The sequence below is a fragment of the Agrobacterium sp. 22-223-1 genome (genome assembly GCF_053522385.1).
Map to the genome: position 1 here is coordinate 1,180,196 of NZ_JBNWCN010000001.1, position 110,954 is coordinate 1,291,149.

The following is a 110,954-nucleotide window of genomic DNA, read 5'->3' on the forward strand; positions in this document are numbered from 1 at the left end:
AGTGCTGATGCGCATCGTGGACCTGCTCATCGCCATACCGGACGTGGTGATCGCGATTTTCCTCGTCGCCATTTTCGGTCCGGGATATGGCACGCTGATCGCGTCGCTGACCATCGTTGGCTGGACACCTTTTGCGCGGCTGGCGCGGGGGCTGACGCTCTCGATCAATTCCCGCGAATATATCCGCGCGGCAGAGGTGCTCGGCTGCACACGGCGCTTCATCATCTTCCGGCATATCATTCCCAACACGATCTGGCCCATTGCGGCCGTGGCGTTCCTGCGCTTTGGCCACAAGCTGATCACGGTGGGCGGATTGTCGTTTCTGGGCCTTGGCGTACAGCCGCCGGCCGCCGACTGGGCGCTGATGCTGGCCGATGCGCAGGCTTACGCGGAGCGGATGCCCGTTCTCGTCATCGCACCGGGTCTGGCGATTTTCCTGGCGGCGCTCAGCGTGACGTGGATCGGCCATGGCCTTAACCTGGAAACGAAAAAAACCAACGGTCATTGACGCCTGCCAACGGGCAATGGTCGATTTGACGATTGTCAAACATAGATGACGCAACGGAACCGGAAGGAGAGTAATATCGTCTGAAGCCGCATGAAGAATACGCAATGCCTCCGATTCAATAAAAATAAGGGGAACTCTTATGAATATCGAAGGACAAACGCTTGCCAATACGGCCATGTCCCCTGAATGCGCACCGCTTCTGGAGATAGAAGACCTGCACGTTTCCGTGCCGGCGCAAAATGGCCGCAAGTTTGTTATTTCGGGCCTGACGCTTTCCGTCAACGCCGGAGAAGTCGTCGCTCTCGTCGGCGAATCCGGGTCGGGCAAGAGCATGACGGCGCTGTCGCTAATGCGGCTTTTGCCGCAGGGCGCGGAAATCAATTCCGGCCGTATTTCCTTTGCCGGGCGCGATATTCTCGCTCTTTCATCTTCCGAACTCGATGCGCTGCGCGGCGCAGATATCAGCATGCTGTTCCAGCAGCCGCAGGCCATGCTCGACCCGACCAGTCGGGTGAGGACGCAGGTGGCGGAGCCGCTCTGGATTCACCGTAAAATGAGCCGGCACGCCGCACTTAACCGGGTCGTCGGTCTGCTGTCGGACGTCGGCATTCCCGATCCTTCGGCGCGGGCGCAGTGCTTTGCGCATGAGCTTTCCGGCGGCATGGCACAACGTGTGATGATTGCGGCCGCACTCTCCGGCAATCCGCAGCTTTTGATCGCCGACGAACCGACGACGGCGCTTGATGTCACCGTCCAGGCACAAATCCTGCGCCTGCTCGACGACGAGCGCCGCAAGCGCCGGCTTGCCACGCTGCTCATCACGCACGATCTCTCGGTCGTTGCCGCCTTCGCGGACCGGATCGCGGTCATGTATGCCGGCCGCATCGTCGAGGAGGGGCCGACCCAGGCGATCCTCAAGGCGCCGCAGCACCCCTATACCAAGGCGCTCATCAGCTGTTCGCTTTTGACCACCGACAGCGAGGGGCAATTACTGACGATCCCCGGCTCCAGTGCACAGGCCCATGACATGTCCTGCGGCTGCCGGTTTCATCCGCGCTGCGCGCTTGCCAATTCGGCAGGCATGAGCGGCCGCTGCATGGCCTCGGAACCGGATCTGAATGCCTTGCCCGAAGGGCGCAAGGCGCGGTGCTGGGCGGTCGGTCACGACCATGCCAACCACGATCATACCGGTCACGATCATGCCGGTCACACGGTCTGCTGAGGGAGGGCGACGATGCTAGCGACAGCGACGACACAGACCCCGCCATCGGCGGAAAACGGCAAGCGGCCCTTCGTGGTCGCGAAGAACCTCTGCAAATATTATCCCATATCGGGCTTCGGTCACCGTGTGGTGAAATCCGTCGACGATGTTTCCCTGACGATCGGCGAGGGGGAAGTGCTTGGTCTCGTCGGTGAATCCGGATGCGGCAAAAGCACGGTTGCCGGGCTGATTACGCGGCTGACCCACGCAACGAAAGGCGAGGTCAGCATCGGGCAGAACGATATGCTGCACATGCAGGGCGAGGCGCTTCGGCGTATGCGCCGGGTCGTGCAACTGGTGTTTCAGGACCCTTATTCCGCACTCGATCCGCGCATGCGTATCGGCCAGAGCATGGAAGCGCCGCTTGCCCAACATGGCATCGGCACGCGTGAGGAGCGCACGGCCCGGGTTTTCCGGATGCTGGAAGAGGTCGGCCTGGATGGCTCTTTTTACGATCGGTATCCGAGCCAGTGTTCCGGCGGCCAGTTGCAGCGCGTCGTCATCGGCCGTGCGCTGCTCCTCAATCCGAGCTTCCTTGTCTGCGACGAGCCGACATCGGCGCTCGACGCCTCGATGCGCACGCAGATCCTGAACCTTCTGATGGACATGAAGCGCCGTCACGGTTTGACGGTTCTGATGATTTCCCACGATCTGCGCGTGGTGCGTTATCTCTGCGATCGCATCGCCGTGATGTATCTCGGACGCGTCGTTGAAATCGCCGACCGGGAGGAACTTTTCCGGGCGCCGAAGCACCCCTATACCAAGGCTCTCATAGCATCGTCGATGCTGGACGAGACGGGGTTATATGCACCGGAGATGCTTCTGGACGGCGATCTGCCGAGCCCTCTCAATCCTCCGAACGGCTGCAAATTCCATACCCGCTGCAAATATGCGACCGAGATATGCGGCGAGGTGGAACCCGTTCTGGAAGGCGTTTCCGGCGAGCATTTCGCGCGCTGCCATCGCTGGCGGGAATGGGGCTGACGGACAACGCAGTTACAGTTTTCTGTTGCCGTAAAAACAGATGAATTGTGTGTTTGCGGATTAATATCGGAATAAAATTCCGAGTACAAAACGTAAAATAGATAATATTCGAATGGATAATCGAGAGATATCCATAGGGTATTCTTATTGCCTTTGTAATGATTGAGTGAAATTTCGTGAAAATATACGAATTGTGAGCGTTGTCATCAAAAATAAAAGGGGAATATTCTATGATGAAGCACGCACTTTTGGCGTCATGCGCCATTGTGGTTTCGTTTGGAACGCATGCGGCAGAGGCCGCCACGATTACCTATGACGATAATTTCGGTGTGAAGACCGGCTGGCAGATGGCTTCCGACGACGCCTATCTCGGCTCGCGTGCGGGTTGTTTCGAAAGCCTGGTGCGTGTCGGTTATGACATGAAGCTGGAGCCAAGCCTCGCCGAGTCCTGGAAGCAGACTGATCCCAAGGTGTGGGAATTCAAGCTGCGCAAGGGCGTCAAGTTCCAGAACGGCGAACCGCTCGATGCCAAGGCCGCGGTCAATGCACTCAGCAATCTCTTAAAAGCACCCGTGCCCGCCCGTGCCTTCTCTCCGAAGCTGATTGCCGCCGTCGAAGCTGGCGGCGATGATGTGGTGAAGATCACGACGATCGAACCCTCTGTGCTGCTGCCGGCGCAGATGGCAAGCCCCGCCACCTCCATCCTTGCTCCATCCGCCTATAAGGACGGCAAGGTCGATCCGATCGGAACCTGCACCGGACCTTTCAAGATCAGCGAGGTCGATCCCAGCCAGCATATGGTTCTGACGGCCAATCACGACTATTGGGGCGGTATGCCGAAACTTTCCGGCGGCCGTGTCAATTTCGTGCCCGATGCCGACACACGCGCCACCCAGGTTCGAACCGGGGAAGCGCAGGTTTCGCGGCTCGTGCCGCCATGGACGGTCAAGACCATCGAATCCACCGATGGCGTCAAGGTCGCGCCAATCCCGTCGCCGCGTATCACCGAGTTGCTGCTGAACAATTCAAAGCCGCCTTTCAACAATATCAAGGTGCGCCAGGCGATCCAGGCCGCCATCGATACGGGTGGTATCGCCGAGAGTATCTATGAAGGCGTGGTCAAGGGCGCGACCATGCCTTTTGCGGCCGGCGAACCATGGGCTGCAAAGGAAACCAAACCCGCCTATGACGTGGAAAAAGCCAAGGATCTGCTGAAAGAGGCGGGCGTTGCACCCGGCAGCCTGAAGGTGACGCTCCTTGCCTATACCGCAAAGACCGAACTCAAGGACGTCGCGGCGATCATCCAGGCGCAGTTGCAGGAAATCGGCATCAAGGTCGATGTCCGCGTTGCCGATTACAGCGCCATCGAGCCCGATATGCTGGCCGGCAACTTCGACATGGCGCTGCTGTCTCGCGGTTACGCCACCGATGTCGCCGAACCGGCCGGTTTCCTGAATGCCGACTACACCTGCGGCGGCAGCTACAACATTTCGCATTATTGCAATGCGGAGACGGACAAGCTGATCAAATCCGCCTATTCGGCGGGTGAACCCGCCAAGCGTTACGCCATTTACGGCGAAGCGGCGAAGAAGATTTATGACGAAGCCGTCTCCGTCTTCCTCATCCACGAGACCGTGTTCGACGCCTATTCGGCAAAGCTCGAAAACTACAAGCCGCATCCGCTGAACTATTTTGTCATGACCAAGGATCTGGCAACGAAGTAAGTTGGTGTGATGGTGCTGATTGAGAGGGACCCGGCTCGCAAGAGCCGGGTCTTTTTGTGATAAAGCCCCTGAACCTCTCCTCCGTCATTCCGGCCCTGAGCCGGAATCCAGCCGACGTGCGTCTGTACGGCGGGAAGACTCCTTTAAACCCAAGGACTTGGGCTGGCTGGATTCCGGCTCAAGGCCGGAATGACGGAGGAGGGGAACAGACAGCTTCACAAGGCCGGTGTGACGGCATGTGGATGATTCGCTTTATTAAACTGGAAAAATCTCCTCCGTTATCCCTGATCGAAAGGGAGAGGGCATTCGCCATCGGGGAGGAAACAGGGACGGATGCCGTCCAAAACCCGTCACATAATGCAGCGTGAAGCGGGGCAGGTGGGGCGATCCGGCGGCTGCAGGGATGAAGCGCCGCCGGTATCTCTTCGGATCAGGCGCGCGCTTCCGGCGTATAGCCCGCAGCGGTGATGATTTCGGCAATACGTGCTGCATCGGAGACGCCGCCAACCACAACCGTGCGGCTTGCCGGATCGGCATGCACGGCAGCGCCGGGAACGGTCTTTTCGATCGCACCCTTGATCACTCCGGCGCAGTGACCGCAGGTCATGTCTTCAACGTGAAAAGAAAGGTCTGCATCAACCGGTGCCGTGGTGGTTTCGGCGTGATGCTGGTGAGCGGTGCACATAGGCGGTTCTCCATGGTTTGGAATTCTAACAGGAGCAGCCTGGACTATTCCAACGTGGGAAGGTCAAGCGCTTTATTCGCTGGCGCTCAACAAGTGTGCCATGACATCAGCTGCGCCAGAAGATCGGCATCAGCAGCACCAGAACCGTCAGGATTTCCAGACGTCCGAGCAGCATCAGGACCGAGAGGAGATAAAGGGCGGGATCGCTGATAGTGGAGAAATTGCCCGCCGGGCCGATGATCGGGCCGATGCCGGGTCCGACATTGGCGAGCGAGGTCGCAACGGCCGAGGTGGCGGTCAGGAAATCGTAACCCATCAGGCTCATGGCAAGGCTGCCGGCGATCCACAGGGCGATGAAGCAGCTGACGAACAGGAAGATCGTCCGGATCGTATCGGGATCGACCACCTGCTGGCCGTAACGCACCGAATAGACCGCGTTCGGATAGATCAGCTTCTTCAGCCCGGCGCGCACCACGTTGAACATGATGAGAAAACGATAGGCCTTGATACCGCCTGCCGTCGAGCCGGAACAGCCGCCCATGAAGGTTGCGAAAAAGGCGACGACGACGACGAAAGGCCCCCAGAGCGTATAATCGTCGCTGGCAAAGCCGCCGGTCGAAAGGATCGAGGTCATATTGAAGAAGGAATGGCTGAGCGCGTCATCCAGCGGCACGCCGTTCCTGAAATGATGGTAGACGCCAACCGCAATCGAGATCGCACAGAGATAACCGAGGAAGACGGCGATTTGCGGGTCGCGCAGCGTTTCCAGCCGGCGGCGCACCGCAAGCAGGATCATGACCGAGAAGGGCAGGCTGCCGAAGATCAGGAAGATGGTGGCGATCCACAAGAGCGCCGTATTGTCGAAATAGGCGAAAGAAGCGTCATGGGTGGAGAAACCGCCGGTCGCGACCGTTGACATGGCATGGTTCAGCGCATCGAAATGCGACATGCCGGCAAAATCGTAAGCGATCGTACAGGCAAGCGTCATGATGATGTAAATGGCCACGAAAGCCCGGGTGAAGCTCGCCAGCCGCGCGAAAGGCCGGTCGTTGCCGGTATCGGAAGATTCCATGCGGAAGAAGGTCATGCCGCCGACGCGCAGCAGCGGCAGGATGAAGAGGCCGAGCGCCACGATACCTATACCGCCAAGCCAGCATAGCAGCGAACGCCAGAGAAGGATGCCCTGCGGCGCGTTGTCGAGACCGGCAATGGCTGTCGATCCCGTCGTCGTAATGGCGGAAACGGATTCGAACAGCGCCTGACCGAGCGTCAGGTTGAGTTCGGACAGGTAAAGCGGAACCGCGCCGACAATGGAAAACACCAGCCAGAGCAGGTTGACGAGCAGAAAGCCGAAACGTTTGTTGAAGGCCGCAATCGGCCCGCGCGTCGCCAGCGCGCAGGCAAGCGCAAAGCCCCCGCACATGAAACCCGACAGCGCAAACACCATCCAGTCGTCATTGCCGTAATAAAGATCGGTGAGCGCCGGCAGGAACATGGCCGTCGCCATGTAAAGCCCGAAGATGGACGCCACATATATGACCGAGCGCAGAAGGTTGCTGTTCAAGAAATGAAACCCGGAGTTTGTTGCCGCGCTGAAATGAGTCTTTGTCTCGGACGTCTTCCTATGGCATAGCGGGTGCCATTATGAATTTCAATGGATTGACTATCGTGGACAAGCAGCTTGTGGAAGCAGCGCGGCGAGAAGTGCGGGAAATATTCCCGGAAACGCCGTTGCAGTTGAATGAACATCTCAGCCGTCGGTATGGCGCGTCGATTTGGCTGAAGCGTGAGGATCTGTCCCCGGTTCGTTCCTACAAGATTAGAGGCGCATTCAACTTCCTGCGCAAGGCGGTGGCCAAGGCCGGCAAGAACAAGGTTTTCGTCTGTGCTTCGGCCGGCAACCATGCTCAGGGCTTTGCTTTCGCCTGCCGTCATTTCGGTGTTCACGGCGTTGTTTTCATGCCGGTGACGACACCGCAGCAGAAGATCGAAAAGACCCGCATCTTCGGCGGCGAATTCATCAGCATCCGTCTGGTGGGCGATATATTCGACCAGTGTTATGCCGCCGCCCGCAAATATGTTGAGGACAATGACGGCTACATGGTGCCGCCCTTCGATCATGAGGACATCATCGAAGGCCAGGCGACCGTCGCCGCCGAGATCATGGATCAGCTTCCGGAAGGCACGAAGCCGGATATCGTCGTCATGCCCGTTGGCGGCGGCGGTCTTTCTGCCGGTCTTTCGGGCTTTCTCGCCGGCACGGTCCGCAAGGAGAACTTCGTGTTCTGCGAGCCGGAAGGGGCGCCGAGCTTGAAGAAAAGCCTCGAACGCGGCGAACCGGTGACGCTCACCAAGGTCGACAATTTCGTCGACGGCGCCGCCGTCGCCCGCATCGGCGACCTGAACTTCAAGGCCCTGAAGGATTTTCCGGCCGAGCAGGTCATGCTCATCCCGGAAAACGCCATCTGCGTGACGATCATCGAGATGCTGAACCTCGAAGGCGTGGTGCTGGAGCCGGCCGGCGCACTGGCGATTGCCGCGCTGGAAAAGCTCGGCCGCGAGAGGCTGGAAGGCAAGACGGTCATCGCCGTGGTTTCCGGTGGCAATTTCGATTTCGAGCGTCTTCCGGATGTGAAGGAACGCGCCATGCGTTATACGGGTGTGAAGAAATACTTCATCCTTCGCCTGCCGCAGCGCCCCGGCGCGCTGCGCGATTTCCTCAACCTGCTCGGCCCGGATGACGATATCGCCCGTTTCGAATATCTGAAGAAATCGGCCCGCAATTTCGGTTCGATCCTGATCGGCATCGAAACCAGCGCGAAGGAAAACTTCGCCGGGCTGCTGGAGCGCTTCGAAGCCGCCGGTCTCGGTTATGAGGACATCACCGAAAACGACATCCTGTCGAACCTGATCATCTGATCGGGGAGCGAAAGGCAGGGAAGGGCGGATCGCCTCCGCCCTTCAAACGTGACACAGATTGAGGGAGTGAAAGCCATGGCATCGTTTTTTTCCAAAATCCTCTCGGCCTTCGGCTCCGGCCAGCCGTCCTCCGACGCGCCGCAGAAGACGGCCCAGGCGGAGCCGCATGCGCATGGCGACTATCTGATCTATGCGACGCCGATCAAGGAAGGCGGCCAGTTCCGCCTGGCGGGCCGCATCGAAAAAAAGGCTGGCGATGAAGTGCTGGTGCATGAATTCGTGCGCGCCGACGTCTTCACCAGCATGGACGATGCGGTTGAGTTCACGATCCGCAAGGCGAAGCTCATCATCGACCAGAACGGCGCTTCGCTTTTCCCAGGAAAATGATGACGCATTCTTGCCGCGGATATTAAGATTCCGTTGTTTGCTTCGGCCTATCGTCTCTAGAGAGCATGGAGTCGCGCCAATCAACCCGCGCGATGTGGATCGATAGGGCATGTGCCGATGCAATGGGCAAATCTGGCCCTCTTTCTGACGGAGGCCATCGTCTATTTTTCGGTAATGACGGCATTCCTTCATTACCGGCATATTCTCGGCATTGGTGTTTTTCTCACCGCGCTGGGCGTCATGCATTTTCTGGAGACCTATCTGGCGGCCGTCTTTTACGTGCAGCTGCCGTTCGGTGTGGCGTCGCCCGGCTCCTCGATCCTTTTTGCCGGCAAGCTGATGATGATCCTCATGCTCTATATGCGGGAGGACGCGGCGGTCGTTCGACAGCCGATCTACGGGCTGTTTCTCGGCAATATAGTGACAGTCGCCATGGCGCAGATCATCCGTTTCCATCAGACGGTGGCGATCGTTCCCGGGCAATCGGTCAGCACCGCATTTCTGGATGAGATGGGTGTGCTGATGGTCTGGGGAACCAGCCTGCTTTATATCGACGCCATCGCCATCATCCTGTTTTACGAAAAGCTGGGGCGTTATCTGCAGCGCCATATCGTGCTGCGCTTCGCGATCTGCGGCGTCGTTATCCTGAGCTTCGATCAGGCGGGTTTTTATGGGGCGCTGCGATTGTTGTTCAACGCACCTCTCGATGTCTTTTACGATGGCTGGAAGGCGAAGATGGCGGCAGTCGGCATCTATTCGCTGCTGTTTGCCACCTATCTCTGGCTAACATCGGCCAAGGGCCGCTTTCTGACACGCCGCAGCGTTGCCGATGTCTTCAATGATCTCACTTTCAGGGAACGTTACGAGGAACTGCTGTCCCGCTCCGGACGCGATATGCTGACCGGCGTATCGGACCGCGCCCGCATGGAGCTCGATGCGCCGTCCGTCGTCGTGGAGTGCTTGGAGAAAAAGCGGCCGGTGAGCGTGCTGATTGTCGATATCGATCATTTCAAGACCGTCAACGATACGTTCGGGCACCTGCAGGGCGATGAGATCTTGCGGGAATTCGCCGCCGTCCTGAAGCGTGCCGTGCAGCCGCTGGGGCATCTTTACCGCTTCGGCGGCGAGGAATTCGTGGCCCTCCTGCCGGCGATGACGCATGAAACGGCGCTGGCATTTTCGGACAGTCTCCGGGCCGCGATCCTTGCGGACCTGCAGCGGCCGGACGGTTCGCCGCTGACCGTCAGTATCGGCGTCGCCACCGCTTTCGAGGATGGACAGCTTTTCCGTGCGCTCTTGTCGGAGGCCGATGCGCGGCTCTATGCGGCAAAAAATAACGGCCGGGATCAGGTCCACGGCCGTTACGGAATGTGGGTCGGCTGATACCGGCAATCCTGGCCGGCATCAGCCCGACATTCGATGTGCCTCAGGCGGCCTGCGCCAGCTCGGCAACCTTGGCTTCAGCGGCAGCCACAGCCTTTTCGACGGCTTCCGGACCGAATGCCAGGCCTTCGACATAGATGACTTCCACATCCGTCATGCCCATGAAGCCGAGAACGGTCTTCAGGTAAGGAACGGCATGGTTCATCGATACGGCCGGGCCTTCGGAGTAAACGCCGGCAGCGGCCAGAACGATGTAGACCTTCTTGCCAGTGGCGAGGCCGACCGGGCCGGTTTCGGTGTATTTGAAGGTCTGGCCGGCGCGGGCGACATTGTCGATCCACGACTTCAGGCCGGAATAAATGTTGAAATTGATGAGGCCGGTGCCGATGACGACGGTGTCGGCTGCCAGAAGCTCGGTCACCAGCTTGTCGGAATAATCGGCGGCAACCGCTTCTTCGGCGGTGCGCTGGTCGGGCGCCTTGCGAATGGCGGCGGTCTTGACGGTGTCGAGATGCGGGATCGGGTCAGCAGCGAGATCGCGGTGGACAAGGGTGTTGGAAGCCGACTTGGCCTTCAGCTTGTTTGCGAGTTCACCGGCAAACTTGTTCGAAACCGATTCGTCGCCACGCGGGCTGGAGGTGATGAGAAGAATGTTGGACATGGTCTTTCCTTGCATATGCGATGAATTGACGGGCGCCTTGGGAGGGCGGGAGAGCACGATGCCCTTCCTTTGCGCTCTATATGAAAAATTACTGCCATCAAGAAAACTGTGATAATGTGGAAGCAATCTATCGATGAAATGGATGGGACATGGACGCGAACCCAACACTCGATCAATTGCAGGTGTTTTTGACGGTTGCCGAGACCGGCAGTTTTTCCGCCGCGTCACGGGCGCTCAATCGTGCCCAGTCGGTGGTCAGCTACACCATCGCCAATCTCGAGGCGCAGCTTGAAGTGACGCTGTTCGAGCGCAGCGGCGTGCGCCAGCCGAAGCTGACGGATGAAGGCCGCGCCATGCTGGAGGATGCAAGGCGCATCGTCGCCGGCCTGCAGGAGATGCGCGCCCGCGCCAAGGGGCTGAAGCAGGGGCTTGAGGCGGAACTCTCGGTCGCCATCAGCACCATGGTGCCGGCGGAGGCCATGGTGGCCGTGCTGCGGGATTTTCGCCAGCAATTCCCAACCGTCACCCTAAGCCTCAATGTCGGCGAGCTGGGCATGGTCATGGAGATGGTGCTCTCCCGCAAGGCAGGTATCGGCATTGGCGGGGCGATGCTGCGCCAGGACGATGAACTCGTCGTCGAAAAGGTCGGCCATTCCTTCATGTTGCCGGTCGTCGCGTCGGATCACCCGTTGGCGCAGATCGAGCGGCCGCTGGGGCTTGCCGATGTGCGCGAGGAGGTTCAGCTTGTCGTCACCGATGCATCCGGCCTGACCAAGGGCCGCGATTTCAATGTGCTTTCCTACAAGACATGGCGGGTCAGCGATATCGCCACAAAATACCAGCTCATCAAGGGCGGTCTGGGTTGGGGCGGCCTGCCCGCATCGATCGTGCGGAACGACATCACCAATGGCAGCCTCAAGGCGCTTGAACTCGAAGCCTATGAACAGGGCGAATATCCGCTCTTTGCGCTGCGGCGGGTCGATTCACCTGCTGGCCCTGCCGGCCAATGGCTTGCCGAAGCATTTCAGCAACGCCTCTCTGCCTGCCCGAACCACAAGGATTTCAACGGGATGCTTGCGGCGCACAAGCAGAGGAGCATTTCTGTCGCCGCTGAGTGACATTGTCAAATTATATCTGGACCGAGCGTGGCCACCTTCTCCCCGGCGGGGAGAAGAAACGTGCGGCAACCTCGGCGCTATGCCAGCAAGGCCAATTGACGTGGGCGGGTCGCCTGCCTATACCTAAATCACGGTCAGCAGTTCACCGAGGCATCGCCGTCCCGCAAGGGAAGCTAAACCTGCATTTTTAAAGTTTGACAGCACTTATCCCGTGCCATGTCGGAAGCCGGCGATCAGCGACACCTTTTCGGAATGGCACTTGAGGGTAAGTCATGCCACGTTCGATCCTTTCCATTGATATCGCCGACCTCTCGACTTTCGCCAAATCCGTCCGCGAACAGATCGGCAGGCTGGACCGAAAGCCAAGCCATGTGGAGATGCTCAATCTTCTGAGCCGGGCTGCCGGGTTCCGAAATTTCCAGCACTTGCGAGCCTCGCGCGAGCCATCCGATGACAGCGGACCATCCCGGCCTGAGATGCTGCCGGCAGCTAATGAGGGCAGGGTGCTGAAGACCGTTCGTGTCTTCGACGCCGCAGGCCGGCTGATGCAATGGCCGGCCCGCCGCTCCCAGCAGGAACTGTGCCTCTGGTATCTATGGGCAAAAATTCCCGCCGGGCGGAGCTTTTCCGAGCGCGAATTCAGCAGCTTTCTGGATAGTCTGCACCTGTTCGGGGATGCGGCCATGCTGAGGCGCGATATGGTCGGCCTCAAGCTCATCCGCCGTAACCGTGACGGCAGCGATTATCGGCGCATCGAGCAGAAACCGCCATTGGAACTGCCGCTTCTGCTGCGAGCGCTCGGTGGGCGCGAATAGGGAAATGCCCTCCCGACGACAAGTCGGCGGGAGGGCCTCTATCGTTAAAGAACCAGACGGAACTTCGCGAAACCTTCCGCGCCGTCGCCGGCATCCTCGATCTTTGCGCCCTTGATATCGGCCGCGTAGTGGCGGCCCTTGGGGCCGGTCTCGAAGATCGCCGTGGTATTGGCCACCGGCGCGAAGGACCAGTTGGCATCCGCAGACGGGTTGATGGTGCCCTGATCGATGATATAGCGCACGATCACGTCGCGGTTGGTATCGGGGGCGACGAAGATCACCTTGTCGCCTGCGATATCGGGGAATTTGCCGCCACCGCTGGCCCGGTAATTATTGGTCGCCACCACGAATTTCTGTTCGGGATCGATCGGCTTGCCTTCAAATTGCAGGTTGACGATGCGGTTGCTGTCCGGGTTGACGGCCTTGCCGTCCTTGTCGAATTTCGCCGGTTTGGAAATGTCGATCTGATAGGTGACACCGTCGATGACATCGAAATTATAGGACGGGAAGTCCGCATTCAGCAGCGGCGCATCCTTTGCGCCGGCCTCGACCGTATTGAACATGCCCGCCGACATTTCCAGCCAGTTCTTCACCTGCGCGCCGTTGATCAGCACCGCCTGCACCGTGTTGGGGTAGAGGTAAAGATCGGCGACATTCTTGATGGCGATGTCACCGGCGGGGACATCGGTATAATAATCCGCACCGCCGCGGCCGCCGGACTTGAAGGGGGCTGCTGCCGAAAGCACGGGCAGATCCTTATATTGCCCTTCCTTCAGCATGTCCTTGATGTACCAGGTCTGGGCATTGGAGACGATCTGCACGGAAGGGTCGTCGGCCACCAGCGCGAAATAGGAATAGAGCGGTGCGGAGGTCTTGCCGACGGGACGGCGCACATAGGCAAGGGCAGCCTCGTGATCGGTCTTGGCGGCGGCGAGGACTTCCGCCTTGTCGGTGAAATCGGCGACGACCTTGCGGTTTTCGTCGCGGTGGTAGATCGGCCGGGCTTCGGAGGTGAAGTCGACGATCTTCCAGCTCTTGCCGTCCTTTTCGAGCAGCAGGTCGATGAGGCCCATATGCGAGCCCCAGAAACCGGCCATTACCGCCGGCTTGCCCATCAGCGTGCCCTTGACGGCATCTGCACCCTCGATGCCGTCCCAGGTCTTCGGACCGGGGAAGACCAGATGCTGGTGGCCGGTGAATATCGCGTCGATGCCTTCGACACCCGCCAGATAAAGCGAGGCGTTTTCCATGCGCTCGGTCTGGCCCTTGCCGTCGATACCGGAATGGGAAAGGGCGATGACGATATCCGCCCCTTCCTCCTTCATGACCGGAACCCAGGCTTTCGCCGCCTCGACAATATCGCGCGTCTGCGCCTTGCCCTCGAGGTTCTTGGAATCCCACATCATGATCTGCGGCGGCACGAAGCCGATGATGCCGACCTTGACCGGGCTCGTCACGCCGCCGCCGTCGCGGATCTGCTTTTCCAGAATGACATAGGGCTTGAAGAACAGTTCGTCGTTCTTCGGATCGGAAGCAAGCTGACCCTTGGTGAGATTGGCGCAGACGTAAGGGAAACCCGCACCCGCCAACGTGTTCGACATATAGTCGAGACCGTAATTGAATTCGTGGTTGCCGAGCGTGCCGCAATCGTAACCCAGCACGTTCATGGCGTTGATCACGGGGTGCTTGTCGCCGGCCTTCATGCCGCGCTCATAGGCGATATAGTCGCCGAGCGGGTTGCCCTGCAGGAAGTCGCCATTGTCCACCAGCATTGAGTTTCCGGCTTCGGCGCGGATGGTGTCTATGATCGAGGCGGTGCGCGCCAGTCCCATCGTGTCGTTCGGCTTGTCGGCGTAATAATCATAGGGAAAGACGTGAACATGGATATCGGTCGTTTCCATGATGCGCAGATGCGCCTGGTTGGCCGCCGCACGCGCAGCAAAAGGGTGCAGCATCACCAGCGCCGAGGAGGCTGCAATGCCGCCCAGAAGCGAACGCCGGGTAATGGGATGGAGAGCGAGAAGCGACGACATGGGAACTCCTTCGGATGAAGCTTGCTCTGTCTTGAAAAATGACAGGGTAGAAGCAATCGCAGAGGAGTCCATCACCAAAATGACAGGCCCGTGACAGATGGGCCGGTTTTCAACCGTTTGATAAATTTTTTATCACGGGAGTGCGGCGCAGGTGTCGCCGCACCGGAGAATGCGCATCGTTTGCTCTGCGCATTGCTGTGCCCTGGATCAGCGGGCGAGGGTCGGCTTCACCTCTTCGTGGAAGAAGCGGAAATAGGAGGAGAGCTGCGCCAGCGTGTTGGTGGAAAGCTTGAGCTGCAGGCCGAGGCGGTTCATGTGCTGCCATTGCACGACGCCCTCGATGAAGCCCAGATCCTCACTCTGCACCTTGACCCGGCTGCCCTTGGCGGCGGCGAAAGGTCCGTCCAGCTCGAGCGCCATTCCGGTGGCGGAAAGATCGACCACACGCCCTCTGGTCGACTGGCTGAAATAATGCACGGTCGCAAAAATCCTGGTCTTGCTGCGGGGCGCGGTCCGTGTCGCCATATTGAGGTTGTTTGTCATTTTGCTGCTCAAATCAATTGTTTCCGATACCTGCATCATGGCGCGGAAAGCTTGAGAGCCGTTTAGTTCTTCTCTTAAAATTGCATGTAATTGCCGATTATGCTGTGTCGATACGGCACTGATAGCAATTATTGCGGGCGGAGCGCACATGCACATAAGCGACATCCGCGCGCTCAAGAAGGTGTCGCGCGCGAGAAACGATCTCGCCTGTCGCCGTCACCGCGCCGGTGCCGTAGACGATGCGGTCATCGGCTCCATAACCGCGCACGATATAATCGGGGCTGTCCAGCATCGGCGGAATGGCCTGCGTCTGCGGATAGCGCTCACAGGCGTCGGCATGCAGAAACACCGGGCCCGTTTCCGCATAGGGCTGCAACGAGGGAAAGGGCCGGTAGGCGAGGATCAGCATCCCTTCGCCTTCCCCGATCTGGGAAAGGCAGTGGCGGCAGGGCATGCCGCCGGGAGAAACGGCTTTCTCCGGCGGATTGCCATAGGCGTCGGCGGCTCCCGCCCGGTAGGCTTCGGCTTCCTTAGCCGGCATTGCAGTGAAAACGAGATCGGTCATGGCGGAGACCTCCTTGGTTGGGATCGGCGTTGCTTCTTTGCAGCTATGGTCCCGAAACGGATCACTATCCACCCGATTCTTGACAGGCGATGCAACCAGCCCATTGCGTGACTCGTTAGCTTCGGGAATCAGTGACGCTCCTCGTTCCCGGAAGGTCTGATTTTATGTTACGTCGTTTTCTGGCCGCCGTTCCGCTGGCTTTCGTTTCGTTGACGGCTCCGCTTGAGGCCGAGGCGCAGGTCGTCTCCGGTCTCGATGGCCTGTCCGACGAACAGCTTCAGCAGGCGGTCAATTTCGTCATCGGCAATGCGATCTTCTCGCTATATCACGAGGGCGCGCGCATGCTGATTTCGGATTTCGGAACGGCGGACACGGCAAGTGTGCAGGCGCCGGCCGATCAACTGGCTGGCACGCTCATCCTCCAGGCCAACGAGGAATGGCTCGACACCGCGCTCGTCAATGCCACGGACAGCTGGTATCTGGCGCGTGAGGCGGAGACCTTGCCTGAGCACGAAGCCCCGGTCTTCTCTGCGCTGGTGCCCGACAGGAGCCGCGATCGCAACATGGCCTGCCTGATGGTCGGCCGTGACAAGGACGGTTATGGCGATCTGGCCGCCATGATGGGGCTCAACAATGCCGAATTCGACAAATGCGCCGCCGCCTATCCGGGCGTTGCTTCGGCCTGGGAGAGTTTTCTCGCGCCCCACCGCAGCCAGACGCCTTCCAGATTTTCCGTCAGCTACGTGCCGCCGCGCGACCCGGACCTTGAGCCCTACGCCATCATGATCAAGGAATCGAAGGTTCTCGATCTCATCAGCCGCAGTTTCAGCAGCTATGGCCTGAAGGGGGACGTCAAGTTGACGGCCAAGTCCTGCGGCCGTCCCGATGTCTACTGGTCGGCGGAAAAGCGCGAGATCACCTATTGCTATGAACTCGGCAAGTTCCAGGCGGAACTGATTGCCGATCACCTGCTGAACACCGTCACGGAAGACAAGGGCGCTGCCGGCGGGCAAATCCCGACCGCCGCCGCTAATCTGGAACGGGAAATCTGAGGCCGGATTGCCGGACGCTGGCAATCTGGCTTCCCGATATGGGAGGAGAGTGCCATGCCGAAGGTTGTCGTTCGCAATTTCGCCATCTCGCTTGACGGATACGGCGCGGGGCCAGACCAGAGCCTGCAGAACCCGCTGGGTGTAAACGGCGAAGAGCTGCACCAATGGCTTGTCACAGGAATCTAGCCGACGCGCGTCTGCGCGGCGAGAGAGTCCTTTTCAGCCCAAGGATTTGGGCTGACTGGATTCCTGTGACGAGCACAGGAATGAGGGGGTGGGGACCAGACACTCCTTATCGGAGAATGGCACGCGTTGCTCTCAATGGCGCTACTCAGTTGCGCAGCGATATCTCCAGAAGCTCTGTATCGGCAAGCGGCTCTACCCAGGCCTCATAGGTGCCGACGGGCGAAAAGCCCATCATCTGGTAAAGCTGCAGCGCGCGCGGATGGTCGAGCGTGTTGGTGGTCACCGTCACCCGTTGCGGATTGTCCTGCCAGGCGGCGTAAAGCGCCTGCAACAGGAACCATTTGCCGACGCCTGCGCCGATCGCCTCTTCGAGCAGCCCGAAATAGGAAAGCTCGGTCACCTCGTCGCTCGCCTTGTTCAGTTCGAAGAAACCGGCGGGCGCACCGTTCATATAGAGAACCGTAACGCTGTTTTTCGGATCGCGCAGAATGGCGGAAAGCTCCGCATCGCTCATGCGCATGCGCTTCTGCCAGTGCCAGCGTTTCCCCACCCGCCAGTAAAGATAGCGGTAGAAATGCAGGGGAATATTGTTGACCCGCATCAGCGCCGTCTGGATGTTCACGGGGATCGGCAGGCTGACCTTCGGCGGCGCCGTCATTTCCAGCTGCGTCACATGCGCCTTCAGCGGTCCGTGCGACAATGTGGGGATTGCATCCGCCGGACCGGTAACCACCGGCGTATCCTGCAATCCGCCCCATTCCGACCATGAGCCGTCGTAAAGCGAATTATCCTTGTGACCGAGCGATTCCAGCGCCAGCGTAATGACGGCGGCGGTGACGCCCGAACCGCAACTGGTGACGACGGGCTTCGAAAGATCGATACCGGCATCGGTCACCATCTTGCGGATGGCGGTGAGGTCCTTGAAGTGGCCGTTTTCGGAAAAGGCTGTCGCGGGCAGACTGCGCGCGCCGGGCATGTGGCCGGAACGCATGCCGGCACGCGGTTCGGCCTCGTCGCCGGTAAAGCGTCCGGCGCCACGGGCGTCGGCAATCTGCTTTTCACCGCTGTCGACGATGCCGCGCATGGCGCCAAGCGAGGTTACGCGCTTCTCGTTGAAGTCAGGCGTAAAGGTTGCCGGCTCGATTTCCGGCGTACCCGCCTCAAGCGGCCGGCCTTCGCGCTTCCAGCCGTCGAGACCACCATCCAGCACATAGGCCTTGCGCACGCCCATCACCCGGAGCATCCACCACACGCGCGGCGCGGAAAAGAAACCGGGACCATCGTAAACCACGATCGTATCGGTGTCGCTGAGGCCAAGCGCGCCAGCCTGTTCCGCGAAGAATTCCGGCGAGGGCAGGGAATGCGGCAGGCCGGTGGTATGATCGGCGATTTTGTCCTGATCGAAAAATACCGCGCCGGGCAAATGGCCGGCTGCGAATTCTTCCGCACCGTTGCGCTTGTGCGCCGGCAGATACCAGGAGGCATCAACGACACGAAACCCGGCCGTGCCGAGCTGCTTTTCCACCCAGTCCGCCGAAACGACGAAACGGCTCTTATCCGTGCTCACGATGTTTCTCCCAATCTCAGGCAACAGCTTCAGGCGCGCCGAAACGAATGCGGAACCGCCTGTTCTCCTTGCCCTTCTTTTCTATCTTGGCAATGTGAATATCGCCCACTTCCTGCGTTTCGGAAACATGGGTGCCGCCGCAGGGCTGGCTGTCGATGCTGGAATTTTCGCCGATGCAGACGAGGCTGACCCGGCCAAGGCCCATTGGCGGGCGCACATTCTTGGATTTGACGATGCCCGGATTGGCCTGCAATTCCTCGTCGGTGATCCATTGAAGGAAGACCGGATGGTTGGCTTTTACCAGCTCCATCAGCTTTGCCGTCACTTCGTCCTTGTCGATGGTTTCTGACATGTCGAAATCGACACGCGATTCATCCTCGCCGACGGCGGCTCCGGTGATCGGCCACTGGCAGACGACGGATAGCAGATGGCAGGCGGTGTGCATGCGCATCAGCTTGTAGCGACGCGGCCAGTCCACATGCAGGGTCAGTTTTTCGCCGATCTCGGGGGAAGACTGGCCTTCAAGCGGCACATGGACGATCACGCTCTTGTCGGCACCGTTTTTGGTGATGCCGAGTTCGATGCGCGAACCATCGGCCCGCTCGAGAAAACCGCTATCGCCCGGCTGGCCGCCGGAAGTGGCGTAAAAGCAGGTCTGGTCAAGCTCTATGCCGCCATCCTCATGCACCGCCGTGACGATCGCTTCTGCGGTGGAAAGATAAAAATCGTCACGGAACAGGGCATTCACAGGCATTTCGGCATGTCCTCAAACGGTTTCGTACGGAACCGCAATCTCGCTTTTCGTCGCCAGCCATTGCGGAATCGGAAGCCCCTTGGAGCGCAGGAAATCCGGATTGAAAAGCTTCGACTGATAACGATTGCCGTAGTCGCACAGTATCGTCACGATTGTATGCCCCGGACCGAGCTCGCGGGCAAGGCGGATTGCGCCGGCAATGTTGATGCCGGAGGAGCCGCCAAGGCAAAGGCCTTCCTTCGTCACCAGGTCGAACAGAACCGGCAGCGCTTCCGCATCCGAAATGCGATAGGAGAAGTCAGGCGTAAAACCTTCCAGATTGGCGGTGATGCGCCCCTGTCCGATGCCTTCGGTGATGGACGAGCCTTCGGATTTCAGCACGCCGTGCTTGTAAAATTCATAGAGAGCCGCACCCTCGGGATCGGCAAGGCCGATCTTGATGTCGGGGTTGAAATCGCGAAGGCCATCGGCCACGCCCGCAAGCGTCCCGCCGGAACCGACCGAGCATATGAAGCCATCGACCTTGCCATCCGTCTGGTCCCAGATCTCAGGGGCCGTCGTTTCGATATGGGCCTGACGGTTGGCGATATTGTCGAACTGGTTGGCCCAGATCGCGCCGTTCTCATCAGTCGCTGCAAGCTGTTTTGCCAACCGCCCGGAGACCTTCACGTAATTGTTCGGGTTGGAATAGGGAGCGGCCGGAACTTCGACCAGTTTGGCGCCGAGAAGCTTCAGCGCGTCCTTCTTTTCCTGGCTCTGCGTCTCGGGAATGACGATGACCGTCTTATAGCCCAGCGCATTGGCGACCAGCGAAAGACCGATGCCGGTATTGCCCGCAGTACCCTCCACGATGGTGCCGCCCGGCCGCAGCTGACCGCGCCGCTCGGCGTCGCGGATGATATAGAGTGCGGCGCGATCCTTCACCGACTGGCCGGGATTGAGGAACTCCGCCTTGCCGAGGATTTCACACCCCGTCGCTTCAGAGGCGGCTTTCAGACGGATGAGCGGCGTGTTGCCGATAGCACTGAGCGCAGAGGAGTGAATGGTCATGATTGAGCCTTCTTGTCTGAGCGGAAATTAGGTGCCGTTATGTCCCGTTACAACCGCCTCAAGGCAAGAAATTATCTTCCCGGCTTTGGCTTAGCCACGCAAAATTTTGCCGATACCCAATTTTATGCGTTCTTCTTGACGTCGGCATAGGCCGCAAGCGCTCTTTCCCGCGCTTTTCCATGGTCGACGATCGGCAGCGGATAGGTCTTGCCAAGTTCGATGCCCGCCTTCTTCAAGGCCTCTTTCGGCGCTTCGAACGGCTTGTGGATGTATTTTCGCTCAAGCTTTTCCAACTCCGGCACGAAATGGCGCACATAGTCGCCATCGGCGTCGAATTTTTCGCCCTGCAATATGGGGTTGAAGATGCGGAAAAACGGCGAGGCGTCCGCGCCCGAACCCGCCACCCATTGCCAGTTGGCGGCGTTGGAGGCCGGGTCCGCATCGACAAGCGTGTCGCGGAACCATTTCTCACCCTTCCGCCAGTCGATCAGCAGATGTTTAATGAGGAAGGAGGCCACGATCATACGCACCCGGTTGTGCATGGTGCCGTGTTTCCACAATTGCCGCATGCCGGCATCGACGATGGGGTAACCTGTCATGCCGCGCGTCCACGCCGTGAAGGATTTTTCATCGTCTCGCCAGCGGAAGGCGTCGAAACTGTCGTTCCAGTTCTTTTCGTCCAGTTCGGGAAAATGAAACAGCAGGTGGTAGCAGAATTCGCGCCAGACGATTTCCTTGCGAAAACGGCTGATATCGTTTGAGGCGATATGGCGGGAAAGCCCCTTCGTCGCGTGCCAGACGGTAGAAGGCGATATTTCGCCGGACGCCAGATGCGGCGAAAGCAAAGAGGTGGCGTCCTTTGCCGGAAAGTCGCGGCCTTCTTCATAACCCTTCAAAGCGCCATCGATGAAATCGTCAAGTTTTTCCCGCGCCCCGCTTTCGCCGGGAGACCATATGTCGCCGAAGTGTTTCGCCCAGTCCGGCTTGGTGGGTAACAGTTTCCAATCGCCGGGCTTTTCCGATTTCGGCCACGTCTCCGGCGCCTTCAGACCCTTCGGCGCATCCGCCGGCGCATGCGGCTCCTCGCCGCCCTCCAGCGCCCGCCAGAAGGGCGTATAGACCCGGTAGGGACCGCCGGATTTCGTCTGCAGCCTCGATGGCTCATGCAGCAGATGGCCGGAGAAGCTGTGAACGGTCAGGCCGTCATCCCGAAGCGTCTGTTTCAGCGCCTTGTCCGTCGCCATACCGGCGGGATCGTATCGGCGGTTCCAGAATACCGCCTCCGCGCCGGTTTCCGATATCAGATGGCGCAATGTCTCGCCGGCGTCGCCGCTGAGAAGCACGAGGCGACTGCCGATTTTCTCCAGTGCGGCGGTGAGGGACGTGAGGGAGTGATGAAGCCACCATTCCTGTGCGCCGCCCAGCGGGCCGCATGATTTTTCCCTGATATAGACGGGGATGACGGGGCCGCCATGCTCCACGGCGGCAAGCAGGGCGAGATTGTCCGAAAGGCGCAGGTCCTTGCGGAACCAGACGATGGCGGGGGAGGCTGTTGTCGGCATGAAAGGACCCGGTTCACTTCCGCTTGAACGAGTGTTGAAACGCTTTGTTCCGCAAATCGGCTAGAATGGAAAGATGGAGGCGCATGGTTTTTCGAGGGTTATTTTTTCGCCCTTGAAACCGCTGATAAAGGGAACCAACTGGAGGAGCCGGCGTTTGTCGCGGGTTAATAGAGCATGGAAGTGCAATCAATGTTGCTGAATGACGTTAAGTGGGAAAAGCCCGTTACCATCTCCCTTGAAAACGGTGCTCCCAGGATTTTCAATGGCGTTTACGAAGCCTTCGATTTTCTCCAGCACGAATGGCCTGAGCGTGGCGACAAGGTGCATGAACAGGCGCTGCGTCTGTGCCGCGCCTCGCTGATGGGCGACGTGGCGGGGGAAATTGCCCGCACGGCCTTCGTTGCCGCCAGCCGGCAGGCGCAGTGCCTTGTGGAAGAACCGGGCAAAATCGCGTCCTGAACGGATTTTCGGAACTGATGCGTATAAGGCCACCCGCCAAAAAACGGGTGGCCTTGTTTGTTGAGGAGCAGGAAACGGGTTGTTTCGAATGCGGGATATGGCATCGTGCATGCGAAAAAGCGGATGAGCGACGGCAATGAGCAACCACTACGGCTATATTGTTTTTCCCACAGCCCTCGGCCATTGCGGCCTTGCATGGGCGGGGCGGGGCATTGTGCGCCTGCAGTTGCCCGGCTCTGACGCCGGCGAGACCGAAAAACTCCTCCAGAAGCGCCTGCCATCCGCCTCCATCGCCGTTCCCGAAACACGCACGCGTGAGGTGATTGCAATGATCACCCGTTATTTCGGCGGCGAGGAGATCGATTTTACCGCCGTCGAACTCGATCTCGCCGGGCAGGAGCGCTTTTTCCTCGATGTTTACGCCGTTGCGCGGCAGATCGGCTGGGGCGACACGACGACCTATGGCGGCATCGTAAAGACCCTCGGTCTCGGCATGGAAAAAGCCCGCGATGTCGGTCAGGCCATGGCGAAAAATCCGGTGCCGCTGATCATTCCCTGCCACCGGGTTCTTGCCGCCGGCGGCAGGCTTGGCGGCTTCTCCGCACCGGGCGGAACCACCACCAAATTGCGTATGCTGGATCTTGAAAATGCCGGCCGCAGCCGCGTCGATGAGGCGCAGGGCAGCCTGTTTTGAAGCAATGACAGATCAGCGCACATGAATAGGCGTCTGATTTCTGCCCATTTCTCGTCAAATTGTCGCTAAATTGTCACAATACACGGGCGCCCTCTAACATAAGGGCGAGACGTTTGAGAGTATCCGCGTTAATTCTATCGGTTGCCTTGTCTTTTACAGTTGCTGCATCGGCCTCTGCCGGCATGCTGAACCAGGCAGAAAAATACACTGGGCTGCATGAGTCCAAGAACAACAAGAGCCTCAAGAACATTCTTGGCGCAAATCCCCGCAGCACCCCATGGTGCGGCCTTTTCCTGCATGCGGTCGCCAGCAAGGCCGGCCGGCAATCTCCCAAATCCTATGGATTTGCGAAGTCCTGGACATCCTTCGGTTATGCCGTGCCCGTCAGTCAGGCGAAGCCCGGCGATGTCGTCGTCATTCGCAACGGCCGTGGTTACCATGCCGGCATTTTGAAGAGCATGAGCGGCAAGACCGCCCAGATCCTTGGTGGCAACCAGTCCGGCCGGGTGCAGGTGTCGAACTTCAACCGCAAGGCCATCGTTTCGGTCCGCCGATAAATCTCCTGACATTTTTGACGGCATTTTTCGATAAAGGCGGGCTTTGACCCGCCTTTTCCGTTTTTGGGCCTAGGGTTGCTCTCTGGTGCCCGGCGCTGCGTCGCGCTGATCGTCGTCTTCCAGATCGGTTGCCACGATAAAGGCATCCTCATGCTGCCGCGCCGCTTGCCTGCGGGCACGAAGGCTGATCGATTCATCCGGATAGATTTCACTGTCTTTGGACTTCAGCTCGCTGTCGGTTTCAAAATTCGCCACGTCTTTTTGTTGAATATCGAGAGGTTCGGGATTTCTGGGCCTGGTGCCGGTCATCGGAATTCTCCTGCTGTTGTCGGGAAGCAAACGATCGGCCGGCAAGGGCGGTTCCTTCGCTCCTCGCGAAATCCGCATTTACGGCTGTCGGAGGCGGAACAAACTCTGGCTTTTTCGGGTTTTCCATGGGCAGAATAAAGCCGGTGCCACGAAAAGAGGGAGGCCGTTATGGACCACGATCGCGAAGCCAAAATCCGGGAAAGAGCCCGCGCAATATGGGAGAAGGAAGGAAGACCGGAGGGACACCACGAACGGCACTGGATGGAAGCGGAGCAGGAAGTCTCCAGTAACGCAGGCAAGACGAAATCGGCCAGCAAAAGCGGCACAAAAAAATCCCCCGCCGCCAAAGCACCGGCCAAAAAACCGAAGTCACCGGCCGTAAAGTCGCTTCAGAAAGAGCAGAAGGCATCTCATCCCGAGAAGGATGACGATTTGACCGAGAGCCTTGAAGAAAGTTTCCCCGCAAGCGATCCACCGGCGCTCACCAATACAACACGGGCAACGAAACGCGCACCGAAGAAAGCCTGAAGTCTTCAGGCGCAAAAAGCGCGATACGTCAATCCGGCCGGGAAGAAAGCCGTCTTACGCTCTTCATCACATGTTTTGAGAGAAATGGCTCCCCGGGCCGGATTCGAACCGGCGACCTGTCGATTAACAGTCGAATGCTCTACCGCTGAGCTACCAGGGAACGTCCACCGCTTGGCGCGGTGTGAGCGGGGTAATACAAATGCTTTTCCGATTTGCCAAGCGGTTTTTTCAAAAAAAACGCATTCCTCTTGTTTTATCCCTCCAGAGTCCCGATTTTCCGGGCTTATCGCCGGTGAAAAAATTATCCACAGGCCAGATGCAAAAGGGCAGGATGGAATGAAATTCGGTATCGACCACAGAACGCACCGCCTGCATGTCGGAAAATGGAGCTTTGCCATGCCGCGTTCGCGCGTCGGCAGGATTGCGACGGGCTCGGCGCTGGTGGTGGGCGGAACGCTGGGTTTCCTGCCCGTTCTCGGCTTCTGGATGATTCCGCTCGGTCTCGTCGTGCTTTCCCACGATCTGCCGGCGGTTCGCCGCCAGCGGCGACGGCTGGCGGTCTGGTGGGCATCGCGGCAGAACCGCCGCGACACCCGCAATGGTGGCCGGCAATAGGTCTTATGCGCCGATGGAGCTGCTGATGCCCTGGCTGGCCCAGAAGGCCGCATAGGCGAGCGCTGCGAAATAAATCGCCGTCAGCCCCAGAAACAGGTAGCCGCCGAGCACGGTGACGCCATCCCTCTGAATCATCCCGGCTGAAAAAAGCAGGATCGCAACGCCTGGAAGGGTGTTGGAGAAGGGAATGAAGCCGAGCGGCATCATCAGCAATACGCCCGCTGTCATCAGCGCAAGCCCGTTTATGCGGTTGGCGATGATGCCGCTCGTCAGCGCGGGAATGCGCGGGCGGATGAAACCGTCGAGCTTGGAGACGATGGCGACGCCTTTTTGAAGGGCTGGAACGAGCTTTGCCGTCTCCATCTGCCGGTCGAGGATTTTTGCCGGCAGCCATGGTAGGCGGTTGAGGGTGATTGCGAGGCTGACAAGAATGATCGCCGCACCAAAGACCGTGCTGACGCCGGGAATGGAAACCGGGATGAGAAAAGGCAGGGAGGCGATTGCGCAGATAAGCAAAAGGCCCTGTTCGCCGATCGCTTCCATCAACTCGCGCAACGTGATCGTCTGACCCTGCAGCTTTCCTATCAGCTTCTCAAGCGTCGTGCTGAGCTTTTCAGACGTATCAGTGAATGCGAATTCGTTCGTCATGCGGCTTCCCGGAAGTTGTTTAACTCCGGGATTGATAACATCCATCCGGCCCGATGCCTATCGCCGATAGAAAAGGAGCCTCATCACATTTGGTCGCGCGGTTCGCCTGGATCAGTGCGAAACCCAGTTGCTGTAGGCGCCTGCAAGAAGAACCACCAGCAGAATGACAAGTATGACCGGATTGATCGATGTAACGAAGTTTACATAGTCCATGATAACTTCCTCCTCATTCCTCCACCTCGTATTCTACAGCAAAAAGGCGAGTTCATCTACCGCAGGGTGAAATTTCGCATTGCAACAACCGGCTTGCGGTGAGGGCTGGAAATGCTCGTCTTTATGATTTTTTGCGATGCAAAAATAAATTTTCCAACATTTGCCATTCTCTTGCGTTGTCTCTAATCCTCATTCGGGGTTGGTCTCTCCGGCCCGCTGGCAACCGCATGAATCACCGCCGATATGCCTTGGCTCCCGCCCGCCTTCACTCCGCAACACTCTTCCCCGGAGACACGACATGCTGAAAAACATCTACGCCTGGACGATGGCGCTCGCCGCGCGCAAAACCGCCGTGTGGTGGCTGGCAATCGTGGCTTTCGTGGAAAGCTCCATCTTCGTCGTGCCTGCCGATGTGCTTTTCCTGCCCATGGTGCTGGCCAGGCCGAAAAAGGCGATGTTTTATGCGCTCGTGGCAACTGTCGCCTCGGTTCTCGGCGGCATCGCCGGCTGGTTCCTCGGTCATTATGCCTTTGAAAGCATCGCCCGACCCATTCTCGAATTTTACGGCAAGCTCGACAGCTTCGAGCATCTGAAGAACTCCGTGGATTACGAAACCATCGTTCTCCTGCTGGTGACATCGGGGCTTGCGCATCTGCCGCCGATCAAGGTCGTGACTATCCTTTCCGGCGCGGCCAATATCAGCCTTGGCCTGTTCATTCTTTCGGCGGTCGTCACGCGCGGCGCACGCTTTTTCATCCTTGCCGGATTGCTGCAGAAATACGGGGAATCGGTGCGTCATTTCATCGAAAAACGCCTTGGCGCCATCACCGCGGCGGCCGCCGCCGCACTCATCGCGGTCTATGCGGTTTACGTTTTCGTGCGTTGATCAAGCGCAAATTTTCTACTCTTACAATACTGTCGCATAACTTTCAGCTTACTGTCAGAATCCGCCTGTATCGGTTCTCTCGTCGAATGAGGGAACCGTTTTATTATGAGAAGATTCTGGAAGTGCTCCTTTGGGGGCATGGGTATTGCTGTGCTTGCGGCAGGCGGTTATCTCTACGCCATTCAGCTCCTGGGCAATTTTCACGAGGTTGTCGCGGGGCAGCTCTATCGCTCCAACCAGCCGAGCAATGAGCAGCTCGTCCGCTATACCAAAGACCACGGTATCAGGACGGTCATCAATCTGCGCGGCGCGAATGAATCCAAGGCCTGGTATCGCGATGAGGTCGAAACCGCCCGCGAGCTGGGACTTAATCATATCGATTTCGGCATGTCGGCAAGCCAGGAGCTTGACATGAACAGGGTCAACGAACTTGTCGCCATCATGCGCGATGCGCCGAAGCCCATTCTTATTCATTGCAAGGCCGGTGCGGACAGGACAGGCCTCGCCACCGCGCTCTATCTCAGCCGCGTGGCAAAGCTTGATGAGGAACAGGCGGAAAGCCAGCTTTCCTTCCGCTTCGGCCATATCGGCATTCCCTATCTCTCAGAAACCTACGCCATGGACCGGACCTGGGAAAACGCGGAAAAGATGCCCGTCGTCGACGATTTCGCCATCGCCTCCAACGAGTTCTGAAGTCGGCTCGGGCGCATTTCCCACAGGGCACACTTCAATGATCTGAACGGAATCTTGCGTCCTGTCTCGATGACGGAGGTTATCGGGAGGGGCGCAATCCGCAGGTCGCAGCCGGCTGAGGGCGCGGCGGCGCAGCATCTATTGCCGTCGCCCAGTGCAATATTTCCCTGCATGCATTTTTACCGGAAATGACAATTTTCATTTTTATATTAGCAACTTATGTGATCTTGCGATTTAAGTTGACTCATAGTGTCACCTTTTATACAGCGGCATTGTTTCAACTTCTGGATCGCATCATGACCCGCAAAACATTTATCGGCGGCCTTGCCGCATCGTTCTTATCCGTTTTCTTTATCGCACCTTCCGCCACCGCCGCAGAGAAGACCATCACCGACGTCATCGGACGCGAAGTAAAGGTCGATCTTCCTGCAAAACGCGTCGTTCTCGGTTTCTATTTCGAGGACTACATGGCGGTCGGTGGCGAAAAGGCCTATGATTCCGTCGTCGGCATTTCCCGCGAAGCATGGGAAGGCTGGGTTCCCGCCAACTGGAAAATGCATCTCTCCAACCGCGCTTCGCTTGCAGATATTGCCGATGTCGGCGAAGTCGAAGCCCAGACCTTCTCGGTCGAAAAAGTGCTGAGCCTCAATCCCGATCTGGTGATCCTGGCGGATTGGCAATATAAGGCGCTCGGTCTCGATGCCGACCGTCTGGAAGAAGAGGGCATTCCCGTCGTTGTCGTCGACTATAACGCCCAGACGGTCGAGCGCCACGTCGCCTCCACCCGGCTGTTCGGCGAACTCACCGGCCAGCAACAGCGCGGCAAGGAAATTGCCGAATTCTACGCCGGTTCGCTGAAGGATGTCGCCGAACGGGTGGCGAAATCCGGTCAGCCGAAACCGAAGGTCTATGTCGAATTCGGCAATAAGGGACCGGCCGAATATTCCTTCACCTATGGCAAGAACATGTGGGGCGCCATGTCCACCGCCGCTGGCGGCGACAATATCGCAGCACCCTTCGTCGAGTGGTGGGGGCCGATCAATCCCGAGCAGGTTCTGGCTTCGAAGCCTGACGCCATCTTCATTTCCGGCCGTGAAAACAACAAGAACCCCGCGGCGCTGCCGATGGGGCAGGCGGTGAAGGCTGCGGATGCCCGCGAAAAGCTCAAGGCCTTCGAAACCCGTCAGGGCTGGAGTGAAGTGCCGGCCATCAAGAACGGTCAGCTGTTCGGTGTCTATCAGGGCGCGTCGCGCACGCTCTCCGATTTCGCCATGGTGCAATATATCGCCAAGCAGCTTTATCCCGAGCAGTTCAAGGATGTCGATCCGATCGCCAACTATCTCGGCTATTACAGGAAGTACCTGCCGGTCACGCCTGAAGGCACCTTTGCCATCGCCGTCAAGGATTGATGGTTCTGTCGCCGGCGGCGGAAAAGCACATTTGCTTGCCGCTGAAGGTTAAATTTTGCGGACGCCACTGCACGGCGTCCGCTTTTCAGCGTCTTTTTCAAACAGGTTTTCCATGACAATTGCCGCCCGCAATGCCGAAGCCATCGGTGCGCACCGGCTGCGTGAACGTCGTCGCTGGCGCGTCGTCTTGGTCTTTTTCGTGCTGATGGCGGTGAGCCTCGTTCTTGATATCGCCACCGGTCCCTCGCTGCTGTCGCCCGCCGAAGTGGTGAAGTCGCTGACCGGCCTTGGCGAACGGGCGGCGATGACCGATTCCATCGTGCGCGGCCTTCGCCTGCCCATGGCGCTGATGGCGCTCGCCGTCGGGGCGGCGCTCGGCGCCGGCGGCGCGCAGATGCAGACCTTGCTTAATAATCCCATGGCAAGCCCCTATACGCTCGGCATGGCGGCTGCGGCGGGCTTTGGCGCTGCGCTGGTGTTTGCGCTCGGCGGTCTCGGGCTGGATGCCATGATTGCCGTTCCGCTCGGCGCTTTCGTCTTTTCCATGCTCGCCGCGCTTTTCCTTTTCATGCTGGCCTCCATGCGGCAGATGACGGCCGAAACCATCATTCTCGGCGGTATCGCGCTTCTTTTCCTGTTTCAGTCGCTGCTGTCGCTCATTCAGTTCCTGTCCTCGCCGGAACTGTCGCAGCAGATTCTTTTCTGGCTGTTCGGTAGCCTGACCAAGGCGACCTGGCCAACGCTCGGCCTGACAGCCGCCGTCACCGCCTTCTGCTGCGCCCTGCTTATGGCGGATTGCTGGAAACTGACGGCGCTGAGGATGGGGGAAATGCGGGCGGCGAGCCTCGGCATCAATGTGCGCCGGCTGCGCATGAAGGTTCTCATCATCGTCGCCATCATGACCGCGACGGCCACGAGTTTTGTCGGGGTCATCGGTTTCATCGGGCTGGTCGCTCCGCATATCGCCCGCATGACGGTGGGCGAGGATCAGCGCTTCTTTTTGCCGATGTCGGTACTGAGCGGCGCGCTGATGCTTTCGGCAGCCTCGATTCTCTCCAAATCGATCATTCCCGGCGCTCTGTTCCCGGTCGGCATCGTCACCGCCATTGTCGGCGTGCCGTTTCTCCTCTGGCTGATTTTCGCTCCGAAGAGGCGCGGCCGATGATGGTTCTGGATAATATTTCCGTCGAGCGTGGCGGGCAGGTTATTGTGAGAGACCTCTCGGCACGTCTGGAACCCGGGCAAATCCACGCCGTCATCGGCCCGAACGGAACGGGCAAGACGACGCTTCTCAGAGCGATCTTCGGCGATCTGCCGCTCGCCGCCGGCGCGATCAGCCTCGGCGATCGTCGCCTTCAGGCCGGGGAAAGGGCAGGGCGGCACATAAGGGACTGGCGGGATCGCTTCGCCTATATGCCGCAGGATACGGCCGCCGATATAGCGCTCAGCGTGCTGGAGGTGGTGGCGCTCGGCCGCTTCGGCCGGCTTTCGCTGCACATCGACGACGAAACGCTCGATCTGGCCATGACACGCCTGCATCAGGCCGGAATAGCCCATCTGGCGGGCAGGGAGATCGCCTCGCTCAGCGGCGGGCAACGGCAGATGGCGCTTTTTGCGCAGGTTCTGATGCGGGAGCCGCAGGCGATGCTGCTCGATGAGCCGGTCAGCGCGCTGGACCTCAAGCATCAGGTGGCGCTTCTCAATCTGGTGCGGCAGGAAACCCGCGCCAATGGCTGGGTGACGCTTGTCGTGCTGCATGATCTCAACCTCGCCTGCCAATATGCCGACAACCTGCTGGTGATTTCGGAGGGCACGCTGAAGGCGACCGGCGCACCGGGCGATATCGTCACGCCGAAGCTCATTTCCGAGACCTATGGCGTTGCCGTGGAGGTGTTGCGCGACCGGAGCGGCAATCCCGTCATCCAGCCGGCGGGCGACCCACCGCTCGAACATTTCAAAACCCTTGAAGGAATAATTGCATGAAACGATTTTTGATGACGCTTGCCACCGCTTTGGCCGTAATCCTGCCCGTCACGCCATCCCTTTCCGCAGAACACAAGATCCTGATGCTCAATTACGGCAAGGATGGCGGCATGGTGTTCGAGCCTTCCTATGTGAAGGCGGAGCCGGGCGACACCATTACCTTCGTGCCGCAAAATTCCAGCCACTATGTGCAGTCCTATGCGGTTCCGGACGGCGTTAGCCCCTGGAAAAGCAAGCTCGATGAGGCTTTCACCGTCACCGTCGAGAAGGAGGGCGTCTATCTCTATTATTGCCCGCCGCATCTGATGATGGCGATGATCGGCATCATTCAGGTCGGCAAGCCCGTCAATCTCGAAGCCGTCAGACAAAAGGCCGAGAAGCTGCGGCCCAAGCTCGTCATGAAGAGCGAAAGGCTGGAGGCGGCGCTGGGGCAGGTGACGCCCGCACAATAACGCCCCGCCTTTCAGGCCGCGCCAACCGCAAACCCGCTTCTTCAACCCCGAAACCAAGGATGAAACCATGGCAAACAAAATGATCGAAACGACGCTGAACGATCTCCTCAATGGCGAGCTGCGCGCCCATCACGCCTATCTTCAGGCGGCCGCATGGGCGGCGGAACGCAATCTCGACGGTTGCTATAAATTCCTGCTCGGCCACGCGGCGGAAGAGCTGGAGCACATGCACCGCATCTTCGGCTTCCTGAACGATCTCGGCGCGCGCGTCACCTTTTCCGAACTGCCGGCGCCGCAGGTCACGGCAAACGACATCAAGGGGCTGTTCACCATCGTGACGGAGCACGAATCCCGTGTCACCGCCGCCATCAACGCGGCAGTCGATCTTGCCCACGTGGAAAAAGACCACGCTACCACCTCATTCCTGCAATGGTTTGTGGATGAACAGCATGAGGAAGACAGCCTTTGCCGCACCATACTCGGCAAGATCGAGCTGATCGGCGACGGCCCCAATGCCCTTTACCTGATCGACCGCGAAATCGGTCTGCTGGCGGACAAGGGCTGATTGCTGCGCCAGTTTTCTTGCGCTCCACAAGCTGCATCGAACACGGCTTGTGGAGTGGAGGCCGTCGGCTCAATCGCGTCCGATATCCGGCGTCCATCCGCGCGTATATCCCTTTCCCATAATGGCGACCGCCAGGGAAAGCTGTTCCTGCAGATGCTCGATTTCGCCAAGAAGAGCTTCGACAGCCGCCTTCGCATCGCCGTCATGACACTGGATGACATATCCGGCTATGTCGTCGGGCCGTATGGGGGTGATTTTTTCAGCGTCGGACATAGTGGATGACCTCTCTTTTGTTCACTAAATGTTCTAATTTTAGCAGAGAGTCAACAAGGCAATGGGCGTCGCCCTTTACAGTCCGGCACTGCGGAATTGAACGTTAATGGACCGACGGATCCTCGCCATCCAGAAAGCTGCGAATCCCGTCTTTCTCACACGTGGCCAGGAATTCTTCCCAGGCGTCTTTGTCGGTCGCGAAGGGTTCGTCCCAGGTGGTGACATCGTCGTGCTCGCTGATGACTTCGAGCGTCCAATCCTGCTGGGTGCCAGCGGGCCGGTAGATATCAACCAGAACCGTGATGCCGTCGTCTTCAAACTCGCCCGAGAATTCTGAGTGTTCTATTTTCGTTTTTTTGGCCATCGCGGCACACCTCATTCTCAGGCCTGGACAAACGTATAGCCCAATCCGGGCTTTTAAATTCGCGCATGGCGCGGGTTACCAGATAGCTGAAACAAATATAGCCAGCTCTGGGGGAACTGGCTATCTATCTGATTTTAATGGTCGGAGCGGCGGGATTCGAACCCACGACCCCTTGACCCCCAGTCAAGTGCGCTACCGGGCTGCGCTACGCTCCGAACCTGAAAGCCGTTTATATATAAGCCTGTTAGGGCGCAAGCGGAAAATGGTCTTTTCATAAAAAAAGGAGCAAAGGGTGTGGATGGCGCAGAAGGGGACTAAGCAGCCCGATGCTTACACCGGATGGGCGGCCGTCAAACGCATGACACATCCTCTTTCCATCATTGCCGGAACAAGCCGCCCGCTTCGGCGTTCAATCGCAGCGGAATTGAAACTCAGGGAGACGAACTATGTCCGAACTCGTCGTTGTTGGTTTTGACGGAACGGAAGTGGCCGACAGGGTGCTTCTGAAGCTTGCAGGCCTGAAAAAGGAATATCTGGTCGATCTGGAAGATGCCGTGGTTGTCGTTCGCGATGAAGATGGCAAGGTGCATCTGAAACAGAGCGTCAATCTGACGGCGATCGGCGCAAGCTCCGGTTTCCTGTCCGGCGGTCTCTGGGGCGGCCTCGTCGGCCTGCTGTTCCTCAATCCGCTGGCGGGATTTGCCATCGGCGGCGCCATCGGTGCCGGCACGGGCGCTCTTGCTGGCTCGCTGACGGATTTCGGTATCGATGACGATTTCATCAAATCGCTCGGCGAGACCATTCCCAACGGTTCTTCGGCACTGTTCGTGCTGATCCGCAAGGTGCAGCCGGAAAAGGTGCTGGCGGAATTCGAAGGCCTGCGCGGGCGGGTCATCAAGACGTCGCTGTCGCCGGCGCAGGAAGCGCAGTTGCAAAAGGCGCTTTCCGGCGGAGCCGAACCGGCTGCCGCACCTGCCGTCTGAGCAGACGATGAAAGCGAGGCTGCGGCAGGTTCCATGTCGCAGCCATCCGCTCGGGCATCGGGGAATTCGGCTTATACGGTCAAAGTGCCGTTTTTCGCCTGCGGCCAGGTGAGATAATAATAGCGGCTGCCGACGCTGCCGAAAAACGCGTTGTCGCCGGAAATAGTATCGACATAGGCGCCAGTCTCGCTTCTCGCATAGGCCGAGCCGTCGCGCTTGAGATGGTCTTTCAGAAAGTCGCTCCATCCCGTCATGGCGATATCCGAGGCCGGTCTGGAGGTGGTTTCTGTATCGGAAGCCACATCCCAGGCCTTGATTTGCGCACCCTCGGCGGGATCGGAGACGGTCAGCGTGCCGGCCGTCAAAGCCTCCAGCATGGCCTTGGCCTGCGAAGCCTTGTCCGGATCCGCGGTCAGGTCTTCCAACGTCTCCTTCAGCTCCTTCATGAAATCGGCCTTGGTAATATCGCCGGAAGAAAGCTGGGTATCCGTGTCGTCGGTCTGCGCATCCTCGTTCGAGGTCTGGGCATATTGCGCCAGAAGCTGTGTGAGCCGCGTGTTGGTGGAAGACGAGGAGGAGGAGGTGTCCAGCCCGTAGGAATCGAGGAGAGATGTCCGCGTTGAGGAGGATGTTGCGGCGGAATTGTCTTCCTGCTCCTTGATGGCCTTGAGGGCCAGTCTGGTGGCGGTGAGGCGTGTGGACAGGTCGATGGAGGAGACCATTGCGCTAGCTGTTTCCTTGATCGGGCGATACGCATCATTCGTATCGAACCGGCTCGGCGGGCATCGATCCCGCCTTTCGTCTCCTCTCATAAGAAGACCGGGCGAATCCCGGCCGTGTTCGGCTTGGGATGCACCCGGTCTTAATGGCCGGACTTTGCGCGACGCTTGCGGATCAGTTTTCCTGAACGGAGACGCCGTTCGGGCCGATATTCATCTCGATCCCCTTCGGTTTGCTTTCCTCGTGCCAGACATAAATGCCAAGGCCTGCGATGACCACGATGAGCGCGCCGATGATGAGATAGAGATTATTGGTCTGCGTCATTAAGATGTCTCCCCGTTTGACAATCAGAATCCGGGGCTAAACGCATGAAATGGTGTAAGGTTCCGTAAGGGCAAGTGTTTTAGGCGGCACGCGTGCGGCGGCGCAGGCTTTCGCGTTTTTCGAGCGCCATGCATCCCCACAATATGCCGAGCAACAGGAAGAAGTGTCGCCAGTGGTCGGTATCGATGACGGCGCCGATCATCACATGCCCGACGAAAGTTACCCAGCAAATGATGAGGAACGGCTGCCAGGGCCTTGGCCGCAGCAGATGCCTGAAGCCGGCGGCAATGGTCCAGCAGATCAACACGAGATAGATCACGAAACCGAACCAGCCATGCGTCGTCAGGCTCTTCAGCCAGATATTATGTTCGGCGGCGGGAAAGATATTGTCGAACACCATGGGGCCGATACCGAGCGGGTGTTCCATGGCGAGCAGGAAGCCGAGATAGTGGCGGGCAAAACGCCCGAGATGGCCGCCGTCATAAGATTGCACCGCCGAAGCGCGGCTGGAGAACAGGTCCGCCACCTGCTTGAACTGCAGCGCGATGATGACCGCCGCGACCATCAGCCCGGCGGCGACGAGAAACAGCACGAGGATTTTCAGGCGAAACGCGGCCGTCCGCTCCTTCAGCAGCATCACGAAGACGAGGAGGATGGTGGCGAACAGAAACAGGCCCCAGGCCGCGCGCGAGAACGACAGGAACACAGCAAGCGACAGGATGAGCAGCCCGGCGATCCGCCAGGGCGCATGCATCGCCTTGCCGGTGAGAAGGCCGTAAATGAGGTAAAGCGAGGGCGTCACCAGAAAGGGACCGAAAACGTTCGGGTCCTGAAACGCGCCCTTGGCGCGGTCGTAAAGGGTGAAGACCTCGAAACCCGGAATGGCGTGGAAATATCCGATGATGCCGAGCAGGGCGGTGATCAGCGCCGCCGCAAGCCAGGCCCGGAAAATCAAAAGCAGCCGCTGGTATTTGTCCTCGATGATCGCCGCATAAAAAACCGAGGTCAGCGCCAGAAAGGTCGAGACGGCGAGATAAAGTGGTCCCTCATCCAGATCGGCCATGGTGGTGAGCGAAAGATAACCGCCGACATTGAAGGCAAGCAGCAGGCACAGAAGCAGGATTACGGTGCGCGAAAGGCGAAGGCCGAGCAGGAACCACAGGGCCACCTGTCCCACCATCATCAGCTCATAGGGCGCCGGCTCGGAAATGACGAAACCGGAAAGGAACACGCCGAATGCGATGAAGAACGAACCGACGAGCCGCATGGCGGCCAGCGGCGCGTCGAAATCCGGTGCGTGCTGGTAGCCGGTGTGGGTCAATAGGCGTTTTCCGATTTCAGCAGCCGTATCGGCGTGAGGAACAGGATTTTCAGATCGAGGAACAGCGACCAGTTCTCGATGTAATAGAGATCGTATTCGGTGCGGAACTTGATCTTGTCGCCATGGTCGATCTCGCCGCGCCAGCCGTTGATCTGCGCCCAGCCGGTAACACCGGGCTTTACCTTGTGGCGCGCGAAATAGTGTTCCACCACCTCGGTATATTTCAGGTCGCCCGTCTGGGCATGAACGGCATGCGGGCGCGGCCCGACGAGCGAAAGGTCGCCGTAAAGAACGTTGAAAAGCTGCGGCAGCTCGTCCATCGAGGATTTGCGCAGGAAGCGGCCGACGGGCGTGACGCGCGGGTCGTTCTTCGTCACGGCCTTTTTCGCGGTCGGATCGCTGAGTTCCGTATACATGGAACGGAACTTCCAGACGTTGATCGTCTCATTGTTGAAGCCGTGGCGCTTCTGCTTGAAAAGAACCGGGCCTTTCGAGGTTGTTTTCACGGCAATTCCCGCGCCCACCATCACCGGCCATAAAAGGGCGATGCCGATGAGGCTGAAGGTGATGTCGAACACCCGTTTCGCCACCGAATCCCAGTCGCGGATCGGCTTGTCGAACACATCGAGCATAGGCACCTTACCGACATGGGAATAGGCGCGGGGGCGGAAACGCAATTTATTGGCATGTGCTGCGATGCGGATATCGACCGGCAGCACCCACAGCTTGCGCAGAAGCTGGAGAATGCGCGCCTCGGCGCTGAGCGGCAGGGCGATGATCAACATGTCCAGCTTCGTCAGGCGGGCAAATTCCACCAGCTCCGCGAAGGTTCCGAGCTTGGGATAGCCGGCGACAACCTCGGGAGAACGGGCGCTTTTCCGGTCATCGAAGATACCGCAGATGCGGATATCGTTATCGGACTGCTGCTCCAGCGAGCGGATAAGGTCCTTGGCGGTATCGCCGCCGCCGACGATGACGGCACGGCGTTCCATGACGCCGTTGCGGCCCCAGTGGCGAATGGCGAAGCCGAGGATCAGCCGCCCGGCGAAGATCGCCACCGCACCCGTTGCATACCAGATGCCGAAGGCCTGCCAGGAATGCAGCGCATCGGGAAAGAAGAGGAGAAGGAAACAGGCAATTCCCACGAAGGAGAGGCACACTGCGCCCTGAATGCGCGCGAACATCTTCAGCGGCGTGCGCAGCGTCGGAAGCTGATAGCAATCACCGGCCTGCAACAGAAACACGCAGAGCGCCGCCCCCAGCACGCCGCCGCCGAAAACCGACAGAAAGGTTTCGAGACCGCGATCGGCTGCAATGCCGTTGACGATGGCGGCGATGACGACGAGCATCGTGAATTCCAGAAGCCGCAATTGCCCGATCACCATGTTGGGCGAATGGTTGCCGGCGCGAAGCTGGTTGGCGATCTGCCGTGCAAGCGGATTGAGAACGACGGTTTCGGAGGCCGAAGCCCCGCCGGCTTCATGGTCGGAGAGTTTCTTGCGCAATGACGCCAGATCGAATTGCAGTCTGTCCTTGTCAGTCTTGGTCATTGCTTTGGTCCGCACCCTCCAGCGCATCGGCCTTAAAATCGCATTGGATTTTCGACCGGAACGATGCGCAACCTCAAAGTGGTAGAGCGCCCTTTGTGCATCCGAATGGACACGCGCGCTCTACGAGCAGGAAACTAGCCGAAACATGCTAAGAAACGTTTATGATGAGTTTCTACAGGACGGCCGGAATATACAATTAAAAATCGTGTTTTTGAAATGGCTATTAGGTCGATAACAGGTCGCGATAGAGTTTCATCATCTCATCCGCCATGACCGGGGTTGAAAATTTCGCCTTGAAGCTGTCCGGGCGAGGCATGATCCGCTGCGCCCAGCCGGCATCCTCGGCATCCTTGACCATGATCCGTGCCAGCGCATCGGCATCGCCAGCCGGCACGAGCGCCTCGCTGTCTTCTCCAAGGACTTCGGGAATGCCGCCGACATGCGAGGCAATGACCGTTTTTCCCGCCGCAAGCGCTTCGAGCACGATATAGGGCATGGCTTCGGCGCGCGACGGCACCACCACCGTCGTTGCCAGTTCGAAGGCCTGTCTGGCGGGCATTGCCGCATGCATGGAAATCCGTCGGGAAAGCCCGGCCTTGTCGATCATCTCCGCATATTTGTCCCTGTCCGGTCCGTCGCCGACGATCACACCGGTCATCGGCTGGCCGATGCTGCGTTCCATTTTTGCAAATGCCCTGATGAAGACATCCGGTCCCTTGAGGTCGCGCAACATGCCGATATAGAGAAAACGGGCCGCATCTTCGCGGGCAGGTACGGTTTCGAACTCACTTTCCTGCACGCCGTTATAGATCATCGCGGTGCGGGTGCGTGGCCTGCCGACCTTGGCTTCGTAAGTCGCCTGCTCGAAATTGCAGACGAAACAGAGCGCATCGGTGAAATGCTCCTGAAACCGCTCCAGCCGCAGGAAAAGCTGCCCCTTGAGGCTGTTTCTGGCGTAATGCAGGCTGCCGCCATGCGGTGAATAGAGGCGGGCTACGCGATACCTGTTCGCCCGCAGGAGTGAGCCGATCAGCCGGGCAAGAGCGCCACCCTTGGCGCTGTGCCCGTGCAGAATGTCCGGCCGCAAACTTTTGATGTGCTTATAGGATTTCCACAGCGCCATGAGGTCGCCGGGGCTGATGGACCGCCGGATGGGCAGGCGGGTGAGGCCAAGCTCCAGCATCGGGGTGATCTGTGCGAAAAGCCGTTCCTCATGCGCGCCGCCGGTGGAGCTGTCGCAGACGATGCCGACCTTGTGGCCCTGTTTCACATGTTCTTCGATGAGGTCGCGCACATGGCGGAAGACACCGCCCACCGGGGAGCGGAAGCAGTGAATGATGCGCAGGGGAGGGCCGTCATCCGACACGTTCGCCACTCCGTTTTCAGAAGAAGCGTTCACGTACATAGACGGTATCGCCGGCCAGAATGGGCGCGGTGATACCGATCCGGCCGGTCATCACCTCGGCATTGATCTTGCGGGTAATGTCGACATCGGCCTGATTGGCGCGCGGGGTGAAGCCGCCGGCAATAGCGATGGCGTTTTGCACGGTCATGCCCGGCACATAGGAATATTGGCCGGGACGGCCGACTTCGCCCATGATGAAGACCGGGCGATAACGGTCGATCTCGATCGTCACGTCCGGATCGCGAAGATAACCCTGGCGCAGTTTGGCGGCGATGGCGGCTTCGAGCTGCGGCAGGGTCTTGCCGCGTGCCGGAACCTGGCCGACGAGCGGGAAGGCGACATAGCCGGCCTGATCGACCGTATAGGTATTGGTCAGCCCGGTCTGCTCGAACACGTTGATGCGCAGCCTGTCGCCGCTATCGACATGATAGGGTTGCAGGGCGGCCTCGTTGAAGGACCTCGGAGCGGGTTGATATGCCGCGCAGCCGGAAAGGGCCGTCAGAACGGCGAGCGTCAGTGCGGTGACATGTCGTGATCCGGCGAGCGGCATCTCATCTGGCTCCGAGTCGAACTTTGATCATTCTTATCGTTCTGTTAGGGTTAATGTGCGGTAAACGAGCAGCGCGAGCGGTGGTAATATCGGCTTTATTTCGTCGGATTCGCCGGGATTAACTGTTGTGTTACCGGCAAGACTTAAACTTCGCGAAAATTGACCATCTATATTTGAGCGCCCGAGGTTTGTCTCGGTTACGGAGCCCGCATGAACGGCGATCGCATTGACGACAGGGATGTGGATATCGACCTTGCGCAGCTTGTCGCGGCCATATGGCAGCGCAAGGGCCGGATCGCGGCGATCACGCTTCTGGCGGGAGGCGCCGCCTTCGTAATCTCAAGCATGATGTCGCCCGCCTATAAGGGCGAGGCGCGCGTGCTCATCGAATCCCGCGCGGCCTCCTTCGGCGCCTCGCAGCAGTCCAATGCACCCGCCGAACCCGTGCTCGATGAATTGACCGTTTCCAGCCAGGTGCAGATCCTGCAATCGGTCGACCTCATCAAGCAGGTCGCCAAAGACATGAAGCTCTACGAGCTGGATGAATTCGATCCGGAGGCCCATCCTTCGCTCATCTCGCAGCTCCTGGTCGCCGTCGGCATCAAGAAGGACCCGCTTCAGGTGCTGCCCGAAGAGCGGGTGCTGAAGGCCTTCCGGGAAAAGCTGCAGGTCTATCAGGTCGAAAGCTCGCGCGTCATCACGGTCGAATTTTCCTCGCAGGACCCCAAGCTTGCCGCCGCCATCCCCAATGAGATGATGAAGGCCTATATCGCCCTGCAAAGCGGCGCGAAGCTGGATACAAGCACGGAAGCGGCGCGCTGGCTGGAGCCGGAAATCGCCAATCTGCGCGAAAAGGTGCGCGAGGCCGACAGGAAGGTCGCGGATTACCGCGCCTCCTCCGATCTTCTCTCGGCGGGGCAGGGCGAAACGCTCGCCACCCGTCAGCTCGGCGATATCTCCACCGAACTTGGCCGTATCCGCGGAGAGCGCGCCAATGCGGAGGCGCGGGCGGAAGGCGTGCGCAGCGCGCTTGCAAGCGGCCGCCCGCTCGATACTTTTCCCGATGTCGTCGGTTCCCCGACGATCCAGAGGCTGAAGGAAAACGAAACGACGATCCGCAGCCAGATTTCCGATCTCTCATCCTCGCTGCTGGAAGGCCATCCGCGCATCCGCGCGCTGCGCAACCAGCTCGACGGCATACAGCGGCAGATTCAGGAAGAGACCCGCAAGGTGCTGGTAAGTCTCGAAAACGAGGCCAATGTTTCGCGCCTGCGGGAACGGCAGCTGGTCCAGCAGCTGAACATGCTGAAATCGGAAAGCGTGCGTGCGGGCGAACAGCAGGTCGGTCTCAACGATCTGGAGCGGGAGGCCTCGGCGCAAAGGCAGCTTCTGGAAACCTATCTTGCCCGTTACCGCGAAGCGACATCGCGCGCCGGCTCGGTGGATTCCACGCCGGCCGATGCGCGCGTCATCTCGACGGCGGTGGAGCCGCGCGAACCCTATTTCCCGAAGACGGGCGCCATCACCATCGTCGTGACGCTGGCGGCGTTTCTGCTGTCCTGCATCGTCGTCATGCTGGTGGAACTTTTCACCGGTCGGGCTTTGAAGCCGATGGGCAGGAATCAGGTTCCGCCGCTCTCCGATCCGCCTTCTCCTTCGCGTGCTCCAGCCGATCCGGATAAGACCACGGACGTGCCGGAACAGTCTGTAGCCGCGCGCCATGAAACCATACAGCCCGCTGCTCGGGCCATGCCGGTCGCGGCATACCAGCCCGTTGCCGAAGAGGAAGAACGACATCTACCGGCCGTCGCCGCTGCTGCTGCCATGCCGACCTTGCCGGTGGAAGATGTCGCGGCTGCGAAAGAGGAGGCAATGGAGGAGGAAATCGATACCGATGACGATTTCTCCATCGACGCGGTCGCAGGTTTCCTCGCCACCCGCCTTGCCAAACCGGTCGCCGTAATCGTGTCTCCGGCTGGTGATAGCGGTTCGACCACGTCCGTCATGCTGGCGCGCGCTTTGTCCGAAATGGGCCGTTCGGTCGTTCTCGTCGACATGACGGCGTCAGCCTGTCCGACGCGGTTGATGGCGCCGGAAGCCGGGCTTCCCGGTGTCATGGACCTTCTGGCCGGCGCTGCCGCCTTCGGTGAAACCATTCACGGCGACCGCCTGTCCGACGCCCATATCGTGCCGCGCGGCAATGCGCAGCCGCGTGAGGCCATGCGCGCGATAGACCGTCTGACGATGATCCTCGGCGCGCTCTCCGACGCTTATGATACCGTCCTCGTCGAATGCGGCGCGGTGCAGATTTCGAGCCTCGGGAAAATGCTGCGCAACCTGCCGGCGGAAATCATTGTCTCGGTTCCCGGCAAGGATAGCGAATTGTTGGAAAAGACGCTCGGTGAACTGGTTGCTGAGGGCTATGAACAGGCATTGCCGATGACCGGCATGCGCAAGCCGGACCATCTGAGCGCGGCCTGAGGCGAGGCAAAACCCTGCTCAGTCGGTGGCGGTGTCCATCTTCGAGCGTCCGGCGCGAAAACGCTGAATGAGCGCATAAAGCGCCGGATTGGATTTGATCAGGCTCTTCGTCCGGGCGATGGCGACATAGGCCGAGGCCGCAACACGACCCTTCAACGTCACCGGCAGGAATATATCGTGCTGCACGGTGAAAAGCGGGCACCAGCTGCGCTTATAGAGCTGGTCGCCGACGCCGAAATCGAAGATGGCCGCTTTTTCGCGGCATGCCCTTTCGATCATCAGCCAGAACAGCAATTCACCGGGGCTGAGTTCCGAAACGGATTCATCGATCGAACCGAACTGGCAGATGATGTGATCCTGCTTGCGAGAAAGGCCGGCTATCGCGGCGATGACGCCCTCGCTTTCGCCATGCAGGCGAATGGCATGCAGCTCCAGCAGACTGTCCGTGCCCATCTCGGGAAAATTGGCCAGATCGTAGAAGAAATCCCGCACCGATTGATCCCGAAACACATCCGGAATGCCCTGCGAGGCGAAACGGGCAGCTTTCTGGCGGAAAAATGCCTGCAACAATTCGCACTTTTCCTGTGGCGACCGTGCGATCACATGGCTGTAACCGCCCATTTCCTCGGCCCTGCGGCTCTGGATGCGGAACTTCTTCCGTCGCCTCTTGGCATTGACCTGCCGAAGCGTGGCCTCGAAGCTTTCGAACAGGGGAATCTGGAAGGCCGGATTCTGGTTTTCGACGGAAGCAAGATGCGAGAGGGGATTGGTCCTGTCGCGCCACGTCAGGGGTATGTTCTGCAAAGCCAGAATATCGGCCCGGCCATGCAGCAGCTTCCGCGCTTCGCGGGCAATCGCCGCTGCGATTTCCTGTCCGGCCTGTTCGGCAAAGGAGGGGTCGAAAAGCCCCGTATTGATATTGTTGAAACGGCCGCCGGGAAAACGCGCTTTGCGGATGCCACCTTCCAGTACGATTTCGAGCGGCAGCAGAAAGATCGTCTTGCCGCCCTGCCGGCCGCGAAGCGTCAGGAGCGCGCTATTCTGCGTCTGCGCCCAGATGGAGCACCAGCCGAAACCCTGATGCAGTGAATTGAGCGGGTCGTTTTCCAGTCGCTCCCAGTCGGCACGGATGGTGGAGGCGTCATCGACCAGATCGATCAACAGACGATCAGCACCCCGCCGCTCGTTTTGCACGGCGGTCGGCGCTTGCTCGTCGCTGATAAAGACCGGCCCCTCAGCCGCCATCCACTCTCTCCGGTTGTTTCGGTCGGACTATATCGCTGAGCGGCAAACAATCGGTTTATAAAATTGCGACCTCAGGGTGTCATGCTATGGTCGGCGCTTAACCCTGCTTTTTGGGTCCGGCCATCCATTTGATGATCAGCATCGCCGGCAGAACCCACAGGATTCCGGTCAGCACGAAATAAGCGAGATGCACCCACCAGGGCGATTGCGCCAGCGCCGCCGATGCAATGGCCGTCGCCACCACGGCGTAGACGACGACGAGGCAGATGATGACGATGGTGCCGATAAGCGATCTGAGGCGAGGGTGCATGAAGTCTTCCGTCATTGAGTATCTGTGCGGGACTATAGCGCCGCGACCGCATGCCGCAAACCCTGAGGCCTTGTTTTGTGGTGCCGGTTGGGGCTAATCAACATGACTGTATGAGGGAGACCTGAAAGATGCGTTCGAGCGGCATGACGATGGCAAATGGTTCTGCGGAAATGGTGGTGGAGGCTGCCCTGCAGAAACAGGAGAAGGACCGCCGCCTGCTGCGCATCTGGCTGCGCGTCGTGCTTTTCACGCTCTTCTGTCTCGTGCTCGTCGGCGGCGCGACGCGGCTTACCGAATCCGGCCTGTCGATTACCGAATGGAAGCCGATCCACGGCGCCATTCCGCCGCTTTCCGTTGCCGAATGGGAAGAGGAGTTCCAGCTCTACAAGCGCATTCCCCAATATCAGGAAATCAACAAGGGCATGTCGCTCGACGAGTTCAAGACGATTTTCTGGTGGGAATGGGCGCATCGCCTGCTTGCCCGCACCATCGGCGTCATCTTCGCTTTGCCGCTCGCCTTCTTCTGGCTCACCGGCCGCGTCGAAAAGCGCCTGCGCCTGCCGCTGGTCGGCCTTCTGGCGCTTGGTGGCTTTCAGGGCTTCATCGGCTGGTGGATGGTCTCTTCCGGCCTCGTCAACCGCACGGATGTTTCGCAATATCGCCTTGCCACGCATCTAACCATCGCCTGCCTCATCTTTGCGGGCTGCATGTGGATTTTGCGCGGACTGTCGCATCATTCCCCCGAGGCGGCCGACGAAAAAACGGGCAGGGGCTTTGCCGCGCTGCTGACAGTGCTCTGTCTCTTCCAGATCTATCTCGGCGCATTGGTGGCGGGGCTGAATGCCGGCCTTTCCTATAATACCTGGCCGCTGATGGACGGCTCGCTGGTGCCGGGCGATCTCTTCCTGCAACAGCCCTGGTGGATCAACCTCTTCGAGAATCCCAAGACGGTGCAATTCGTCCACCGCCTCGGCGCCTACACGCTGTTTGCCGCCACGCTGTGGCATATGGTGTCTATGGCCCGCGCCTTGCCTAATACACCGCATGCCCGCCGCGCGGTGCTGTTCTTCGTACTCGTCTCCATTCAGGCGGCGCTCGGCATCACCACGCTTTTGATGCATGTGGATATTCACGTCGCGCTCGCTCATCAGGGCATGGCGCTGATCGTGCTCGGTTTCGCCGTCGCCCATTGGCGCGGTTTCATCGGCGAATATCCGGCGCCCGTTGCGGTCGAAGTCAGGGATTGAAGCGGTTTAGAACTGCCCGAGCACCGTTTTGATGGTGGCCGCGACGGCGAGTTCGTTGTCGCGTTCCTCCGCATTGCCATCCTCTTCATGCCACGCGGCAGAAAGGCAGCCATAGGCAAAGGCATATTGCAGCAATAGCCGTTCGTCCCGTTGCAGAGCCATCGCAAAGATCGCCGCCATGGAGGCGATGCGCGCCTCGCTGCGGGTAAGGTCGAAACGGTCGAGCGGATTGGAGAACATGTTGGCGACATCGAGCGCCGCATCACCGATCAGGCCGGCCGGATCGATGATGATCCAGCCGCGTTCACTGCGCATGATGTTCTCGTGATGCAGATCGCCGTGCAGCGGCTTCACATCCCGCTGCCGGTCGATCAGTGCCTGCGCCAGCGTGGCCGCCTCGATATAGGGACTGTCCACGCCGTCGGTACGCTCCTGTTCGGCCTTGCGGAACAGGCTCTCGAAATAGAGTGGCAGCGTCAGCAGGCTTGAAGGCGGCTTCTGCTGCGATGGCTGATGATATTTGAGCAGGACATCGGCGGCGATTTCCGTGGTGGCATCATCGTTGCCGTCGCGAAACAGCACGTCGCGCAGGGTCTCCGTGCCGGCATGTTCCATCAGCAGAATATCGTCGGAGCGGTCGAGCAGCTCCACGCAGCCGATGCCGGCGCGCCATTTAATGAAATCCGCGCCGCGAAGGCTGTCCTTCAATACTTTCTTTTTCAGAACCTTGGCGACGGCGAGGGAACCGTCGCCGCGCGTAAGTTCGTAGACCACCCCGGCCGGCGTATCGGCTATAGGTTTCGCGGCCTCGATATTCCACGAGGCCGGAAAAGAGGGCGGGGCAATCTTCATGAGAAAAGTCTCATGCGGAGAGCATCAGTTCCATGTTCTGCACAGCCGCACCGGATGCGCCCTTGCCGAGATTGTCAAGCAGCGCGACGAGGTTGATGTGTTCGCCGCCCGGCGTACCGAAGACGAAGAGCTTCATCGTGTCCTTGCCTGCCAGTTCCTCGGCGTCGATGCGCGCGAGCCCCTTGCTTTCGGCAAGCGGCACCACGTTGACGATGTCCTGTCCCGCATAGTGGGCGGTCAGCGCCGCATGGATCGTTTCGACGGTCGCGCCTTCCTTCAGGTCGGCGGCAAACAGCGGAACCTGCACGATCATGCCCTGCGGGAAACGACCGACGGAGGGCGAAAACAACGGTGCGCGGTCGAGCTGGCCATGAATGGTCATCTCCGGCACGTGCTTGTGCTTGAGCGTCAGGCCATAGAGGAAATTATTGGCGCTGATCGCGTCATCGCGGCTCTGGTCTTCCATCTGGGCGATCATCTGCTTGCCACCGCCGGTGTAACCGGAAACCGCATTGACGCTGACCGGATAACCGTCGGGCAGGAGGCCTGCGGCGCGCAGCGGGCGCAGAAGCGCGATCGCGCCGGTCGGGTAGCAGCCCGGATTGGCGACGAGACGGGCGGAACGAACCTTCTCGCCCTGTTCCTTATCCATTTCGGCAAAACCATAGGCCCAGTCCTGATGGACGCGATAAGCGGTCGAGGTATCGATGATGCGGACATTGTTATTGCCGGCCACCATCGAGACGGCTTCTCGGGAAGCATCGTCCGGCAGGCAGAGGATCGAAATGTCGGCATTGTTGAGCATATCCTCGCGCATCGCCGCATTGCGGCGCTCGGCCTCGGGTATGGACAGCAGCTCAATATCGCGGCGACCGGCAAGGCGCGTGCGGATCTGCAGACCCGTGGTGCCGTGTTCGCCATCGATGAAGATCTTCGCTGTCATGTCCTTGTCCTGACTTTTCAAAGGGTTGCGAGGGTAATCGGAATCAGTTCGGCAAGCGCCGGTTTCTTTATCAGCCAGCCTTGGCCAGCCGTTCGGCGCGCAGGCCAAGCATATACATTGCAACGGTGGCTCCGGCAATGGCGGTAATGTCAGCATGGTCGTATGCGGGCGCGACTTCCACGACGTCCGAGCCGCGAATATCCAGCTGGCCAAGCCCACGCAGTACGGAGAGAATTTTAGCGCTGGTCGGCCCGCCGGCCACCGGCGTGCCGGTTCCCGGCGCAAAGGCGGGATCGAGGCAATCGATATCGAAGGTCAGATAGGCGGGCATGCCGGCCGTGTGCTTGACGATCAGCGAAGCGATATCGCCCGCCCGCATTTCCTCCACCTCGTAACCGTGGAGGATGCGAATGCCGAAATCGTCAGGCGCATGGGTGCGGATGCCGATCTGGATGGACCGGTCAGGATCAATCAGGCCATCGCGCACGGCGCGGGCCACGAAGGAACCGTGGTCGATGCGCTTGCCGTCGTCGAACCAGGTGTCCTGATGCGCATCGAACTGCACCAGCGCCAGCGGCCCATGCTTGGCCACATGCGCCTTCAGGAGCGGCCAGGTAATGAAGTGATCGCCGCCGAGCGTCAGCAGGTAATCCGTCTTGGAGATGATCCGGCGCGCTTCCTTTTCGATCGTATCAGGCGTTTTCCAGTGATTGCCATAGTCGAGCAGACAGTCGCCATAGTCGATGGTCGGCATATGGGCGAAGAGATCGCGCGCGAAGGGATATTGCGGATCGTTGTCGAAGATCGCCGAGGCGCGGCGGATCGCCTGCGGCCCGAAACGGGCGCCCGGCCGGTTGGAGGTGGCCGCATCGAAGGGAATGCCCCAGATGGCCGTCGATACGCCCTTGAGGTTCTTGGTATATTTGCGCCGCATGAAGGAGAGTACGCCCGCATGGGTCGGGTCGGTGGCGGCCGATGTCAGGGTCGTTGCGGTGAAGGCATGGTCGATGGTTTTGTTGGGCATTATTTATCCGCCTTTTCTGCAAGATCGGCGAAGTTGCGAATTTTGATCGCGCGGCCGTCGAAGCGCGCGACGATTTCAAGTTCGCCGCCCATCGCCTCGATGAACCGGCGTAAGGTACCAACATACATATCAGCGCGCTTTTCCAGTTTTGCGACGGAGCTTTGGCCGATATCCAGTGCCTGCGCTATTTCGTCCTGCGAGAGTTTCAGCGCCCTGCGAACATCCGCAAGGTTCATTTCTTCTTCCAGACGATCTGCTTCGGTTTTAGACTTAACACGCGCGTCGTCCGACATCCGGTTGCGCAACCGCGCAAAACTGTGCCTACCGCTCATTGTGTTTCTCCTTTTCAAGCTCGGCCAGATGCTCGTCATAAAGGTCGTCGGCAATTGGGATCATGCGGTCATAAAACCGTTTGTCTCCCGTCTTGTCGCCTCCAATCAAGAGGATCGCCATTCGACGGGGATCGAAGGCATAAAAAATCCGCAACGGCTTTCCGCTACTTTGGATTCGCAATTCGCGCATATGCGCGTGACGCGATCCATAAATGCCGCTCGAATAGGGGAACGGCAGGCGAGGGCCACGTTCTTCCAGTTTCTGAACATGAGCGTCGATGCTGATGTGTTCGCTTTCTTCAAGCGTTTCCCACCATGTTCCGAATTCGTCCGTATACTCGACGACATAATTCATGAGGCAATATTATTCCCTTGAGGGAATAATTCAAGATGCCGTCGGGGGGACAAAATAAAAAAGGCGGAGCCGAAGCCCCGCCTTTCGAAGTTCTGAACGAACCGTTCTGAGAAGCGATTAGCGCTTCGAGAACTGGAACGAACGGCGGGCCTTGGCCTTACCGTACTTCTTACGCTCGACAACGCGGCTGTCGCGGGTCAGGAAGCCACCCTTCTTCAGAACGGAGCGCAGGCCCGGTTCGAAGTAGGTGAGGGCCTTGGACAGACCGTGACGAACGGCGCCGGCCTGACCGGACAGACCACCACCGGCAACGGTGGCGATGATGTCGAACTGACCCGTGCGGGCAGCGGCGACGATCGGCTGCTGAAGGATCATCTGCAGAACCGGACGTGCGAAATACGTGGTGAAATCGCGGCCGTTGATGATGATCTTGCCAGAACCGGCCTTCACCCATACGCGGGCTACGGCGTTCTTGCGCTTGCCGGTCGCGTAGGAGCGGCCGAGGGTGTCAACCTTGCGGACATGCACGGGAGCCGAAGCTTCCGATGCCGGGGCGAGGTCTTTCAGAGAGGAAAGATCGGCCATTATCAGGCGCTCCTTACGTTCTTCTTGTTAAGCGCGGCCACGTCGAGAACGGTGGGCTGCTGTGCTTCGTGCGGATGGTTCGAGCCGGCGTAAACGCGCAGGTTCTTCATCTGGCGACGGCCGAGCGGGCCGCGCGGGATCATGCGCTCGATGGCCTTTTCAACGACGCGCTCCGGAAAGCGGCCTTCGATGATCTGGCGAGCCGTACGCTCCTTGATGCCACCCGGGTGACCGGTGTGCCAGTAGTACTTCTTGTCGGAGTACTTGTTGCCGGTGAAGGCAACCTTTTCCGCGTTGATAACGATGACGTTGTCGCCATCATCAACGTGGGGGGTGTAGGTAGCCTTGTGCTTGCCGCGCAGGCGGGTTGCAACGATGGTGGCGAGGCGACCAACAACGAGGCCTTCGGCGTCGATGATGACCCACTTCTTCTCCACCTCAGCAGGCTTCTGAACGAAAGTAGACATGGATTTCACTTTCTAACGTGGACCCGTCATCCTCTTTTAAATAAGAGCATACGGGCGTTTCTTGTTGCTTGGTTTGATTGCCGCCAGGGGCAACCGCAAATGACCCTATTCCGGCTGGAATCCGATCTGGCGCGCTTATACGGTGCGCGAGCGAAAGCGTCAATATGACGGATTCTGGAGGTCGTAAAAATAAGGTAGCAAAAACAATGGCTTGATTATGGGGTGTTATTTTACCTCATCGAGCAGCCCTGTTTTACCCCAGTCGCATCACCAGAACGCCCGCTGCAATGATGCCTCCGGCAAGATAACGCCAGATGCTGGCGCGTTCTTTCAGGATCACCACGGAGATCACCAGCGCAAAGAGAATGGAGGTTTCCCGGAGCGCCGCGACGACGGCGACGGGCGCCTTGGTCATGGCGTAGAGCGCCAGCCCGTAGGAGAGAATGGAGCCGCCGCCGCCAATCAGCCCGCGCCACCAGTTGCGCCGGACATGGTCCGCGACCGGGCCCACACCGCGCTGGTAAAATGCGAAGCCGAAAAGCAGCACGGGCGGCAGAAGCGACATCCACAGCGTATAGGAGATGGCGTTGCCGGAAAGCCTTGCGCCGACACCGTCGACGAAGGTGTAGGATGCGATCACGAAAGCGTTGAGCAGGGCGACCGTGATCGCCTTTCCGCCACCGCGCCGCGCCTCGAAAGCGAGCGTCAGAATGCCGCCGGAGATGACGGCGATGCCGGCAAGGGCCAGCGGGCTTAAAATCTCGCTCAGGAACAGGCTGCTCGTCGCCGCGACGATCAGGGGCGCTACGCCGCGCATGACGGGATAAACAAGACCGATGTCGCCGATCGTATAGGCGGCGGCGACAAGCCGGAAATAGGCGAATTGCAGAACGGCCGAAGCGATCAGGAAAGGAATGGCGACCGGCGCGGGAAATGGCAGGAAAGGCAGAAACGGCAGCGAACAGGCCGCAGCACCCGCCGCGATCAGCGAGGCATCCAGCGATTTGTCGGATCCGGCCTTGACCAGCGCATTCCATCCGGCATGCAGTATCGCGCCCAGGAGCACCAGAAGAAGAATGTCAAATGTCACAATAGAGACTCGCTCGCGGGCTACTTTGGGCAACCTATAGCATCGGCTTGAAAACCGGAATCGATTTTCGGTTAGGGCAGCAAGCCTTTCCCGATTGTTCGAGCACGCGTTTTGCGCCCGTGGAACCGCCCGCAAACGGCCTGTGAACGCAGCGAATACTGCAACGCGCGTAAAATTTATGCTTTGTGCATGTCATGGCGGCGGGGAATGATTTTGCGCCGGGACGATATGGCGTTCTGCTCATGATTTCATCCGTCAGATGGACGCATGAGCGTCCGACGCACAGCTTATGGTTTCGCCTCACGACGAATTTTCGCTAAAAATACTACCAAATTTGTCAAATATTGGCGCCCAGTGCGCCATGGTGCTTCGGGCGCAAGGTGTATCAATCGGGCGAAGGCGCGCATGAAAAGAAATTTCACATCTTTCACGAATTGGCAACTGTAACGTTGCAGATTGGTGTATAGATTGATTTACAGAATAACTTTCTGAAAATTAGATGTCTCTAATTTTCCTGTGAACGGAATGAAAACAAACAGGAGACGAAGAGCGCATGAATTGCACGCTAATGTTGTTTGGACCCTTATTTGCGGCAATTCGCGTCATTTTGAAAACTGGACAAAAATAGTCAGTACAACCGGCATTCCGACGTTTGGTGAAATCATTTTGCGTGGGCGAAAACGTGCCACTGCGCGGCGGGGTTTCTGCCGTAGCTGCAATTTTTCAACCGGGCAGGGGTTCAAGAGAGCGAAGAACCTTCCTAGATGGAAGGGCGGACGCAACCTGTAGCGTCAGGAATGTGTCGGTGGAATTATGCAGGAGACGCTATGCTCGCGGCGCTTTCGAATGGCGCACCTGCATTGGTATTCTTCAAACCATGCGACGCTCCAGAAGGGATAAGTTAACATGCAGCATGATAGTTACGAGCCCGACTACATCAGAAAAATTCTGACCGATGTCAAAACCATCGCCCTGCTCGGTGCTTCGCCCAATCCGGACAGGCCGAGCCACGGCGTCATGCGCTTCCTGCTTTCCAGGGGGTATCGTGTGTTTCCGGTCAATCCCGGCCAGGCAGGCAAGGAGATATTGGGGCAGAAGGTCTATGCCAAACTCGCCGATATTCCCGAGCCGGTGGACATGATCGACGTTTTCCGGGCGCCGGAATATTTGTCGGCAATCGTCGAGGAGGCGATATTGCTGCCGGAGCGGCCATCGGTAATCTGGGGCCAGCTTTCCGTTCGCGATGACAATGCCGCCGCCAAGGCGGAAGCCTACGGTATGGAAGTCGTGATGGATCGTTGTCCTGCAATTGAGTATCCGCGTCTCAATATTGTGCGATAGTTGGTACGGATCGGACTTATCATTTGGCGGCAAGGCATTATGATCCCTCCGAAATTCCAATTGGAGGAAACATCATGCCGAGCAGCAATCCCGGGTTTTCGACGCTGGCCGTTCATGCGGGCGCGCAACCGGATCCGACCACCGGCGCGCGTGCCACACCCATTTATCAGACCACGGCCTATGCTTTCCGCGACGCCGATCACGCCGCCGCCCTGTTCGGATTAAAAGAGTTCGGCAATATCTACACCCGCATCATGAACCCCACTCAGGCGGTTCTGGAAGAGCGCGTGGCAGCACTGGAGGGCGGCACGGCCGCGCTTGCCGTCGCGTCCGGCCATGCCGCGCAATTGCTGGTCTTCCATACGCTGCTGCAATCCGGCGACAATTTCGTCGCCGCCCGCCAGCTCTATGGCGGCTCGATCAACCAGTTCGGCCATGCCTTCAAGGGCTTCGACTGGCAGGTCCGCTGGGCCGACGCCACCGATCCGGCCAGCTTCGAGGCGCAGATCGATGAGCGCACCCGTGCCGTCTTCATCGAAAGCCTTGCCAATCCGGGCGGTACTTTCGTGGATATCGCCGCAATCGCCGAGGTCGCCCACCGGCACGGTCTGCCGCTGATCGTCGACAATACCATGGCGAGCCCCTATCTGCTGCGGCCGCTGGAACATGGCGCGGATATCGTGCTGCATTCGCTGACGAAATTCCTCGGCGGCCACGGCAACTCCATGGGTGGCATCATCGTTGACGGCGGAACCTTCGACTGGTCCGCGACAGACAGATATCCGGCGTTGTCACAGCCCCGGCCGGAATATTCCGGCGTCGTGCTGCACCAGACCTTCGGCAATTTCGCCTTCGCCATCGCCTGCCGTGTGCTGGGCTTGCGTGACCTCGGCCCGGCGATCTCACCCTTCAATGCCTTCCTCATCCTGACCGGCATCGAGACGCTGCCGCTGCGCGTTCAGCGCCATTCCGACAATGCGCTCGCCGTCGCGAAATGGCTGAAGGCGCATCCCAAGGTTGGTTGGGTGCATTATGCGGGGCTGGAAGACAGCGACAACCACGCTATCCAGCAGCATTATTCGCCAAAGGGGGCGGGCTCCGTCTTCACCTTCGGCGTCAGGGGCGGTTATGCGGCCGGCAAGGCGCTGGTGGAAGGGCTGCAGCTCTTCTCCCATCTCGCCAATATCGGCGACACGCGCTCTCTCGTCATCCACCCGGCCTCCACCACCCATGCGCAGCTGACATCGGAACAGCAGACGGCCGCCGGCGCCGGGCCGGATGTGGTTCGCCTGTCGGTCGGCATCGAGGACGTCAAGGACATCATCGCCGATCTCGAGCAATCGCTCGCCAAGGTCTGATGTGGTGGCTCACGCGAGTTTGGTGCCCGCGTGACCCCCAATGATATTTAAGTGTGATTGAGCGGCCGCCGGAAAACCATGGAAACAGGGTGCTTTCGGCGGCAGCGGATTTGCGTGTTGCGGCGAGGTGCACTCGCTCGGCTGCATTCAGCTTATTTCTTCTGCAAAGTGCCAATGAAGTCCTTCGAAATGGCACATGATTTTTCCATGAAACCGATGATGAGCTGCAATTGCTCTTCATCATATTCCCCATAGAGCGCCTCCATCTTTTCCTGAAGGGGCGCATACATCTGAAACAATTCCCGCATTTTTTCGGGATGAGGCGCTGCCAGCACGCGCCGACGATCCGCAGGGTCGGGCAAGCGCTTTATGAAGCCGGCCTTCTCCAGCCGGTCGAGCAGCGCCGTCACCGCTCCGGTCGTCAGGCCGGTCGATCTTGCAAGTTCACCCGCACTCGCCTGGCCTTGCATCTGAAGGATGTCTAGGCACTCCAGATCGGTGGTGTTCATCCGAGCCTTTGCCGCGATGGACTGGCTGATGAGCAATGATTGCGCGCTGGCCTGGCGAAGTGCGTCGGTCAACCGGCGATCCAGGATATCTCTTGACATTTGAATATCTCAATAATTAAGAAATAATAGTCATCAAGATAATTGGCCGGATGTGATTTCGCCAGCGTTAAATATGCTGCTTACGCCTGTGAGCGTCGAAAAGTGGAAAATGTGTGCTGGCCATGCTCTCGCAGGCGTCACGGCGATTTCTGGAAGAGGTGAGAGATGTTCGAGCCGCTGGTTTTCTACGCGATTGTCGTCGCCGCTGTTCTTGGGAGCGTCGGGCTGGGCGGCGGCATCTATGAGACGCTTCTTGTCGATAGGGTGTGGCCTTCGCAGCCGATGCTGATCCAGCCTGAACGGGGCGGGATCAACCGAAAGCTTTTCTGGGGTCCCGCTCACGGGCTGTTTGAGGTGGCCTTGCTCCCCGCTGTCTGGCTGACATGGGCTCATCCCGCAATTCGCGTCTGGATATGGTCCGCACTCGCCGCGCACCTTGTCGCGCGGATCTGGTCTTTTGCATATTTCATCCCAATGGCGCTTCGGTTTGAGACGGGATTGGCCGGGGACGCAACGGCCGCTTCCAATGCTGCGGCCAGATGGGTCCGATTGAGCCGCTGGCGACTTCCCATCGAGTTTCTTGCGGTGATCCTCCTGTTCATCGCGCTCGCGAAATCAGCAGGAAACTGAGCCCGTACGCTGCCGGTTTCCACCGGTCTGTGTAGAAAACTTCGGTGCCAGATTGAGCGGCGCGCTGCTTCCGTTCATCCGCGACCATCTTACTCAAAGCGCCGAATCCGCCTAGAACAGGCTCCTTCAGTCCCATCGCGAAAGATACGCCATATGAAAATGCTCCGTATTGTCACCCTTCTCCTTGCAATCGGGGTCGCGGGTGTGGCTGACATACCGGTCGTAGTTTCGGTTTCGCCGGCAAAGGCCGAGGCGGAATATTTCCCGACGCAGCAGGACTTTGTCGGAAAATGGAAGCTCACCGGTGCGACCAGCCGCCCGCCGCGCGATATGAAGACTGCGCCCACCTCCCGGCAGGAAGCGGATGCGACATTGTTCCAGGAGACGGTGACGACATTTTATTCCGCGTTTGATTATCTGGAGATCACGGCGGACGGTCGCTACAATTTCCATCAACCCGGCGATCCCTCAGGTTCATGCGTCTGGTGCGGCACATGGTCTTTTGACAAGAGTTCGCTATGGCTGAAGCTGGATACCGCGCCCCGGCTCGATATTTACGCGAAGGACGGCGATATACAGATGACGTACACGGCCGAACCCGACAAGAAGTCGAAATACACCTGGCTGGTTTTCGGCTGGACGAAGATGGAGTAGGCGCCTCGTTTCCTCGGCGGCAACGCCCAACCGGAACACCCGAGACTATTTGACGAAGCGCCCACAATTGAGCAAAGCTGTATGGCCAACCATATTTGACGGACAGGGGACGTCATGACGAATTTTCTGTCCTTCGATGATATCGCCGAGCTGGAATACGGTGCGCCAGCGCCGGAAAGACTGATTTCCGGCGATCCCAAATTCACCACATGGAATCTCGAGGAAGCTCCCGGCGGCATCTATGCCGGCATCTGGCAGTCCACGCCCGGCAAATGGCGGGTGGTCTATGACGAATGGGAATATTTCAACATTCTCGAAGGCCATTCCATCCTGACCGAAGACGGCGGTGCGCCGCGCGATCTGAGACCGGGCGACCGCGTTATCCTGCGTCCGGGCTTTACGGGCACGTGGGAGGTGGTGGAGACGACGCGAAAGGATTATGTCATCCGGCTCTGAAACCGGATGGTTCTTGCGAGTGCTCTACCGGCCAAATCTCACCAGCTGAGATCGAGCCGCTCCAGACCATGGAAATGATAGACGTCCTTGACCCTGGGCGGCTCGGCGATCTTCAGGCCCGGCAGGCGTTTGAAAAGCAGGGGCAGGGCAAGATTGAGCTCCAGCCTTGCCAGCGGCGCGCCGATGCAGAAATGGATGCCCGCGCCGAAGGAGACGTTGGCGCCTTCGTTGCGGTCTGGTTGGAAGGTCAGCGGATCGGAAAATTTTGCGGGATCGAGATTGGCGGCTGCCAGGATGAGGCTGACCTTGTCGCCACGCTTGAACGTGACGCCATCGATTTCGACAGGTTCCAGAACCCAGCGCTGGAAAATATGCACCGGCGCGCAGATGCGCAGGGTTTCTTCCACCGTCCGTTCCGTGGTGGCATCGTCGTTGAACAGCGTCTTGGGAGATAGGCCGCTTTCCAGAATGATGCGAACCGAATTGCCGATCTGGTGCACGGTTGCCTCGTGCCCGGCATTCAGCAGCACGATGGTGGTGGAGACCAGCTCGTCGTCGGTGAGGTACTGGCCCTTATGTTCCGTGTGGATCATGTGGCTCAGCAGATCGTCCTTCGGCTCCGCTCGCCGCTCCGCGATCACGCTGCGCACATAGTCTGAGAATTCATGTGCAGCCTTGTCGGCCAGAAGCTCATCTTCCGGCGTGCGCTTGAACATATACATGCCGACATAGGCATGTGACCATTTCAGAAGCTGCGGCCCCATCGCCTCGGGAATGCCGATCATGCGGGCGATCATCGTCACCGGGATGATGTCGGCATAGGAAGAGAGCAGTTCCGTTTCGCCATTCGCTTCGAAGGCGTCGATCAGACGGTTGGCGAGTTCCTCGATATCCGGCTTCATCTTGTCGACATGCCGCGACACGAAGGCGCGGTTGATGAGCGTGCGCAGCCGCGTGTGTTCCGGCGGCTCCAGTTCCAGCAGCGAATGCTGCTCGGCGGCGTCGAAATGCCTCACATGGTCCTGCGGCTCCGCCAGGCCGATTTCCTCGCGGCTTGCCACATGCAGGATCTGCCGTCCGAACCGGCGGTCGCGCAGAAGGGCGCTGACGTGGTCGTATCCGGTAAAAAACCACTGCCGCTGCTCTTCCCAGTAGAAGGTGGGACATTCAGCGTGAAGGGCCGCATAGACCGGGTTCGGATCGCTGTAGAAAGCCGGGTCGCGGGCATCAAGGGAAACGCGGCGGCTGGCGGGATCGATTTTGAGAAAGGGAAATGTCGTTGTCATACCCATGATCTATTCCGCGCGCGGCGCTTTGGGAAGGGAGGGAAATCCCTTCCGGATACCCCTATGCATGTCACTGGATGGTTACATCATCATCGGCTGGCGATGGCGGCTATCCGGTTCAGGGCCGCGACCTGACGGTCGGCATTGTTGTCCATCGGATTTTCCTCGCGGTCCGGGGCGGGCACGACGACATTGGCCGAATTGACGTGGATGACGGTCCGGTTGCGCCCGGCCTTCTTGGCGGCATAGAGCGCGCGGTCGGCCTCCGTCATCATCACACTCAGGTCGGCATCCTTGATCATGGCTTCGGATATGCCGACGCTTGTGGTTACCTCTATGCCTTCACCGCGCGAACTGATCTTTGAAAGGCGCAGATTGCTGCGGATGGCTTCCGCAAGCGTCGCTGTGCTGGAAGGACTTTCGACTTCGGCAACCAGAGCGAATTCCTCGCCTCCCATTCTGACGAAAAGGCCACGATCGCCGATCGCGCGCTGCGCGATATTACAGAAATGCACGAGCACCGCGTCGCCGGACTGGTGGCCATATCTGTCATTGATCTTCTTGAAATGATCGATGTCGAACAGCACCAGAGCCACATAGCGGCTGGATCCCGGTGACCGCTTCTTGATGCGCTCGAACTCTTCCAGGAGACCGCGACGGTTGAGAACGCCAGTCAGATGATCTGTCATGGCGAGCCGGTGGAGACGAATCTCCGTATCCTCCATGATGATCTTGGCGCTGATCATGATGATGGCCGTGAAGCCGAGCATGCCGGAAATGGAGAGCGCCGACGTCATCGGAATGGCGTTGGGAACCGCGGCATTGGCAGGGATGACGATGGATGCGACGAGCGCTCCGGCAAAAGCCTGCAGGATCAGGATCGTGGCCAGTACCTTTCGGCTGCGTGTTGCGCGCGCCCTGCTGGCCAGAAGGACACCGGCGAGCATGAAATAGCCCGTGGCAGCACTGGCATGATAGAGCAGGATGCGGGCGACCATGTCTTCGCGCACGGATGGCACGAACATTCCGGCGATCCACAGCAGGGCGGGAATTGCAATCCAGCCGCCGAGTTTGCGCTGCTCCAGGCCTAACAGGCCCGCGAGCCAGAAACCGAAGGCGGAAAGCGCAAGCGTATTGCCGACCTGAATGGACAGAAAACTGGAAATATCCCCGCGAAAGGCCACCATGACAGTGCCGAAGCCCGTGGCGAGGAAGCCGGCGGCGAAATAGAGATTATGCCGGCGGGAAGGGCGGTGCAGCCACAGCGTTCCCAAAAGCACGGCAAGGGTGAACGTTTCCGCCGCCCATAGTAGCGTGCTCGTCTTTGCATCCAGCATTGCAAAATCCTATCTGCGCCATAATGCGGTAAAAGCGGGCCCTTGCGCACGAGGTGCGTTATGCCCGCTTGAATTGTTGAGCTGCCATTTCGCCCGGATGGGCGCATTCCCCCGACGGGAACCGAAAATTCGCTGGTCAGTATCTGTAGCAAATACTAACGAGTTCTTGCCGGTGAGAAGTTATATCTGTGCATGGCGGGCGATTTTTGCCGTCGTCGCCTGCCATAGTAAAAAAATGGTGGCGGCGAATGAAAGAGGCCCGACCGGCACCAGGCGGTTCGAAAGCCCCGTCAACCTCGGCCAGAAAGGCCCGCAAACGCTGTTGAGCCGTTAAGGATATGCGGCTTCGTGTCTTGAAGTACGGGGCAGGGACACTCTATGTAGGGAGTATGAAGGTTAGAAGTGATTCCGGAGCGGTTTTTCGCGAAGGGCAGAGTTTGACAAAGGACGGACATGAAAAATCCAGTTGATACCGCCATGGCTCTGGTGCCGATGGTCGTAGAGCAGACCAATCGCGGCGAACGCTCCTACGACATATTTTCCCGTCTTCTCAAGGAACGCATCATTTTCCTCACCGGCCCGGTGGAAGACCAGATGGCTTCGCTCGTCTGCGCGCAGCTGCTTTTCCTCGAGGCTGAAAACCCGAAGAAGGAAATCGCGCTCTACATCAATTCGCCAGGTGGCGTCGTGACCGCCGGCATGGCGATCTACGATACGATGCAGTTCATCCGCCCTGCGGTCTCCACGCTCTGCGTCGGCCAGGCCGCATCCATGGGCTCGCTGCTTCTGGCCGCCGGTGAAAAGGGAATGCGTTTCGCAACCCCGAACGCCCGCATCATGGTGCACCAGCCTTCCGGCGGTTTCCAGGGACAGGCATCGGACATCGAGCGCCACGCCCGCGACATCATCAAGATGAAGCGTCGCCTCAATGAAGTCTACGTGAAGCATACCGGCCGCACGCTCGAAGAGGTTGAAAAAACCCTCGATCGCGACCACTTCATGGATGCAGACGAGGCGAAGGACTGGGGCGTGATCGACAAGATCCTGACCTCGCGCCAGGAAATCGAAGGCGCCGCCGCGAATTGAGGCGCGCCGCTTTTTGACGTTTGTTTGAACCCGCAAAAGTAATTTCGGGGCTTTCAACCGCAACAGAAAGCGATATTAGTATATATAAAGGCTATGTTGAATTTTTATGACGTGGCCTTTGGTTTGATGGGGAATTCGTTGCAGCCGGTTGTCAGCTCATGTATCTGATACCGGTTAGTACCCCGGGAAACGAGGCGGATACGGCGATGCACCCCAAGGGCTGCCGTATCGGCGGGCGGTAAGTTGACCGCGATCCGTTTGGCGGACCTGCGGCGTGCTGGAAGGAAAGAGATATGAGCAAAGTCAGCGGCAGCAACGGCGGCGACTCTAAGAATACACTCTATTGTTCATTCTGCGGCAAGAGCCAGCACGAAGTCCGGAAACTCATTGCCGGACCGACGGTATTCATCTGCGATGAATGCGTCGAATTGTGCATGGACATCATCCGCGAGGAGAACAAGACGTCGATGGTGAAGTCGCGCGAGGGTGTTCCCACCCCGCAGGATATCATCAAGATCCTCGACGAATACGTCATCGGCCAGAAGCAGGCGAAGAAGATCCTGTCTGTTGCCGTTCACAACCACTACAAGCGCCTCGCGCACGCCTCCAAGAATGGCGATGTCGAGCTTGCGAAGTCGAACATCATGCTCGTCGGCCCGACGGGCTGCGGCAAGACCTATCTTGCCCAGACGCTCGCCCGCATCATCGACGTTCCCTTCACCATGGCGGACGCAACGACGCTGACCGAAGCCGGTTATGTCGGCGAGGACGTGGAAAACATCATCCTGAAGCTGTTGCAGGCTGCGGATTACAATGTCGAGCGCGCCCAGCGCGGTATCGTCTATATCGACGAAGTCGACAAGATTTCCCGCAAGTCGGACAACCCGTCCATCACGCGTGACGTGTCGGGCGAGGGCGTTCAGCAGGCGCTTCTGAAGATCATGGAAGGCACGGTCGCTTCCGTTCCGCCGCAGGGCGGCCGCAAGCATCCGCAGCAGGAATTCCTGCAGGTGGATACGACCAACATCCTGTTCATCTGCGGCGGCGCCTTTGCCGGCCTCGACAAGATCATCTCGGCCCGTGGTGAAAAGACCTCGATCGGCTTCGGTGCGACCGTCAAGGCGGAAGACGATCGCCGCGTCGGCGAGGTGCTGCGCGAGCTGGAGCCCGAAGACCTGGTGAAGTTCGGCCTCATCCCGGAATTCATCGGCCGTCTGCCGGTTCTCGCCACGCTGGAAGACCTCGACGAGGATGCGCTGATCCAGATCCTGTCCGAACCGAAGAACGCGCTGGTCAAGCAGTATCAGCGCCTGTTCGAGATGGAAGATGTGGAACTGACCTTCCACGAGGACGCGCTGCGCGAAATCGCCCGCAAGGCGATCACCCGCAAGACCGGCGCCCGCGGCCTGCGCTCGATCATGGAAAAGATCCTTCTGGATACCATGTTCGAACTGCCGACGCTGGAAGGCGTACGCGAAGTGGTCATTTCCGACGAGGTCGTCAGCGGCCTTGCACGCCCGCTCTACATCTATGCGGATCGTCAGGAAGAAAAGACCAACGTTTCGGCCTGATCGGCCGGTCCGGTGCTTTGATGAAGTCAGAAGGCCCGCCTCCGTGCGGGCCTTTTCTGTTGTCGCCGGGTGTGAAACTTGCGCCTAACTTGGCGAAGCCCGATTTTGCGTTTGGAGCGGATTGCGCTTTGCTGATAAAGTCTTACAACTGATTTGCAGCGCGATATGACGGAAATGTGAATTCCCGTCGGCGACCCGGTTCCCATGTCCTTCGGGATAACCGGAAATGTCGGGAGTACTAGCCGGCGCTGGGTTTTGTTGAATTTCACGGTCTTGCGGCTTAGCGGGACCGTCTGTTCCGGCGACTTGAAATCGGTGTTTCGAAACTCCACTTTCAGTCTCGAGAAATGAATGTGCCGGATGCCCCAAGCTGTCCGGCAAAGTGTCCCGAAAGGGACCATGGAAAGGAAATGATATGACGAACATCACGTCTGCGGCATCTGGCGGTACCTATCCGGTACTTCCCCTGCGCGACATTGTCGTTTTCCCGCATATGATCGTTCCCCTGTTCGTCGGGCGGGAAAAATCCATCCGTGCGCTCGAGGAAGTCATGGGTTCGGACAAGCAGATCATGCTTGTCACCCAGATCAACGCCAGCGATGACGATCCGGCCCCGGAAGCCATCCACAAGGTCGGCACGGTCGCCAATGTCCTGCAGCTCCTGAAGCTTCCCGACGGCACCGTGAAGGTGCTGGTGGAAGGCAAGGGCCGCGCCCAGATCGACAGCTACACCGGCCGTGAAGACTTCTATGAAGCCACTGCGACGCCGTTGCAGGAGCCTGCCGAAGATCCGGTCGAGATCGAGGCGCTGTCGCGTTCGGTCGTGTCTGAATTCGAGAGCTATGTGAAGCTCAACAAGAAGATTTCGCCCGAGGTTGTCGGCGCTGCCGGCCAGATCGACGATTATTCGAAGCTTGCCGATACGGTCGCTTCGCACCTGTCGATCAAGATCACCGAAAAGCAGGAAATGCTGGAAACCGTCAGCGTGAAGCAGCGGCTTGAAAAGGCGCTCGGCTTCATGGAAGGCGAAATTTCCGTGCTGCAGGTGGAAAAGCGCATCCGCTCGCGCGTCAAGCGCCAGATGGAGAAGACGCAGCGCGAATATTACCTGAACGAACAGATGAAGGCGATCCAGAAGGAACTCGGCGACGGCGAGGACGGCCGTGACGAGATGGCCGAACTGGAAGAGCGCATCGCCAAGACCAAGCTTTCCAAGGAGGCCAAGGAAAAGGCCGAGGCGGAAATGAAGAAGCTTCGCCAGATGAGCCCGATGTCCGCGGAAGCGACCGTCGTGCGCAACTATCTGGACTGGCTGCTCGGTCTGCCCTGGGGCAAGAAGTCGAAGATCAAGGCGGACCTCAACGCTGCCGAGAAAATCCTCGATCAGGATCATTTCGGTCTCGACAAGGTCAAGGAACGCATCGTCGAGTATCTCGCCGTACAGGCGCGCGCCTCGAAGATCCGCGGACCCATCCTGTGCCTCGTCGGCCCTCCCGGCGTCGGCAAGACCTCGCTCGCCAAGTCGATCGCCAAGGCGACCGGCCGCGAATATGTGCGCATGGCGCTTGGCGGCGTGCGTGACGAGGCGGAAATCCGCGGTCACCGTCGTACCTATATCGGCTCCATGCCGGGCAAGATCGTCCAGTCGATGAAGAAGGCCAAGAAGGCGAACCCGCTCTTCCTGCTCGACGAAATCGACAAGATGGGCATGGATTTCCGTGGCGATCCGTCGTCGGCTCTGCTCGAGGTGCTCGATCCGGAACAGAACTCCACCTTCATGGACCATTACCTTGAAGTGGAATACGACCTGTCCGACGTGATGTTCGTGACCACGGCCAATACGCTGAACATTCCCGGCCCGCTGATGGACCGTATGGAAGTGATCCGCATCGCCGGTTACACGGAAGACGAAAAGCGCGAAATCGCCAAGCGTCACCTGTTGCCGAAGGCGATCAAGGAACATGCCCTGCGTCCGGAAGAGTTCTCGGTTACCGATGACGCCCTGATGGTCGTCATCCAGCAGTACACCCGTGAAGCCGGTGTGCGCAGCTTCGAACGCGAGCTGATGAAGCTGGCGCGCAAGGCTGTCACCGAGATCATCAAGGGCAAGGTCAAGTCCGTGGAAGTCACCGCTGCCAATGTGCCGGATTATCTGGGCGTTCCGCGGTTCCGCCATGGCGAGGCCGAGCGCGAGGATCAGGTCGGCGTCGTCACGGGTCTTGCCTGGACGGAAGTTGGCGGTGAGTTGCTCACCATCGAAGGCGTGATGATGCCGGGCAAGGGCCGCATGACGGTTACCGGCAACCTCAAGGAAGTGATGAAGGAATCCATTTCGGCGGCGGCATCCTATGTCCGTTCGCGCGCCGTGGACTTCGGCATCGAGCCGCCGCGCTTCGACAAGAGCGACATTCACGTGCACGTTCCGGAAGGTGCGACCCCGAAGGACGGACCGTCTGCCGGCGTTGCCATGGCGACGGCCATCGTCTCCATCATGACCGGCATCCCGGTCTCGAAGGATGTGGCGATGACGGGCGAGATCACGCTTCGCGGTCGCGTGCTGCCGATCGGCGGCCTGAAGGAGAAGCTGCTTGCGGCCCTTCGCGGCGGCATCAAGAAGGTGCTGATTCCGGAAGAAAACGCCAAGGATCTGGCGGAAATTCCGGACAATGTGAAGAACGAGATGGAAATCATCCCGGTATCGCGCATGGGCGAGGTCATCAAGCACGCCCTTATCCGCCAGCCGGAGCCCATCGAGTGGGACGGCAGCATCGAGACGCCGGTGATCGCAACCGTCGAGGGCGTCGACGACGGCAGCCAGACCATCGCGCATTGATAATGCATCGTCGCGAGGGGCGGGAATCGCCTTTCGCGACGGCTGCTGCATAGATTCAATGTGTTAGGTGTCGGAAGGCGCATGTGGCGTAAAGCTGCGCACAAGTGATGCGAATTTGGCACGAATATGTGGAAGGCCGGCAGAAATGTCGGCCTTTTTTGTGAAAAAAAACGCAGACCCCTTGTTTTTCAGGCGATTCCAGCGCTTTTGGGTTGCTGCGCGCGGATGCGAACGTATTCTGCGCCGGCTTAATTTGAGTCGTTTCAAACCATTGAAAGGGGTGGAAACATGAACAAGAACGAGCTCGTCTCTGCTGTTGCCGAAAAGGCTGGTCTCACGAAGGCAGATGCTGCTTCCGCTGTTGATGCTGTATTCGAAACTGTACAGGGCGAACTGAAGAACGGTGGCGACATTCGCCTGGCCGGCTTCGGCAGCTTCTCCGTCAGCCGTCGTGAAGCCTCCAAGGGCCGTAACCCTTCCACGGGTGCTGAAGTCGATATCCCGGCTCGCAACGTACCGAAGTTTTCCGCAGGCAAGGGCCTGAAGGACGCCGTCAACTCGTAAGGTTTCCGGAAAGCCGCAACGCCCGGCGGCGGGCGGGCGGCTTTTCAGGTTCACGAGGAAACATGTTTTGACGCCCTGACGCCGTCACATCGCCGCCAAAAGTGGGCGGTGTTTCGAAAAACTCTTTTCGGACAGGCCGGGTTTTCCCGGTCAAGATGTGAATGAAAGCAGGGAAGCGCCTGTGTAGCTTCCATCCGGACACACGGCGTTTTTCTACGCGGAATGTGGGCATAAACACGAAAGCCCGGCCTTCTAGGCCGGGCTTTTTGATTCAGCGGTCAGGAAGTGTCATGCCACTGTCATGTCTGTAACGCAGAAGCCTTGGGGTATTTCTGGACCCAAGGGGGATTAAAATGGCGTTCCGATTTTCTCAAATGGCTTTGACCGCTGCGCTGCTCACGTCCGCAGCCATCCCGGCCGCTGCCGAGCCGGTTTTCAACCGCATCGCATCTTTCCCGGTGGCGAAAAACCTTCCCGCGGACAAGGACGCCAAGTCCGTCACCTCGGCTGAAATCATCACCGCCAGTGAAGACGGCAAGACGCTGATCTATTCGGACAGCCCGCTTGGCGGCATCGGTTTCATCGACATCACCGACGCCAAGGCTCCCAAGGCCGGCGGCGCGCTGCTGCTCGAAGGCGAGCCGACCTCCGTTGTCGTTGCCGGTCTCAAGGTGCTGGCCGGCGTCAACACGTCGGAAAACCGCGCCAAGCCCTCCGGCAAGCTGGTGACGGTCGATATTGCTACCAAGAAGATCGAAGCAAGCTGTGATCTCGGCGGCCAGCCCGATTCCGTCGCCGTTTCCCCGGACAAGACCTTCGCCGCCATCGCCATTGAAAACGAGCGCGATGAAGAGGTAAACGAAGGAGCCCTGCCGCAGATGCCCGCCGGTTATCTGGTGACTGTCGCCCTGAAAGACGGCGTTGCCGATTGCGCGACGCTGAAGAAGATCGAGCTCACCGGCCTTGCCGAAATTTCCCCCGAGGATCCGGAGCCGGAATTCGTGTCGATCAACGCCAATGGCGAGATCGCGCTGACGCTTCAGGAAAACAATCATATCGTCATTCTCGACGGCAAGACCGGCACGGTGAAGACGCATTTCTCCGCCGGCAAGGTCGATCTTGAAGGCATCGATACGAAGACCGATGGCCAGCTGAAGTTCACCGACAAGCAGGAAGGCCGCAAGCGCGAGCCGGACGCCGTGAAGTGGCTGGACAATGACCGCATCGTCATCGCCAATGAGGGCGACTGGCAGGGCGGTTCGCGTGGCTTCACCATCTTCGACAAGACTGGCAAGCTCGTCTATGAATCCGGCTCCTCGCTCGAACACGCGGTTGCGGCCATCGGCCACTATCCGGAAAAGCGCTCCAAGGCCAAGGGCATCGAGCCGGAAGGCCTGGAAGCGGCGACTTTCGGCGACCAGAAATACTTCTTCGTACTGTCCGAACGCGCCTCTGTCGTCGCTGTCTACAAGGACACCGGCAAGGAGCCGGAACTGACCCAGCTCCTGCCTTCGGGCGTTTCGCCGGAAGGCGCTGTCGCCATCCCGTCGCGTAACCTCCTTGCCACGGCCAATGAGGTCGATCTGATCGAAGACGGCGGCGTCCGCTCGCATGTCATGCTCTATGAGCGCGGTGAAGGTGAAGCAGCCTATCCGCAGCTCGTTTCCGCCACCGTCGATGGTGCACCGATCGGCTGGGGTGCTCTTTCGGGTCTGGTCGGCGACGCCGAAAAGCCCGGCATTCTTTATGCCGTCTCCGACTCGGTCTATGGCAACCAGCCGTCGATCTTCACCATCGATGCGACGAAAAAGCCCGCCACCATCACCAGCGTGCTGCGCGTCAAGCGTGACGGTATTGCCGCTCAAAAGCTCGATATCGAAGGCATCACGCTGGACGGCAAGGGCGGTTTCTGGCTGGCCTCTGAAGGCGACAGCGCCAAGCTCGTGCCCCACGCGCTCTATAACGTCAACGCCAAGGGCGAGATCAAGGCGGAGATCGCATTGCCGAAGGAACTTCTCGCCGGCGACACCCGCTTCGGTTTCGAAGGCGTGACGATGATCGGCAAGGGCGACGACGCGACGCTGTGGATGGCCGTACAGCGTGAATGGGGCACGGACGAGAAGGGCTTCGTCAAGCTCGTTTCCTACAATCCGAAGTCCAAGGAGTGGGGCGCCGTGCGTTACCCGCTCGACAAGACCGAAGCAGGCTGGGTTGGCCTCTCCGAAATCACCGCCCAGGGCGACTATGTCTATATCGTCGAGCGCGACAACCAGATCGGCGACAAGGCCAAGATCAAGAAGCTCTACCGCGTTGCGATCGCAGACCTGAAGCCGGGCAAGATCGGCGGCGAACTGCCGCTGGTGGCCAAGCAGGAAGCCCATGACTTCCTGCCCGATCTCAAGGCCCAGACCAACGGTTATGTCGTCGACAAGCTGGAAGGCTTCACCTTCGACAAGGCGGGAACGGCCTATGCCGTGACCGACAATGACGGCGTGGACGATTCTTCCGGCGAAACGCTGTTCTTCACCGTCAATATGAAGGCGATCAACTGATCGGGCCGATTGGCGCCGCAAATGAGAAAAGCCGGGCTATGCCCGGCTTTTTTGTACGGCGAGGGCCCCTTGGCCGGGTTCCCCGATCTTGCACGATGCCTGACGATGCAAGCCGTTAAAATCGGCATTGCGCTTCGATTTCGGATTGTGGAGGATTTCGTCCGGAGGCCATCCGGGAAAATGCTGCGGATCGATCGTAACGGATCACCGCCCCAGGGAATTCTTGCTTTTGGGAGTATCTTGTTTTTCCGAGTCCTGCTGGACCCAGCGGAAAAAAATATAAACAGGCAGCGCAATAAGCGCGAGTGTTACAAACGCGTCGATCGACATGGTTTCATCCATCTGTTCAACCGTTCATCATGAAACGGTGCGCAAACAATGTCTGAAATCTCTTTAGAAAGTCTGAATCTTCCTTATTTTCCGGTATGTTGCGGGCTGATACAGGGGGTGGTCAAGCTGTCGGAATATGGAACAGCAGTGCCGATTTGGCATGGTGTAACTGGAGAAAAGCGATTCCAGCGGCTGGGAATCATGACGACGCTTCACCGACCGCAGTAAGGGCAGGGGCGATAATTCCGAATACTCGAGGGCTTGTCGCATAGCGAAAACAAACACGAAGGATCTCGGTTTGACGGGTGATATTTAAATCTTCTGGGAAAATGGTGGGCGATGAGAGACTCGAACTCCCGACATCCTCGGTGTAAACGAGGCGCTCTACCAACTGAGCTAATCGCCCTTCGCGTGTCTCGGATCATGTCCGCCGCGTCGGTGGCCGTGATGTATTCGGATCGGAAAAAAACCGCAAGGGCTTTTGTGAAGTTTTTTTGTTTTTTTTGCCGAGAGAATTTTCCGGCGCCGGGAGCCGGGGGCAAAAAGCCGGGAACTGCGGGCTTTTTGCCTGAGACAAGACCCGAGGACGCCTTGATGGCCATGTGGAAATCCCGTTACGGAAGCCTGCGGCTGTGGACAAGTTTTTTGTTTTCGTTGGGAAAAGCCCGCAAAACAGGGCGTTTGCCGCAATCGCGTTCCAAGGCCTTCCGGTTTTTCCCGATCAAAATGAAGAAGCTTATTCTTTTGTCGTGAAACCTGCTTGACACCCCCGCACGAACGCCGTAGTTAGCCGCTCATCGAACAGCCGAGGCTGGTTCGAGCGGCGGGACTGGTTCCTGTCGTCAGGAGATGCGGGTGTAGCTCAGTCGGTTAGAGTGCCGGCCTGTCACGCCGGAGGTCGCGGGTTCGAGCCCCGTCACTCGCGCCATCCTGTCCCTCGGAAAACGCAGATGAATGTCTGTGGTGCGCGGGTGTAGCTCAGTCGGTTAGAGTGCCGGCCTGTCACGCCGGAGGTCGCGGGTTCGAGCCCCGTCACTCGCGCCATTTCTTTCTCCTGAAATGTCTCCTTAAAAAACAGATCGACGCGCGATTTGCGCGCTCGTCTATTGACGATTCCAGCGCCTGATTCCGGGCTTTTAAAACGCGATTTTTCCTGCATTTTTTAGTCAAGTTTCGATTCCCGAATATCGTCACTTCACCGCCATCCGGACGTAAAATTCGTGTGACTTTTTTGCGGTTGCGTCGTTCAATCGATTATTATTGTATTTGAGGGGCTTAGGCCGGAATTGTGGCCCAAATTTGCGTCAATTCCGGCAATATTGTTGCCAATCAATGCGGCAGGTGTCTTGAAATGGTGCCTAAACTCTTGCAGAGAGAGCGCGGCTGCGCTAACGACTTTGGCGTTGCAACATATTTGTGCGCTCTTTGAGACTTCGGGTCACAAAGGCAGGTCCGGCACCCGGCCGGGCAGGGAAGAGACCATGACTGAACTCCTCAGTTCCTACATTCCGATCGCAATCTTCATCGGTATCGCTCTCGTCATCGGCCTGGCGCTTCTCATTGCGCCTTTCGCTGTCGCCTACAAGGCGCCGGACCCGGAAAAGCTCTCCGCTTTCGAGTGCGGTTTCAACGCCTTCGACGACGCCCGCATGAAGTTCGATATTCGCTTTTATCTGGTGTCGATTCTGTTCATTATCTTCGATCTGGAAGTCGCCTTCCTGTTCCCATGGGCGGTGTCTTTCGGCGAGATGGGCTGGTTCGGTTTCTGGTCGATGATGGTGTTCCTCATCGTTCTCACCATCGGCTTTATCTATGAGTGGAAGAAGGGAGCGCTGGAATGGGCATGAGCCAGAACAACACCACGCTCGTTGCGCCGCAGCCGAAGGGGATCATCGATCCCTCGACCGGCAAGCCGGTTGGCAGCAACGACGCCTACTTCACGGAAATCAATGACGAGCTGGCCGACAAGGGCTTTCTCGTCACCTCGACCGACGAGCTGATCACCTGGGCCCGTACCGGCTCCCTGATGTGGATGCAGTTCGGTCTCGCCTGCTGCGCCGTCGAAGGCCTGATGCAGGCGTCCGGTCCGCGTTATGACATGGAGCGCTTCGGTGTCGCCCCGCGCGCCTCACCGCGCCAGTCGGACGTGATGATCGTCGCCGGCACGTTGACCAACAAGATGGCGCCCGCTCTGCGCAAGGTCTATGACCAGATGCCTGAGCCGCGTTACGTCATCTCCATGGGCTCCTGCGCCAATGGCGGCGGCTATTACCATTATTCCTACGCCGTGGTGCGCGGCTGCGACCGCGTCGTGCCGGTGGATATCTACGTTCCGGGCTGTCCCCCCACGGCGGAGGCGCTGCTTTACGGCGTGCTTCTGCTGCAGAAGAAGATTCGTCGTACCGGTACGATCGAGCGCTAAGGGCAAAGGACGGATTAAGAATGAGCGAAGCTCTCAACGATCTTGCTGCTTACGTTAAGGAAGCGCGCGGTTCCCTCGTGGTGTCGGCCGATATCGCCTATGGCGAACTGACGCTGAACACGACGCCTGAAAGCGTGATCGCGCTTTTGACCTTCCTGCGTGACGACGTGCAGTGCGGTTTCGTCAACATCATCGACATTTGCGGCGTTGACTGGCCGCAGCGCGAAAAGCGTTTCGATGTCGTCTATCACCTGCTGTCGCCGCGCCAGAACCTGCGCGTCCGCATCAAGCTGCAGGTAGCGGAAGACGAGGGCGTACCGTCTTCGACCTCCGTTTACATGGGTGCCGAATGGTTCGAGCGCGAAGCCTGGGACATGTATGGCATTCCGTTCGAAGGCCATAAGGACCTTCGCCGTATCCTCACCGATTACGGTTTCGAAGGCCATCCGCTGCGCAAGGATTTTCCGGTTACCGGCTTTGTGGAAGTGCGTTACGATGACGTGCTGAAACGGGTTCTTTATGAACCGGTCGAACTGAAACAGGAATTCCGCAACTTCGATTTCCTCTCCCCGTGGGAAGGAACCGAATATGTTCTCCCGGGCGACGAAAAGGCCAAGCAATGAGCCAAGCCCCCGCGACAGAGCATGCGCAATGTCTTTGCGGCGCCGTCGGCTTCAATGCCGTCATCGGTGCCCGCGAATTTGGCGTTTGCCATTGCTCCATGTGCCGCCGCTGGTCCGGCGGTGCGTTTCTGGCTGTCGAATGCGCTGATATCTCCGTTGAGAACGAAGAGAACCTCGGCGTCTATTCCTCGTCGGAATGGGGTGAGCGCTGCTTCTGCAACAATTGCGGCAGCACGCTGATGTGGCGCTCGAAGGACGGCAAGCATTTTGCCGTTTCGCTGCAGGCTTTCGATAACCCTTCCAGTTTCAAGTTCGCGTCGCAGATTTTCACGGATGAGAAGCCTTCGAGCTATTCCTTCGCGGAAACCACGCAGAACATGACCGGCCCCGAATTCATCGCCATGATCACCTCGGCGGAGCACTAGAATGACTGAGCATAACGTCCGCAATTTCACGATCAACTTCGGTCCGGAACATCCGTCCGCGCACGGCGTGCTGCGTCTGGTTCTGGAACTGGACGGCGAAATCGTCGAGCGCGTCGATCCGCATATCGGTCTTCTGCATCGCGGCACCGAAAAGCTGATCGAGACCAAGACCTATCTGCAGGCCGTTCCTTACTTCGACCGCCTCGACTACGTCGCGCCGATGAACCAGGAACATGCTTTCGCGCTCGCCGTCGAAAAGCTGCTCGGTCTCGAAATCCCGATGCGCGGTCAGTTGATCCGCGTTCTCTATTCGGAAATCGGCCGCATCCTGTCGCATATCATGAACGTGACGACGCAGGCCATGGACGTCGGCGCGATGACGCCACCGGTCTGGGGCTTCGAAGAGCGCGAAAAGCTGATGGTGTTCTATGAGCGCGCCTGCGGTGCCCGCATGCACTCGGCTTACGTTCGTCCGGGCGGCGTGCATCAGGACCTGCCGCCGGAACTGGTCGATGATATCGGCAAGTGGTGCGATCCGTTCCTGACCGTTCTCGACAATATCGAAGGCCTGCTGACCGACAACCGCATCTACAAGCAGCGCAACGTCGATATCGGCGTCGTCTCGCTTGAAGACGCCTTCGCCTGGGGTTTCACGGGCGTGATGGTGCGCGGCTCGGGCGCTGCCTGGGATCTGCGCCGCGCGCAGCCGTATGAGTGCTATTCCGATCTCGAATTCGACATTCCCGTTGGCAAGAACGGCGACTGCTACGATCGTTACCTGATCCGCATGCAGGAAATGCGCGAATCCGTGAAGATCATGAAGCAGTGCGTCGATCTTCTCTCCGGCAAGCACCGCATCGGCCCGGTCTCGTCGCTCGACGGCAAGGTGGTTCCGCCGAAGCGCGGCGAGATGAAGCGTTCGATGGAAGCGCTGATCCACCACTTCAAGCTTTATACCGAAGGTTACCACGTTCCGGCCGGCGAAGTTTACGCCGCCGTCGAAGCGCCGAAGGGCGAGTTCGGCGTTTACGTGGTCGCAGACGGTTCGAACAAGCCCTATCGCTGCAAGATCCGCGCGCCGGGCTACGCACACCTGCAGGCCATGGATTTCCTGTGCAAGGGCCATCAGCTTGCTGACGTTACAGCCGTGCTCGGCTCCCTCGACATCGTGTTCGGGGAGGTCGACCGCTGATGCGTCTGCCGCTGGCCATACCGGCTTTTCTCGCTGCGATGTCTGCCCCCGCTCTCGCCCAGACGGCGACGGACGAGGGCGGCATATCGCTGTCGAGCGGCGGCTCTTCGACCATCAAGCAGCTTCTGTCGTCGGGATACGAGATCAAGGCCTCGGTTCCCAATGGCAGCAAGTTCATCGTGTTCATGCAGAAAGACAAGGCGGCTTACGCCTGCGAATTCGTCACGGTGGCGAGATCGCGTTGTGAGACGTTAAACTGAAAAGGCGTGAGGAAGTATGTCCGTTCGTCGACTAGCCGAAGATCAGTTCCAGCCCGTGGCGTTTGCCTTCAATGCGGAAAATACCGCATGGGCTGAAAAGACGATCAAGAAATATCCCGAGGGACGCCAGCAATCGGCGGTCATCCCGCTGCTCATGCGCGCGCAGGAGCAGGACGGCTGGGTTACCCGCGCCGCCATCGAGAAAATCGCCGACATGTTGGATATGGCCTATATCCGCGTCATGGAAGTGGCGACCTTCTATACCCAGTTCCAGCTGAAGCCGGTCGGCACGCGCGCCCACGTTCAGGTTTGCGGCACCACGCCCTGCATGCTGCGCGGCTCGGAAGCGCTGATGGATGTCTGCCGCAAGAAGATCCACCACGATCCGCTGCACACCAATGAGAGCGGCACGCTCTCCTGGGAAGAAGTGGAATGTCAGGGCGCCTGCGTCAACGCGCCGATGGTCATCATCTTCAAGGATGCCTATGAGGACCTGACGCCCGAGCGTCTGGAAGAGATCATCGATACGTTCGAGGCAGGCAAGGGCGACACCATCAAGACCGGCCCGCAGATCGACCGTCACCAGTCGGTCCCGGTCGGCGGCTTGACGACGCTGACGGAAGAGATCAAGCCGGATCGCTCCAATCTCGACAAGCCGGCCGAAGTGGTTGCGGACGCTGCACCGGTTCCGCCGTCCAACGCCGCCAAGCCGAAGACGGACGCCCCGGAAACCGATCCGAAGCTGAAGACGCCGGCGACCGCGCCGAAGGCTGCTGAAGCGAATGTGAAGACTGCCGAAAAGGAAGCTTCGGGCTCTGCGAAGCCGTCGCTCGATTCCAAGGATCGTCCGGCAGGCATCGAAAAGCCGGCAACGCCCGACGACCTGAAGCTCATTTCCGGCGTCGGTCCGAAGATCGAAGGCACGCTGCACGAGCTCGGCATCTTTACCTATGCGCAGATCGCCGGCTGGAGACAAGCCGAATGCGACTGGGTCGACGGTTATCTGAATTTCAAGGGCCGCATCGAACGCGACGAGTGGATCAAGCAGGCCGAGGCGCTCGCCAAGGGTGGCGAAGCCGAGTATATCAAGGTCTTCGGCAAGAAGCCGCGGTAAGAGGTGAAGCATGTTAAAAGATCAGGATCGCATCTTTACCAATCTCTACGGCCTCAAGGACAAGTCCCTGAAGGGCGTGAGAGCGCGCGGCCATTGGGACGGCACCAAGCAGATCATCGAAAAGGGCCGTGACTGGATCATCAACGAGATGAAGGCTTCCGGCCTTCGCGGTCGCGGCGGCGCTGGCTTCCCGACGGGTCTCAAGTGGTCCTTCATGCCGAAAGAAAATGACGGCCGCCCGCATTATCTCGTCGTCAATGCCGACGAATCCGAGCCCGGCACCTGCAAGGACCGCGAAATCCTGCGCAACGATCCGCATACGCTGATCGAAGGCTGCGTGATCGCCGGTTTCGCCATGGGTGCGCATACCGCCTATATCTACGTTCGCGGCGAATATATGCGTGAGCGTGAAGCGCTTCAGGCGGCCATCGATGAGTGCTACGATGCCGGCCTGCTCGGCAAGAACAACAAGAACGGCTGGGATTTCGACATCTACGTCCATCACGGCGCGGGTGCCTATATCTGCGGCGAAGAGACGGCTCTGCTCGAAAGCCTCGAAGGCAAGAAGGGCCAGCCGCGCCTGAAGCCGCCGTTTCCGGCCAATATGGGTCTTTACGGCTGCCCGACGACCGTCAACAACGTCGAATCCATCGCCGTTGCGCCGACCATCCTGCGTCGCGGTGCGGCCTGGTTCTCGTCCATCGGCCGTCCGAACAATGTCGGCACCAAGCTGTTCATGGTCTCCGGCCATGTCGAGCGTCCCTGCACCTTCGAAGATGCGCTCGGCCTGTCCTTCCGCGAGCTGATCGAACACCATTGCGGTGGCATTCGCGGCGGCTGGGACAATCTGCTCGGCGTCATCCCCGGCGGCGCATCCTGCCCCATCGTTCGCGGTGAGGACATGAAGGACGCAATCATGGATTTCGACGGCATGCGCGAAGTGAAGTCTTCCTTCGGCACCGGCGGCATGATCGTCATGGACAAGTCCACCGACGTCATCAAGGCGATTGCCCGCATCGCGGCCTTCTTCAAGCATGAAAGCTGCGGCCAGTGCACGCCGTGCCGCGAAGGCACCGGCTGGATGTGGCGCGTGCTGGAGCGCATGGTCAAGGGCAATGCCCAGAAGCGCGAAATCGACATGCTGTTCGAAGTGACGAAGCAGATCGAAGGCCACACCATCTGTGCGCTCGGCGACGCCGCCGCATGGCCGGTACAGGCGCTGATCCGCAATTTCCGTCCGGAAATCGAAAAGCGCATCGACCAATATACCTACAGGGCCATGGATGATGGCGCTGTTCTGGAAGCCGCTGAATAAGCATTGAGGCTTCAGGCGGAGCCGGAATTTTCCGGCCTCGCGACACCATGAAGCGTCTGGCAGACGATACGAGTGCCGGGCGTGATTAAGGATTTGTTGCGGACCGTGTGAGACATGGGACGAACAGGCAACAGGACGTAAGTAGAACCATGGCAAAGCTCAAGGTTGACGGTAAAGAGATCGAGGTTCCGGATCATTTCACGCTGTTGCAGGCGTGCGAGGAGGCTGGCGCTGAAGTTCCGCGCTTTTGTTTTCATGAGCGCTTGTCGGTCGCGGGTAACTGCCGCATGTGTCTCATCGAGGTGAAGGGCGGACCGCCCAAGCCTGCCGCATCCTGCGCCATGGGCGTTCGCGACGTTCGCGGCGGCCCGAACGGCGAATTGCCTGAGGTTTTCACCAACACGCCGATGGTCAAGAAGGCCCGCGAAGGCGTGATGGAATTCCTGCTCATCAACCACCCGCTTGATTGCCCGATCTGCGACCAGGGCGGCGAATGCGACCTGCAAGACCAGGCCATGGCCTTCGGTATCGCCGGTTCGCGTTACGCGGAAAACAAGCGCGCGGTTGAAGACAAATATATCGGCCCGCTCGTCAAGACTGTGATGAACCGCTGCATCCACTGCACGCGCTGCGTCCGTTTCACCACGGAAGTGGCCGGCATTGCCGAACTCGGCCTCATCGGCCGCGGCGAAGATGCCGAAATCACCACCTATCTCGAGCAGGCCATGACCTCCGAGCTGCAGGGCAACGTTGTTGACCTTTGCCCGGTCGGCGCGCTCACCTCCAAGCCCTTCGCCTTCACCGCCCGTCCGTGGGAACTGAACAAGACCGAAACCATCGACGTGATGGATGCGCTCGGTTCGGCCATCCGCGTCGATACACGAGGCCGCGAAGTCATGCGCGTCATGCCGCGCGTCAACGAGGCGATCAACGAAGAGTGGATTTCCGACAAGAGCCGTTTCATCTGGGATGGCCTGAAGACGCAGCGCCTCGACCGGCCTTACGTCCGCAAGGATGGCCGTCTGCAGCCGGCAAGCTGGGGTGAAGCTTTCGGTGCGATCAAGCAGGCGGTTGCCGTGACCAACGGCCAAAAGATCGGCGCGATTGCCGGCGATCTGGCCTCCGTTGAAGAAATGTTCGCGCTGAAGTCGCTTCTGGCGTCGCTCGGCTCGGCCAATGTCGATTGCCGTCAGGATGGCGCTGCACTCGATCCGTCGCTCGGCCGTGCAAGCTACCTGTTCAACTCCACCATCGAAGGTATCGAACAGGCAGACGCCCTGCTGATCGTCGGTTCCAACCCGCGCTACGAAGCGGCCGTGCTCAACGCCCGCATCCGCAAGCGCTGGCGTCGCGGCGGTTTCCCGATCGGCGTGATCGGTGAAGCCGGCGAACTGCGCTACAATTACGAATATCTCGGTTCCGGCGCTGAGACGCTGTCCGACTTGGCCAATGGTTCGCACAGCTTCATCGACAAGCTGAAATCCGCCAAGAACCCGCTGATCATCATCGGTCAGGGTGCGCTGGCGCGTGCCGATGGTGCAGCCGTACTGGCTGCCGCCGCCAAGCTTGCTACCTCGGTAGGTGCTGTCACCGAAGAGTGGAACGGCTTCTCGGTTCTACACACCGCAGCTGCCCGCGTTGGCGGTCTCGATATCGGCTTCGTGCCGGGCGAGGGCGGTGTTGCCGCCGCTGAAATGGTCGCCTCCATGGACGTTCTCTTCCTGCTCGGCGCCGATGAACTCGACCTGTCGAACAAGGGCGCCAAGTTCACCGTCTATATCGGTAGCCATGGCGATCAGGGCGCGATGAACGCCGACGTCATCCTTCCGGGCGCGGCCTATACCGAAAAATCCGGTATCTGGGTCAACACCGAAGGCCGCGTGCAGGTGGGCAACCGCGCCGGTTTCGCACCGGGCGAAGCCCGCGAAGACTGGGCGATCCTGCGTGCGCTGTCCGATGTTCTCGGCAAGAAGCTGCCGTTCGATTCGCTGTCGGCGCTCCGCGGCCAGCTCTTCGTCGCGCATCCGCATCTGGCGGAAACCGACGAGATCATCGCCGGCAACGGCAAAGATATCGAAGCGCTGGCCGGCAAGACCGGCTCGCTCAACAAGTCGGCGTTTGCCTCGCCGGTTAAAGACTTTTATTTGACGAACCCGATTGCGCGCGCATCCGCCGTCATGGCCGAGTGCTCCGCATTGGCCCGCAACAATTTCCAGGCTGCGGCAGAGTAAGGGTAGGGGATTTATGGAACAGTTTTTCTGGAGCTACGTCTGGCCCGCGCTGATCATGGTCGGCCAGTCCCTGCTGCTTCTCGTTTGCCTTCTGGTGGCCATCGCCTTCCTGCTGCTCGCTGACCGCAAGGTCTGGGCGGCCGTGCAGCTGCGCCGTGGTCCGAACGTCGTTGGTCCCTTCGGTCTCTTCCAGTCCTTCGCCGACCTGTTGAAGTTCATCTTGAAGGAACCGGTCATTCCGGCCGGCGCCAACAAGGCCGTCTTCCTTCTGGCGCCGCTGGTTGCGGTGACGCTGGCGCTCGCCACCTACGCCGTCATTCCCTTCAACGAAGGCTGGGTCGTCGCCAATATCAATGTCGGCATTCTCTATATCTTCGCGATTTCCTCGCTTGAAGTGTACGGCATCATCATGGGCGGCTGGGCCTCGAACTCGAAGTACCCGTTCCTCGGCGCGCTGCGTTCTGCCGCGCAGATGGTGTCCTACGAAGTGTCGATCGGCCTCGTCATCGTGACCGTTCTGCTTTGCGTCGGTTCGCTGAACCTGACGGACATCGTTCTGGCCCAGAAGACCGGCCTCGGCACCATGCTCGGCCTGCCGGCCTCGTTCCTCGACTGGCACTGGCTGTCGCTGTTCCCGATGTTCATCGTGTTCTTCATTTCGGGCCTTGCCGAAACCAACCGCCCGCCCTTCGACCTTCCGGAAGCGGAATCGGAACTGGTTGCCGGTCACATGGTCGAATATGGATCCACGCCTTACATGATGTTCATGCTCGGCGAATATGCTGCGATTGTCCTGATCTGCTGCCTGACGACGATCCTGTTCATGGGCGGCTGGCTGCCGATCGTGGATGTGTGGTTCCTGAACTGGGTTCCGGGCATTGTCTGGTTCGCGCTGAAGGGCTGCATGGTCTTCTTCATGATCGCTCTGACCAAGGCTTTCGTTCCGCGTTACCGTTATGACCAGCTCATGCGTCTCGGCTGGAAAGTGTTCCTGCCGCTGTCGCTCGCCATGGTCGTTATTGTTGCATTTGTATTGAAGCTGACGGGGTGGGCCGGTTGAAGTCCGTACTCCTCGCTCAGAAATCTGGAGACTGAGATGGCAAGCCTCTCCCAAGCCGTCAATTCACTGTTCCTCAAGGAGTTCGTGGGCGCAATCCTGCTCACGATGCGCCACTTCTTCAAACAGAAGGCAACGGTGAACTATCCTTTCGAAAAGGGCCCGGTCTCTCCGCGTTTCCGCGGTGAGCATGCGCTGCGCCGTTATCCGAACGGTGAAGAGCGCTGCATCGCCTGCAAGCTGTGTGAAGCGATCTGTCCCGCTCAGGCGATCACCATCGAAGCCGGCCCGCGCCGCAATGACGGCACCCGCCGCACGGTGCGTTACGATATCGACATGGTGAAGTGCATCTATTGCGGTTTCTGCCAGGAAGCCTGCCCGGTGGATGCCATCGTCGAAGGCCCGAACTTCGAATTCGCGACGGAAACCCGCGAGGAGCTTTATTTCGACAAGCAGAAGCTTCTCGACAATGGCGACCGCTGGGAGCGTGAAATCGCACGCAACCTCGCACTGGATGCGCCTTACCGTTAAGGCGCAACCGCCTTTCCGGGGGAGACCCCGGAGAGCGATGAAAAGTAAAATGCCTGCGCGGTTTTCGCCGGCGGGGACGAAACGGGTGAGGGGCCTTCGAGCCATCTTTGCCCGATGAGGACAAGAAGGCACCAACATGGGTCTGCACGCTGTATTCTTTTATATATTCGCTTTCGTCGCCGTGGCGTCTGCGTTCATGGTCATCGCATCGAAGAACCCTGTTCATTCGGTGCTGTTTCTGATTTTGACCTTCTTCAACGCAGCCGCGCTGTTCCTGCTGACGGGCGCCGAGTTCCTCGGCATGATCCTGCTGGTGGTCTATGTCGGCGCCGTGGCGGTGCTCTTCCTCTTCGTCGTCATGATGCTGGATGTGGATTTCGCCGAGCTTCGCTCGGGCGTGCTGCAGTATGCCCCGGTCGGCGCGCTGATCGGTGTCATTCTTGCGGCGGAACTGATCGTCGTGGTCGGTGGCAGCATGCTGAACCCGATTGCGGCCAAGTCCATCACCATGCCGATCCCGCCTGTCACCGAACGCACCAATACGGCCGCACTCGGCGACGTGCTCTATACCAATTACGTCTACTTCTTCCAGCTCGCCGGCCTCGTGCTGCTGGTGGCCATGATCGGCGCCATCGTGCTGACGCTGCGTCATCGCACCGACATCAAGCGGCAGGATATCTCCACCCAGGTCGGCCGCGACCCGAAGACCGCCGTTACCACGGTCAAGGTCAAGCCGGGCCAGGGCATCTGAGGCGCGAACGGATCCAAGGAAACAGAACATGGAAATCGGTCTTTCCCACTACCTGACGGTCAGCGCGATCCTCTTCACGATCGGCGTCTTCGGCATCTTCCTCAACCGGAAGAACGTCATCGTCATCCTCATGTCGATCGAACTCATCCTCCTGGCGGTCAACATCAACATGGTGGCCTTCTCGGCCTTCCTGAACGATATCGTCGGTCAGGTCTTCGCTTTGTTCATTCTGACCGTCGCAGCCGCCGAAGCGGCCATCGGTCTTGCAATACTCGTTGTCTTCTACCGCAACCGCGGATCGATCGCCGTCGAAGACGTCAATATGATGAAGGGCTGATAAGGCTATGATCTACAAGGCTATCGTCTTTCTTCCACTGATCGGCTTCCTGATCGCCGGCCTGTTCGGCCGCTCCATCGGCGCCAAGGCTTCGGAATATGTCACCACCGGTCTGATGATCGTGGTCGCCATCCTGTCGTGGATCGTGTTCTTCACCGTCGCGCTTGCCCATGGCGAGCCGGGCGAGGTGATCAAGGTTACGGTCTTGCGCTGGATCCAGTCCGGCGGCATCGATGTCGAATGGGCCTTCCGCATCGATACGCTGACGGCTGTCATGTTCGTCGTGGTCAACACGGTCTCGACGCTGGTGCACCTCTATTCGATCGGATATATGCACCACGATCCGCATCGTCCGCGTTTCTTCGCCTATCTGTCGCTCTTCACCTTCGCCATGCTGATGCTGGTGACCTCCGACAACCTGCTGCAGATGTTCTTCGGCTGGGAAGGCGTGGGTCTGGCGTCCTATCTGCTGATCGGTTTCTGGTTCAAGAAGCCGTCCGCATCGGCTGCCGCCATGAAGGCCTTCATCGTCAACCGCGTCGGTGACTTCGGCTTCATTCTCGGCATTGGCGGCGTGTTCGTGCTGTTCGGCTCGATCAATTTCGAAACGATCTTCGCTGCTGCCGCGACCTATCTGCCGGCTGAAGGCGCTGCCTCCTCGGAAACCGTCATCAACCTGTTCGGCATGCAGCTGGACAAGGCCAATGCGATGACGGGCGTGTGCCTGCTGCTCTTCATGGGCGCCATGGGTAAATCGGCGCAGTTCCTGCTGCACACCTGGCTGCCGGACGCGATGGAAGGCCCGACCCCGGTGTCTGCCCTCATTCACGCCGCAACCATGGTCACCGCCGGCGTCTTCCTCGTCGCCCGCATGTCGCCGCTGTTCGAACTGTCGCATGATGCGCTGACCGTCGTGACGCTGATCGGCGCGATCACCGCCTTCTTCGCGGCAACCGTCGGCCTCGTGCAGAACGACATCAAGCGCGTCATCGCCTATTCGACCTGCTCGCAGCTAGGTTACATGTTCGTGGCGCTCGGCGTCGGCGCTTATGGTGCTGCCGTGTTCCACCTCTTCACGCACGCCTTCTTCAAGGCTCTTCTGTTCTTGTGCGCCGGCTCGGTCATCCATGCAGTCGATGGTGAGCAGGACATGCGTTACATGGGCGGCCTGCGCAAGCATATCCCCATCACCTTCTGGACCATGACCGTCGGCACGCTGGCGCTGACCGGCGTCGGTATTCCGGGCACGATGATCGGTTTTGCCGGCTTCTTCTCGAAGGACGTCATCATCGAATCCGCTTATGCTTCGCATTCGGTTCTCTCCGGCGTCGCCTTCACGCTGCTGGTCATCGCGGCCCTGTTCACCAGCTTCTACTCCTGGCGTCTGGCCTTCATGACCTTCTTCGGCAAGCCGCGCGCTTCGGCCGACGTGATGCACCATGTGCATGAATCGCCGATGGTCATGCTGATCCCGCTCTTCATCCTCACCGTCGGTGCGATCTTCGCCGGTGTGGCCTTCGAAGGTTATTTCTTCGGTCATGAATATGCCGAATTCTGGAAGGGCGCTTTGTTCACACTTCCGGAAAACGAGATCCTCGAAGAGTTCCACCACGTTCCGCTGTGGGTGAAGTGGAGCCCGTTCTTCGCCATGGCGCTCGGTTTCGTGACCGCCTGGTACATGTATATCAAGTCGCCGGAGACGCCGAAGCGTCTGGCCGAGACCCATCGCGGCCTCTACCAGTTCCTCTTGAACAAGTGGTACTTCGACGAACTCTACGACTTCCTCTTCGTTCGTTCCGCCAAGGCGCTCGGTCGCTTCCTGTGGAAGAAGGGCGACGTCGCCGTCATCGACCACTATGGACCGAACGGCATTGCAGCGCGTGTGGTTGACGTGACCAACCGCATGGTCCGCCTGCAATCCGGTTACCTCTATCATTATGCCTTTGCGATGCTGATCGGCATCGCGGCGCTTGTCACCTGGATGATGCTCGGGAGTGCCCTCTGATGACCGATTGGCCCATTCTTTCAACGGTCACCTTTCTGCCGCTCGTCGGCGTGGTGCTCCTGCTTCTGACGAATGAGAACGGCCCCTACGGTCGCCGCAACATTCTCAATGTCTCGCTGCTGACGACCGTTTTCACCTTCCTGGTGTCGCTCTTCGTCTGGATCGGTTTCGATAATTCGAACCCCGGTTTCCAGATGGTGGAAAAACACGCCTGGTTCGGCAACATCGCCGCCTATCATCTGGGCGTCGACGGCATCTCCATGCTGTTCGTCATCCTCACCACTTTCCTCATGCCCTTCTGCGTGCTGGCAAGCTGGGATTCGATCGAGAAGCGCGTCAAGGAATACATGATCGCCTTCCTGCTCTTGGAAGTCGTCATGGTCGGCGTCTTCGTGGCGCTGGATACGGTTCTTTTCTACGTCTTCTTCGAAGCGACGCTGATCCCGATGTTCATCATCATCGGTGTCTGGGGCGGCAAGGATCGCGTCTACGCATCTTACAAGTTCTTCCTCTACACGCTGCTCGGCTCGGTTCTGACCATGCTCGCCATCATGGCCATGTACTGGCAGGCCGGCACGACCGACATGACGGAACTTCTGAAATACGGCTTCCCGGCTGGTATGCAGACCTGGCTGTGGCTTGCCTGTTTCGCGGCCTTCTCGGTCAAGATGCCGATGTGGCCGGTGCACACCTGGCTGCCGGATGCCCACGTGCAGGCGCCGACCGCAGGTTCCGTCATCCTTGCCGGCGTCATGCTGAAGCTCGGCGGTTACGGTTTCATCCGCTTCTCGCTGTCGATGTTCCCGCTGGCCTCTGACTATTTCGCCCCCTTCGTCTTCACGCTGTCGGTTCTTGCCATCATCTACACCTCGCTGGTCGCGATGATGCAGGACGATATCAAGAAGCTGATCGCCTATTCCTCCGTCGCCCACATGGGTTACGTGACCATGGGCATCTTCGCCGCCAACGTTCAGGGCGTGCAGGGCGCGATCTTCCAGATGCTGTCGCACGGCATCGTCTCGGGCGCGCTCTTCCTCTGCGTCGGCGTTGTCTATGACCGTCTCCACACCCGCGAGATCGCGGCCTATGGCGGCCTCGTGAACAACATGCCGAAATATGCCGTCGCCTTCATGATCTTCACCATGGCCAATGTCGGTCTGCCCGGCACCTCCGGCTTTGTCGGTGAATTTCTGACGCTGATCGGCGTATTCCGGGCCAACACGCTGGTCGCGCTGTTTGCGGCAACCGGCGTCATCCTCTCGGCCGCTTATGCGCTGTGGCTTTACCGCCGCGTGATCTTCGGTGCGCTGGAGAAGGAAAGCCTGAAGTCGATGCTCGATCTGTCGACCCGCGAAAAGGTCATCCTTTATCCGCTGGTTGTGCTGACGATCTTCTTCGGCGTCTATCCGGCGCCGGTGTTCGATGCGACAGCCGCATCGGTCGATCTTCTGGTAAACAACTATACGGCTGCATTGCAGGCGGCGCAAAATGTTGCGCTCTCTATGAATTGACGACAGGACCCGTTGGACATGACCGCTGAAATCCTTTTTGCCAGTCTGCACATTGCGACGCCCGAGCTGATCCTTGCGGTCGGCGCGCTGGCGCTGCTCATGATTGGCGTCTTCTCGGGCGACAAGTCGACAACGACGGTCACCGGCCTTGCCGTTGCCCTCCTGCTCGTCGTCGGTCTCTGGATCATCTTTGCCCCCGCTTCGGGCGTGGCTTTCGGCGGTGTCTACATCGCCGATGCCTTCGGCAACTTCATGAAGGTACTGGCGCTGATCGGCTCCATCACCGCCATGATTCTCGCCGTCGGTCAGGGACGTTTCGAACCCATCGGCCGTTTCGAATATCCGGTGCTGCTGGTTCTTGCGACCCTCGGCATCCTGCTGATGATCTCGGCCAACAACCTGATCTCGCTCTACATGGCGCTGGAACTGCAGTCGCTGGCGCTCTATGTCGTCTGCGCGATCAACCGTGAAAGCCTGCGCTCTACGGAAGCGGGCCTGAAGTATTTCGTGCTCGGCGCGCTGTCTTCCGGCATGCTGCTTTATGGCATGTCGCTGGTTTACGGCTTCACCGGCAATACCGGCTTCACCGAAATCGCGCAGGTTCTGGCCTCGGAAACCCGTTCCCTCGGTCTGGTCTTCGGCCTGGTCTTCGTTCTCGCCGGTCTCGCCTTCAAGATTTCGGCCGTGCCGTTCCACATGTGGACGCCGGACGTTTATGAAGGTGCGCCGACCCCGGTAACGGCGTTCCTGTCGGCTGCGCCGAAGATTGGCGCCATGGCGATCCTCGTTCGCATCGTCATCGAGGCGTTCCAGCCGGTCTTCGCCGACTGGCAGCAGATCGTCGTGTTCATCTCCATCGCCTCCATGCTGCTCGGCTCCTTTGCCGCAATCGGCCAGAAGAACATCAAGCGCCTGATGGCTTATTCCTCCATCGGTCACATGGGTTATGCGCTGGTCGGTCTCGCTGCGGGCACTGAAGCCGGTGTGGCTGGCGTCATCCTCTACATGACCGTTTATATGGTCATGACGCTCGGCACCTTCGCCTGCATTCTCTCCATGCGCCGCAAGGAAATCGGCAATGTCGAGACTGTCGAGGATCTGGCCGGTCTTTCGTCCTCCAACCCCTTCATGGCGGTTGTGCTGACGATCCTGATGTTCTCGCTTGCCGGTATCCCGCCGCTCGCCGGCTTCTTCGGCAAGTATTATGTCTTCCTCGCAGCCATCGAGGCGAAGCTCTATCCGCTCGCCATCATCGGTGTGATCGGCTCTGTTGTCGGCGCCTATTATTATATCCGCGTCGTCAAGGTCATGTGGTTCGATGAGGCCAAGGACAAATTCGAGCGTCCCGCCGGCGAACTCAAAGTCGTTTACGCGCTTTCCGGCCTCTTCGTTGTCGCCTTCATCGTCTTCGGCGGTGCACTCGGCAACGCGGTGACAGTTGCGGCGAAGACCTTCTTTTGAGCAGCACGCACAAGCATACGGGCCGGATGTCCATCGATGACTTCCGGCACGAGGCGATGGCGGAAACGCCATCGACCAATCTGGAATGTTTCGCCCAGGCAAGGGCGGGCGATGGCGGCAATCTGTGGATCACCGCCATCCGCCAGACTGGCGGACGCGGCCGTCGCGGCCGTCCATGGGTCTCCGAACCCGGCAATCTCTACGCCTCGCTTCTTCTGATCGATCCCGCTCCGATGGATCGCATAGGGTCTCTGCCGCTTGCCTTCGCGCTGGCTGTTTATCGCGCCATCCGCGCGGTGCTGCCGACGGGTGGTGAGCCGCTCGAAATCAAATGGCCGAACGACGTTCTGATCGGTCGCCGCAAGACCTGCGGCATTCTGATGGAGGCGGAGCTGCTGCCGGATGGCCGGCGCGCCATCGTCATCGGCATCGGCATCAATATCGCCCATAAGCCGGAAAATCCGCTTTACCCCGTCACCATGCTCTCCGAACATGGGGCGTCCTGCTCGCCCGACGAATTGTTCGCCCATCTTTTCCGCGAGACGGCGGAGGTGCTGGGGGATTGGGACGAGGGCAGGGGCGTTGCCGGCATCACGGCTGGCTGGCGTGCCGCCGCCTGCGGTATCGGCGAACATATCACCGTCAACTTTCCGGACCGTTCTATTGGCGGGCGTTTCGTCGGGATTGATGATAATGGTTATCTGCTGCTGGATGAGGATGAGGGCGCAAGGCGCTCGATTGCCGCCGGCGACGTGTTTTTCGGATGAGGTGAACGGCGCGACCCGAAGGCCCGCGCCGAACCGCTTTCGACGGGTTGGAGCTTTCCTGCGGCTCATGAAAAGCAGGGTGACAAACCGGTTCCGCATCGGCCCGGTCGATCAGATGGTTTAACAGGTCCGATGCTTAAGAGCGCGGCGGGCGCGGCCAATTGCCGTCGCCTGCGTGCTTTCGTGAATGGATAAGAAAAACAATGGCTAAACAGGACGAACTGGTCTTTGTGCCGCTTGGCGGCGTGGGTGAAATCGGCATGAATCTGGCGCTTTACGGCTACGGGCCGGAAAGCAAGCGCCAATGGATCATGGTGGATTGCGGCGTGACCTTCGCCGGCCCGGACCTGCCGGGCGTCGATCTGGTACTGCCTGACATCAGCTATATCGCCGAGCAGAAAAAGAACCTCAAGGGCATCATCATCACCCACGCCCATGAAGACCATTACGGCGCGCTGAACGATCTGTGGCCCGGCCTCAACGTGCCGGTCTATGCTTCGCCTTTCACCGCCGGCATGCTGGAAGCCAAGCGCGCCTATGAGGGCACGCGCGCCGAAATTCCGGTGACGATCTTCAAGGCGGGCGACCGCATCAATGTCGGTCCGTTCGAAATCGAGGCTGTCGGCGTCAACCACTCCATTCCGGAGCCGATGTCGCTGGTCATCCGCACGCCGCTCGGCAATGTCATCCACACCGGCGACTGGAAAATCGACGAAGCACCGTCGCTCGGTCCGTTGACGGATGAGGCCCGTTTCCGCGCCATCGGCGAAGAAGGCGTGCTGGCGCTGATGTGCGACAGCACCAATTCGGTGCGCGATGGTGTGTCGCCCTCCGAACACGAGGTTTCCGAAGGCCTGCGGCAGATCATCGAAAATGCCGAGGGTCGTGTGGCCGTCACCACCTTCTCCTCCAATGTCGGTCGCATCCGCTCGATTGCGCAGGCCGCGGAAGCAGCCGGCCGCGAGGTGCTGCTGCTCGGCTCGTCGCTGAAGCGCGTCGTCAACGTCTCACAGGATCTCGGCATCATGGAAGGCATTAAGCCGTTCCTCGCCGAAGACGAATATGGCTATATTCCGCGCGACCGGGTGGTGCTGATCCTGACCGGTTCGCAGGGCGAGCCGCGCGCCGCACTCGCCAAGCTTTCGCGCGACGAGATGCGCAATGTGGCGCTGGCTTCCGGCGATACGGTGGTGTTCTCATCGCGCGCCATCCCCGGCAATGAGAAGGCGATCATCGACATCAAGAACGGCCTCATCGAGCAGGGCGTCCATATCGTCACCGACAATGAGGCGCTGGTGCATGTCTCCGGCCATCCGCGCCGCAATGAACTTCTGAAGATGTATGAATGGACGAAGCCGCAGATCGTCGTGCCCGTCCATGGCGAGGCGGCGCATCTGGTGGCGCAGAAGGAACTGGCCGAACAGGCCGGCATTTCGCAGGTGCCGAAGGTGCGCAACGGAAATGTTCTGCGCCTTGCACCGGGTCCGGCGGAAGTCATCGACGACGTCCCGCATGGCCGCGTCTTCAAGGATGGCAATCTCGTCGGTGATATGGACGAGATGGGCATCAGCAACCGCCGCAAGCTGTCCTTCGCCGGCCATGTGGCCGTCAATGTCGTGCTGGATAGCCGTTACGATTTCCTCGGCGATCCCGATGTGGTGCCCTTCGGCCTGCCGGAATTCGATGACGAGGATGAGGCGATGGAAGACACGCTTTATGACGCCGTTCTCGGCGCCGTCGAAAGCATTCCGCGTGCCCGCCGCAAGGATCTGGATCTGCTGCGCGAAGCGGTGCGTCGCGCCGTGCGCGCCGCCGCCAACCAGAGCTGGGGCAAGAAGCCGATCGTGACGGTTTTTGTAACCAAGGTCTGAGCCGGGAGCTTCCCGGCAATCGGCCGGGGCGTCTGTCTCTTTCCCGATGATTCCAGGGCCGTGCCGCAAAGCGCGGCCCTTCTGTTTTTCTTTTAGGGTTTCTTGCGGAGAAGTGATTCCGATCTGCGGATGAATGCGTTACAAGAAGCCCATTGTGCAGGAGGATCACATGCCGCTTCTTTCGGCCTTCGCCGTTTATTTCATCGTCTGGTGGACGGTGCTTTTCATCGTGCTGCCGATTGGCCTGCGCACTCAGGATGAGGAGGGCGATGTGGCGCTGGGCACGGTTGCCAGTGCGCCATCAAGGTTCAGGGGCGGGCGGATCGTTTTGTGGACGACCGTGATCTCGGCCCTGATCTGTGGGCTGTGGTACGGCGGAACCTGGTGGTTCGGCGTCAGCCTCGATGACCTGCCGAGAATTATTCCCGTTTTCGATTGAAAAGCTGCGCAGGTGATCGCCGTTCGCGCGCATCTGCGCACTCAGACTGGCGGTGAGCCCATGGTCGCGGCAGTTTCCGGCGGATATGGCCGGGATTCTGTCATATGGATGTCATATCTCTCGTGCACACAGCAGGAACGTGCTCGGTGCCTGATTCACCGCCATAATTTTACCGGAATATAGCGGCGGGGCGGGGTTGTTTGCATGGAAGCAAAAAAAAACAAGGCCTTTCAGCCTTGTTTTCCAGGTTTCGCGTGATCTGTAACCGTTGCCGGGGCTGCGAACGAGCGCGCCTAAGATCTGATCCTCCCAAGACTGACCGCGAAAATGACAAGAATTTAAACTTCCTGCCTCTTTTGTAAGCTAAAGCTAGCTCAAACCCCCATGCTTGTCATCTCATTTTTTGCATATTTGTTACAGTCGGCAAAAAATTCTCCGTGGTGCAATTTGTCGCACCGGATCAAGAATAATATTCCGATCAAAGCGTTTTGACGCGAATTAGCTATCGCGAAAATACCGCAAAATCGCCTTTAACGCTCTTTTCATGGCGGGTTTTCATCTTGGCCGGAAACGGCTATATCCGGCGCCAATATCCCTCTATTCGGGGCGATTCCCGCGCGTTTGCGCGCTGTCGTCCGCATCAATGGAAGCCGTCATGCGTCTCAGCCGTTATTTCATGCCCATCCTGAAGGAAAACCCCAAGGAAGCGGAGATCGTCTCCCACCGCCTCATGCTGCGCGCCGGCATGATCCGGCAGCAATCGGCTGGCATCTATTCCTGGCTGCCGCTCGGCAAGCGCGTGCTGGACAAGGTCAACCGGATCATCCGCCAGGAGCAGGATCGCTCGGGCGCCATCGAGCTTCTGATGCCGACGCTGCAATCGGCCGAGCTCTGGCAAGAAAGCGGCCGTTACGATGACTACGGCAAGGAAATGCTGCGCATCAAGGACCGTCAGGATCGTCAGATGCTCTACGGCCCCACCAATGAGGAGATGATTACCGACATCTTCCGGTCCTATGTGAAGTCCTACAAGAACCTGCCGCTGAACCTCTATCACATCCAGCTCAAGTTCCGCGACGAGGTGCGTCCGCGTTTCGGCACCATGCGTTCGCGCGAGTTCCTGATGAAGGATGCCTATTCCTTCGATCTGACCAAGGAAGACGCGATTCATTCCTATAACAAGATGTTCGTGGCTTACCTGCGCACCTTCGAGCGCCTTGGCCTGCGCGCCATTCCGATGCGTGCCGATACCGGCCCGATTGGCGGCAATCACAGCCATGAATTCATCATTCTGGCCGATACCGGCGAATCCGAAGTCTTCTGCCACAAGAGCTTCCTCGACCGCGCCATTCCCGCCGAAAACACCGACTTCGACGATGTCGCGGCGCTTCAGGGCGTATTCGACGAGTGGACGGCCGATTATGCCGCCACGTCCGAAATGCATGACGAAGCCGCTTATAACGCCATTCCCGATGGCGAGCGCCTTTCCGCGCGCGGTATCGAAGTCGGCCACATCTTCTATTTCGGCACCAAATATTCCGAGCCGATGGGCGCGAAAGTGCAGGGTAAGGATGGCAAGGAACACCCTGTCCACATGGGTTCCTATGGTATCGGGCCGACACGCCTTGTTCCCGCCATCATTGAAGCATCGCATGATGAGAACGGAATCATCTGGCCGGCTTCGGTCGCTCCCTTCGATGTCGTGATCATCAACATGAAGGCTGGCGATGCTGCCTGTGATGCGGCTTGCGAAAAGCTGTATTACTCGCTCTCCAACGCCGGCAAGGATGTTCTTTACGACGACACGGACGACCGTGCAGGCCAGAAATTCGCCACCGCCGACCTGATCGGCGTGCCGCTGCAGATCATCGTCGGCCCGCGTTCGGTCGCGAATGGCGAAGTCGAAGTGAAGGATCGCAAGACCGGCGAGCGGGAGACCGTGACGATCGAGGCGGCGATGAACAGGGTGCTCGGCTAAGAGCGAGCTGAAGACGGAGCGGCTTCACCCGAAGTCCGCTCCGGTTTCGTAACGCAGATGCCGCAGAAATATGGGCCGGTTTTCGGAAAAGACCGGCCTTGCAGTTTGAGATCAGGGAGACGACATGGCACAAGCCGAGGCTGACAAGGGTGCGGCTGTTTCCGCCGGGGCAAAGACTGCCCGGCCGTTTTCCGCTTTTGAACGCATGGTGGCCTGGCGTTATCTGCGGTCGCGGCGCAAGGAAGCGTTCATTTCCGTCATCGCCGGTTTTTCCTTTGTCGGCATCATGCTGGGCGTGGCGACGCTCATCATCGTCATGGCGGTGATGAACGGGTTCCGTACCGAGCTCATTTCGCGCATTCTCGGCATCAACGGCCATATGATCGTGCAGCCTATCGACCAGCCCTTCAATAATTATGATGAGCTGGCGAAGAAGTTTGCCGCCGTTCCCGGCGTCACCATGGCCCTGCCGCTGGTGGAGGGCCAAACGCTCGCCTCCGGCCGCGGCGGCGCGGGTTCCGGCGCTCTGGTGCGCGGCGTGCGTCAGGAAGATATCGACAAGGTCAAGGAAGTCGCCACCAACATCAAGACCGGCGATCTGGTTGGCTTCATGGCCGGAGATGGCGTTCTCGTCGGCTCAAGGCTCGCCGCCCAGCTGGGCGTAACGGCCGGTGACGACATTACCCTCATTTCCCCGGAAGGCGACGTGACGCCGATGGGCGTCAATCCGCGCGTCAAATCCTACAAGATATCCGGGGTCTTCGAGATCGGTATGTCGGAATATGACGCCTCGATGATCTATATGCCGCTGTCCGAAGCCCAGCTTTATTTCAATGCCGAAGGCCTCGTGCAGTCCATCGAGCTTTATGTCAGCCGCCCCGACGATGTCGACGGAATCCGCCCGCTGGTGGAGCAGGCCGCCGAACGGCAGATTTATATCACCGACTGGAGACAGCGGAACCAGACCTTCTTCTCCGCCCTGCAGGTGGAAAGAAACGTGATGTTCATGATCCTCACCCTCATCGTTCTGGTGGCGGCGCTGAACATCATTTCCGGCCTCATCATGCTGGTGAAGGACAAGGGCAGCGACATCGCCATTCTGCGCACCATGGGCGCAAGCTCCGGCTCCGTGATGCGCATCTTCTTCATGACCGGGGCGGCCATCGGCATGGTCGGCACCTTTGCCGGCGTGGCGCTCGGCGTCATCGTCTGCCTCAATGTGGAATCCATCCGGCAGTTCTTCTCCTGGATATCCGGCACGGTGCTGTTTGACCCGCAGCTTTATTTCCTGAGCCAGCTTCCGGCCGAAATGGATATCAGCGAGACCATTTCCGTTGTCATCATGGCGCTGACGCTCTCTTTCCTGGCAACGATCTTTCCAGCATGGCGGGCTTCCAAGCTCGATCCGGTGCAGGCCCTGCGTTACGAATAAGGACCGCTTCGCAATATGGCAAAAAAAACAGTGCTGCGGCTTACTGGCGTCGAGAGAACCTATGGTCAGGGCGAGACGTCGCTTTCCATTCTGCGCAAGGCTGATTTCGAATTGAAGAGCGGCGAGATGGTGGCGCTGGTCGCCCCTTCGGGAACCGGCAAATCCACGCTGCTGCATCTGGCGGGACTTCTCGAACATCCAGATGCCGGCGAGGTCTATATTAACGGCGCACCCTGCAATGACCTGCCGGATGAAACGCGAACCGCGATCCGCCGCAGCGATATCGGTTTTGTCTACCAGTTCCATCACCTCCTGCCGGAGTTCTCGGCGGTGGAAAATGTGATGATGCCGCAGCTCATCGCCGGTCTGACACAGGCCGAAGCCCACAAGCGCGCCAGTGCACTGCTCGACTATATGCGGGTGGGGCATCGCGGTGAGCACCGCCCGGCGGAACTCTCCGGAGGTGAACAGCAGCGTGTCGCCATCGCCCGCGCGGTCGCCAACGCGCCGCTGCTGCTGCTCGCCGATGAGCCGACCGGTAATCTTGATCCGGAAACAGCGCATTATGTTTTTGACGCGCTGGAGGCGCTGGTACGCCAATCCGGCCTTGCGGCGCTGATCGCCACCCATAATCATGAACTCGCCGCCCGTATGGACCGGCGTGTGACGCTCGCCGACGGCAAGATCGTCGATTTCTGAGCTTGATGCGCGAGGCGCGTCCCTCGTGCGTCAATCTTTCCGTCGTGCTCGAAACGATCGTTGTCGCCAATTGAGGTGAACGAAGGTTCCCGGACGGGTTGCGCCAAGCTGGCGAGTCGATTCCTCCAGAGAACGCCTGTTCTCCACATTTGAATTTTTTCCGAACCCGGCGGTGTTTTTGCCTCCGGGTTTTTTCGCTTTGGAGTCAGGGGTTTGCTGTTCCCCCTGCGGGAACCGAAGGCGATTCTGCTGCATTAGCAAGGGGAATATCAGCAAAACCCTGTTGACAATCGAACAAAATGAGAACAAAGTTGGAACATAACGAGTAAGGAGAGACCAATGACTGATTTCATCCGTGACGTTGCCGCTTTTGCCTCCATCGCTGTCTTCGTAGCCAGCTTTTCGGTGATCCTCACCGCCCTGTGAAGGGCACGCCGGCGCAGAAACCTGTATGGACGCCGTAAAGCGGTGGACTTTGAGCGCCGGAAATCGGAAAATCGCCCCCTCGATTCAGAATGACAGGATGATGATATGGGCGATGCGGTTGTGCGTGGAGAGACCTCTGGCGAAACGCTGAAAACTCCCGGTTTCGTCCATTTGCGGGTTCATTCCGCCTATTCCCTGCTTGAGGGGGCCTTGCCCCTCAAGAAAATCATGTCCAAGGCCGTCGCGGACGGCCAGCCGGCCATTGCCATTACCGATACCAACAACCTCTTTGTCGCGCTGGAATTTTCCGAAAAGGCGCGCGACGAAGGTTTGCAGCCCATCATCGGCTGCCAGCTGTCGATCGACATGCAGGATGCGGCGGAGGACCGCCGCAACCACAACAGCCACCTTCAGAAACTTCCCGCCATAGTGCTCCTTGCCGCCAATGCCGAAGGTTACGAGCGGCTGGTGGATATCGTCAGCCGCGCCTATCTGGAAGGCGAGGGCAGCGGCCATTCCGTGCATATTACCCGTGCATGGCTGGAGGAAGCCTCCAATGCCGGCCTGATCGCGCTGACAGGCGCCTCCGGCGGTCCGTTGGATATGGCCTTGAAGGAAGGTCACCCTGCTCAGGCGAAGGAACGGCTGCTGACGCTGAAGTCACTCTTCGGTGACCGGCTTTATATCGAATTGCAGCGCCAGTCCGGTTATGACCGTTCCCATGAGCGGCGCATGATTGGCCTTGCTTATGACCATGATATTCCGCTGGTTGCCACCAACGAGGCGTTTTTCCCTTCCAAGGCCGATTACGAGGCGCATGATGCGCTGATGGCAGTGGCGCATAACGCCATCGTCTCCGATGACAGCCGGTTCCGGCTCACGCCCGACCATTATCTTAAAAGTCGGGCGGAAATGGCGGCGCTGTTTGCCGATCTTCCTGAGGCGCTGGAAAACACCGTCGAGATCGCGCTGCGCTGCTCCTATGTGCTGAAGAAGCGCGGGCCGATCCTGCCGCGTTTCACCGGCGCCAGCGACGACCCGGAGGCGGCGGAACACGCCGAAGCCGAAGAGCTTCGCCGCCAGGCGGTGGAGGGGCTGGATCAGCGGCTGGCGGCGCTCGGCATGGCGGCTGGCTATACCGAGCAGGATTATCGCGACAGGCTGGATTTCGAACTCGGCGTCATCTCGCGCATGAAGTTCCCCGGTTACTTCCTGATCGTTGCCGACTTCATCAAATGGGCCAAGCAGCACGATATTCCTGTCGGGCCGGGCCGCGGTTCGGGTGCGGGCTCGCTTGTCGCTTATGCGCTGACGATTACCGACGTCGATCCTCTGCGCTTCTCGCTGCTGTTCGAACGCTTCCTCAATCCCGAACGCGTTTCGATGCCCGACTTCGATATCGACTTCTGTCAGGACCGTCGCGAAGAGGTGATCCGTTACGTGCAGGCCAAATATGGCCGCGAGCAGGTGGCGCAGATCATCACCTTCGGTTCGCTGCAGGCACGCGCGGCCTTGCGCGACGTCGGCCGCGTGCTGGAAATGCCCTATGGGCAGGTGGACAAGATCTGCAAGCTGGTGCCCAACAACCCGGCCAACCCGACACCCCTGTCGAAAGCGATCGAGGAAGAGCCGCGCCTGCAGGAAGAGGCGGACAAGGAGCCGGTCGTCGCCCGCCTTTTGGATATCGCCCAGAAGATCGAAGGGCTTTACCGCCACGCCTCCACCCATGCCGCCGGTATCGTCATCGGTGACCGCCCGCTGTCGAAGCTGGTGCCGATGTATCGCGATCCGCGCTCGGATATGCCGGTCACCCAGTTCAACATGAAATGGGTGGAAAGCGCCGGCCTCGTCAAATTCGACTTCCTCGGCCTGAAGACGCTGACGGTGCTGAAGGTCGCCGTCGATTTCGTTGCCAAGCGCGGCATCAAGGTCGATCTCGCGGCGATTCCGCTGGATGACGCCAAAACCTACGAGATGCTCTCGCGCGGCGAAACCATCGGCGTGTTCCAGGTGGAAAGTGCCGGCATGCGCAAGGCGCTGATCGGTATGCGGCCGGACTGCATCGAGGACATCATCGCACTGGTGGCGCTTTATCGGCCCGGCCCGATGGAAAACATTCCGGTGTACAACGCCCGCAAACATGGCGAGGAGGAGCTGGAGTCCATCCACCCCACCATCGACCATCTGCTCAAGGAAACGCAGGGCGTTATCGTCTATCAGGAACAGGTGATGCAGATCGCCCAGGTCCTCTCCGGTTATTCGCTCGGCGAAGCCGATCTTCTGCGCCGCGCCATGGGCAAGAAGATCAAGGAGGAGATGGACAAGCAGCGCGAGCGTTTCGTCGACGGCGCCATCGAGAACGGCGTCTCGAAGCCGCAGGCCAACACCATCTTCGACCTTCTCGCGAAATTCGCCAATTACGGCTTCAACAAGAGCCACGCCGCCGCCTACGCCATCGTGTCCTACCAGACCGCCTATATGAAGGCGCATTATCCGGTGGAGTTCCTGGCGGCTTCGATGACGCTCGATATGGCGAACACGGAAAAGCTCAACGATTTCCGCCAGGATGCCGGCCGTCTTGGCATCGAGGTCGTCGCACCTTCGGTGCAGACGTCGTTCCGGCAATTCGAGACGGGCGAGAACCGCATCTATTATTCGCTCGCCGCCATCAAGGGCGTGGGCGAGGGGGCGGTGGAGCACATCGTCCAGGTACGCGACGGCAAGCCGTTCACGAGCCTTGAGGATTTCTGCCTGCGCATCGATCCCAAGCAGATCAACCGGCGTGTACTGGAAAGCCTGATCAATGCCGGCGCCTTCGATTGTTTCGGCCGCGACCGCGCCGAGCTGATCGGCGGGCTGGACCGCATTATCGGTTATGCGCAGATGGCGCAGAACAACCGCACCATTGGACAATCGGACATGTTTGGCTCCGGTGGTGGAAGCGGCCCGGAAAAGCTCATCCTTCCCGCCTTCCAGCCCTGGCTCGCCTCCGAAAAGCTGCTGCGTGAATATCAGGTGCTCGGTTTTTACCTCACCGCCCATCCGCTCGATACCTACCGCCCCGTGCTGGAAAAGCTGCGGGTGCAGAATTTCGCCGATTTTTCCGCCGCGGTGAAACAGGGTGCGACTGCCGGGCGTCTGGCCGGCACGGTGACCGGCAAGCAGGAGCGCAAGACCCGCACCGGCAACAAGATGGGCATCGTCACCTTCTCGGATGCATCGGGCCAATATGAGGCGGTGCTGTTTTCCGAAGGGCTCGGCCAGTTCCGCGATCTGCTCGAGGTCGGCAAATCGCTGGTCATCACCGTGCAGGCGGAAGAGCGTCCGGAAGGCATCGGTCTGCGTATCCAGACGGCGCAGTCGCTGGAAGAGAAATCCGTGCAGATGCAGAAGGCGTTGCGTGTTTATGTGCGCGATTCCGGCCCGCTGAAAACGGTGGCCCGCCACCTCAATACGAAAGGCGATGGCTCGGTCTATTTCATCGTCATCAAGGATGAGGGCAGCCGCGAGATCGAGGTGGAGCTGACGGAGAAATACCGCATCTCACCGGAGATCGCCGCTGCGCTGCGCTCCGCGCCCGGTGTCGTCGATGTGGAACTGGTGTGAGGCTTGAGGCCTCACACGTCGCTCATACCGGCCCTTCTTTGGTCACGGTAATGAAGTCCGTTCCAATGCCTGTCTCCAGCTGGTGACTGATATCGGAAACGGTGATCGAGCTGCCGCTTGAAAGCTCCTGCTCGATCCGGCTGCGTATTTCCGTGGGAATTTCGAGGCGGCCGAGCACGGCGCTCAATTGATCGAAACCGCCCGGGGCTTCGGTAACAGAGATGCCGAGCCGCTTGCGGGCCGCCGCCGGCAGATGGTTTTCCAGCGTCACGCCGTTCCATTCGGCGGTTCCGGCGGCGCGATCCACGGACACGGCTTCGAAGAAATGGGTTCCGAGCGCCACTTCCGGGTCCTTGATGTCGATGGCTGCTTCGAACAGCGGCTTGAAATCCTGCCGCACCATGATCTGGCCGGTCGGCGGGTGGTCTTCATCGGCGGAGGCATAAAGCGCCGTCACGAAAGCATCGGTTAGAAGCGGGCCGGTGGTTTTCAGCCCCTTCCAGCGCTTGAAACCATTGATGGCGCTGATCGTCATCTCCCCGGCATAACCATCGGCTGAACCGGCATCGAAACCGAGGCGGGTCAGCACGGTCTGAATATCCATCACCTTTTCCCGCTCGCCGCGCCGGGTGATGAGAATGCGCAGGGGCGAGGGCTCCCTGGTCTTCGCCGCCGGCTTGAGGGCTTGGGTCTTTTCATTGACGGCAACCTCGACCGTCCCCAAAGCCGCATCGAAAGTCGCCGGGCGCAATTCCACATCCGACAGAAGCAGCTTGCCGTCATCGGCATCATCGCGCGGCTGAAACAACGCCGGATGCTGCACAAAGCGCAGCGAGACCGGCCGGTCGGTGATGATGACATGTACGCCGGTCCGGGTGTCTCCGAAGAGCGACTTGGCGAATTTGGACGGCAGGCGCACGCAGCCGTGCGAGGCCGGATAGTTCGGCACCTTGCCTTCGTGCAGCGCGATGCCGGACCATGTCAGCCGCTGCATGAAGGGCATGGGCGCGGCCGAGTAGATATTCGACTCGTGGTATTTGCGCTTTTCCAGAATCGAGAAGATGCCGCTCGGTGTCTCATGCCCGGCCTTGCCGGTGGAGACCTTCGAGGTGGCGACGATTTCGCCGTTCTCATAAAGCGAAAGCGACTGGTCGCTTTTCGATACCAGTATCTGCATGGACCTGCTGTCAGCGGCAAGCGCCGGAAAGGCAAGAATGCTGGCCGACAGCATGCCAGCCATAAGACGGAGGCGGAGGGACATGACGCAATACACCACATGTACAAAACTTGCCTCACTCAATCATGCGAAGTTTAATGAAGTTTAAGGACCGATCATCCGCAACATCACTAATTTGTGTAAAATCTAAAATATATCCGGCGCGAGGCGGCGAGGGCAGGATTGCGCGACCTGTCGCACAATCGCGCAACTGTTATTTGCGCGTTCCGAACGTATAGCCGGTCTCGACGCTGCCCTTGCCGAACTTGTCGCGCAGCTTGTCCATCGCCGCTTCCGCCGCAGCCCGGCGCCCCGCCTGTTTGTCGACGAGATCGGGCGGATCGGCGAGGCCCGCGTCGCGCAGATCGCTGACGCCGATACCGATGAGGCGGAACCTGGTGCCGTCCGTTTCCTTTTCCAGCAGCGAAAGGCCGGTGCGAAAAATCCGGTCGGCAAGCTGCGTGGGGTCGTCCAGTTTGCGGTTGCGGGTGCGGAGCTTGAAGTCTGCCGTCTTCATCTTCAGCACCACCGTCTGGCCGGCAATGCCGCTCTTCTTCAGCCGCCAGGCAACCTTTTCGGAAAGCGAGCGCAGGATCGGTACCAGATCCTCATGGCGGGAAATATCGTTGAAGAAGGTGGTTTCGGAAGAGACGCTTTTGACGGGGTCGTTATTGTGCACATGCCTCTCGTCAATGCCGCGCGAAAGCCGGAAGAGGCGTTGTCCCATCACGCCATAGCGGCGCATCAGCTCGCTTTCCTCCATCTCCTGCAGCTGCGCGATCATGCGGATACCGTCCGCCTCCAGCGTCGCCGCGAAGGCCTTGCCCACGCCCCAGATGGTGGTGACCGGCCGCGTCGCCAGAAAGGACAGCGCCTCCGTTTCGCCGATCACTGAAAAGCCGCGCGGCTTTTGCAGGTCGGACGCGACCTTGGCGAGAAATTTGCAGTAGGAAAGGCCGGCTGAAACGGTCACGCCCACTTCCTTTTCCACGCGCCGGGCGAATTTCGCCAGCACACGGGCCGGTGGATCGTGATGCAGCTTCTCGGTGCCGGAAAGATCGAGAAACGCCTCGTCTATGGAAAGCGGCTGCACCAGCGGCGTCAATTCCTGCATCATCGCCCGGATTTCGCGTCCGACACGGCTGTATTTTTCCATATCCGGCTTGATGACGATGGCGTCAGGACAGGCTTCCAGTGCCTTGAACATGGGCATGGCGGAACGCACGCCGTGAATGCGGGCGATATAACAGGCGGTGGAAACCACCCCACGTTTGCCGCCGCCAACGATCACAGGCTTGTCGGCCAGTTCCGGGTTGTCCCGTTTTTCAACGGAGGCATAAAAGGCGTCGCAGTCGATATGGGCAATGCTCAGATCGTAGAGTTCGGCATGATAAACAAGGCGCGGGCTGCCACAGGCGCGGCAACGCCTCAGCCCTTCTGGCTGGCCGGCCAGACAGTCGCGGCAAAAACCGGGATCATAGGGGTGCGACGTGGACATGAGCCGAAAACAAAACAAGAACGTCACTGACCATACTCCGGCCGTGACAACGGCTCAAGGGGCGTTCGCGACAAAGCCCGGATTTGAAAACCCCGGCGCATCGGAAAACTTGCATACCATAGAGAAATATTTGATCTCACCCATATTTGTAGTTACAATTGTAGATGATTTTTTACGCATGTTCGAATGGGATGAAGAGAAAAACAGGCCCAACATCCGAAAGCATGGCGTCGGATTTCAGACGGCGATTCGAATCTTCGAGGGTGCGGTTCTTTCATGGGTCGATGAGCGCGGGGCCTATGGAGAGATGCGCTATCACAGCATAGGGCAGATCGAAGGAATAGTATTTCTGGCGGTCATCCATACCGATCGTGCCGGTCGAACCCGCATCATCTCCGCCCGGCCGGCAAACCGCCGCGAAAGGAAACGTTATGACGAAGAAATACGAAAAAGAACTGAGCCTTGAAGAGCTGGCAGCCTTGCCTGACGAGAAGATTGACTACAGCGATATTCCCGAACTGGATGAGCACTTCTGGGCGAATGCAAAACTCGTGGAGCCGGAAGGGACGCAGCAGATCACGCTGAGGGTCAAGAAGTCCGTCGTCGAGGCTTATAAATCCACCGGCAAGGGATACCAGACACGCATGAATGCGGTGCTGGAATCCTATGCCCGCACATTGCTGAAACGCTGACCGCCTCCGGCTGGCTACCCGTCAATACACGCCTGAATCCAGCCCCGGCCCGGAAAAGTGATGCCAGGCGGCCGCCACTGTTTCGGGGGAAGTATCGGTCGCGGCGCAAAACGCCATGAGGTCCGGTTCATGGTTCATCAGAAAATCGGTGAGGCCGGCAAGAAAGCCGGGATCGTTGACGGCCTGGCGCAGCATATTGGCCTGCAACCCGCTCAGCGCCAGAAAACGCGCCAGCATTTCCGGTTCGTTTGCCAGCCAGCCAAGTATGGCGGCTGCCGTTTCTTGCGGATCCTGGCCGGCATTGCCTTTGTTTTTCGTATCGCGCAGCATTTCTTCCCCGAAGTTACCTATTTTGAAACCAAATCCCTCTAGCCTTGCGCAACAAATGGACGATGGAATCGGTTCTCTGGCAACTTATATGTCTGGATGAAGGTTTCAAAGCGAAACGGGGACTGCTCACCATGCCCAAGCAGGTCATGATAGTCGAAGACAACGAGCTGAACATGAAGCTCTTTCGCGACCTGATCGAGGCGTCCGGTTATACGACCATCCAGACGCGCAACGGCATGGAAGCGCTCGATCTCGCCCGCAAGCACCGCCCGGACCTCATCCTCATGGATATCCAGCTTCCGGAAGTCTCGGGACTGGAGGTGACGAAGTGGCTGAAGGAAGATGACGAGCTGCATGTCATTCCGGTCATCGCGGTCACGGCTTTCGCCATGAAGGGCGACGAGGAACGGATTCGCCAGGGCGGATGCGAGGCCTATGTGTCGAAGCCGATTTCCGTTCCGAAGTTCATCGAAGTCATCAAGACTTATCTGGGCGATGCGTGAGGCGACTGGGGAACGGTTATGACGGCGAGAGTTCTGGTTGTTGACGATATTCCGGCCAATGTGAAGCTTCTCGAAGCCCGCCTTCTGGCGGAATATTTCGATGTCGTCACCGCCGAGGATGGTTTCAAGGCGCTGGCGATCTGCGACGAAGAGCAGGTCGATATCATCCTGCTCGATATCATGATGCCGGGCATGGATGGTTTCGAGGTCTGCGAAAGGCTGAAGGCCAATCCGAATACCGCACATATTCCGGTGGTGATGGTCACGGCACTCGATCAGCCATCGGACCGCGTGCGCGGCCTCAAGGCCGGCGCCGACGATTTTCTCACCAAGCCGGTCAATGATCTTCAACTCATCGCCCGTGTCAAAAGCCTCGTGCGCCTCAAGGCCGTCAGCGACGAATTGCGGCTGCGCGCGGAAACCGCACGGCAGATCGGCATCGAGGAGATGCTGCGCAGCGATGGCCTGATGCAGACGCCCGGCCGCGTGCTGGTTGCGGATGGCCGCGCCAGCTCGCAGGAACGTATCGTACGGGCGCTGAAGCCGGTTGCCGAGGTCGATGCCGTCACCGAGCCGCAGGCGGCCTTGCTCAAGGCCGCGGGCAATCCGTTCGAGCTCGTCATCGTCAATTCAAATTTCGAGAATTACGATCCGCTACGGCTGTGCTCGCAGCTTCGCTCGCTGGAACGCACCCGTTTCCTGCCGCTGCTTCTGGTGGCGGAGCAGGGGGCGGACGATATGGTGGCGCGGGCGCTCGATCTCGGCGTGAATGATTACATTCTCCGCCCGATCGATCCGAACGAACTCGTCGCGCGCTCGCTGACGCAGATCAGGCGCAAGCGCTACAACGAGCATCTGCGGCTCAATCTCCAGCACACGATGGAACTCGCCATCGTCGACGGGCTGACCGGCCTCAACAATCGCCGTTACCTCGACAACCACCTGAAGATACTCTTCGACCGTGCTGCCGTTCGCGGCCGCCCGATTTCCATCTGCATGACCGATATAGACCGCTTCAAGCTGGTCAACGACACCTATGGTCACGATGTCGGCGATGAGGTGCTGCGGGAATTTGCAGCACGCATTCGCAGCACGGTGCGCGGCGCGGATCTCGCCTGCCGTTATGGCGGGGAGGAGTTCGTCGTCGTCATGCCCGATACGCCGATGGAGCTTGCGGCAAGCGTCGCCGAGCGCCTGCGGGCGATAGTCGAGGACAAGCCTTTTTATGTTCGTTCCATCGACCGTGAACTGAGCATTACCGCGTCCCTCGGCATCGCCACGAGCAGCGGCGCCTTCGGCGCGCCGGACGAAATCTTGAAACACGCCGACAAGGCGCTCTATGAGGCGAAACACGCCGGTCGCAACCGTGTCGTTGCTGCCGCTGCCTGAGCATCAGCGGCGGATTAACTAAAAATATTGCGCAATCTCTCCGTCATATCCCGGCGAAATAGTTATTCGGGAATACGGGGCGGGCGTCGCGAGGCTGCAAGCCATTGACCTTGGATGTATTTTATCGCTTTACAATGAAAAGATGCAGATTGGCGATACAAATAGAGTTCAAGTTGAAAAATACGTTGAATTCAATCTCTCCGGCAACTATAGTGTGCCAGCTTTGTATACTTAACCATGTTTCCCAGGTGATGTATCTCTGGCTTAAGAATTTGTTGATTTTTATTTTACTTCTGCGCACACTCCCTATTGAGAGTAACAGTTCTTCCGGCGGTTTATCCGTCTTGTGATGATGAATGATAGCGGCTTTAGCCGTCGCGATTTCGCTCGTCAGGGGCTGGTATTGCGTAGTTTGAATGCCCCATGATGCTCAGGTCCGCCGCATCTCCTGAATCGTGGGGTCGGTCGGCTGACGATGTCCGAATCGGTTCCTCGTGCCGTAATCGCATCGTTAGCCGACCGCCTTCTTCCCGAAAATTACCTGTTCGTGGTGAGCGTATCGCAGCGTAGCGGCTTGTGCGGTCGTCTTCGTTCACGTCATGTGCGAGGTCGTGATACGGGGCAGGGCAGATGGCCGTAGCCCTTGGGATGCTTCTTTTGAGCATCTGAATGATTGCGGCGGCGGGTGGGGCGTCAGACCATATGGTCGGACTTGCCCATGGCTGCTCGCGCGCTTTGCCAGTAACGGCGGCAATTTCCGGGGGCAGCGGGGACGCGGGGCCTTATTGGCCGCCTGGAAAGCCTCTGGGCGCGACAAGGCTGGTGGCAGCCTCTTCCCTTGGCACAAACAAAAAACGCGCCCGTTGGGCGCGCTTTTGTCGGAGACCGATCAAGAAATTACTTGATCTTGGTTTCCTTGAATTCAACGTGCTTGCGTACAACCGGGTCGTACTTCGTCTTCGTCATCTTGTCCGTGAACGTACGGCTGTTCTTGGTGGTGACGTAGAAGGTACCGGTGTCGGCTGTCGACAGCAGCTTGATCTTGATTGTTGTAGCTTTCGCCATGGTCGTCCTGCCTTTAAACAAAAGAGAAGCCGCAGGCGCTTCTCACCTCGGCTAAATCTGGCGCGAAACTACGTATCGCGCCTGAAAAGTCAAGCCTGTTTTGCCCGGAAAACAAAACGGACGATATAAAGCACCACGTAAAGCCCGAAAAATACCGCCAGTGACCAGGCAAAGCCGTCGGTTCCGGCAAGGTCCATGGAAATGCCCACGGCCTGCGGCCCCGCAATCGTGCCCATGGCGTAACAGAAGATGAAGGCGGCATTGGCGGCGACCAGATCGGCGCCTTTCAGGCGTGATCCGAGATGGGTGAGGCCGACAGTATACATGCCGGAGACCAGCCCGCCCCAGAACAGCAGCAGGGCCGCCACCAGAAGCCAGCTTTCCACCAGGAAAGGCAGCGCCAGCGTGCCGCAGACGCCGGCAAATGCCATCAGCCCCAGCATCGTCCTCCGGTCTTTCATCCGGTCCGAAAGCAGGCCGATTGGTATCTGGAAGACCATATTGCCGATGCCCATCACGGTAAGGAGAAGCGCTGCCTGCGATTCGTTGAAGCCTTCCCGCGTCGCATAGATCGGAAACAGCGAAAGGCCGCCGGCCTGCACCGAACCGAAGACGAAGGCAGCCGCGGACGCCATGGGCACCAGCCAGACATAACGGACGAAATGGTGGTTGGGCCGTTCGTCCAGCTCCGGGCTTTCGCCGCGCGCCATGAAGATCGGGATCGCGGCGAGCAGGATGATCGCCGCGCCGACTAGAAACGGCAATATGCCTTCGCTGCCGACCACGGAAAACAGCAGCGGACCGACCGCGAAGCCGACCGCAAGGCCAGTGGCGTAGATGCCGAGAACCATGCCGCGTTTTCTGGGCGGCGCGGTCATGTTGATCCAGTATTCGGAGAGGATGAAAAGCGTGGTGGTGGCGCCGTGGAAAACGATTCGCAGCGGAAACCACATCCAGAAGGCTTCGGCGAAATAAAAACCGAGCGCACTCAGCGCCGAAACGACGACTGCGAACAGCATGGTTCGCGCCACGCCGAAATCATGGGCGATCTTGGTGGTCACGGGGGCCGCCATCATCGCTGCGACGCCGGCCATGGCCGAATTCACCCCGATCATGGTGGAGGAGATGCCGCGCTTCTCAAGGATGATCGACAGGAGCGGAAGGCCAAGGCCGATGGCGACACCGACCGCACTGATGGCGGAAATGGCGGCGATCAGTGAGGGCCAGTGAATGGCGTCCGCTTCTTCGCATTTCATTTGTGACATGACGGCCTTTATACAAAGTCTCGAATGAACCGGCCGTGGCGCGTGATATAGAGCCGCGCGGGGCTTTCAAAGGGCAATGAGGGATCACCTATCATGAGTTTTGTGACATCTTCGAGAACCGTACGCGTGATTTTCGGCATGTTCAGACCGGAAAGGTCTGTCATGTCAAGCCATTGCACATTGTGCAACTCGTCGGAATCACGGGTTAGCCGGGTATCCAGCCTCAATTCGTCGGCATAACAGCAGAAGAATCGCGTGTCGTAGCGCCGCACATTGCCGGGTGGGGTGATGGCGCGGGCCACATATCGGAAACGGGAAAGATCGGGACCCCTGGTGCTCAAGCCGAGATCCACGCCGGTTTCCTCGAAAAGCTCGCGTGCGGCGGCAAGCGCCAGAGCTCTCGCGCCGGCAGCGCTGAGCCGCCGCGCTGCGGAGGCGGTGAGGCTGTGGAGGACAGCGGGATGCAGATCGCCCGAAAAGGGCAGCGCATGGTCGCGCGGATCGCGTTTGCCGCCGGGAAATACATAGGCGCCCGGCATGAAGACATGGGCGTTGCTGCGCTGGCCCATCAGCACCCTGAGCTGCGAGCCGGAGCGGTCGAACAGAATGATGGAGGCGGCGTCGCGCGGCCGCATGGGCGCGCTCGCCGTTTCGGCACGCCGGGAAAGCTGAGTCACCTGCAAGGTCCCGCCCGCCGTCAGTGAGACGAGCCGTCGATCTGCGCTTTTTGCTGTTTTCGGTCGAAGCCGTGCATCTTCAGCGCCCATTGCAGGCCAATGACACCGCCCTTGATGGGTTGTAGCGTCAAAAGCGCGGCGAGAATGGTAATCGGCACCCAGATGGCGAAATGCACCCACATGGGAACGGAAAACACCATATCGGTCATCATGAAACCGCCGACGGCGATATGGCCGATGATGACGATGGAAATATAGGGCGGCAGGTCATCGGACCGGTGGTGGTGCATTTCTTCGCCGCAGGCGGCACAGGCGTCCACCGGCTTCAGAAAGGCCCGGAACAGGCGTCCGCTGCCGCACGCAGGACAGCGATTGGCCATTCCCCGCATGATCGAGCGGCCAAGCGGCCGTTCCGCGCTATCGTCTCCGAAGGTGACTGTTTCCGAGCCCTGATGTGCACTCATCCTTAAGTCCTTCTCCCGTTTTTCAACCGCCTGAAGCGGTCTTGTTATCGTCGCCTTCTGGGCGGTCGCGTCCCGGGCTTAGCGGCAGGACGCGATGTCCGCCGGCCTGCCTTGTGGAACGACCGCGAGCCGACCGGCATCTTGCGCCCCGGGCTCAGCATATCGAAACGAAGCGCGCCTGCCAAAGGCACCGCTTCCGCAAGCCGCACCTGAACCGTGTCGCCAAGCTGGTATCCAAGGCCCGTCTTCTCTCCTGTCAGGGCCTGATGGGCCTCATCGTAAAGGAAATAGTCGGTTCCGAGTGTAGATATAGGAACAAAGCCGTCCGCGCCAAATTGCGGAAGCGCGACAAAAAGTCCCGCCTTGGTGACACCGGAAACACGGCCCTCGAATTCTTCGCCCACCCGTTCGGAGAGATGATGCGCGATCAGCCGGTTGATGGTGTCGCGTTCGGCAGCCATGGCGCGGCGCTCGAAGGTCGAGATTTCGGCGGCGATATCGTCCAGCGTCGCCTCTTCCTGCGGTGTGATGCCGCCTTCGCCGAGGCCAAGCGACCCCACCAGCGCGCGATGCACGATGAGGTCGGCATAACGGCGGATCGGCGAGGTGAAATGTGCATATTTCATCAGGTTGAGGCCGAAATGGCCGATGTTTTCCGGGCTGTAGATCGCCTGGCTCTGGCTGCGCAGCACCATCTCGTTGACCATGATCTGGTGCGGCGTATCGAGCGCGCGGGCCAGAATGCCGTTGAAGGAATTGGCGCGCATGGCCGCACCCTTGGCCATGGATATGCCGATGGTGCCGAGGAATTCGCGCAGCACCTCCTGCTTGGAAAGCGTGGGCGCATCGTGGACGCGATAGACCAGCGGCTGCTTCTTCTTTTCCAGCGTCTCGGCGGCGGCGACATTCGCCTGGATCATCATTTCCTCGATCAGCTTATGCGCGTCGAGGCGTTCGGGAATGACGACCTTGTCCACCGTCCCGTCGGGCCGAAGCAGGATCTTGCGTTCCGGCATATCGAGTTCCAGCGGCTGGCGGCGGTCGCGGCCACGCTTCATCACCGCATAGGCGTGCCATAGCGGCTTCAGGATCGGTTCCAGCAGCGGGCCGGTCTTGTCATCCGGCCGTCCGTCGATGGCCGCCTGAGCTTGGCTGTAGGAGAGCTTGGCAGCGCTCTTCATCATGATGCGGTGGAAGGTGTGGCCGGCCTTGCGGCCTTCCTTCGAAAAGATCATCCGCACGGCAAGGGCAGGGCGGTCGACGCCTTCCTTCAGCGAGCAGAGATCGTTGGAGATGCGCTCCGGCAGCATCGGCACGACACGGTCAGGGAAATAGACCGAGTTGCCGCGCTTCAGCGCTTCGCGGTCGAGCGGTGCGCCTGATCGCACATACCAGGAGACATCGGCAATGGCGACGGTGACGATGACACCGTCAGGATTGTCGGGCGACGTGTCGGGCTCGGCATAGACCGCATCGTCATGGTCCTTGGCGTCGGCCGGATCGATGGTGATGAGCGGCAGGTCGCGCCAGTCCTCGCGGTGCGACATGCTGGCCGCCTTGGCGGCATCCGCCTCGGCAAGAACGTTCGAGGGGAAGATATGCGGAATGCCGTGGGAATGGATCGCGATCATCGAGATCGCCTTTTCCGAGGCAACGGAGCCGATAACCGACAGGACCTTGGCGCGCGTCAGCCCATAACGGCCGCTGTTGCGCGAGGTTTCCACCTCGATCAGATCGCCGTCTTTCGCATCGCCGACGCCATCGGGGTCGATGACCATTTCTTCGCCGCGCCGGTCGATCGGCATCAGCCGTCCGCCGCCGCCCGCCGTCTCCTTGAACACGCCGAGCAGCGCGTTCTGGCGGCGGTCGATCAGCTTCACGACGCGGGCCGTATAGGCCGGGCCGGAGCTTTCCTTGGAGGGGAAGATTTTCGCTAGAATGCGGTCGCCAAGACCCGCCGCCGGGGCCTTCTTGCCGCGATCCTGCGATGACTGGCGGATGAGCACGGCCGGCGCCGCGCCCTGATCCTCCGGCCATTCCGCCGGTCGGCCGATCAATTCGCCGTCCTTGTCGCGGGTGGTGATATCGAGAACCGTGACCGGCGGCAGGCCGCCCGGCCGCGTCAGCGACTTGCGGCTCTTCTGCACCATGCCGTCGGTTTCAAGCTCTTTCAGCAGCGCTTTGAGAACGACGCGGTTCTCGCCTTTCAGCCCGAAAGCCTTGGCGATTTCCCGCTTGGAGGCCTGTTGCGGATGGTCGGCGATGAATTTCAGCAGCACGTCGCGGGGAGGCACCTCACCATGGATGATGCCTTCACCTTCACTAACCCGCTTGCCGCGCCCGGTGCGTCCGAAACCGTCGCTGGCTGAACCCTGTCTCTGACGCGGCGCTTTGCTCACTCTGCTGCCTTCTTGGGTTTGGCCGCTGCCTTCGGCTTGGCGGCCGTCTTGCTCTTTGTTGCCGCCTTGGCCTTGGTCGCCTTCGGCTTAGCTGCGGCGTCACCATCGGCCTTCTTGGCAGTCGTCTTCCTGCCCTTGGCAGGCTTGCCGCCGGTGCCGGTCTTGGCGATGCGCTCGGCAATCAGCACCAGCGCCTCGTCCAGCGTCACCGAAGCCGGGTCCTGACCCTTCGGAATGGTGGCGTTGACCTTGCCCCAGTTGACGTAAGCGCCATAACGCCCGTCGCGAACGGTGATCGAGCCGCCATCGGGGTGGTCGCCCAGTTCCTTCAGCGCCGCCGGCGTGCCGCTGCGGCCGCGACCCGGTCCCTTGCTCTGCTTTTCGGCAATCACGGTCACAGCGCGGTTGAGGCCGATAGAGAACACGTCCTCGATGCTTTCAAGGTTCGCATAGGAACCGTCATGCAAAAGGAACGGCCCGTAGCGGCCGAGGCCGGCGGAAATCATCTTGCCGGTTTCCGGATGCTTGCCGATATCGCGCGGCAGGTTGATGAGCGCCAGCGCCTTTTCGTGGTCGATATCTTCAGGCTTCCAGCCCTTGGGCAGCGAGGAGCGCTTGGCCTCCTTGCCGTCACCGCGCTGGATATAGGGCCCGAAACGGCCGGAGCGCAGCGTCAGCTCCTCGCCGGTCATCGGATCGGCACCCAGCGCCTTCGGCTCGTTCGAAGCCGCAGCTTCGGCTTCCGAACCGTCCGAGGTCAGCTGGCGGGTGTAATTGCATTCCGGATAGTTGGAGCAACCGACGAAAGCGCCGTATTTGCCAAGCTTCAGCGAAAGATTGCCGGTGCCGCAAACCTGACAGATGCGCGGATCGGAACCGTCCTCGCGCTTGGGGAAGACCAGCGGCGCCAGAACCTCGTTCAGCGCATCCAGCACGTTGGTGACGCGCAGTTCCTTGGTGTCTTCGATCTGGGCGAAGAAGTCCTTCCAGAAATCGCGCAGCACCTGCTTCCAGTCCAGTTCGCCAGCGGAAATCCGGTCGAGCTTTTCTTCAAGCGCGGCGGTGAAATCATATTCGACGTACTTGGTGAAGAAGCTTTCGAGGAAAGCCGTCACCAGCCGGCCGCGCGAATGTGGGATCAGCTTGCGCTTGTCGACGACGATATATTCACGGTCGCTCAGCGTCTTCAGCGTCGCCGCATAGGTGGAGGGACGGCCGATGCCGAGTTCTTCCATCTTCTTGATCAGCGAGGCTTCCGAATAACGCGGCGGCGGTTCGGTGAAGTGCTGGCTGGCGTTGATCTTCTGCTTGGCGAGGTTCTCGCGCTCGTTGATCGGCGGCAGACGGCCTTCGTCGTCACCGTCGTCGCTCTGTTCGCCATCTTCCTTCTGGTCGGTATAGGCGGCGATGAAACCGTCGAAGCGGATCACCGAACCGACGGCGCGCAGGCCTGCCTTTTCGCCGCCATTGCTGGCAAGGATTTCCACCGTGGTCCGCTCGATTTCCGCCGAGGCCATCTGGCTCGCTATGCCGCGCTTCCAGATCAGGTCATAAAGACGCAGCTGATCGGGATCGAGATAACGCTTCACCTGATCCGGCGTGCGGTTGAAATCGGTCGGTCGGATCGCTTCGTGCGCTTCCTGGGCGTTTTTGGCCTTGGTGGAATAGAAACGCGCCTTTTCCGGCACGTAACGGCCGCCGAACTGCTCGCCAATGGCGCGGCGGGCGGCATCGATCGCTTCCGGGGCCATCTGCACGCCGTCGGTACGCATATAGGTGATCAGACCGACGGTCTCGCCGCCGATATCGATGCCTTCGTAAAGCTTCTGCGCCACCTGCATGGTGCGCGAGGCGGAAAAGCCCATGCGCGAGGAGGCCGCCTGCTGCAGCGTCGAAGTGGTGAAGGGCGGGCCGGGATTGCGCTTGACCGGTTTCGCCTCGACGCTTTCGACCACATAGCTCGCGCCTTCGAGCAGCGCCTTCAGCCGGTTCGCATCGTCTCCGGTCTTGATCGAGCGGCTTTGCAGGCGCTTGCCATCGGCCGAAACCAGCTTGGCTTCGAACTCGTCACCGCGCGGTGTCTTCAGAAGCGCGCTGATGTTCCAGTATTCTTCGGAGACGAAACGCTCGATCTCGGATTCGCGGTCGCAGACGAGGCGCAGTGCAACCGACTGAACGCGGCCGGCGGAACGCGCGCCGGGCAGCTTACGCCACAGCACGGGCGACAGATTGAAGCCGACGAGATAGTCCAGCGCGCGGCGGGCGAGATAGGCGTCGACCAGCGGCACATCGATGTCGCGCGGGTTCGCCATGGCGTCCAGCACGGCCTTTTTGGTGATGGCGTTGAAGACCACGCGCTTCACCGGCTTGTCGCCGAGGACGCGCTTTTTCTTCAAAAGATCGAGAACGTGCCAGGAAATGGCCTCGCCTTCGCGATCCGGGTCGGTTGCGAGAATGAGGCCGTCGGAGGATTTTACCGCATCGGCAATATCCTTCATGCGCTTGGCGGATGCGCTGTCGACCTCCCAGGACATTTCGAAATCCTGGTCGGGCAGCACCGATCCGTCCTTGGCAGGAAGGTCTCTGACGTGGCCAAAGGATGCAAGAACCTTGTAGCCCGAGCCAAGATACTTGTTGATCGTCTTGGCTTTGGCAGGAGATTCTACGACGACGACATTCATATTGTTTTTCTCTGGAACTGGTCCGTTAACGTGGCCGGGTCACGGCGCAATGCCGCAATTCGCCTTCTTTATATTTCGACATGGACAGGTAATGCGCGCGGGTCAAGAGGCAAGGCCGATTTTATCGCTTCAAGATGATTGCAACCTATGGATAATCTATTGTTGTATTGCAATCTTTGGTAAATTGGTTATGATGGGCAACATCATTTGAATCGACTTATTGCTCTTCGTTTCAGGCAAATTTTGCAGGATAGATATATGGTCCCCAACGCAACAAACAATAATGCCGATAATGAAGGGACCAGAGAGAACTTGGCTTACATTCGCCAGATGCTCGCGGAACTGCGGCAGGTCGCAAGCCGTGAGGGGGCCGACATGCTGTGTTATCTGATCGAGATGGCCTATGTCGAAGTCGGCGATATCCAGAGCGGACGGCGCAAGCTGTCAATCCGCGATGAAGAGCGACACACGCCCCCCGGCATGCCGGTTTAGACGTCCGGCAATATCAAGCTCCAGCAGCACCAGATGAACGGTTGCAGCGGAAAAACCTGTGTGACGGATGATATCGTCCGTTTCCACGGGCGAGGGACCGAGAGCGGCTGCGATGATGCTGCGCTCGTCGTCCCCTGGTGGTGACATCTCGGTGTCGGATCTCGGTTCCTCGATCTTGCGTTCATAGGGCAATTGCGGCTCCATCAGCGGCCGCAGCGCTTCCAGAATATCGGCCGCGCCCGTGGTCAGCATCGCGCCTTCCTTGATCAGCCGGTTGGTGCCCTCGCAGCGTGCATCGAGCGGGGAGCCGGGCACGGCAAAAACCAGCCGTCCCGCTTCTCCGGCAAGCCTTGCCGTTATCAGCGAGCCGGAGCGCTCCGCCGCTTCGACGATGACGACACCGAGGGAGACGCCGGCGATCAATCGGTTGCGGCGGGGAAAATCGCGGGCGCGCGGTTCCCAGCCAAAGGGCATTTCGCTGATCGTCGCGCCGCCCTGATCGTATATCTCCTGCAAGAGCCCGAAATTTTCCTGCGGGTAGGGGCGGTTGAGGCCGCCGGCCAGCATGGCAACCGTGCCCGTTGCAAGGCTTGCCCGGTGTGCGGCCGCATCGATGCCACGCGCCAGCCCCGAGGCGATGCTATAGCCGGCGCGGCCGCAATCGCGCGCGAGCATGGCGGCGAATTTCGCGCCGTTGATGGAGGCGTTGCGGGAGCCGACGATGCCGACGCTCGGTCTTGTCGCGGTCGCTGCCGATCCTTTCATGGCGATCAGCGGCGGCGCGCCATCCAGCTGCCGCAGGGCAGGTGGGTAATCCGGCTCACCGATGCCGACGAAACGCGCGCCGAATTTCTCTGCTGTCCCGATCTCGTCTTCCGCCTCCGCCTGTGTGGCGATGCGTGGGCTGCGCGACGAGCCGCCGCGCCGCGAAAGCTCGGGCAGGGCATCGAGCGCCTTTTCGGCGCTGCCGAAATGATTGATGAGTTCGCGGAAGGTGACGGGACCGATATTGTCGCTGCGGATGAGCCTCAGCCA

The 110,954-nt window shown here is 59.3% G+C and carries 108 protein-coding genes, 5 tRNA genes and 1 pseudogene (2 of these 114 running past the window's edge); 67 read left to right on the plus strand and 47 right to left on the minus strand.

The features are described 5' to 3' along the window. The 4 genes from ACQZ60_RS05830 to ACQZ60_RS05845 all read left to right on the plus strand — a co-directional run. A protein-coding gene (locus tag ACQZ60_RS05830) for an ABC transporter permease (RefSeq protein WP_020810437.1) crosses the window boundary here: on the plus strand, window positions 1-508 show its 3' portion. The gene continues 398 nt to the left of window position 1, outside the view; only the last 508 of its 906 coding nucleotides appear in the window; its start codon lies beyond the left edge, outside the window; it ends in the stop codon at window positions 506-508. A gap of 139 nt (window positions 509-647) precedes the next feature. Continuing rightward, entirely contained in the window at window positions 648-1,730 is a 1,083-nt protein-coding gene (locus ACQZ60_RS05835) for an ABC transporter ATP-binding protein (protein WP_020810436.1), read from the plus strand. Between the two features lie 12 nt (window positions 1,731-1,742). Further along, window positions 1,743-2,753, plus strand: a complete 1,011-nt coding sequence (locus ACQZ60_RS05840) for an ABC transporter ATP-binding protein (protein ID WP_003520823.1) — start codon at window positions 1,743-1,745, stop codon at window positions 2,751-2,753. 230 nt (window positions 2,754-2,983) lie between these two features. Next, window positions 2,984-4,477, plus strand: a complete 1,494-nt coding sequence (locus ACQZ60_RS05845; protein WP_020811120.1) for an ABC transporter substrate-binding protein — start codon at window positions 2,984-2,986, stop codon at window positions 4,475-4,477. 430 nt (window positions 4,478-4,907) lie between these two features. On the opposite strand, the gene ACQZ60_RS05850 is transcribed toward ACQZ60_RS05845, so the two are convergent. Then, a complete protein-coding gene (locus ACQZ60_RS05850) occupies window positions 4,908-5,162 on the minus strand; it encodes a heavy-metal-associated domain-containing protein (protein ID WP_003521591.1) in 255 nt (84 codons plus the stop codon). Window positions 5,163-5,268: 106 nt separating this feature from the next. Beyond that, window positions 5,269-6,726 (minus strand): TrkH family potassium uptake protein, encoded by a 1,458-nt coding sequence (locus ACQZ60_RS05855; protein ID WP_020811121.1) that lies wholly within the window; start codon window positions 6,724-6,726, stop codon window positions 5,269-5,271. Between the two features lie 80 nt (window positions 6,727-6,806). Between ACQZ60_RS05855 and ilvA the strand changes: the two genes are divergently transcribed. From ilvA to ACQZ60_RS05870, 3 genes are all read left to right on the plus strand, one after another. After that, window positions 6,807-8,081, plus strand: coding sequence for a threonine ammonia-lyase (gene ilvA / locus ACQZ60_RS05860; RefSeq protein ID WP_020811122.1), 1,275 nt, complete (start codon window positions 6,807-6,809; stop codon window positions 8,079-8,081). A gap of 75 nt (window positions 8,082-8,156) precedes the next feature. Continuing rightward, entirely contained in the window at window positions 8,157-8,468 is a 312-nt protein-coding gene (locus tag ACQZ60_RS05865) for an HlyU family transcriptional regulator (protein WP_020811123.1), read from the plus strand. A gap of 117 nt (window positions 8,469-8,585) precedes the next feature. Beyond that, complete coding sequence (locus tag ACQZ60_RS05870) at window positions 8,586-9,851, plus strand: GGDEF domain-containing protein (protein WP_020811124.1); 1,266 nt, start codon at window positions 8,586-8,588, stop codon at window positions 9,849-9,851. A 43-nt stretch (window positions 9,852-9,894) separates the two neighbouring features. Here ACQZ60_RS05870 and ACQZ60_RS05875 read toward each other — a convergent pair whose 3' ends face one another. Next, window positions 9,895-10,512, minus strand: coding sequence for an FMN-dependent NADH-azoreductase (locus tag ACQZ60_RS05875; RefSeq protein WP_003521585.1), 618 nt, complete (start codon window positions 10,510-10,512; stop codon window positions 9,895-9,897). Window positions 10,513-10,661: 149 nt separating this feature from the next. On the opposite strand from ACQZ60_RS05875, the gene ACQZ60_RS05880 reads away from it, so the two are divergent. After that, complete coding sequence (locus ACQZ60_RS05880) at window positions 10,662-11,630, plus strand: LysR family transcriptional regulator (RefSeq protein WP_003521584.1); 969 nt, start codon at window positions 10,662-10,664, stop codon at window positions 11,628-11,630. Between the two features lie 272 nt (window positions 11,631-11,902). Then, entirely contained in the window at window positions 11,903-12,445 is a 543-nt protein-coding gene (locus tag ACQZ60_RS05885) for a DUF2087 domain-containing protein (protein ID WP_020811125.1), read from the plus strand. A gap of 44 nt (window positions 12,446-12,489) precedes the next feature. On the opposite strand, the gene ACQZ60_RS05890 is transcribed toward ACQZ60_RS05885, so the two are convergent. From ACQZ60_RS05890 to ACQZ60_RS05900, 3 genes are all read right to left on the minus strand, one after another. Continuing rightward, window positions 12,490-14,478, minus strand: coding sequence for a bifunctional 2',3'-cyclic-nucleotide 2'-phosphodiesterase/3'-nucleotidase (locus tag ACQZ60_RS05890; RefSeq protein ID WP_020811126.1), 1,989 nt, complete (start codon window positions 14,476-14,478; stop codon window positions 12,490-12,492). Window positions 14,479-14,685: 207 nt separating this feature from the next. After that, complete coding sequence (locus ACQZ60_RS05895; RefSeq protein WP_003502271.1) at window positions 14,686-15,021, minus strand: PilZ domain-containing protein; 336 nt, start codon at window positions 15,019-15,021, stop codon at window positions 14,686-14,688. A 97-nt stretch (window positions 15,022-15,118) separates the two neighbouring features. After that, a complete protein-coding gene (locus ACQZ60_RS05900) occupies window positions 15,119-15,586 on the minus strand; it encodes a DUF1203 domain-containing protein (protein WP_448734900.1) in 468 nt (155 codons plus the stop codon). Between the two features lie 164 nt (window positions 15,587-15,750). Here ACQZ60_RS05900 and ACQZ60_RS05905 point away from each other — a divergent pair, with 164 nt between their 5' ends. Next, complete coding sequence (locus ACQZ60_RS05905; protein WP_020811129.1) at window positions 15,751-16,638, plus strand: DUF4344 domain-containing metallopeptidase; 888 nt, start codon at window positions 15,751-15,753, stop codon at window positions 16,636-16,638. Between the two features lie 54 nt (window positions 16,639-16,692). Beyond that, window positions 16,693-16,806 (plus strand): annotated as a pseudogene (locus ACQZ60_RS05910) (DNA-binding protein); the annotation flags it as partial. Window positions 16,807-16,969: 163 nt separating this feature from the next. Here ACQZ60_RS05910 and sseA read toward each other — a convergent pair. The 4 genes from sseA to ACQZ60_RS05930 form a co-directional block, all read right to left on the minus strand. Beyond that, window positions 16,970-18,391, minus strand: a complete 1,422-nt coding sequence (gene sseA, locus ACQZ60_RS05915; protein WP_020811131.1) for a 3-mercaptopyruvate sulfurtransferase — start codon at window positions 18,389-18,391, stop codon at window positions 16,970-16,972. A gap of 16 nt (window positions 18,392-18,407) precedes the next feature. Further along, complete coding sequence (locus ACQZ60_RS05920; RefSeq protein WP_020811132.1) at window positions 18,408-19,145, minus strand: alanyl-tRNA editing protein; 738 nt, start codon at window positions 19,143-19,145, stop codon at window positions 18,408-18,410. Window positions 19,146-19,157: 12 nt separating this feature from the next. Continuing rightward, window positions 19,158-20,195, minus strand: a complete 1,038-nt coding sequence (locus ACQZ60_RS05925; protein ID WP_003521575.1) for a cysteine synthase A — start codon at window positions 20,193-20,195, stop codon at window positions 19,158-19,160. A 122-nt stretch (window positions 20,196-20,317) separates the two neighbouring features. After that, complete coding sequence (locus ACQZ60_RS05930) at window positions 20,318-21,757, minus strand: cryptochrome/photolyase family protein (RefSeq protein WP_020811134.1); 1,440 nt, start codon at window positions 21,755-21,757, stop codon at window positions 20,318-20,320. 189 nt (window positions 21,758-21,946) lie between these two features. Here ACQZ60_RS05930 and ACQZ60_RS05935 point away from each other — a divergent pair, with 189 nt between their 5' ends. The 3 genes from ACQZ60_RS05935 (at window position 21,947) to ACQZ60_RS05945 (ending at window position 23,467) form a co-directional block, all read left to right on the plus strand. Beyond that, window positions 21,947-22,216 carry a DUF982 domain-containing protein gene (locus tag ACQZ60_RS05935; RefSeq protein WP_003521573.1) on the plus strand — a complete coding sequence of 90 codons (270 nt, stop codon included), beginning with the start codon at window positions 21,947-21,949 and terminating at the stop codon, window positions 22,214-22,216. A 136-nt stretch (window positions 22,217-22,352) separates the two neighbouring features. Further along, window positions 22,353-22,910: a methylated-DNA--[protein]-cysteine S-methyltransferase gene (locus ACQZ60_RS05940; protein ID WP_020811136.1), complete on the plus strand. Its 558-nt coding sequence runs from the start codon at window positions 22,353-22,355 to the stop codon at window positions 22,908-22,910. A 113-nt stretch (window positions 22,911-23,023) separates the two neighbouring features. Then, the gene (locus ACQZ60_RS05945; RefSeq protein WP_003521571.1) at window positions 23,024-23,467 is read left to right on the plus strand and encodes a TIGR02594 family protein; all 444 of its coding nucleotides are present in this window, start codon (window positions 23,024-23,026) and stop codon (window positions 23,465-23,467) included. A 69-nt stretch (window positions 23,468-23,536) separates the two neighbouring features. On the opposite strand, the gene ACQZ60_RS05950 is transcribed toward ACQZ60_RS05945, so the two are convergent. Beyond that, on the minus strand, window positions 23,537-23,776 hold the full coding sequence (locus ACQZ60_RS05950) for a hypothetical protein (RefSeq protein ID WP_448734901.1): 240 nt from the start codon (window positions 23,774-23,776) through the stop codon (window positions 23,537-23,539). Between the two features lie 168 nt (window positions 23,777-23,944). On the opposite strand from ACQZ60_RS05950, the gene ACQZ60_RS05955 reads away from it, so the two are divergent. Then, on the plus strand, window positions 23,945-24,304 hold the full coding sequence (locus ACQZ60_RS05955; RefSeq protein ID WP_020811138.1) for a DUF2934 domain-containing protein: 360 nt from the start codon (window positions 23,945-23,947) through the stop codon (window positions 24,302-24,304). An 85-nt stretch (window positions 24,305-24,389) separates the two neighbouring features. Here the strand turns inward: ACQZ60_RS05955 and ACQZ60_RS05960 are convergent. Continuing rightward, window positions 24,390-24,464, minus strand: a tRNA-Asn gene (locus tag ACQZ60_RS05960). 176 nt (window positions 24,465-24,640) lie between these two features. On the opposite strand from ACQZ60_RS05960, the gene ACQZ60_RS05965 reads away from it, so the two are divergent. Beyond that, the gene (locus tag ACQZ60_RS05965) at window positions 24,641-24,919 is read left to right on the plus strand and encodes a hypothetical protein (RefSeq protein WP_020811139.1); all 279 of its coding nucleotides are present in this window, start codon (window positions 24,641-24,643) and stop codon (window positions 24,917-24,919) included. A 3-nt stretch (window positions 24,920-24,922) separates the two neighbouring features. On the opposite strand, the gene ACQZ60_RS05970 is transcribed toward ACQZ60_RS05965, so the two are convergent. After that, window positions 24,923-25,567, minus strand: coding sequence for an exopolysaccharide biosynthesis protein (locus ACQZ60_RS05970; protein WP_448734902.1), 645 nt, complete (start codon window positions 25,565-25,567; stop codon window positions 24,923-24,925). 511 nt (window positions 25,568-26,078) lie between these two features. Here ACQZ60_RS05970 and ACQZ60_RS05975 point away from each other — a divergent pair. The 7 genes from ACQZ60_RS05975 to ACQZ60_RS06005 all read left to right on the plus strand — a co-directional run bounded on the left by ACQZ60_RS05975 (window position 26,079) and on the right by ACQZ60_RS06005 (window position 31,768). After that, window positions 26,079-26,666, plus strand: a complete 588-nt coding sequence (locus ACQZ60_RS05975; protein ID WP_059752579.1) for a YqaA family protein — start codon at window positions 26,079-26,081, stop codon at window positions 26,664-26,666. 138 nt (window positions 26,667-26,804) lie between these two features. After that, window positions 26,805-27,359: a dual specificity protein phosphatase family protein gene (locus ACQZ60_RS05980; RefSeq protein WP_003521565.1), complete on the plus strand. Its 555-nt coding sequence runs from the start codon at window positions 26,805-26,807 to the stop codon at window positions 27,357-27,359. A gap of 296 nt (window positions 27,360-27,655) precedes the next feature. After that, a complete protein-coding gene (locus ACQZ60_RS05985; RefSeq protein ID WP_448734903.1) occupies window positions 27,656-28,768 on the plus strand; it encodes an ABC transporter substrate-binding protein in 1,113 nt (370 codons plus the stop codon). 112 nt (window positions 28,769-28,880) lie between these two features. Further along, window positions 28,881-29,933 (plus strand): FecCD family ABC transporter permease, encoded by a 1,053-nt coding sequence (locus tag ACQZ60_RS05990; protein ID WP_448734904.1) that lies wholly within the window; start codon window positions 28,881-28,883, stop codon window positions 29,931-29,933. Beyond that, window positions 29,930-30,751: an ABC transporter ATP-binding protein gene (locus tag ACQZ60_RS05995; protein ID WP_448734905.1), complete on the plus strand. Its 822-nt coding sequence runs from the start codon at window positions 29,930-29,932 to the stop codon at window positions 30,749-30,751. The genes ACQZ60_RS05990 and ACQZ60_RS05995 overlap by 4 nt, the downstream gene beginning before the upstream one ends. Then, window positions 30,748-31,203, plus strand: a complete 456-nt coding sequence (locus ACQZ60_RS06000; RefSeq protein ID WP_142779054.1) for a pseudoazurin — start codon at window positions 30,748-30,750, stop codon at window positions 31,201-31,203. Before ACQZ60_RS05995 ends, ACQZ60_RS06000 begins: the two co-directional genes overlap by 4 nt. A 67-nt stretch (window positions 31,204-31,270) precedes the next feature. Further along, entirely contained in the window at window positions 31,271-31,768 is a 498-nt protein-coding gene (locus ACQZ60_RS06005) for a ferritin (protein ID WP_448734906.1), read from the plus strand. A 69-nt stretch (window positions 31,769-31,837) separates the two neighbouring features. On the opposite strand, the gene ACQZ60_RS06010 is transcribed toward ACQZ60_RS06005, so the two are convergent. The 3 genes from ACQZ60_RS06010 to ACQZ60_RS06020 form a co-directional block, all read right to left on the minus strand. Continuing rightward, window positions 31,838-32,041 (minus strand): hypothetical protein, encoded by a 204-nt coding sequence (locus ACQZ60_RS06010; protein ID WP_020811145.1) that lies wholly within the window; start codon window positions 32,039-32,041, stop codon window positions 31,838-31,840. 103 nt (window positions 32,042-32,144) lie between these two features. Beyond that, a complete protein-coding gene (locus tag ACQZ60_RS06015; protein WP_020811146.1) occupies window positions 32,145-32,405 on the minus strand; it encodes a hypothetical protein in 261 nt (86 codons plus the stop codon). A gap of 138 nt (window positions 32,406-32,543) precedes the next feature. After that, window positions 32,544-32,620 (minus strand) — tRNA-Pro (locus tag ACQZ60_RS06020). A 231-nt stretch (window positions 32,621-32,851) separates the two neighbouring features. On the opposite strand from ACQZ60_RS06020, the gene ACQZ60_RS06025 reads away from it, so the two are divergent. Beyond that, window positions 32,852-33,388 carry a DUF1269 domain-containing protein gene (locus ACQZ60_RS06025; protein ID WP_003521556.1) on the plus strand — a complete coding sequence of 179 codons (537 nt, stop codon included), beginning with the start codon at window positions 32,852-32,854 and terminating at the stop codon, window positions 33,386-33,388. A gap of 71 nt (window positions 33,389-33,459) precedes the next feature. On the opposite strand, the gene ACQZ60_RS06030 is transcribed toward ACQZ60_RS06025, so the two are convergent. The 6 genes from ACQZ60_RS06030 to uppC form a co-directional block, all read right to left on the minus strand. Then, window positions 33,460-34,110 (minus strand): hypothetical protein, encoded by a 651-nt coding sequence (locus tag ACQZ60_RS06030; RefSeq protein ID WP_448734907.1) that lies wholly within the window; start codon window positions 34,108-34,110, stop codon window positions 33,460-33,462. A gap of 172 nt (window positions 34,111-34,282) precedes the next feature. Then, a complete protein-coding gene (locus tag ACQZ60_RS06035) occupies window positions 34,283-34,432 on the minus strand; it encodes a hypothetical protein (RefSeq protein WP_003521552.1) in 150 nt (49 codons plus the stop codon). A 79-nt stretch (window positions 34,433-34,511) separates the two neighbouring features. Continuing rightward, window positions 34,512-35,753: a polysaccharide biosynthesis O-antigen ligase family protein UppF gene (gene uppF, locus ACQZ60_RS06040; RefSeq protein WP_448734908.1), complete on the minus strand. Its 1,242-nt coding sequence runs from the start codon at window positions 35,751-35,753 to the stop codon at window positions 34,512-34,514. Next, window positions 35,750-37,303 carry a polysaccharide biosynthesis glycosyltransferase UppE gene (gene uppE, locus ACQZ60_RS06045; protein WP_080852228.1) on the minus strand — a complete coding sequence of 518 codons (1,554 nt, stop codon included), beginning with the start codon at window positions 37,301-37,303 and terminating at the stop codon, window positions 35,750-35,752. The genes uppF and uppE overlap by 4 nt, the downstream gene beginning before the upstream one ends. A gap of 223 nt (window positions 37,304-37,526) precedes the next feature. Beyond that, window positions 37,527-38,669, minus strand: coding sequence for a polysaccharide biosynthesis type 4 glycosyltransferase UppD (gene uppD / locus ACQZ60_RS06050; RefSeq protein WP_448734909.1), 1,143 nt, complete (start codon window positions 38,667-38,669; stop codon window positions 37,527-37,529). A gap of 16 nt (window positions 38,670-38,685) precedes the next feature. Then, the gene (gene uppC, locus ACQZ60_RS06055; protein WP_003521548.1) at window positions 38,686-39,258 is read right to left on the minus strand and encodes a polysaccharide export protein UppC; all 573 of its coding nucleotides are present in this window, start codon (window positions 39,256-39,258) and stop codon (window positions 38,686-38,688) included. A 210-nt stretch (window positions 39,259-39,468) separates the two neighbouring features. On the opposite strand from uppC, the gene uppB reads away from it, so the two are divergent. After that, window positions 39,469-41,739 carry a polysaccharide biosynthesis protein UppB gene (uppB, locus tag ACQZ60_RS06060; RefSeq protein WP_448734910.1) on the plus strand — a complete coding sequence of 757 codons (2,271 nt, stop codon included), beginning with the start codon at window positions 39,469-39,471 and terminating at the stop codon, window positions 41,737-41,739. A gap of 18 nt (window positions 41,740-41,757) precedes the next feature. On the opposite strand, the gene uppA is transcribed toward uppB, so the two are convergent. Then, window positions 41,758-42,984: a polysaccharide biosynthesis GNAT family N-acetyltransferase UppA gene (gene uppA / locus ACQZ60_RS06065; RefSeq protein ID WP_448734911.1), complete on the minus strand. Its 1,227-nt coding sequence runs from the start codon at window positions 42,982-42,984 to the stop codon at window positions 41,758-41,760. A 97-nt stretch (window positions 42,985-43,081) separates the two neighbouring features. Continuing rightward, on the minus strand, window positions 43,082-43,294 hold the full coding sequence (locus tag ACQZ60_RS06070; protein ID WP_020811154.1) for a DUF2842 domain-containing protein: 213 nt from the start codon (window positions 43,292-43,294) through the stop codon (window positions 43,082-43,084). A gap of 143 nt (window positions 43,295-43,437) precedes the next feature. Here ACQZ60_RS06070 and ACQZ60_RS06075 point away from each other — a divergent pair, with 143 nt between their 5' ends. Beyond that, window positions 43,438-44,541, plus strand: a complete 1,104-nt coding sequence (locus tag ACQZ60_RS06075; RefSeq protein WP_162935989.1) for a COX15/CtaA family protein — start codon at window positions 43,438-43,440, stop codon at window positions 44,539-44,541. 6 nt (window positions 44,542-44,547) lie between these two features. On the opposite strand, the gene ACQZ60_RS06080 is transcribed toward ACQZ60_RS06075, so the two are convergent. The 8 genes from ACQZ60_RS06080 to ACQZ60_RS06115 form a co-directional block, all read right to left on the minus strand. Next, the gene (locus ACQZ60_RS06080; RefSeq protein ID WP_448734912.1) at window positions 44,548-45,393 is read right to left on the minus strand and encodes an aminoglycoside phosphotransferase family protein; all 846 of its coding nucleotides are present in this window, start codon (window positions 45,391-45,393) and stop codon (window positions 44,548-44,550) included. Window positions 45,394-45,403: 10 nt separating this feature from the next. Continuing rightward, window positions 45,404-46,336, minus strand: coding sequence for an N-acetyl-gamma-glutamyl-phosphate reductase (gene argC, locus ACQZ60_RS06085; RefSeq protein ID WP_035217708.1), 933 nt, complete (start codon window positions 46,334-46,336; stop codon window positions 45,404-45,406). A gap of 70 nt (window positions 46,337-46,406) precedes the next feature. Then, a complete protein-coding gene (gene speB, locus ACQZ60_RS06090; RefSeq protein WP_448734913.1) occupies window positions 46,407-47,360 on the minus strand; it encodes an agmatinase in 954 nt (317 codons plus the stop codon). Further along, window positions 47,360-47,692, minus strand: coding sequence for an XRE family transcriptional regulator (locus tag ACQZ60_RS06095; RefSeq protein ID WP_149741484.1), 333 nt, complete (start codon window positions 47,690-47,692; stop codon window positions 47,360-47,362). The genes speB and ACQZ60_RS06095 overlap by 1 nt, the downstream gene beginning before the upstream one ends. Next, entirely contained in the window at window positions 47,682-48,047 is a 366-nt protein-coding gene (locus tag ACQZ60_RS06100) for a type II toxin-antitoxin system RelE/ParE family toxin (protein WP_020811160.1), read from the minus strand. Before ACQZ60_RS06100 ends, ACQZ60_RS06095 begins: the two co-directional genes overlap by 11 nt. 117 nt (window positions 48,048-48,164) lie before the next feature. Continuing rightward, window positions 48,165-48,632, minus strand: a complete 468-nt coding sequence (rpsI, locus tag ACQZ60_RS06105) for a 30S ribosomal protein S9 (protein ID WP_003521540.1) — start codon at window positions 48,630-48,632, stop codon at window positions 48,165-48,167. Window positions 48,633-48,634: 2 nt separating this feature from the next. Continuing rightward, on the minus strand, window positions 48,635-49,099 hold the full coding sequence (gene rplM, locus ACQZ60_RS06110; RefSeq protein ID WP_003502335.1) for a 50S ribosomal protein L13: 465 nt from the start codon (window positions 49,097-49,099) through the stop codon (window positions 48,635-48,637). Between the two features lie 253 nt (window positions 49,100-49,352). Beyond that, window positions 49,353-50,189 (minus strand): EamA family transporter, encoded by an 837-nt coding sequence (locus tag ACQZ60_RS06115; RefSeq protein ID WP_269827819.1) that lies wholly within the window; start codon window positions 50,187-50,189, stop codon window positions 49,353-49,355. Between the two features lie 906 nt (window positions 50,190-51,095). On the opposite strand from ACQZ60_RS06115, the gene ACQZ60_RS06120 reads away from it, so the two are divergent. Both ACQZ60_RS06120 and ACQZ60_RS06125 read left to right on the plus strand, forming a co-directional pair. Further along, complete coding sequence (locus ACQZ60_RS06120; protein WP_448734914.1) at window positions 51,096-51,530, plus strand: CoA-binding protein; 435 nt, start codon at window positions 51,096-51,098, stop codon at window positions 51,528-51,530. 74 nt (window positions 51,531-51,604) lie between these two features. Continuing rightward, on the plus strand, window positions 51,605-52,888 hold the full coding sequence (locus ACQZ60_RS06125) for an O-acetylhomoserine aminocarboxypropyltransferase (RefSeq protein ID WP_448734915.1): 1,284 nt from the start codon (window positions 51,605-51,607) through the stop codon (window positions 52,886-52,888). Window positions 52,889-53,040: 152 nt separating this feature from the next. Here the strand turns inward: ACQZ60_RS06125 and ACQZ60_RS06130 are convergent, their stop codons facing one another. Then, window positions 53,041-53,496: a MarR family winged helix-turn-helix transcriptional regulator gene (locus tag ACQZ60_RS06130; protein WP_020810500.1), complete on the minus strand. Its 456-nt coding sequence runs from the start codon at window positions 53,494-53,496 to the stop codon at window positions 53,041-53,043. A gap of 165 nt (window positions 53,497-53,661) precedes the next feature. On the opposite strand from ACQZ60_RS06130, the gene ACQZ60_RS06135 reads away from it, so the two are divergent. The 3 genes from ACQZ60_RS06135 (at window position 53,662) to ACQZ60_RS06145 (ending at window position 55,236) form a co-directional block, all read left to right on the plus strand. Beyond that, window positions 53,662-54,126, plus strand: coding sequence for a hypothetical protein (locus ACQZ60_RS06135; protein WP_020810499.1), 465 nt, complete (start codon window positions 53,662-53,664; stop codon window positions 54,124-54,126). A gap of 153 nt (window positions 54,127-54,279) precedes the next feature. Next, a complete protein-coding gene (locus tag ACQZ60_RS06140; protein WP_020810498.1) occupies window positions 54,280-54,780 on the plus strand; it encodes a hypothetical protein in 501 nt (166 codons plus the stop codon). A gap of 114 nt (window positions 54,781-54,894) precedes the next feature. Further along, on the plus strand, window positions 54,895-55,236 hold the full coding sequence (locus ACQZ60_RS06145) for a cupin domain-containing protein (RefSeq protein ID WP_003521533.1): 342 nt from the start codon (window positions 54,895-54,897) through the stop codon (window positions 55,234-55,236). Window positions 55,237-55,274: 38 nt separating this feature from the next. On the opposite strand, the gene ACQZ60_RS06150 is transcribed toward ACQZ60_RS06145, so the two are convergent. Both ACQZ60_RS06150 and ACQZ60_RS06155 read right to left on the minus strand, forming a co-directional pair. Further along, entirely contained in the window at window positions 55,275-56,528 is a 1,254-nt protein-coding gene (locus tag ACQZ60_RS06150; RefSeq protein ID WP_448734916.1) for a cytochrome P450, read from the minus strand. An 83-nt stretch (window positions 56,529-56,611) separates the two neighbouring features. After that, window positions 56,612-57,859: a diguanylate cyclase gene (locus ACQZ60_RS06155; RefSeq protein WP_448734917.1), complete on the minus strand. Its 1,248-nt coding sequence runs from the start codon at window positions 57,857-57,859 to the stop codon at window positions 56,612-56,614. A 453-nt stretch (window positions 57,860-58,312) separates the two neighbouring features. Here ACQZ60_RS06155 and clpP point away from each other — a divergent pair, with 453 nt between their 5' ends. From clpP to ACQZ60_RS06180, 5 genes are all read left to right on the plus strand, one after another. Beyond that, a complete protein-coding gene (clpP, locus tag ACQZ60_RS06160) occupies window positions 58,313-58,945 on the plus strand; it encodes an ATP-dependent Clp endopeptidase proteolytic subunit ClpP (RefSeq protein WP_003521529.1) in 633 nt (210 codons plus the stop codon). A 293-nt stretch (window positions 58,946-59,238) separates the two neighbouring features. Next, window positions 59,239-60,516 (plus strand): ATP-dependent Clp protease ATP-binding subunit ClpX, encoded by a 1,278-nt coding sequence (clpX, locus tag ACQZ60_RS06165; protein ID WP_059752638.1) that lies wholly within the window; start codon window positions 59,239-59,241, stop codon window positions 60,514-60,516. 415 nt (window positions 60,517-60,931) lie between these two features. Further along, window positions 60,932-63,349: an endopeptidase La gene (gene lon / locus ACQZ60_RS06170; protein ID WP_059752644.1), complete on the plus strand. Its 2,418-nt coding sequence runs from the start codon at window positions 60,932-60,934 to the stop codon at window positions 63,347-63,349. 288 nt (window positions 63,350-63,637) lie between these two features. Beyond that, window positions 63,638-63,913, plus strand: coding sequence for a DNA-binding protein HupB (hupB, locus tag ACQZ60_RS06175; RefSeq protein ID WP_006312721.1), 276 nt, complete (start codon window positions 63,638-63,640; stop codon window positions 63,911-63,913). A gap of 353 nt (window positions 63,914-64,266) precedes the next feature. Further along, entirely contained in the window at window positions 64,267-66,465 is a 2,199-nt protein-coding gene (locus tag ACQZ60_RS06180; protein WP_448734918.1) for an esterase-like activity of phytase family protein, read from the plus strand. Between the two features lie 204 nt (window positions 66,466-66,669). Here the strand turns inward: ACQZ60_RS06180 and ACQZ60_RS06185 are convergent, their stop codons facing one another. Further along, window positions 66,670-66,795, minus strand: a complete 126-nt coding sequence (locus ACQZ60_RS06185; protein ID WP_256364472.1) for a hypothetical protein — start codon at window positions 66,793-66,795, stop codon at window positions 66,670-66,672. A gap of 330 nt (window positions 66,796-67,125) precedes the next feature. Then, window positions 67,126-67,201 (minus strand) — tRNA-Val (locus ACQZ60_RS06190). A gap of 17 nt (window positions 67,202-67,218) precedes the next feature. Between ACQZ60_RS06190 and ACQZ60_RS06195 the strand changes: the two genes are divergently transcribed. The 26 genes from ACQZ60_RS06195 to dnaE all read left to right on the plus strand — a co-directional run bounded on the left by ACQZ60_RS06195 (window position 67,219) and on the right by dnaE (window position 95,248). Then, the gene (locus ACQZ60_RS06195) at window positions 67,219-67,548 is read left to right on the plus strand and encodes a hypothetical protein (RefSeq protein ID WP_448734919.1); all 330 of its coding nucleotides are present in this window, start codon (window positions 67,219-67,221) and stop codon (window positions 67,546-67,548) included. A gap of 98 nt (window positions 67,549-67,646) precedes the next feature. Continuing rightward, window positions 67,647-67,723 (plus strand) — tRNA-Asp (locus tag ACQZ60_RS06200). A gap of 39 nt (window positions 67,724-67,762) precedes the next feature. After that, a tRNA-Asp gene (locus tag ACQZ60_RS06205) sits at window positions 67,763-67,839 on the plus strand. Window positions 67,840-68,276: 437 nt separating this feature from the next. Further along, window positions 68,277-68,642, plus strand: a complete 366-nt coding sequence (locus tag ACQZ60_RS06210; RefSeq protein WP_035259670.1) for an NADH-quinone oxidoreductase subunit A — start codon at window positions 68,277-68,279, stop codon at window positions 68,640-68,642. Further along, window positions 68,633-69,217: a NuoB/complex I 20 kDa subunit family protein gene (locus ACQZ60_RS06215; protein WP_003521524.1), complete on the plus strand. Its 585-nt coding sequence runs from the start codon at window positions 68,633-68,635 to the stop codon at window positions 69,215-69,217. Before ACQZ60_RS06210 ends, ACQZ60_RS06215 begins: the two co-directional genes overlap by 10 nt. A gap of 20 nt (window positions 69,218-69,237) precedes the next feature. Then, entirely contained in the window at window positions 69,238-69,840 is a 603-nt protein-coding gene (locus ACQZ60_RS06220) for an NADH-quinone oxidoreductase subunit C (protein ID WP_035217676.1), read from the plus strand. Beyond that, window positions 69,837-70,265 (plus strand): GFA family protein, encoded by a 429-nt coding sequence (locus ACQZ60_RS06225; protein WP_448734920.1) that lies wholly within the window; start codon window positions 69,837-69,839, stop codon window positions 70,263-70,265. The genes ACQZ60_RS06220 and ACQZ60_RS06225 overlap by 4 nt, the downstream gene beginning before the upstream one ends. A 1-nt stretch (window position 70,266) precedes the next feature. Next, on the plus strand, window positions 70,267-71,457 hold the full coding sequence (locus tag ACQZ60_RS06230) for an NADH-quinone oxidoreductase subunit D (protein WP_003496461.1): 1,191 nt from the start codon (window positions 70,267-70,269) through the stop codon (window positions 71,455-71,457). After that, window positions 71,457-71,717: a hypothetical protein gene (locus ACQZ60_RS06235; RefSeq protein ID WP_003521522.1), complete on the plus strand. Its 261-nt coding sequence runs from the start codon at window positions 71,457-71,459 to the stop codon at window positions 71,715-71,717. The genes ACQZ60_RS06230 and ACQZ60_RS06235 overlap by 1 nt, the downstream gene beginning before the upstream one ends. A 16-nt stretch (window positions 71,718-71,733) precedes the next feature. Next, complete coding sequence (locus ACQZ60_RS06240; RefSeq protein WP_448734921.1) at window positions 71,734-72,831, plus strand: NADH-quinone oxidoreductase subunit E; 1,098 nt, start codon at window positions 71,734-71,736, stop codon at window positions 72,829-72,831. Between the two features lie 10 nt (window positions 72,832-72,841). Then, window positions 72,842-74,146, plus strand: a complete 1,305-nt coding sequence (gene nuoF, locus ACQZ60_RS06245; RefSeq protein ID WP_020012329.1) for an NADH-quinone oxidoreductase subunit NuoF — start codon at window positions 72,842-72,844, stop codon at window positions 74,144-74,146. Window positions 74,147-74,295: 149 nt separating this feature from the next. Beyond that, complete coding sequence (gene nuoG, locus ACQZ60_RS06250) at window positions 74,296-76,377, plus strand: NADH-quinone oxidoreductase subunit NuoG (protein ID WP_448734922.1); 2,082 nt, start codon at window positions 74,296-74,298, stop codon at window positions 76,375-76,377. A 13-nt stretch (window positions 76,378-76,390) separates the two neighbouring features. Further along, window positions 76,391-77,437, plus strand: a complete 1,047-nt coding sequence (nuoH, locus tag ACQZ60_RS06255; protein ID WP_003496451.1) for an NADH-quinone oxidoreductase subunit NuoH — start codon at window positions 76,391-76,393, stop codon at window positions 77,435-77,437. Between the two features lie 36 nt (window positions 77,438-77,473). Then, window positions 77,474-77,965: an NADH-quinone oxidoreductase subunit NuoI gene (nuoI, locus tag ACQZ60_RS06260; RefSeq protein ID WP_003496449.1), complete on the plus strand. Its 492-nt coding sequence runs from the start codon at window positions 77,474-77,476 to the stop codon at window positions 77,963-77,965. A gap of 136 nt (window positions 77,966-78,101) precedes the next feature. Beyond that, window positions 78,102-78,716 carry an NADH-quinone oxidoreductase subunit J gene (locus ACQZ60_RS06265; protein ID WP_003521517.1) on the plus strand — a complete coding sequence of 205 codons (615 nt, stop codon included), beginning with the start codon at window positions 78,102-78,104 and terminating at the stop codon, window positions 78,714-78,716. Between the two features lie 28 nt (window positions 78,717-78,744). Further along, a complete protein-coding gene (gene nuoK / locus ACQZ60_RS06270; protein ID WP_003521516.1) occupies window positions 78,745-79,053 on the plus strand; it encodes an NADH-quinone oxidoreductase subunit NuoK in 309 nt (102 codons plus the stop codon). A 7-nt stretch (window positions 79,054-79,060) separates the two neighbouring features. Next, complete coding sequence (gene nuoL / locus ACQZ60_RS06275) at window positions 79,061-81,058, plus strand: NADH-quinone oxidoreductase subunit L (protein ID WP_035261474.1); 1,998 nt, start codon at window positions 79,061-79,063, stop codon at window positions 81,056-81,058. Continuing rightward, complete coding sequence (locus ACQZ60_RS06280; RefSeq protein WP_059762564.1) at window positions 81,058-82,569, plus strand: NADH-quinone oxidoreductase subunit M; 1,512 nt, start codon at window positions 81,058-81,060, stop codon at window positions 82,567-82,569. Before nuoL ends, ACQZ60_RS06280 begins: the two co-directional genes overlap by 1 nt. 18 nt (window positions 82,570-82,587) lie before the next feature. Then, window positions 82,588-84,030 (plus strand): NADH-quinone oxidoreductase subunit NuoN, encoded by a 1,443-nt coding sequence (nuoN, locus tag ACQZ60_RS06285; RefSeq protein WP_003521512.1) that lies wholly within the window; start codon window positions 82,588-82,590, stop codon window positions 84,028-84,030. 26 nt (window positions 84,031-84,056) lie between these two features. Continuing rightward, window positions 84,057-84,797 (plus strand): biotin--[acetyl-CoA-carboxylase] ligase, encoded by a 741-nt coding sequence (locus ACQZ60_RS06290; RefSeq protein ID WP_448734923.1) that lies wholly within the window; start codon window positions 84,057-84,059, stop codon window positions 84,795-84,797. 203 nt (window positions 84,798-85,000) lie between these two features. Next, window positions 85,001-86,668: a ribonuclease J gene (locus ACQZ60_RS06295; protein ID WP_003521510.1), complete on the plus strand. Its 1,668-nt coding sequence runs from the start codon at window positions 85,001-85,003 to the stop codon at window positions 86,666-86,668. Between the two features lie 133 nt (window positions 86,669-86,801). Further along, window positions 86,802-87,107, plus strand: a complete 306-nt coding sequence (locus tag ACQZ60_RS06300; RefSeq protein WP_065653980.1) for a DUF1467 family protein — start codon at window positions 86,802-86,804, stop codon at window positions 87,105-87,107. Between the two features lie 655 nt (window positions 87,108-87,762). Continuing rightward, the gene (gene proS / locus ACQZ60_RS06305) at window positions 87,763-89,085 is read left to right on the plus strand and encodes a proline--tRNA ligase (protein ID WP_003521508.1); all 1,323 of its coding nucleotides are present in this window, start codon (window positions 87,763-87,765) and stop codon (window positions 89,083-89,085) included. A 124-nt stretch (window positions 89,086-89,209) separates the two neighbouring features. Next, on the plus strand, window positions 89,210-90,517 hold the full coding sequence (locus tag ACQZ60_RS06310; RefSeq protein ID WP_003521507.1) for a lipoprotein-releasing ABC transporter permease subunit: 1,308 nt from the start codon (window positions 89,210-89,212) through the stop codon (window positions 90,515-90,517). Window positions 90,518-90,532: 15 nt separating this feature from the next. Beyond that, window positions 90,533-91,216, plus strand: coding sequence for an ABC transporter ATP-binding protein (locus tag ACQZ60_RS06315; RefSeq protein WP_003521506.1), 684 nt, complete (start codon window positions 90,533-90,535; stop codon window positions 91,214-91,216). A gap of 531 nt (window positions 91,217-91,747) precedes the next feature. After that, a complete protein-coding gene (dnaE, locus tag ACQZ60_RS06320; protein ID WP_448734924.1) occupies window positions 91,748-95,248 on the plus strand; it encodes a DNA polymerase III subunit alpha in 3,501 nt (1,166 codons plus the stop codon). A 22-nt stretch (window positions 95,249-95,270) separates the two neighbouring features. Here the strand turns inward: dnaE and ACQZ60_RS06325 are convergent, their stop codons facing one another. Together ACQZ60_RS06325 and ACQZ60_RS06330 are read right to left on the minus strand one after the other, a co-directional pair. After that, complete coding sequence (locus tag ACQZ60_RS06325; protein ID WP_020810659.1) at window positions 95,271-96,509, minus strand: L,D-transpeptidase family protein; 1,239 nt, start codon at window positions 96,507-96,509, stop codon at window positions 95,271-95,273. 169 nt (window positions 96,510-96,678) lie between these two features. Then, window positions 96,679-97,962: a DNA polymerase IV gene (locus ACQZ60_RS06330; protein ID WP_020810658.1), complete on the minus strand. Its 1,284-nt coding sequence runs from the start codon at window positions 97,960-97,962 to the stop codon at window positions 96,679-96,681. Here ACQZ60_RS06330 and ACQZ60_RS06335 point away from each other — a divergent pair. Both ACQZ60_RS06335 and ACQZ60_RS06340 read left to right on the plus strand, forming a co-directional pair. Next, window positions 97,961-98,428, plus strand: coding sequence for a BrnT family toxin (locus tag ACQZ60_RS06335; protein ID WP_448735317.1), 468 nt, complete (start codon window positions 97,961-97,963; stop codon window positions 98,426-98,428). The two genes, ACQZ60_RS06330 and ACQZ60_RS06335, sit on opposite strands and share 2 nt — an antisense overlap. Further along, window positions 98,394-98,654 (plus strand): BrnA antitoxin family protein, encoded by a 261-nt coding sequence (locus ACQZ60_RS06340; RefSeq protein ID WP_448734925.1) that lies wholly within the window; start codon window positions 98,394-98,396, stop codon window positions 98,652-98,654. The genes ACQZ60_RS06335 and ACQZ60_RS06340 overlap by 35 nt, the downstream gene beginning before the upstream one ends. 21 nt (window positions 98,655-98,675) lie before the next feature. Here ACQZ60_RS06340 and ACQZ60_RS06345 read toward each other — a convergent pair whose 3' ends face one another. Further along, the gene (locus ACQZ60_RS06345) at window positions 98,676-98,984 is read right to left on the minus strand and encodes a DUF3572 domain-containing protein (RefSeq protein WP_448734926.1); all 309 of its coding nucleotides are present in this window, start codon (window positions 98,982-98,984) and stop codon (window positions 98,676-98,678) included. A 131-nt stretch (window positions 98,985-99,115) separates the two neighbouring features. On the opposite strand from ACQZ60_RS06345, the gene ACQZ60_RS06350 reads away from it, so the two are divergent. Then, window positions 99,116-99,487, plus strand: a complete 372-nt coding sequence (locus tag ACQZ60_RS06350) for a response regulator (RefSeq protein ID WP_003521498.1) — start codon at window positions 99,116-99,118, stop codon at window positions 99,485-99,487. A gap of 18 nt (window positions 99,488-99,505) precedes the next feature. Beyond that, complete coding sequence (locus tag ACQZ60_RS06355; protein WP_137003378.1) at window positions 99,506-100,876, plus strand: PleD family two-component system response regulator; 1,371 nt, start codon at window positions 99,506-99,508, stop codon at window positions 100,874-100,876. Between the two features lie 897 nt (window positions 100,877-101,773). On the opposite strand, the gene rpmG is transcribed toward ACQZ60_RS06355, so the two are convergent. The 6 genes from rpmG to topA form a co-directional block, all read right to left on the minus strand. Then, complete coding sequence (gene rpmG / locus ACQZ60_RS06360) at window positions 101,774-101,941, minus strand: 50S ribosomal protein L33 (protein ID WP_003496403.1); 168 nt, start codon at window positions 101,939-101,941, stop codon at window positions 101,774-101,776. Window positions 101,942-102,030: 89 nt separating this feature from the next. Then, a complete protein-coding gene (locus tag ACQZ60_RS06365; RefSeq protein ID WP_162144073.1) occupies window positions 102,031-103,197 on the minus strand; it encodes an MFS transporter in 1,167 nt (388 codons plus the stop codon). A gap of 17 nt (window positions 103,198-103,214) precedes the next feature. Continuing rightward, on the minus strand, window positions 103,215-103,841 hold the full coding sequence (locus tag ACQZ60_RS06370; protein WP_448735318.1) for an NUDIX hydrolase: 627 nt from the start codon (window positions 103,839-103,841) through the stop codon (window positions 103,215-103,217). A 62-nt stretch (window positions 103,842-103,903) separates the two neighbouring features. Then, window positions 103,904-104,347: a DUF983 domain-containing protein gene (locus ACQZ60_RS06375; protein ID WP_059752697.1), complete on the minus strand. Its 444-nt coding sequence runs from the start codon at window positions 104,345-104,347 to the stop codon at window positions 103,904-103,906. A 44-nt stretch (window positions 104,348-104,391) separates the two neighbouring features. Continuing rightward, window positions 104,392-106,746, minus strand: a complete 2,355-nt coding sequence (gene rnr, locus ACQZ60_RS06380) for a ribonuclease R (protein WP_448734927.1) — start codon at window positions 106,744-106,746, stop codon at window positions 104,392-104,394. Continuing rightward, a complete protein-coding gene (gene topA / locus ACQZ60_RS06385; protein WP_031233433.1) occupies window positions 106,743-109,427 on the minus strand; it encodes a type I DNA topoisomerase in 2,685 nt (894 codons plus the stop codon). The genes rnr and topA overlap by 4 nt, the downstream gene beginning before the upstream one ends. A 258-nt stretch (window positions 109,428-109,685) precedes the next feature. Here topA and ACQZ60_RS06390 point away from each other — a divergent pair, with 258 nt between their 5' ends. Next, window positions 109,686-109,919, plus strand: coding sequence for a hypothetical protein (locus ACQZ60_RS06390; protein WP_003521491.1), 234 nt, complete (start codon window positions 109,686-109,688; stop codon window positions 109,917-109,919). Here ACQZ60_RS06390 and dprA read toward each other — a convergent pair. Then, a protein-coding gene (gene dprA / locus ACQZ60_RS06395) for a DNA-processing protein DprA (RefSeq protein ID WP_448734928.1) crosses the window boundary here: on the minus strand, window positions 109,872-110,954 show its 3' portion. 60 nt of this gene lie beyond the right edge of the window; 1,083 of the gene's 1,143 nt are visible here — the last part of the coding sequence; its start codon lies beyond the right edge, outside the window; its stop codon occupies window positions 109,872-109,874. The genes ACQZ60_RS06390 and dprA overlap by 48 nt on opposite strands.

Excerpts from the sequence above, each read along its gene's own strand:
- argC (WP_035217708.1), bottom strand. The coding sequence starts at position 46,336 with ATGACAGCGAAGATCTTCATCGATGGCGAACACGGCACCACGGGTCTG.
- ACQZ60_RS06295 (WP_003521510.1), top strand. The coding sequence starts at position 85,001 with ATGGCTAAACAGGACGAACTGGTCTTTGTGCCGCTTGGCGGCGTGGGT.
- uppA (WP_448734911.1), bottom strand. The coding sequence starts at position 42,984 with ATGGCGGCTGAGGGGCCGGTCTTTATCAGCGACGAGCAAGCGCCGACC.
- ACQZ60_RS06240 (WP_448734921.1), top strand. The coding sequence starts at position 71,734 with ATGTCCGTTCGTCGACTAGCCGAAGATCAGTTCCAGCCCGTGGCGTTT.
- ACQZ60_RS05835 (WP_020810436.1), top strand. The coding sequence starts at position 648 with ATGAATATCGAAGGACAAACGCTTGCCAATACGGCCATGTCCCCTGAA.
- ACQZ60_RS06080 (WP_448734912.1), bottom strand. The coding sequence starts at position 45,393 with ATGAAGATTGCCCCGCCCTCTTTTCCGGCCTCGTGGAATATCGAGGCC.
- ACQZ60_RS06095 (WP_149741484.1), bottom strand. The coding sequence starts at position 47,692 with ATGAGCGGTAGGCACAGTTTTGCGCGGTTGCGCAACCGGATGTCGGAC.
- ACQZ60_RS06265 (WP_003521517.1), top strand. The coding sequence starts at position 78,102 with ATGGGTCTGCACGCTGTATTCTTTTATATATTCGCTTTCGTCGCCGTG.
- ACQZ60_RS05955 (WP_020811138.1), top strand. The coding sequence starts at position 23,945 with ATGGACCACGATCGCGAAGCCAAAATCCGGGAAAGAGCCCGCGCAATA.
- nuoG (WP_448734922.1), top strand. The coding sequence starts at position 74,296 with ATGGCAAAGCTCAAGGTTGACGGTAAAGAGATCGAGGTTCCGGATCAT.
- ACQZ60_RS05920 (WP_020811132.1), bottom strand. The coding sequence starts at position 19,145 with ATGCCTGTGAATGCCCTGTTCCGTGACGATTTTTATCTTTCCACCGCA.
- topA (WP_031233433.1), bottom strand. The coding sequence starts at position 109,427 with ATGAATGTCGTCGTCGTAGAATCTCCTGCCAAAGCCAAGACGATCAAC.
- ACQZ60_RS06365 (WP_162144073.1), bottom strand. The coding sequence starts at position 103,197 with ATGAAATGCGAAGAAGCGGACGCCATTCACTGGCCCTCACTGATCGCC.
- lon (WP_059752644.1), top strand. The coding sequence starts at position 60,932 with ATGACGAACATCACGTCTGCGGCATCTGGCGGTACCTATCCGGTACTT.
- ACQZ60_RS05980 (WP_003521565.1), top strand. The coding sequence starts at position 26,805 with ATGGGTATTGCTGTGCTTGCGGCAGGCGGTTATCTCTACGCCATTCAG.
- ACQZ60_RS05900 (WP_448734900.1), bottom strand. The coding sequence starts at position 15,586 with ATGACCGATCTCGTTTTCACTGCAATGCCGGCTAAGGAAGCCGAAGCC.
- rpmG (WP_003496403.1), bottom strand. The coding sequence starts at position 101,941 with ATGGCGAAAGCTACAACAATCAAGATCAAGCTGCTGTCGACAGCCGAC.
- ACQZ60_RS05875 (WP_003521585.1), bottom strand. The coding sequence starts at position 10,512 with ATGTCCAACATTCTTCTCATCACCTCCAGCCCGCGTGGCGACGAATCG.
- nuoL (WP_035261474.1), top strand. The coding sequence starts at position 79,061 with ATGATCTACAAGGCTATCGTCTTTCTTCCACTGATCGGCTTCCTGATC.
- ACQZ60_RS06390 (WP_003521491.1), top strand. The coding sequence starts at position 109,686 with ATGGTCCCCAACGCAACAAACAATAATGCCGATAATGAAGGGACCAGA.
- ACQZ60_RS06145 (WP_003521533.1), top strand. The coding sequence starts at position 54,895 with ATGACGAATTTTCTGTCCTTCGATGATATCGCCGAGCTGGAATACGGT.
- ACQZ60_RS06220 (WP_035217676.1), top strand. The coding sequence starts at position 69,238 with ATGAGCGAAGCTCTCAACGATCTTGCTGCTTACGTTAAGGAAGCGCGC.
- ACQZ60_RS06135 (WP_020810499.1), top strand. The coding sequence starts at position 53,662 with ATGTTCGAGCCGCTGGTTTTCTACGCGATTGTCGTCGCCGCTGTTCTT.
- ACQZ60_RS06225 (WP_448734920.1), top strand. The coding sequence starts at position 69,837 with ATGAGCCAAGCCCCCGCGACAGAGCATGCGCAATGTCTTTGCGGCGCC.
- ACQZ60_RS05985 (WP_448734903.1), top strand. The coding sequence starts at position 27,656 with ATGACCCGCAAAACATTTATCGGCGGCCTTGCCGCATCGTTCTTATCC.
- ACQZ60_RS06035 (WP_003521552.1), bottom strand. The coding sequence starts at position 34,432 with ATGACGCAGACCAATAATCTCTATCTCATCATCGGCGCGCTCATCGTG.
- ACQZ60_RS06130 (WP_020810500.1), bottom strand. The coding sequence starts at position 53,496 with ATGTCAAGAGATATCCTGGATCGCCGGTTGACCGACGCACTTCGCCAG.
- ACQZ60_RS06070 (WP_020811154.1), bottom strand. The coding sequence starts at position 43,294 with ATGCACCCTCGCCTCAGATCGCTTATCGGCACCATCGTCATCATCTGC.
- ACQZ60_RS06315 (WP_003521506.1), top strand. The coding sequence starts at position 90,533 with ATGGCAAAAAAAACAGTGCTGCGGCTTACTGGCGTCGAGAGAACCTAT.
- ACQZ60_RS05950 (WP_448734901.1), bottom strand. The coding sequence starts at position 23,776 with ATGACCGGCACCAGGCCCAGAAATCCCGAACCTCTCGATATTCAACAA.
- ACQZ60_RS06345 (WP_448734926.1), bottom strand. The coding sequence starts at position 98,984 with ATGCTGCGCGATACGAAAAACAAAGGCAATGCCGGCCAGGATCCGCAA.
- ACQZ60_RS06025 (WP_003521556.1), top strand. The coding sequence starts at position 32,852 with ATGTCCGAACTCGTCGTTGTTGGTTTTGACGGAACGGAAGTGGCCGAC.
- ACQZ60_RS06290 (WP_448734923.1), top strand. The coding sequence starts at position 84,057 with ATGTCCATCGATGACTTCCGGCACGAGGCGATGGCGGAAACGCCATCG.
- nuoK (WP_003521516.1), top strand. The coding sequence starts at position 78,745 with ATGGAAATCGGTCTTTCCCACTACCTGACGGTCAGCGCGATCCTCTTC.
- nuoN (WP_003521512.1), top strand. The coding sequence starts at position 82,588 with ATGACCGCTGAAATCCTTTTTGCCAGTCTGCACATTGCGACGCCCGAG.
- ACQZ60_RS05935 (WP_003521573.1), top strand. The coding sequence starts at position 21,947 with ATGTTGCTGAATGACGTTAAGTGGGAAAAGCCCGTTACCATCTCCCTT.
- ACQZ60_RS06005 (WP_448734906.1), top strand. The coding sequence starts at position 31,271 with ATGGCAAACAAAATGATCGAAACGACGCTGAACGATCTCCTCAATGGC.
- ACQZ60_RS05845 (WP_020811120.1), top strand. The coding sequence starts at position 2,984 with ATGATGAAGCACGCACTTTTGGCGTCATGCGCCATTGTGGTTTCGTTT.
- rpsI (WP_003521540.1), bottom strand. The coding sequence starts at position 48,632 with ATGGCCGATCTTTCCTCTCTGAAAGACCTCGCCCCGGCATCGGAAGCT.
- ACQZ60_RS06100 (WP_020811160.1), bottom strand. The coding sequence starts at position 48,047 with ATGAATTATGTCGTCGAGTATACGGACGAATTCGGAACATGGTGGGAA.
- ACQZ60_RS05890 (WP_020811126.1), bottom strand. The coding sequence starts at position 14,478 with ATGTCGTCGCTTCTCGCTCTCCATCCCATTACCCGGCGTTCGCTTCTG.
- ACQZ60_RS06340 (WP_448734925.1), top strand. The coding sequence starts at position 98,394 with ATGACGAAGAAATACGAAAAAGAACTGAGCCTTGAAGAGCTGGCAGCC.
- ACQZ60_RS05990 (WP_448734904.1), top strand. The coding sequence starts at position 28,881 with ATGACAATTGCCGCCCGCAATGCCGAAGCCATCGGTGCGCACCGGCTG.
- ACQZ60_RS06150 (WP_448734916.1), bottom strand. The coding sequence starts at position 56,528 with ATGGGTATGACAACGACATTTCCCTTTCTCAAAATCGATCCCGCCAGC.
- ACQZ60_RS05940 (WP_020811136.1), top strand. The coding sequence starts at position 22,353 with ATGAGCAACCACTACGGCTATATTGTTTTTCCCACAGCCCTCGGCCAT.
- ACQZ60_RS06230 (WP_003496461.1), top strand. The coding sequence starts at position 70,267 with ATGACTGAGCATAACGTCCGCAATTTCACGATCAACTTCGGTCCGGAA.
- ACQZ60_RS06155 (WP_448734917.1), bottom strand. The coding sequence starts at position 57,859 with ATGCTGGATGCAAAGACGAGCACGCTACTATGGGCGGCGGAAACGTTC.
- ACQZ60_RS06125 (WP_448734915.1), top strand. The coding sequence starts at position 51,605 with ATGCCGAGCAGCAATCCCGGGTTTTCGACGCTGGCCGTTCATGCGGGC.
- ACQZ60_RS06140 (WP_020810498.1), top strand. The coding sequence starts at position 54,280 with ATGAAAATGCTCCGTATTGTCACCCTTCTCCTTGCAATCGGGGTCGCG.
- ACQZ60_RS06185 (WP_256364472.1), bottom strand. The coding sequence starts at position 66,795 with ATGTCGATCGACGCGTTTGTAACACTCGCGCTTATTGCGCTGCCTGTT.
- ACQZ60_RS06000 (WP_142779054.1), top strand. The coding sequence starts at position 30,748 with ATGAAACGATTTTTGATGACGCTTGCCACCGCTTTGGCCGTAATCCTG.
- ACQZ60_RS05925 (WP_003521575.1), bottom strand. The coding sequence starts at position 20,195 with ATGACCATTCACTCCTCTGCGCTCAGTGCTATCGGCAACACGCCGCTC.
- ACQZ60_RS06215 (WP_003521524.1), top strand. The coding sequence starts at position 68,633 with ATGGGCATGAGCCAGAACAACACCACGCTCGTTGCGCCGCAGCCGAAG.
- ACQZ60_RS06325 (WP_020810659.1), bottom strand. The coding sequence starts at position 96,509 with ATGTCCCTCCGCCTCCGTCTTATGGCTGGCATGCTGTCGGCCAGCATT.
- ACQZ60_RS05850 (WP_003521591.1), bottom strand. The coding sequence starts at position 5,162 with ATGTGCACCGCTCACCAGCATCACGCCGAAACCACCACGGCACCGGTT.
- ACQZ60_RS06280 (WP_059762564.1), top strand. The coding sequence starts at position 81,058 with ATGACCGATTGGCCCATTCTTTCAACGGTCACCTTTCTGCCGCTCGTC.
- ACQZ60_RS05970 (WP_448734902.1), bottom strand. The coding sequence starts at position 25,567 with ATGACGAACGAATTCGCATTCACTGATACGTCTGAAAAGCTCAGCACG.
- ACQZ60_RS05930 (WP_020811134.1), bottom strand. The coding sequence starts at position 21,757 with ATGCCGACAACAGCCTCCCCCGCCATCGTCTGGTTCCGCAAGGACCTG.
- ACQZ60_RS05880 (WP_003521584.1), top strand. The coding sequence starts at position 10,662 with ATGGACGCGAACCCAACACTCGATCAATTGCAGGTGTTTTTGACGGTT.
- ACQZ60_RS05975 (WP_059752579.1), top strand. The coding sequence starts at position 26,079 with ATGCTGAAAAACATCTACGCCTGGACGATGGCGCTCGCCGCGCGCAAA.
- dnaE (WP_448734924.1), top strand. The coding sequence starts at position 91,748 with ATGGGCGATGCGGTTGTGCGTGGAGAGACCTCTGGCGAAACGCTGAAA.
- ACQZ60_RS06120 (WP_448734914.1), top strand. The coding sequence starts at position 51,096 with ATGCAGCATGATAGTTACGAGCCCGACTACATCAGAAAAATTCTGACC.
- ACQZ60_RS06195 (WP_448734919.1), top strand. The coding sequence starts at position 67,219 with ATGTCCGCCGCGTCGGTGGCCGTGATGTATTCGGATCGGAAAAAAACC.
- ACQZ60_RS06335 (WP_448735317.1), top strand. The coding sequence starts at position 97,961 with ATGAGCCGAAAACAAAACAAGAACGTCACTGACCATACTCCGGCCGTG.
- ACQZ60_RS06210 (WP_035259670.1), top strand. The coding sequence starts at position 68,277 with ATGACTGAACTCCTCAGTTCCTACATTCCGATCGCAATCTTCATCGGT.
- ACQZ60_RS05965 (WP_020811139.1), top strand. The coding sequence starts at position 24,641 with ATGAAATTCGGTATCGACCACAGAACGCACCGCCTGCATGTCGGAAAA.
- ACQZ60_RS06375 (WP_059752697.1), bottom strand. The coding sequence starts at position 104,347 with ATGAGTGCACATCAGGGCTCGGAAACAGTCACCTTCGGAGACGATAGC.
- nuoI (WP_003496449.1), top strand. The coding sequence starts at position 77,474 with ATGGCAAGCCTCTCCCAAGCCGTCAATTCACTGTTCCTCAAGGAGTTC.
- rplM (WP_003502335.1), bottom strand. The coding sequence starts at position 49,099 with ATGTCTACTTTCGTTCAGAAGCCTGCTGAGGTGGAGAAGAAGTGGGTC.
- speB (WP_448734913.1), bottom strand. The coding sequence starts at position 47,360 with ATGCCCAACAAAACCATCGACCATGCCTTCACCGCAACGACCCTGACA.
- ACQZ60_RS05840 (WP_003520823.1), top strand. The coding sequence starts at position 1,743 with ATGCTAGCGACAGCGACGACACAGACCCCGCCATCGGCGGAAAACGGC.
- ACQZ60_RS05895 (WP_003502271.1), bottom strand. The coding sequence starts at position 15,021 with ATGACAAACAACCTCAATATGGCGACACGGACCGCGCCCCGCAGCAAG.
- uppE (WP_080852228.1), bottom strand. The coding sequence starts at position 37,303 with ATGACCAAGACTGACAAGGACAGACTGCAATTCGATCTGGCGTCATTG.
- ACQZ60_RS06310 (WP_003521507.1), top strand. The coding sequence starts at position 89,210 with ATGGCACAAGCCGAGGCTGACAAGGGTGCGGCTGTTTCCGCCGGGGCA.
- ACQZ60_RS06075 (WP_162935989.1), top strand. The coding sequence starts at position 43,438 with ATGACGATGGCAAATGGTTCTGCGGAAATGGTGGTGGAGGCTGCCCTG.
- clpP (WP_003521529.1), top strand. The coding sequence starts at position 58,313 with ATGAAAAATCCAGTTGATACCGCCATGGCTCTGGTGCCGATGGTCGTA.
- ACQZ60_RS06030 (WP_448734907.1), bottom strand. The coding sequence starts at position 34,110 with ATGGTCTCCTCCATCGACCTGTCCACACGCCTCACCGCCACCAGACTG.
- uppC (WP_003521548.1), bottom strand. The coding sequence starts at position 39,258 with ATGCCGCTCGCCGGATCACGACATGTCACCGCACTGACGCTCGCCGTT.
- hupB (WP_006312721.1), top strand. The coding sequence starts at position 63,638 with ATGAACAAGAACGAGCTCGTCTCTGCTGTTGCCGAAAAGGCTGGTCTC.
- clpX (WP_059752638.1), top strand. The coding sequence starts at position 59,239 with ATGAGCAAAGTCAGCGGCAGCAACGGCGGCGACTCTAAGAATACACTC.
- ACQZ60_RS06010 (WP_020811145.1), bottom strand. The coding sequence starts at position 32,041 with ATGTCCGACGCTGAAAAAATCACCCCCATACGGCCCGACGACATAGCC.
- ACQZ60_RS06015 (WP_020811146.1), bottom strand. The coding sequence starts at position 32,405 with ATGGCCAAAAAAACGAAAATAGAACACTCAGAATTCTCGGGCGAGTTT.
- nuoH (WP_003496451.1), top strand. The coding sequence starts at position 76,391 with ATGGAACAGTTTTTCTGGAGCTACGTCTGGCCCGCGCTGATCATGGTC.
- ACQZ60_RS05995 (WP_448734905.1), top strand. The coding sequence starts at position 29,930 with ATGATGGTTCTGGATAATATTTCCGTCGAGCGTGGCGGGCAGGTTATT.
- ACQZ60_RS06235 (WP_003521522.1), top strand. The coding sequence starts at position 71,457 with ATGCGTCTGCCGCTGGCCATACCGGCTTTTCTCGCTGCGATGTCTGCC.
- ACQZ60_RS05905 (WP_020811129.1), top strand. The coding sequence starts at position 15,751 with ATGTTACGTCGTTTTCTGGCCGCCGTTCCGCTGGCTTTCGTTTCGTTG.
- nuoF (WP_020012329.1), top strand. The coding sequence starts at position 72,842 with ATGTTAAAAGATCAGGATCGCATCTTTACCAATCTCTACGGCCTCAAG.
- uppB (WP_448734910.1), top strand. The coding sequence starts at position 39,469 with ATGAACGGCGATCGCATTGACGACAGGGATGTGGATATCGACCTTGCG.
- ilvA (WP_020811122.1), top strand. The coding sequence starts at position 6,807 with ATGAATTTCAATGGATTGACTATCGTGGACAAGCAGCTTGTGGAAGCA.
- ACQZ60_RS05870 (WP_020811124.1), top strand. The coding sequence starts at position 8,586 with ATGCAATGGGCAAATCTGGCCCTCTTTCTGACGGAGGCCATCGTCTAT.
- proS (WP_003521508.1), top strand. The coding sequence starts at position 87,763 with ATGCGTCTCAGCCGTTATTTCATGCCCATCCTGAAGGAAAACCCCAAG.
- ACQZ60_RS06370 (WP_448735318.1), bottom strand. The coding sequence starts at position 103,841 with ATGCGGCCGCGCGACGCCGCCTCCATCATTCTGTTCGACCGCTCCGGC.
- ACQZ60_RS06180 (WP_448734918.1), top strand. The coding sequence starts at position 64,267 with ATGGCGTTCCGATTTTCTCAAATGGCTTTGACCGCTGCGCTGCTCACG.
- ACQZ60_RS06350 (WP_003521498.1), top strand. The coding sequence starts at position 99,116 with ATGCCCAAGCAGGTCATGATAGTCGAAGACAACGAGCTGAACATGAAG.
- ACQZ60_RS06330 (WP_020810658.1), bottom strand. The coding sequence starts at position 97,962 with ATGTCCACGTCGCACCCCTATGATCCCGGTTTTTGCCGCGACTGTCTG.
- ACQZ60_RS06300 (WP_065653980.1), top strand. The coding sequence starts at position 86,802 with ATGCGTTACAAGAAGCCCATTGTGCAGGAGGATCACATGCCGCTTCTT.
- ACQZ60_RS06355 (WP_137003378.1), top strand. The coding sequence starts at position 99,506 with ATGACGGCGAGAGTTCTGGTTGTTGACGATATTCCGGCCAATGTGAAG.
- ACQZ60_RS05865 (WP_020811123.1), top strand. The coding sequence starts at position 8,157 with ATGGCATCGTTTTTTTCCAAAATCCTCTCGGCCTTCGGCTCCGGCCAG.
- ACQZ60_RS05885 (WP_020811125.1), top strand. The coding sequence starts at position 11,903 with ATGCCACGTTCGATCCTTTCCATTGATATCGCCGACCTCTCGACTTTC.